Below are 111439 nucleotides of genomic sequence, written 5' to 3'. Positions count from 1 at the left end.
TCAGGCCAACAGTCCGTGACGATCACGTCGGCGTCCAGCAGTTCCTCCATGTCCGTGCTGGTGCTGAAGTTCGCGTTCGAAAGATCCCTGTCGTGGACGTGCCATTTCTCCGGATAGATCTGCGTGACCTTGATCGGCAAGGCGAGCGAAGCCTCGACCCATGATCGCAGGATATTGGCGTCAGGCGCGACGCCGACGACCTTGAGTCCGTCAACGCGGCCTCTTCTGCTCTTGACGTAAGCGAGGTCGCCCAGCGTTTCGCACGGGTGGTTCGATTTGGTCCGGGCATTGACGACGGGTGTTTCGGCGGTTGCCGCCAGCTCACGCAGGGCTGTCAGCAGCTTTGTGCGGACAATCAGAACATCGAACCAATTATCGAGATAGCCGGCGAGATCGGCGGTCTCCTCCCGCGCGTTGAAGCTGATCGGCGCCTGCACGCAGATGCCGCCCATCGCCTGCACGCCGAGGCTGAAAGCCGTGGTATTCCTCCATCCGCCGTTGTCGGCAATCAGTGCGACATGCCTGCCTTCCAGGCTCCGCGGCATGCGCCGATCGGCCCAGGCACCGGCCAGGACATTGGCGCGGTCGAGCAGCGAAAGAATGAGGTCTGGTGGCAGATCGTGGAATTCGAGAAAGCTTTTTCCGGTTCTGCCAGGCATCTTCGCTCCGATACATGAGACATGTCCATGATGTCATTAGCATCTGAAAACCGTCGGCTCGCAAGAGTTCTCAGCGGTCATTCGATAGTCTACGGGACAAATCCCGCATCGGCTTTTGGCAGCCACTGGGCAATTTGTTCTGGCGTAAGATTTCCTCCGCACAATATCGTTGCAACCCGAGCCCCCTGCATGGTCGTGGCCGTTGCCAAAACACCTGCCAATCCCGCTGCGCCTGCCGGTTCAACGAGCCGATTCCACCTGGAATGCGCGAACCGCATGGCATCGATGATACAGGCATCGTCGACAAGCACGATGTCATCGATCGTCGTCGCCAGCCAATCGACGGCAACCGGAACCGGATCGCGCACAGCGATCCCATCCGCGATCGTCGTCGCCTTATCTGTCGGAACGGGCCTGCCTGCCAGCCATGAAAGCTGCATGCAAGGAGCGCCTTTCGCGGCGACGGCAATGACTTTGGTTCCGGGCGATGCCGTCTTGAACCAGCAGCCGATCCCCGCTGCCAGGGCGCCATTTCCGAGAGGCACAAAAACCGCATCGATATTGCCGAATGCCTCAGTGAGTTCGGCCGCGATTGTTCCGGCACCTTCCGCGATGCTGGCGTTTGCACCATCCTCCACGAACGTTGCCCCGCTTTCTAAGGCGTGTTCCCGCGCTCTTGCTTTCGCTGCGTCGAAGTCATCCCCAAACAGAATGACTCCCGCCCCGAGCCTGCGCATAGCCTCGATCTTCAACGGGTTTGCGGAAAGGCTGGCGAATACGGTCAACTCGCGGTTCAATTTTGCCGCGCCGCAGGCGAGCCCTTGGCCAAAGTTGCCTGCCGACGCTGTGACCAGTGGTCCTTTCTCCGCGCTTGTGTGCGCCAGGTAATAACCGGTGCCCCTGCCTTTGAAGCAACGGATTGGATTATCTGTTTCATCCTTGACGGCGAGCGTCAGGCCGAGTGTAGCGTCGGTGAGCAATGCCGAGTTCAGGAAGATCGGATCGATCCGACGTCTGGCATCGACAATATTCGAAGAGGATAGCTGAGATTGTTTTGTCATGGGGGCAATGATAAATCTGATTGACGCGGAAAATCATCGATCTTCACGGTAGATGCGCTGTTCTTCCGCATCGAAGGCTATATGTTCGGGAGAAATGCGCGTGGATGAGAAAGACCGCGAGATTCTGCTGATCCTGCAGGGCAATGCTGACCTACCCGCAAAAGCTATCGCGCAAGCCGTCAATCTTTCGCCTTCCGCGGTTGAACGGCGTATCAGCAAGCTCAAACGCGAGGGCGTGATCGACCGGATCGTCGCTGTCGTCAGTCCCGCCGCCGTCCGTCGGAGCCTTAGAATTCTGGTCGAGATCGAAATACAAAACGAGTATCGCCACAATCTTGAAGCGTTCCAACGTTGGCTTGTCCAGGCACCGGAAGTCCAATCATGCTGGTACGTCACCGGCGACGCTGACTTCGTTTTGTCGGTAACGGTGCGGGATATTGATGAATACAACGCCTTTATCGAGCGGATGATGACAGATCAGGGAGAGCTAGTGCGCAAGTACAAAAGCCTGATAGCGCTCAAAACCATCAAGCATGGGATGGCACTTTCAGTGGATGAATAGGGCGTCGCCGGACGTTATCACCGGTGAACTGGCCCATGTGGGCACCGCCGAGATTTTGGGAATTTCCCAGACCTGCGGCCGCATGTAGCGTGGGTGCCCCCAACAGGCCGCCTTCGAAGCTATCTTGCAGGCCTGAGAGATCGTTGCCGATGACGTCTTAGGGGACGCGGCGGCTTACTTCACCAATATGAAGTTGCTCCCCAGACGAGATCCAGAAGAACGAAGGCTATGTAGGCAAGGTTCCTCATGGGATTACACCGATCTGGTCAGGCCGCCGTCGACTTTCAGATTCTGGCCGGTGATATAGCCCGCGCCCTCCGATGCCAGAAAGGCGACGGTCGCCGCGATTTCAGCACTCGTGCCGTAGCGCTTCATCGGCACGGCATCGCGGCGCTCGTCCGCCTTCGGAAGGCTGTCGATCCAGCCGGGCAGCACATTGTTCATGCGGATATTGTCGGCGGCATAGGTATCGGCGAAAATCTTGGTGTAGGCGGCGAGGCCGGCGCGGAAGACGGCCGATGTCGGGAACATTGAAGACGGCTCGAAAGCCCAGGCGGTGGAGATGTTGACGATTGCGCCGGACTTCTGCTTCTGCATGATCGGGGTGACAAGTCGTACCGACCGAATGACGTTCATCAGGTAAACGTCCAATCCCGTGTGCCATTGCTCGTCGGTGATGTCGAGGATGGGCGCTCGCGGGCCATGTCCGGCGCTGTTGACCAGGACATCGACGCGCCCCCATTTTTCCACCGTCGTGTCGATCAGGCGCTTGAGATCGTCGTTGGATTGATTGGAACCGGTGACGCCGATGCCGCCAAGCTCGGCGGCGAGTGCTTCACCCTTGCCGGAGGATGAGAGGATGGCGACCTTGAACCCGTCGGCGGCCAGACGCCGGGCGCTCTCCGCTCCCATGCCGCTTCCTCCGGCCGTGATAACAGCTACTTTTTCTACTGACATCTCTCGTCCTCGCTTTTCGCGGGCCAGTGGCATAAATTGCCCGCTTATGGAGATCAGAATAACATCTTTCGCTCGCGATCACGAAGCAGTTCCATTATCATTTATCAGTAGAAAAACTATCGTATGAGCAATGTTCCCGGTTATCTTCCGTCGCTCAACGCCCTCAAAGCTTTCGAGGTTGCCGCGCGGCATCTGAATTTCCGCGCGGCGGCCGAAGAGATCGGCGTCACGCAGGGGGCGGTCGCGCAGCAGGTCCGGGGGCTGGAAGCCGAACTCGGCGTGAAGTTGTTCGAGCGTTTGCCGCGGACGCTGGCGCTGACCGGGGAGGGACGACGTTACATCGCGGATATCAGGCGCGCCTTCGAAATCATCGCGAGAGCAACGGGTGAGCTGAAACCGCAACCGGTCCGCCTTACGATCAGCACGACGCCTACATTCGCCTCGAAATGGCTCATCCCGCGCCTGCCCGACTTCACGACCAGACATCCGGACCTCGACCTCCACATCCTCGCGACCGAGCGCATGTCGAGTTTCCAGTCGGACGGTGTGGACCTTGCCGTGCGCTATGGCCGGCCACCGTTCGGGCCGGGTCTGGCAAGCGAGCTGTTGTTCGAACAGGAGATCATCGCCGTCGGGAGCCCCATGCTACTGGCCGATCGGCGGTCACCAAAGACCTCGGAGGAACTTGCGGACTTCACGCTTCTGCACGATGCCCATAACTTCTGGCCGGAGTTCATCGAAAAACATGTCGGCCAGCTCGAGCAGAGCTCCTTCAAGGGGATCAGCTTCAGCCAGACATCGCATGCGATCGAGGCCGCGATCGCCGGACAGGGCATCGTTCTGGCAAACAGGGATTTCGTTCAGCGGGATCTGGAGGAAGGCCGCCTCATCCGGTTCCTGGAGGGATCGCTGCCTGGGCCGTCAAATTTCTATTTGGTATGGCCTCGTTATCGAAAATCCAGTTCCATCGATGTGGTGGTCGCGTGGATGATCGAAGACGCAAACAAGACCTGATCACGGCGGCATCAAGTGGTGTCGGATCGGCAGTCCAGTTTATCGCCGCTACTTCGCTGGCTGCTTCTCCAGCAAATCCGGCCTGCGCTCTTTCGTCAGCTTCTCGGCTTCCTGCCTTTGCCATTTGGCGATGGCGCCGTGGTTGCCGGAGGTCAGGACGGCGGGGATTTCGCGCTCTTCCCAGACCTGGGGGCGGGTATAGTGCGGATGCTCCAGCAGGTCGCCCTCGAAGCTCTCGTGCTGACCTGAGAGATCGTTACCCATGACGCCGGGCAGGATACGGACGATGGCGTCGAGCAGGATCAGCGCCGCCGGTTCGCCGCCGGAAAGGATGTAGTCGCCGATCGAGACCTCTTCGAGATCGCGGCCGTCGATCACCCGCTGGTCGACGCCCTCGAAGCGGCCGCAGACGATGATGACGCCGTCGCCGGCGGCAAGTTCGCGCACGCGCTTCTGCGTCAGCGGCTTGCCGCGCGGGCTCATCAGCAGGCGCGGGCGATTGTCGTTTTCGGACACATGGTCGATGGCGCGGGCAAGCACATCCGGCTTCAACACCATGCCGGCGCCGCCGCCGGCCGGCGTATCATCGACGGTGCGGTGCTTGTCGGTGGCGAAATCGCGAATCTGCACAGCGTCCAGCGCCCATTGCCCGCGCTCCATCGCCTTGCCGGCAAGGGACGCGCCGAGGTGGCCGGGAAACATCTCGGGATAGAGCGTCAGGATGGTCGCCCGGAAACTCATGGCGCAATCACTTCCAATTGGTGGTTACTTCTTCGTCTTGCCGGGCGGTTTCGGCGGCTTGCCGGTGAAATCGTCAGGGCTGTCGATCAGGCCGGCGGCCATGGGATCGATCAGGATCTTGCCGCCTTCGAGATCGATTTCCAGCACGGCGGCCTCGGAAAAGGGGATCAACACCGGGCGCTTGCCCGGCCCCTTCAGTTCCAGCAGATCACCTGCGCCGAAATCGTAGACGCCGCTAACCGTGCCATAGCCAGTGCCCTTGTCATCGACCGCTTCCAGGCCCTCGAGATCGGCATAGAAGAACTCGTCGTCCTCCAGCTCGTCATCCGGCAGGTTGTCGCGTTCGACATAAAGTTCCAGCCCGTTCAGTGCCTCGGCGGCGTCGCGATCGTTGACGCCGCGAAAGCGGACGATCACCACGTTCTTGGCCTCGCGGATTTCCAGCACCTCGAAGCTGCGGCCGTCCATGCTGTGCAGATGGCCGTAGTCGCCAAGCGCCGTGGGGTCGGAGGTAAAGGCGCGGACGCGCACTTCGCCCCGCAGGCCCTGCGCGGCGCCGATGGTTGCCATCAATACCGGGTTTTCAAGTTTCGTCATGGTCTCGTTGCCGACTGCCGGAGGATCGATTGCGTTCTCTCATAAGATGAACGCGCAGGAATAGGAAACAAAAAACGGGCGGCATGTCGCCATGCCACCCGCTTCAGATCGTCGTTAGGGCTGATTATTCAGCAGTAGCAGCGGCGGCGTCAGCAACCTTCTGTGCCTTTTCAGCGGCGCGTTCCTGGGCGCGCTTGCCCGGCTTTGCCTTTTCCGGGTTGCTCTTGACTTCGCGCGTGGCAACGCCGGCTTCGGCCAGGAAGCGCAGAACGCGGTCGGTCGGCTGAGCGCCGTGGTCGATCCAATGCTTGATGCGGTCGGCGTCGAGTTCAACGCGCTTGGCATCGTCCTTGGCAAGCATCGGGTTCCAGGAACCGACCTTTTCCAGGAAGCGGCCATCGCGCGGCGAACGGGCGTCGGCGATAACAACGTGGTAGTACGGGCGCTTCTTGGAACCACCGCGGGCGAGACGAATTTTCAGTGCCATGTTTCTTACTCCTTAGGCTTTTTGTAACCGCTTTTTGGGGCGGCGTGGTTATTTGACGTTGCTGAGATCAGCAGCGATCTGTTCGTGATGCCGGATGACTTCCTTGATGACGAAGTTCAGGAACTTCTCGGCGAAATCCGGGTCCAGATTGGCGTCCCTTGCCAGGAGGCGCAGGCGTTCGATCTGGAATTCCTCGCGCGCCGGGTCCGCCGGCGGCAAATTGTACTTGGCCTTCAGCACGCCGACCTCTTTGGTGCAGCGGAAGCGTTCGGCCAGCATATGCACCAGTGCGGCATCGATATTGTCGATCGACTGGCGGTAGTTGCCCAATTGGGCCTTGATGTCTGGATCAATCATGGGGGTCAACGATCCTTCTCACTTCTTCTTCGGCAAACCGGGCAATCCTGGGAAACCACCGCCGAGGCCCGGCAGCTTGGCGCCGCCCAGGCCTGGCAATCCACCACCACCGAGGCCGGGCATGCCGCCGGGACGGCCGAGACCGGCGGCTTCGGCCTGCTTCTGCAGGGCTTCCAGCTGCTTGGGGTCCATGTTCGACAGGTCGGGCATGCCGCCGCCCATACCCCCTAGGCCGCCGCCGAGGCCCATCTTGCCGGCAAGGCCGCCCATCATCTGCTTCATCATGCCGCCTTTGCCCTTGCCGCCCATCATCTTCATCATGTCCGCCATCTGGCGGTGCATCTTCAGAAGCTTGTTGATGTCGGAGGCGTCGGTGCCAGAGCCGCTAGCGATGCGCTTCTTGCGGGAGTGCTTGAGGAGATCGGGATTGGCGCGTTCCGCCTTGGTCATCGAGGAGATGATGGCGATCTGGCGCTTGAACAGGCGATCGTCGAGGCCGGCGGCGGCCATCTTGTCCTTCATGCCGGACATGCCGGGCATCATCCCCATGATCCCGCCCATGCCGCCCATCTTCTGCATCTGGCCGAGCTGGTCGGCCAGGTCGTTCAGGTCGAACTTGCCCTTGGCCATCTTGGCGGCCATGGCGGCCGCCTTCTCGGCGTCGATATTTTCTGCGGCCTTTTCGACCAGCGAGACGATGTCGCCCATGCCGAGGATGCGGTCGGCGATGCGGCGGGGATGGAATTCTTCCAGCTCGCCCATCTTTTCGCCAACACCGATCAGCTTGATCGGCTTGCCGGTGACGGCGCGCATCGAAAGCGCTGCACCGCCGCGGCCGTCGCCGTCCATGCGGGTCAGTACCAGGCCGGTGATCCCAACGCGGTCGTCGAAATTGCGGGCGAGGTTGACGGCATCCTGACCGGTCAGGCTATCGGCGACCAGCAGGATTTCGTGCGGATTGGATTTCTTCTTGATATCCGCCATCTCGACCATGAGCGGCTCGTCGATATGCGTGCGGCCGGCGGTGTCGAGGATGACGACGTCATGGCCGCCGAGCTTGGCAGCCTGCACGGCGCGGGCGGCGATATCGGTCGGCGACTGACCGGCAATGACCGGCAGCGTGTCGATGCCGGCCTGGACGCCGAGCTGGCGCAATTGCTCCTGCGCTGCCGGACGGCGCGTGTCGAGCGAGGCCATCAGGACCTTCTTGCGGTCGCGGCTGGTCAGGCGGTGGGCGATCTTCGCCGACGTGGTGGTCTTGCCCGAGCCCTGCAGACCGACCATCATGACGACGACCGGGGCCGGCGCGTTGAGGTCGATGCCGACGCCCTCGCCGCCGAGCATCTCGATCAGCTCGTCATGAACGATCTTGACGACCATCTGGCCGGGCTTGATCGATTTCAGGATCCCGGCGCCGACGGCCTTTTCGCGGACGCGGTCGGTAAAGGAGCGTACGACATCCAGTGCCACGTCGGCTTCGAGCAGCGCGCGGCGAACCTCGCGCAGTGCTGCGGAAACATCAGCTTCCGAGAGCGCGCCGCGGCCTGTCAGTCCATTCAGAATGGAACCAAGACGGTCCTGGAGGTTTTCAAACATCGTTTCTTCCTTATCGATCGCTCGGGGCTTTTGATTTGCGCCTATGCCTTATCTTTCTCGGCTTCGCCTCGAAAGGGACATGCGCGGGTCATCGCCCGAAAACGTCGTGCTTTTCCATGACGAAAACAAGACGCAAAGCCAAAAAGCACCCGAGGGCGCAACGCGCTGTCGGGTGTTGACCTCCGGGATCTCTTTATACCTTTAAGGGTCCCGGTCGGTGGCTCGGAGGCTTGTGCTCGTCGCAGATGAGCCGGGATAAACAGGAAACGGGCGGCAAAGTCAAGCCAAAGGGCAAAAATGCCACAGCCCGCCAATGTGACCAGCCAGGGCCGCGAATGGGATTTCGCTGATGGCACAGTTCGCTATTGTTGTATCCACCTGCCGCGATGATGTGATTCCCCGAGACAGACGCGAATGAACGATTCAGCCCTGACCAATCTCCTGACCGCCTGCCGCGTCTACAGCGGTGGTCGTGTCGATGCGCGCTTCAATGAGGCGGCGCAGGCCTTTTATGCGGGTGCCAAGGCGCAGCCGAAGATCGTGTCGCGGGCGGCGCGCGAGCTGCGCGGCCTGCCGCCTCCTGGCGCGGCGATCCTGGCGAATATGCTGGGCACCATCGCCGAGACGGGTGGCTCGCCGGAGCGTAGCGGTCCGGCCGTATGGGAGCTTTATCTTGCCTGGTTGCCGCAGGTTCATCGCGGGTTTGCAAGTCGCAAGCCCTTGAGCCCCCGGCAGCAGCAATTGCTGGAGGCTTTTCAGCTTGTTGGCCAATCGGTCGTCTCGCATCTTGCCATGATGCCTGATGAGCGCAGGCTGGCGCGGGAAAATGCTGGCCTCATGCGGCAGCTTCAGGATTTGCAGGATCATACGCCGGGCGCTGCCTGGGTGCGCCAGATGTTTCTCTGCAGCAGCGATGAGCTGATCATCCTGCACCAGCCGAGCCGAAGGGGCTTCCGGCTGCGCTATGAGAACATTGCCAATTGCTGCCACCTCTTCACGCTGATCCAGGCCGCTCTGGGCGAAACCCTGCCAGGCGGACGCGTGCCCAACAGGTTCATCGTCGACATGGCGCGGTGCGTGACGTTGGTGGAGGACGGGACGGACGAGGCCTGGTGGCACTATGGCGCCCCGACAAGTCACGCTGCTATTGCGGGCGAGGCCCCCGTCGACAGCATTCCGCGTATCGACGGCAAGCAGGTCATCCTTCTCTCGCCCGCTGTTGCCGGCGCCCCGCTCTGGGATACGAGTTTCTTTACGCCGCAGCTCTTTGCGATGCCGGCGAATGTCGTGATCGAAAGCGAATTGACCGCGGCGGAGAGCGGCGAATGGTTGGCAAAGGCCGGCGTGTCGACGATAAAGGAGGCTGGTACGCCATGACAGACGCATCCGGCTCCGGCAAAAAGCAGAACCCCTATTACCAAGGTCCCGTTTCCGACCATTATGACGGCTTGCGGTTTTTCAATCCCGAAGGCGTCGAGCCGGGGAACCTTCTCGACGTCATGAAATGGAAGCTCGGCGGCGGACGGGCGCGCTGGCCCAATCCGGTCGTCAGCGCCTTTCCTCCGGCAAAACCCGACAGGCATGTTTTCGGCGACGCGTTGCGCGTGACCATGGTCGGCCATGCCTCGATGCTGATCCAGGTGGCGGGGCTGAATATCCTGACCGACCCGGTGTGGTCGGAGCGGGCGAGCCCTTTCACCTTCGCGGGGCCGAAACGCGTGGTGCCGCCCGGCATCCATTTCGAGGATCTGCCGCCGATCGATCTCGTGCTGGTCTCGCACAATCACTACGACCATCTCGATATGGCGACGCTGAAGCGGCTGCACGAGGTCCATGCGCCTGATATCGTCACGCCGCTTGGCAACGACATGATCATCAAACGCGGCGTTCCCGGCGCGAAGATTGCCACCATGGACTGGGGCGACCATCTCGCCATCAGCGACAGGGTGACGATCGATGCCGAGCCCTGCCATCACTGGTCGGCGCGCGGGGCAAACGATCGACGCATGGCGCTCTGGGCCGCCTTCGTCATCACCACGCCGGCGGGCAAGATCTACCATGTCGGCGATACCGGCTTTCATGGCGGTATCAATTATGAGGCGGTTCGGCAAAAGCACGGCGGCTTCCGCCTCGCCATCCTGCCCTTCGGCGCCTATGAGCCGCGCTGGTTCATGCGCGGCCAGCACCAGAACCCGGCGGAGGCGGTTCGCGGCATGACGCTCTGCAACGCAGCACATGTCGCCGGTCACCATTTCGCTACCTTCCAGCTGACAGATGAGGCCATGGATGCCCCGGTGCGGGCGCTGGATGCGGCGCTGAAAGAGCAGGGCGTGGAGCCGGATCGGTTTCGGCCGTTGAGAGCTGGGGAAGTGTTCGACGTGCCGGTTGTCTGAGAGACAACACACGGACAAATCGGATCGCGACGATCGTCAACGCGATCCGATTGCAAGAGCCCTTGTTTGCCCGTCATGCATCATTCGTTGATGTCAGGCTCCACGAGCTTTGCCAGGTTTCGCAGCGACTCCTGCCAGCCGAGATAGCAGGCTTCCGGCGGGATGACGTCCGGCACACCCGCCTGAGTGATGTTCACCTCGGTTCCGACCAGGACCTTTTTCAAGATCACGGTCACCTCCATTTCGCCGGGCAGGTTGGGGTCGTCGAATTTGTCCGTGTAGCGCACCCGCTCGCCGGGAACGAGTTCGTGAAATTCACCGCCGAAGGCGTGGCTTTTGCCTGTGGTGAAGTTGCGGAATGACATTTTGAACGTACCGCCGACTGTCGGCTCCAGGCTATGCACGGTGCAGGCAAAGCCATTGGGCGGAAGCCACTTGGCGAGCGCGTCCGCCTCGATGAATGCGCGATAGATCTTCTCCGGGCTGGTCGCCAGGACGCGATGCAGGCGTATGGTATTTGGCATGGTTATCATCCTTTCGAATTGATGAATTGGACGACCCTAGGACGAACGATATTTCAACAATCCGACATTGGATCGAATTTTTATTGAAATAAATTGCGATGGTCATCATGCGGCGGGATTGTGATCAAGATCAGGTAAAGACCGGCTTCAACCGCCACCAAAGCGAAGTGAAGCCAAAGGATGCCTCCAAGGCCAGAGACCATCACCCCACTGGTAATTCCCCCACATTTCCGCCATATACAGCTCGAAAACACTGACGGACATACCAGCATGAGCAATACGGTCGAATTCGCGCGGATGAACGGGCTTGGCAACAAGATCCTGGTTGTCGACATGCGCGGCCGGAAAGATGTGGTGACGGCGGCGGCCGCGATCGCGCTCAATGCCGATCCGGCGACCCAGTTCGACCAGATCATGGCGATCCACGACCCGAAGGCGGAGGGTACCGACGCCTGGATCGATATTCTCAATTCCGATGGTACCAAGGCGCAGGCCTGCGGCAACGGCACGCGCTGTGTCGTTCAGGCGCTTGCCGCTGAAACCGGCAAGAAGGTGTTCACCTTCCAGACCGTTGCCGGCATTCTGAATGCCGTCGAGCATGAGGACGGCACGATTTCCGTTGACATGGGCAGGCCGGTGTTCGACTGGGACAAGATCCCGCTGGCCGAGGAGTTTGCCGATACGCGCCGCATCGAGCTGCAGATCGGGCCGATCGACAATCCTGTCCTGCATTCGCCTTCGGTGATGTCGATGGGCAATCCGCATGCGATCTTCTGGGTCGACAAGGACCCGATGTCCTACGATCTCGCCCGCTTCGGCCCGTTGCTCGAAAACCATCCGATGTTTCCCGAGCGCGCCAATATCACGCTGGCGCAGGTGCTCTCGCCGACTTCGCTGCGCACCCGCACCTGGGAGCGCAGTGCCGGATTGACGCTTGCCTGTGGTTCCGCCGCCTGTTCGTCTGCGGTCAGCGCCGCCCGCACCGGCCGCACCGGCCGCAAGGTGACAATCGACGTCGCATCCGCTCCGGCTTCTGGCCAGCTCACTATCGAATGGCGGGAGAGTGACGACCATGTCGTCATGACCGGGCCGGCAGAATGGGAATGGTCTGGCTCGGTCGATCCGGTGACCGGCAGCTTCACGCGCGCTCAAGAGCAGGGGGCTCTGGCGCGGTGAGCGGGGTCGAGGTCATTACCTTCGGCTGCCGTCTCAACACCTACGAATCCGAAGTGATGAGGGGCGAGGCGGAGAAAGCCGGGCTCAACAACGCCATTCTGGTCAATACCTGTGCCGTCACCGGCGAGGCCGTGCGCCAGGCGCGCCAGGCGATCCGTCGCGCGCGCCGCGACAATCCGCATGCCCGCATCATCGTCACCGGCTGCGCCGCGCAGACGGAGAAGCAGACTTTCGCCGACATGGCCGAAGTCGACGCCGTGCTCGGCAATGAAGAGAAGCTGACAAGCGCATCCTATCGCTCGCTGCCGGATTTCGGCGTTTCGGCGGAAGAGAAGCTGCGGGTCAACGATATCATGAGCGTGCGCCACACCGCGCCGCAGATGGTCAAGCATATCGACGGGCATGTGCGCGCCTTCATCCAGGTGCAGAACGGCTGCGACCATCGCTGCACCTTCTGCATCATCCCCTATGGCCGCGGCAATTCCCGCTCCGTGCCAATGGGCGCGGTGGTGAGCCAGGCGCGCAATCTGGTCGAAAGCGGTTATCGCGAGATCGTGCTGACCGGCGTCGATGCGACCAGCTATGGCGGCGATTTGCCGGGCGAGCCGACGCTCGGCCTTCTGGCGAAGACGCTTCTGAAGCAGATCCCCGAGATCCGCCGTCTGCGGCTGTCGTCGATCGACAGCATCGAGGCGGACGCGCATCTGATGGACCTGATCGCCGACGAGCCGCGCTTCATGCCGCATCTGCACCTGTCGCTGCAGCATGGTGACGACATGATCCTGAAGCGGATGAAGCGGCGGCATTCGCGCGCCGATGCCATTCGTTTCATCGAGGATGTCCGGCGTCTGCGGCCGGAGATGAGCTTTGGCGCCGATATGATTGCCGGTTTCCCGACCGAAACGGACGAGATGTTCGAAAATGCCGTCAGCCTGGCGGAAGAGGCTGGCATCGCGCATCTGCACGTCTTTCCCTATAGCCCACGCCCCGGCACACCGGCGGCACGCATGCCGCAGCTCGACCGGGCGCTGATCAGGGAACGGGCCGCTCGCCTCCGCATGGCTGGACAAAGGCTGCATCAGGCCCATCTCGACAGTATGGTCGGCACGCGGCAATGGCTGCTTGTCGAAAACAACGGCCTGGCGCATACGGAAAACTTCACGCTTGTCGCAGCACCCGGCCTTCAGCCGCGCGACCTTGTGCAGGTGGCAATCACCAGCCACAATGGCAAGCACCTCGACATGCAACTTGCGGCCGCCGACGCGGCCTGACCCCACGGAATTTTCATGGCGCTTAGTTTCATCAAAAAAGTCTTCACCTTCGGCCGTGAAAAGCCGGCGGAAGAAAAAGCGCCGGAGGTTGTTGCACCGGACGTTGTGGAGGTTGTTCCCGCGCCGGAAGAGCCTGTGATGGACGCTTCTGTTGCGTCCGAGGTCGCCGAACCTGTCGAGCCCCCCTCTGTCCCTTCGGGACCGTTGGGTCGAGCCACGGGTCTCGACCCGTCCTCCGGACCCCACCACGAGGGGGGAGATCGGTTGGAGGATGCCGGGCCTTCTGAGCAAGAACAAGAATCTCTGGAACAAAAACAAGAATTTGACGAGCCGGTAGACGTTTCGGCCGCGCAAGTGCCGGAGACTTCCGAGCCAGCCGCAGACGAAGAAGTTGCCGCCCTATCGGAACAACCTGCCGACTCCGTGGCGGACATTGTGGCAGAGGAGGTCATTTCCGAACCGATCTCCCCCCTTGTGGGGGAGATGTCCGACAGGACAGAGGGGGGTGACGAGGCTCCGCCAAGCTCGGACCTCTCGTCGAAAGATACCGAAACCACCCCTATCCTCCCAAAAGGCTTTGCCACCGCCTCCAGTATCCCGGAAGTAGCTCCCGAAGCGCCCAAGCAAAAACTCTCCTGGTTCCAGCGCCTGCGCGCCGGTCTTGCGCGGACCTCTTCGCAGCTTACCGGCCAGATCACGGCACTGTTTACCAAGCGCAAGCTCGATGATCAGACGCTGCAGGAACTGGAGGATCTGTTGATCCAGGCCGATCTCGGCGTCGAGACGGCGATGCGGGTGACCGACACGCTGGCCTCGGAGCGCTACGGCAAGGACGTGACCGGTGAGGATGTCAGCCGGATCATGGCGCAGGAAATCGCCAAGGTGCTGAAGCCAGTCGCCAAGCCGTTGCAGCTCGATCTCAGCCACAAGCCGCATGTCATCCTCGTCGTCGGCGTCAACGGCACCGGCAAGACGACGACCATCGGCAAGCTGGCGTCGAAGCTGTCGGGCGCCGGGCTCAAGGTTATGGTCGCCGCCGGCGATACGTTCCGCGCCGCCGCCATCGAGCAGCTGAAGATCTGGGCCGACCGCACCAAATCGGAATTCATCGGCACCAAGCTCGGGGCCGACGCCGCCGGCCTTGCCTTCGATGCCTTCCAGCAGGCCAAGGCCAACAAGAGCGATGTGCTGATCATCGACACCGCCGGCCGGCTGCAGAACAAGACGGAGCTGATGGCGGAGCTGGAAAAGATCGTCCGCGTGCTCGGCAAGCTCGATCCGGATGCGCCGCATACCGTGTTGCAGACGCTGGATGCGACCACCGGTCAGAACGCGCTGAATCAGGTGGAGATTTTCCGCAACGTCGCAGGTGTGAACGGCCTGATCATGACCAAGCTTGACGGCACGGCGCGCGGCGGCATTCTGGTGGCGATTTCGGCCAAGCATAAGCTGCCCGTCTATTTCATCGGTGTCGGCGAAGGTGTAGACGATCTCGAGCCCTTCGAGGCCGAGGAATTCGCCCAGGCTATTGCCGGGATCAATCCCGGAAACGGCCAATGAGCGACAAGACCAAACTCGACGATAATGAAAGTGCCGCAATGACGACCAGTGACCGTGACCTCGCCCCAAGTGCCGCCGACAAGCATCATCCGCTGTTGAAGCTGGTGCTGGAACTCGGGCCGTTGCTGGTGTTCTTCTTCGCCAATCTGCGCGGCGAATGGCTGGTGCAGCAGTTTCCGGCGTTATCCGCTCTTGGCGGTCCGCTCTTCGTTGCGACGGGGCTGTTCATGGTGGCGACGGCGCTGTCTCTCATCGTCTCGAAGATCATGCTCGGCCATCTGCCGCTGATGCCCTTCGTCTCCGGGATCGTCGTCCTCATCTTCGGGGCGCTCGGCATCTATTTGCAGAGCGAAATCTTCATCAAGATGAAGCCGACCATCGTCAACGCCCTGTTCGGCGTGGTGCTGCTCGGCGGCCTCGCCTTCGGCAAGTCGCTGCTCGGCTATGTCTTCAATGCTGCTTTCCAGCTCGACGCCGAAGGCTGGCGCAAGCTCACGCTTCGCTGGGGGCTCTTCTTCCTGGTTCTTGCCGTGCTCAACGAAGTCGTCTGGCGCTTGTCGAATTGGTACTACCTGCCCGACGTCAAGGCAGCGGACAATCTCTGGGTGAACTTCAAGGTCTGGGGCACGATGCCGATCACCATCCTCTTCACGCTGTCGCAGATGCCGCTGATCATGAAGCACACGATCGAACCGCCGGCGGAGACCGAATGATGGCCACGCTCTCCGAGACCGAGAATCGTTACCAGCGGCAGAGTTTCTGGTTCATCGCCTGCGGCCTGGTCCTGCTCGTGCAGATCGTCGCGGAATATATGATGGGCCGGGTGCCGATCTGCACCTGCGGCTATGTCAAGCTCTTCGAACCCGCGGTCAATTCCAGCGGCAATTCGCAGCACATGGCCGACTGGTACACGCCGTCGCATATCATCCACGGCTTCCTGTTCTTCGGGCTGACCCATCTGATCATGCGCCGCAAGCCGCTTTCCATGCGCCTGTTCGTCGCCATGCTGATCGAATCCGGCTGGGAGCTGCTCGAGAACTCGCCCATTATCATCGACCGCTACCGTGCCGCGACGATCTCACTCAATTATGTCGGCGACAGCATTTTGAACTCGGCGATGGACGCGGTGTTCATGGTCGTCGGCTTCCTGTTTGCCTGGCGGGCGCCGGTGGCGCTGACCATCGTGATCGCCATCTTCTTCGAGCTTTTGACCGGCTGGCTCATCCGCGACAATCTCACGCTGAATGTCATCATGCTGGTTTGGCCGATCGACGCGATCAAGACCTGGCAGGGCGGGCTTTAAGAGGATTTTGAAGCTGGCCTTGTGGCCACCTCGTGGTTCGAGGCCTTGTTCCCTACGCTATCGCTTCGGCAACAAGGCACCTCACCATGAGGTGGGGCGTGCCCCCGTTGTATATCAGCAGCGAAGATCAGCCCTCATGGTGAGGTGCGGAGGCCCGTAGGGCTGGAGCCTCGAACCACTAGGGCGGGTGGTTACGCCCCCGGCTTCCCCAGCGCCTTTTCCATGGCCGGATACAGCCCTTCCTTCAGGCTGGTGGCCGTGAAAGGTCCGACCTGCTTGTAGAGGATCGTGCCGTCGGGGGCGACGAGGTAGGATTCGGGGATGCCGTAGACGCCCCAGTCGATCGCGGCCGAGCCATTCGGATCGATGCCGATGGCAGTATAGGGATTGCCCAGCTCGCCGAGGAAACGCAGGGCGTTTTCGCTGGTGTCCTTGTAGTTGATGGCGACGATGTTCAGGCGGCCATCCTGGGCGAGCTGCTTCAGGACGGGATGTTCCTCGCGGCAGGGGATGCACCAGGAGGCGAAGACGTTGACGAGCGTCAGCTTGCCCTTGATGGCGCTGTCGGTCAGCGGCGGCAGATTGGAGCCGTCAAGCGGCGCCATCGCCAGTGCCGGTGCTTTCGTGCCGATCAGGGCGGAAGGGATGGCGGAAATATCGGTGCCGTGGACTTCCTGATCATACATCACCTTGCCCACGGCGAGCGCAATGCAGGCAAAGACGACAAGCGGAATGAGCGCCATCAGATAGCGCGCGGTGCCGCCCGATTTCGGCTCGCCGCTTTTCCCGGTTTCGATGCTCATTGCGCCTTGTCCTTCGGCGCGCTTTGTGACCGGCGGCGGATGCCGGAGGCTTCGAGCACTGCCATTTCCTTGCGGCGCAGACGGCCGTCGATCCATGTCCAGGCGATGACGGCAACGATCATGGCGGCGGCGAAGCCGTAGGAGCCGTAGACGTAGAAGGGATGGGTCATGCTAATCCTCGCGGGCGGCCATGCGCGCGGCGATACGGCGCTGCGCGGCGATGCGGCGTCGCCAGATCTCGTTACGGATCGCCATCAGGTGCAGCGTGAAGAACAGCAGCGTGAAGGCAAGCGCCATGGTGAAGAGCGGCCAGAGAAATTCCGCATCGATGGCGGGGCCGTCCATGCGCATGAGGCTTTCCGACTGATGCAGCGTGTTCCACCAGTCGACCGAGAACTTGATGATCGGAATGTTGATGAAGCCGACGAGGATCAGCACGGCGGTGACGCGTGCAGCCTTCGACGGATCGTCCATGGCGCGGTTCAGCGCGATCAGGCCGAGATACATCAGGAAGAGAATGAAAACAGAGGTCAGCCGGGCGTCCCAGACCCAATAGGTGCCCCACATCGGCTTGCCCCAGAGCGAGCCGGTAACGAGCGCAATGAGGGTAAAGGCTGCGCCGAGGAGGGCTGCGGCCCTGGCCGAGACATCGGCGAGTGGATGACGCCAGACCAGCGTGCCGATCGCCGACAGGCTCATGATCGTGTAGCACATCATCGACAACCAGGCGGCCGGTACATGGATATACATGATGCGGACGGTATCGCCCTGCTGGTAATCGCCTTCGGTCGAAAACGAAAGATAGAGGCCGATCACGAAGAGGATGGCGGTGATCGCCGCCAGCCACGGGATCAGACGCGCCGACAACGCCAGAAACCGGGTCGGATTGGCGAGGTCGGAAAATCGGCTGATCGCAGGGCTGATATCGCTCATGCGATTTGTTTAACCCGATATGCTTTTGACGGCAATCGACCGGATCGCCTGAGATCGATCAATCCGTCGTGTTGCGCAACGCGATTGCCGCCGCCGCCGGGCCGAGCACGGCGAAGAACAAGGTGAGCGCTATCAGGATCAGGAACGGCGGCAGGAAGGGCTGCGGACCTTCGACGGCGGCATAGGTGGCGCTGACGCCGAAGATCAGCACGGGAATGGCAAGCGGCAGCACCAGGATCGACACCAGCAAGCCGCCGCGCGGCAAGGCGACGGCAACGGCAGCGCCGACCGCGCCGATGAAGGTGATCGCCGGTGTGCCAACGAGGAGGGTCAGGGCCGTCGCGCCGATCGCCGTTTCGTTCATATTCATGAAGAGACCGAGCAGCGGCGAGGCGATCACCAGCGGCAGGCCGGTCGCCACCCAATGGGCGGCGCATTTGGTCAGTACCGTCAGCACCAGCGGCGTTTCCTGCATCACCAGCAGATCGAGGGAGCCATCGTCGCGCTCGGCCTGGAACAGGCGGTCGAGGCCAAGCAGGGCGGAGAGCAGCGCGCCGATCCAGACGATGGCCGGGCCGATGCGCGACAGCAGCTTGAGGTCGGGGCCGACGCCGAAGGGAATGACGGCGACGACTGTCAGGAAGAAGAGAATGCCGATGAGCGCGCCACCGCCGGCGCGGACCGAGAGTTTGAGGTCGCGGAGGAAGAGGGCGGTCATGCGGCGAACTCCTTGATTTTATTATCGACGGAGGTCGCGGCTTTGCCCCTCACCCTAGCCCTCTCCCCGCAGGCGGGAAGAGGGGACGATGGAGCCAACCAAGCCCCTTCGCCCCGTGAAACGGGGAGAAGGTGGACTTGAGCGGTTACGCTTCGCGAAACCGAGAAAGGACGGATGAGGGGCCAGGTGGGACGTATGGTCATCCCCAAACCCCTTCATTCACCCCGGCAAACGCCGTCATCCGCATCTCCCGCGCATTCGCAAGTCCCAGCGGCTGATGCGTCGCCGCAAGCACGATCCCGCCCGCCGTCTGATGCGAGGATATCAGCTCCGCAAGCAGCCGGTCCGCTGCCGTATCCAGCGCCGCCGTGGGTTCGTCGAGGATCCAGATCGGGCGATAGGCGACCAGCAGCTTGGCGAAGGCGATCCGCCGTTGCTGGCCGGCGGAGAGGTAGCCGAAGGGGAGGTGGGTGATATCGGCAAGACCGACGGCTTCGGCCGCATCTTCGATGGCAAGACCGGCGCCGCCCTCGATGTCGCCTAGAAACTCCTTCCAGAATGTCAGGTTCTCCGCAACCGTAAGTTCGGATTTCATCGCATTGCGATGGCCGAGATAATGGCTGGCTTCCCCTGGCTGACGATCCGATTCTCCTTGTGAAGCCGTGAGAATCACCCGGCCTTTTTCCGGTCGCAGGAGGCCGGCGACGACACGCAAAAGTGTTGATTTCCCCGAGCCGTTTCGGCCCGTCAGGATCAGGGCCTCGCCGCCGCCCAAGTCAAAGGAAACGTTCGCGAAAATCAGGTCCTCGCCCCGCCTTGCGGCCAGGTTTTCAGCGCTTAGATGCATCAGCTCAGGCTTTCCCCGTTTTCGTTGTCGCAGTGCGAAAAAAATCTCAAATTTTGCGCTCGGCCACTCTGGCAAGTCTTTACGAAATTATCTATAAGACCGGCAACCACGCCAGCGGTCGGCGTGAATTTCATCCTTGCGCCGAACATAAGGTGTTTTGCCTTACGTGCGGACAGCGGAAATGGCCGTACCCGCATCCTGATGTGCATTAAAGTGCATAGGCGTTCGCACGACTGTGTTGGCTATCAGAAACGGGGTATCTCGTGTCTAAATCTCTTGACAGTTTCAATTGTCGGTCCACGCTGACCGTGGGCGGAAAAGACTATGTCTATTTCAGCCTGCCCAAGGCCGAGGCCAATGGTCTGCCCGGCGTTGCCAAGCTTCCCTATTCGATGAAGGTGCTGCTGGAAAACCTGCTGCGCTTCGAAGACGGGCAGACGGTCACCAAGGAACACATCCTTGGCGTTGCCGAGTGGCTCGTCAACAAGGGCACCGTCGAGAACGAAATCGCCTATCGCCCGGCGCGCGTGCTGATGCAGGACTTCACCGGCGTTCCGGCCGTGGTCGATCTCGCCGCCATGCGTGACGCGATGGTGTCGCTCGGTGGCGATCCTGAAAAGATCAACCCGCTCGTTCCCGTCGACCTCGTCATCGACCACTCCGTCATCGTCGACGAATTCGGCACGCCGCAGGCCTTTGCCCGCAACGTCGAGCTGGAATACGAGCGCAACGGCGAGCGCTACCGCTTCCTGAAGTGGGGCCAGCAGGCGTTCAAGAACTTCCGCGTTGTCCCCCCCGGCACCGGCATCTGTCATCAGGTCAACCTCGAATATCTCGGCCAGACCGTCTGGACGAAGGAAGAGGACGGCGAGACGATCGCCTATCCCGACACCTGCGTCGGCACCGATTCGCACACGACCATGATCAATGGTCTCGGCGTTCTCGGCTGGGGCGTCGGCGGTATCGAAGCTGAAGCCGCCATGCTCGGCCAGCCGGTCTCCATGCTGCTGCCGGAAGTCATCGGCTTCAGGCTCACCGGCAAGCTCAAGGAAGGCGTCACCGCGACCGACCTCGTGCTGACCGTCGTGCAGATGCTGCGCAAGAAGGGCGTTGTTTCCAAGTTCGTCGAATTCTTCGGCCCCGGCCTCGACGCGCTGCCGCTCGCCGACCGTGCTACCATCGGCAACATGGGTCCGGAATACGGCGCGACCTGCGGCTTCTTCCCGGTCGACAAGGAAACCTTGAACTATCTCGACATGTCGGGCCGCGCGAAGGATCGTATCGCACTGGTCGAAGCCTATTCGAAGGCGCAGGGCATGTGGCGCGACAACGACGGCGCCGACCTCGTATTCACCGATACGCTGGAACTCGAGCTTAGCGACGTCGTGCCGGCCATGGCTGGCCCGAAGCGTCCGGAAGGCCGTATTCCCCTGGAAAACATCGCCTCCGGTTTCGCCGGCTCGCTGGACACCGAATACAAGAAGCCCGGCCAGCTTTCGAACCGTTATGCGGTCGAAGGCACGGATTTCGATCTCGGTCATGGTGACGTGGCGATCGCCGCCATCACGTCGTGCACCAACACCTCGAACCCGTCGGTGCTGATCGCTGCCGGTCTTCTCGCCCGCAACGCCGTCGCCAAGGGCCTGAAGAGCAAGCCGTGGGTCAAGACCTCGCTCGCGCCTGGATCTCAGGTCGTCGGCGAATATCTCGCCAAGTCCGGCCTGCAGGCCGATCTCGACAAGCTCGGCTTCAACCTGGTCGGCTTCGGCTGCACCACCTGCATCGGCAATTCCGGCCCGCTGCCGGCGCCGATCTCGAAGACGATCAACGACAAGGGCCTGATCGTTTCCGGCGTTCTCTCCGGCAACCGCAACTTCGAAGGCCGCATCTCGCCTGACGTCCAGGCCAACTACCTGGCCTCGCCGCCGCTCGTCGTCGCCTATGCGCTCGCCGGCACGGTGCAGCTCGACCTGACCAGCGAACCGATCGGCGAAGACCAGGACGGCAAGCCGGTGTTCCTCAAGGACATCTGGCCGACCTCGCATGAGATCCAGGAATTCATCCTGAAATACGTCACCCGCGAACTCTACGAATCCAAGTACGCCGACGTCTTCAAGGGCGATGCCAACTGGCAGGCCGTGCAGATTCCTCCGGGCCAGACCTATGCCTGGGACGATAACTCGACCTACGTGCAGAACCCACCTTACTTCGTGGGCATGGGCAAGACCGGCGCCGGCATCTCCGACATCAAGGGCGCCCGCGTTCTCGGCCTCTTCGGCGACAAGATCACCACCGACCACATTTCTCCGGCCGGTTCGATCAAGGCTGCCTCGCCGGCTGGTGCTTACCTCATCGGTCATGGCGTCGGCGTTGCCGACTTCAACCAGTACGGCACGCGTCGCGGCAATCATGAAGTGATGATGCGCGGCACCTTTGCCAACATCCGCATCCGCAACCATATGCTCGGCCCGAACGGCAAGGAAGGTGGCTACACCATCCACTATCCGTCCAAGGAAGAGATGTCGATTTACGATGCGGCCATGCAGTACAAGGCCGAGGGCGTTCCGCTCGTGATCTTCGCCGGTGTCGAATACGGCAACGGCTCGTCGCGCGACTGGGCTGCCAAGGGCACCAACCTGCTCGGCGTGCGCGCCGTCGTCGCCCAGTCCTTCGAGCGTATCCACCGCTCGAACCTGGTCGGCATGGGCGTCATCCCCTTCGTCTTCGAGGACGGCACAACCTGGGCCACCCTCGACCTCAAGGGCGATGAAGTCGTCACGATCGAGGGCCTGGAGCACATCAAGCCGCGCGAGCGCAAGATTGCCAAGGTTACCTATGGCGACGGCACGGTCCGCGACATCCCGATCATCTGCCGTATCGATACGCTGGATGAGGTCGTCTACGTCAACAATGGCGGCATCCTGCAGACGGTTCTGCGCGATCTCGCTGCCTGATCGGCGTTAAAGCCATCTTTAGACGCCGCCGGGGGGTAAGTTTCCCGGCGGCGTCTTGTTTTTCACGCTGATGTGTTCGCTGTGGTGGCCTTGGGCCCTGCCCTCACCCCTTCGTGACTTTTAGTCATCGCGCTTAGCTATTATCTCTTGTTTCAGATTTATCAGGCTTGATGAGAGCTTTACGGATACCCTGGAAAGCGGCAGGCGATTTCAGGGTGCTGTCTTGGCTTTGGCATTCAGCGTCTGAGAAAGAGGTATAACGGCATGCGCCTTCGATTTTCGGTTTCACTTCTGGCAGGCATCGCGCTCGCGAGTTCGCTGCATGCGCAGGAGCTTGCCAAGATCAAGGGGGTTGTCGAGCTTTTTACGTCCCAAGGCTGTTCCTCCTGCCCGCCGGCGGATGCCGCGTTTCGAAAGCTGATCCGGCAGGGTGACGTCGTGGCGCTTGCCTACCATGTCGACTACTGGAACTATCTCGGCTGGAACGACACGATGGCGTCCAAGGACAATACGGCGCGCCAATATGCCTATGCGCGGACGATGGGCCGCAGTGGAGTCTATACACCGCAGGCGATCATCAATGGACGAGACCATATGAGTGGTGCCGACTTCGATGGCATCAATGTCAAGCTCGACGGCTTCCAGCATCAGGGCAAGGGCCTGACGGTCGCGGTGAATGCCGCAATGAAGGGCGATGAGCTGGAGATCAAGATCGGCGCCGGCCAGGGCAAGGCGAATGTGGTCGTTGCCTATTTCGACAAGGAACAGCTTGTTTCGCCGAAGGGTGGTGAAAACAACGGTCAGCAGATCGCCTATCTGCATGCGGTTTCGGATGTCGAAACCGTCGGCATGTGGGATGGCAAGGAGATGAGCGTGGTGCTGCCCGCGAATGTCCTGGACAAGGCGGGCCGGCGCGGCATGGCGGTTCTGCTGCAATCCTCCACGCCCTCGGGCGATCCGGCGGCGATCATCGGCGCCACCGTGCTGACGATCGGCTCCGACGGCTGATCGCTTTCGGCCAGGGCCGAAGAATTCTTTTCTAGTTTAGTGTTTCTACACAATTCCGGACGGAAAACCGCTACGCACTTTTCCTGGAATTGCTTTAGCAGGTCGGAACAAGGTGCGGTGCCCGGCGAGGACGCATTCGGGGCTGGGGTTCGGTCGATGCGCCCCCGGCCGGGCCGTTTGGCGCGGCGGCGCCAAACGGTTACCATAGTTCCGGAAAATGGGGCGTCGTTTTGACTGAAATACGGCGGCGCGGAGATGCTTTTTCCGGGTGCAAAAAATTGTGAGTGGCCGCTGGTCTTGCAATTTGGTGCGGCTGAGGCAAACTGTCATCCTCTTGTCATGACCAGCCCCTGGGGGATTGATGACTGATCAGCCGGATTTGCGACACGGCGAACGCCGTTCCGTCGACACCAATTCTCCCGTCGTCGTCGATCTCAGGGAATACAAACAGAGCAGGGATCCGCTGCCGGTAACCTTCCATCGCAGGGAGCTTGACGCGATTCTGTGGATCTACGGCCGCATGGTCGGCGAGGGCGAGTGGCGCGACTATGCCATCGACCATCTCGGGGACAAGGCGGTCTTTTCCGTCTTCAAGCGCTCCGGAGAACTGCCGCTTTTCCGCATCGAGAAAAATCCGAAGCTCGCCGCCAAGCAGGGTGCCTTTAGCGTGGTGAACACCAACGGTATGATCCTGAAGCGCGGCCATGAGCTGAGCCAGGTGCTGAAGATTTTCGACAAGCAGCTGAAGCTGGTGGAGAAGTAATTTCCATCATCTCGGGCAGTTTGGGCTGCAATCGGCGGCTCGGGACACATGAAAAGCCCCACTGATGAGTGGGGCTTTGCCTGAAGCTTGATCGCGCCAAAATTAGAACTTCAAGCCGACGCCCAGGTTTATCGACTGTTCGGTAAGATCGCTCTTCACGCCCTGCAATTCCTTGCTGCCGAAATCGCTATAGCGGTATTCCGCGCGGGCGAAGATGTTGTTGGTGAAGGCATAGTCGACACCGGTGCCGGCCGTCCAGCCGTTGAAGATGACCTTGCCGTCGCCCGAACCGGGAACGTCGGCGAAGCCGCGAGCGGCGGTCCATCCGGCCGCGCCGTAGATCAGCAGGTTGTCAAAAGCATAGCCGACCCGTCCGCGAACCGCACCAGACCAATCGGTGCCGACGCTGGACGCATTGGCAACGGCCTTGTTGTTCCAGTTGTAGTCGATATTGCCGTCGATGCCGATGACGACCTTGTCGAACTGATAGTTATATCCGAAGAAGTTGCCGAAAAAGCCGCCCTTGAAGTCTTCGGACTGGCTTCCGCTGTTGAACTTGAAGCTGCCCTTGGTGATCGCGCCACCGCCGTGGACACCGAGATAGGGGCCGGACCAGGTGAAGACAGGAGCCGGAGCGGCAACGGCAACAGGCTCCTCGGTCAGATCAGCGGCAACCGCCGAGGTCGAGGCCAATGCGAGCAGGGCGGGAATGAGCAGATATTTCATATATATGTCCTTCTATAATTCATACGTGCCAATGCGATGCCCACGAGCCGCGACGTGCGACCCTGCCTCAATGCGAGGGAAAATGATTCTCTGAACAAGTCGGGAAATCGGCGGTTAGGGGAACGTTATCGCAGCCAAAATAGCGCATCGAATGTTGCGGTGGCTGTTTTAATGTTGGGAAATGTTGCGGGATCGCATCCGATCGCAGTTGGCTCTTCTCCGAGGGAGAAGGGGAGACAGCCTCACTCGCTGAACATCGTCCCCGGATAGGCCGAGGGATCGGGGTCCGTTTCCGCGCCGTCGCCGAGCGCCTTCTGCATTAGCATGGTGTCCAGCCAGCGACCGTGCTTGTAGCCCGTGCCTTTCAGCAGGCCCGTCTCCGTGAAACCGGCGGCGCGGTGAAGGGCGATGGAGGCGGGTGCGGCACCGCCGATGACGGCGATCATCTGGCGAAAGCCGAGAGCTTCGCAAGTCTCCACCAGATTTGCCAGCAGCAGTTTGCCGAGGCCGCGACCACGGGCTTCCGGGGCCAGATAGATCGAATCCTCCACCATCCAGCGATAGGCTGGCCGCGTGCGGAAGGCCGACGCATAGGCATAGCCGAGAAGCTCGCCGCTCTCGTCCTCCGCGGCGATATAGGGATAGGCCTTGTCCCGGATCGCCTGGAAGCGGCTCGCCATCTCCGCCTCGTCCGGCGGGACGATCTCATAGCTCGCCGTGCCGTTGAGAACAGCGTCGCGATAGATCGCGGTGATGCGGGGGAGGTCGTTCGGAGCGGCCTGGCGAAGGCGGAAGGACATTTGGGTCTATTGCCTGATCTGCGGTTTGGAGACGTAGATATAAAATCGCGTGCGCAGCGGCAAGGCAAACAGAAAAGGCGGCCGAAGCCGCCTTTTCAAAGGATCATTCCTGTCGCCGCAATTATCGGCGGTTGCCCATGAACTGCAGCAGGAACATGAAGAGGTTGATGAAGTCGAGGTAGAGCGACAGGGCGCCCATGATCGCCTTGCGGCCGGCAACGGCAACATCGTCGGCTTCATAATACATGCTCTTGATCCGCTGCGTATCGTAGGCGGTCAGGCCCGCGAAGATCAGCACGCCGATCACCGAGATGGCGAACTGCAGGGCGGACGAAGCCAGGAAGATGTTGACCAGCGAGGCGATGATCACGCCGAAGAGGCCCATCATCAGGAATGAACCCATCGCCGACAGATCACGCTTGGTCGTGTAGCCGTAGAGCGACAGCGCGCCGAAGGAGGCGGCGGTCACGAAGAAGGTCTGCACGACGCTCTGGCCGGTGTAGATGATGAAGATCGACGACAGCGACAGGCCCACCAGCGCGGCGTAGACCCAGAAGGTCGCCGTCGCGGCGGCCACGCTCATGCGGTTGATCCTGAAGCTCAGGAAGAACACCATCGCCAACGGCGCTAAGATCACGACCCATTTCAGCGGGCTTGCGTAGATCGCCTGGCCGAAGGCCGTGAGCTGTCCGCCGGAGAAGGAGAGCGAAAATGCGAAATAGGCGGCCAGACCCGTGATCGCCAGACCCAGCGCCATCAGGTTGTAGACCTTGAGCATGTAGGCTCGAAGGCCCTCATCTATCATCGCACCGGTCTGCGCGCCTGCTTGCGGCGTCCGGTTTTGGTAATTGCGAAAGTCAGCCATGTTTTCCTCTTTCAAGCTCCGATATGATTACGGTGTCGGGCGATTTCGTCCCAGGCGCCGCTGCGGAGCTCCAGCATGCCTGCGAAGAATATGAGGCTTTCAGGGCCTTTGCACAAGGCCCAAGCGGCTGGCGCAGGGTTAAATCGATGTAATATCGGGCCGTTTCGCGGCAAGCAGGCGCGGCCCGATCGGGGTTCATAACTCGCGCAGAACGGGCGCCGCCTTCTGGCCGAGCACGCGCCAGGTGCCAATAAGGCCGATACCGACTGTCAGTAGCAGGGCGATGACGAGGGTCGAAAAGGCGACATCCGGCAGGAAGGTAGACGGCAGTTTCATGATGCGGGAGACAACATACCAAGCGGCCGTCGAGCCGGCGAGGAGGGCGAAGACGGCGGTAGCGGCTCCGAGGATCAGATATTCGTAGCTGAAGGCGCGGATCAGCATCGCCCGCGTGGCGCCGAGTGTCTTCAGCACCACCGCGTCGTGCGTGCGTGCGCGGTTTCCCGCCGCCAGCGCGCCGGCAAGCACCAGCACCGAGGCGATCAGCGCGACGGAGGCCGCGGCGCGGATGGCTGTGGCGAGCTGGCCTACCAGCGTGTTGACGATATCGAGCGCATCCTTGACGCGGACGCTGGTGATTGTCGGATAGGTGTTGGTGACGTTTTTCAGGATCGCGGCTTCCTGCGCCGAGGTGGCGGAAGGATCGGTCAGGGTCGCGAGCCAGGCATGCGGCGCGCCCTTGAAGGTGTTGGGCGAGAAGATCATGACGAAGTTGATCGACAGCGATTGCCACTGGATCTTGCGAAAACTGGCGATCTTGGCCGTCACGTTGCGGCCGAGCACGTTGACGGTCAGCTTGTCGCCGAGCTTCAAGCCGAGCGCCTTGCCCTCTTCATCGGAGAAGGAGACCAGCGGTTCGCCGCTATAGTCCTTGCCCCACCATTGTCCCTCCGTGAGGGCGGCGTTCTCCGGCATGGTTTCGGCGTAGGTGATGCCGCGGTCCCCGCGCAGCACCCATTGACCGGCGGGCGGCACGGTCATCTTGGTGACGTCTTCACCGTTGAAGGCGACGATGCGGCCGCGCAGCATCGGCACTTCGACGAGCTTGCCCTCGGGTGCCTGGGCCTGCACGACCTTACGGAAGCCGTCGAGCTCCGAGCCCTGGATGTCGACGAAGAAGAAGTTCGGTGCCTGTTCGCTCATGCGTCCGGTCAGTTCCTGGCGCATGTTGCCGTCGATCAGCGTCAACGTCACCAGCAACGCCAGGCCAAGGCCGAGCGACAGGACGACGGAGGTGGTCAGCGCGCCCGGCCGATGGATGTTGCCGATCGCCAGCCGCAGGGCCGGCGAGTGCACGCGCGGGCTGCGGCGGGCGAGCCATGACAGCAGCGCGGCGACGGCGCGGAGCACGACGAAGGCGGCCGCGATCGAGACGATGAAGACGATGGCGATTCGGCGGTCGTAGGCGGTGTAGATCGCAAGGGCTGCCAGTGCCGCCATCAGCAGGCCGGCAGTCAGCAGATAGGGCCAGCCGGGTAGGCGGCGTGCCTCGAAACCTTGCTCTCGGAAAAGCGCGGTCGCCGGCACTTCGCGGGCGTGGCCGAGCGGCGGAATGGCGAAGGCGAGCGTTGTCAGCAGGCCGAAGAGAGCCGCCATCGCTAGCGGGCCGGGATAGAGTTGCGGCGCGGTGGAGATCGGCAGGAATTCGGCCATGAATTGTGAGGCCAGCATTGGCGCGATGGCGCCGAACACGAGACCGATGGCGACGCCGGCAAGCGCGATCAGGGCGATCTGGATCAGATAGATCATCACCACGACGAAGGCTGGTGCGCCGAGGCACTTGAAGGTGGCAATAGTGGTGCGCTTGGCGTCGAGGAAGGCGCGCACGGCATTGGCAACGCCGACACCGCCAACGATCAGGGCGGTGAGGCCGACCAGCGTCAGGAATTGCGAGAAACGGGTAATGTTGTCCGCAAGCGCCGGGGCGGCCCGGTTGCTGGTCTGGACCGACCAGCCGGCCTGCGGGAAAGCGGCATTGGCGCGGGTGGTGATATCGCGCAGGCCGCTTACGGGATCGTCCATGCGGATCTTGTAGACCTGTTCGACAAGGCTGCCGGTGGTGATCAGCCCGGAAGCTTGCAAGGCCTCGCGGCTGGTGAGGAGCCGCGGGGCGAAACCGAAACCTTCGGAGACCGCGTCCGGCTCCGTCTTCACCGTGCCGGTGATCCGAAGCTTCGTATTGCCGAGCAGAAGCTGGCTGCCGATCTTGAGGTTCAGCCGTTCCAGAAGCAGGGGGGCGAGGACGGCGCCATAGGTCCCGTCCTTGGCGGCAAGCAGCGTTGATAGCGGCTGGTCCGGATCGGCCTCGAAGGTACCATAGAGTGGATAGGCGCCATCGACCGCCTTGACCTGGACCAGTGCCTGGTCAGAGCCATCTGGCAGGCGGGCCATGGAGCGCAGGCCGGTGGATCGGGAGAGCTGGCCGAGGCTTTCGAGATAGGCCAGTTCGTCCGGCTTTGCCTCGCGGTTGTTGAGCTCGAAGCGGACGTCGCCGGCAAGCAGTGACTGGCCCTGGGTCGAGATCGCATCGGTGATCGACTGCGAGACGGAGTTGACGGCGGCAATGGCGCCGGTGCCGAGCGCGATGCAGGCGAGAAAGATATAGAAGCCGCCGAGACCGCCGCGCAATTCGCGCAGCGCCAGGCGGAAGGCAAGTGTGAAGCGTGCGCCTGCCGCCGTCATGCTATTGCCGCCTGGCCGGTTCGCGCACGGGCGCTGTCGCCCTCTATCTCGCCGGAGCGGACACGGATCTGGCGGGAGCAGCGGGCAGCAAGTGCCGGATCGTGAGTGACGAGCAACAGCGTCGTGCCGCGCTCGGCCTGCTGGGCGAATAGCAGGTCGGAGATTTGCCGTCCGGTATCGGTGTCGAGATTGCCGGTTGGCTCGTCGGCGATCAGCAAGGCCGGCGAGGGGGCGAGCGCGCGGGCAATCGCCACGCGCTGCTGTTCGCCGCCCGAAAGCTGGCCGGGATAATGGCTCAGCCGCTCGCCGAGGCCGACGGCCTGCAATTCGCGCCGGGCGATGTCGAAGGCGTCGCGGACATTGGCGAGCTCCAGCGGCACGGCGACGTTTTCCAGCGCTGTCATGTTGGCGATGAGATGGAACGACTGAAAGACGATGCCGATATTGCGGCCGCGGAAATCGGCGACGCGATCTTCGCTCAGGCTATGCAAGGGCGTGTCGCGGATCAATAATTCGCCGCTATCGAGCTTTTCAAGGCCGGCCAGCACCATCAGCAGCGTCGACTTGCCGGAGCCGGAAGGGCCGACGATACCGACGGACTCGCCTTCCGCAACGGTAAGATCGATGCCTTTCAGCACATGGACGGAGGCGGCGGCATTGCCGAGCGTCAAATCCGCCTTCTTCAGCTCGATGATGGTTTTTGCCAATGCGGGACGCCCTATATACATCTGAGACCATGGCGGGCGCGATTTGGCCCGCGCAGCGAATTTAGGGAATGGATCATGAGTTTTAAAGCCACCGCGTTTCACTTCGCTGTCATTGTTGCCGGCCTCTTGTTTGGCGTGGCGAGCGCGGCCGAGGCGCGGACCATCCAATTGGTCGGTTTCGGCGACAGCCTGATGGCCGGCTACCAGCTGCCGCCGGGCGACGGATTTCCGGTCAAGCTGGAGGCGGCGCTGAAGGCAAAGGGGCTGGACGTGACGGTCGCCGATGCCGGCGTGTCCGGCGACACGACGTCGGGTGGGCTATCGCGCATCGACTGGTCGGTGCCGGATGGAACCGACGGCGTGATCCTTGAACTCGGGGCCAATGACGCGCTACGTGGCATTCCGCCGGAGCAGACGGAAAAAAACCTGGACGCCATCATCGCCAGGCTGAAGGAGCGCAACATTCCCGTCTTGCTCGCCGGCATGCTGGCGCCGCCGAATATGGGGCCGGACTATGCGGCGAAATTCAATCCGATCTACCAGCGACTCGCTGATAAATATCAGCTGACGCTCTATCCGTTTTTTCTCGATGGCGTCGCGACGCATGCGGATTTGCAATTGGCCGATGGCATGCATCCGACCTCAAAAGGGGTCGATGTGATGGTGCAGGGCTTCGAGCCCGTCGCTGCCAATTTCATAGGGACGATTGCCGCAGCTGCGAAATAGATGCTTGCACCGGCTGCAATTGCGTGATTCCCTGCTTGTACCTGCAAGAGATTCGGGGAGTGCTCGAAATGCCGAGACTTTTTACCGCCCTCGAAATTCCGCGCAACGCGGCCATGAGCCTTTCGTTGTTGCGCGGCGGTCTTCCCGGCGCCAGGTGGATCGACGTTGAAAATTATCACATCACCCTTCGTTTCATCGGCGATGTCGATGGGCGCACGGCGGATGAGATCGTCGACCGCCTGGACCGGATCGACCGGCCGGAATTCCAGCTTCGGCTGGAAGGTATCGGCTCCTTCGGTTCCAAGAAACCACATTCGGTCTGGGCCGGCGTCACGCAGACGCCTGACATGTACGCCCTGCAAGGCGAGATCGAGCGCATTTGCCAGCGCATCGGCCTGCCGCCGGATCCTCGCAAGTTCACGCCGCATGTGACGCTCGCCCGGCTGAAATCCTCGCGCGTTGACGATGTCGTGCACTATCTTTCCGGCCGTGGCGACTTCCACACCTCGCCGTTCACGGTGGGCCGCTTCGTGCTGCTATCGTCGCGCGAATCGGTCGGTGGGGGTCCCTATCTCACCGAAGAGGTCTTCCCGCTTCATGAGGCCCGCAGCGCTTTCCCCAGTGTGGGAAGCAGTGCGTTGCAGCCAGCCAAGAGCATGGTGTAGACCGCCTCGAAATCCTCGTGGCCGCCATAGTAGGGGTCGGGGATATCCTTGTTGCCGCCCAGCGCCAGGGTATTGAAGAGATGTAGCCTGCCGAGCGCATCGGCAGGCGCGATTTTCTGCAAATTCTTCAAATTGTCTTGATCCATTGCCAGGATCAGGTCGAACCGATCGAAGTCGGCGGCCTTGATGCGGCGTGCGCGCTGGCCGGAAATGTCGATCCCGTGGCCGGCGGCCGCGGCGATCGAGCGGCGGTCCGGCCTTTCGCCCTGATGCCAGCCGCCGGTGCCGGCTGAATCGACCTCGAAAGCGGAGCCGCGACTGGCCTCAGTCGCAAGATGCCGAAAAATGCCCTCGGCAAGCGGTGAGCGACAGATATTGCCGGCGCAAACGAACAGAATTCTGAAGCGGTCCATGATATCCTTCAATCGATCGAGAGGAGTGACCTTGTCATGAAATACGAAAAGCTGGAACCCGGCGCAATCGATGAAACCGTCGCTGGCCTTGACGGCTGGACCTTGGCGGCGGACCGTCTGTCGATTTCGAAGAGCTACAAATTCCGCAATTTCGTTGAGGCTTTCGGTTTCATGACCGAGGCGGCACTGGCGGCGGAGAAATTCAATCATCATCCGGAATGGTTCAATGTCTATTCGCGCGTCGACGTGAAACTGACGACCCATGACGCCAATGGCCTGACCGATCACGATGTCAAGCTGGCCAAGGCGATGGAAAAGGCGGCGGCACGACGGATCGATTGAATCGCGAGGAGCGATCACCATATGTTTATGCGCCCGGAAACAAGGGCTTCGATGGAGTGCGTGGAATGGATGACATCAAGTATGGGGAGATCCTGATGCCTGGTGACGAAGAGACCCAAGATCGACAGGAGAAGTCGGTGCGCGGCAAGTTTTGGCCGACCTTGCGCAAGGCTGCGCGGTATATTCCGTTTTCCCGCGATGTCGTCGCGGCTTTCTACTGCGCGCTCGATACGCAGACGCCGACGCGTGTTCGCGGTGTCCTGCTGGCCGCTCTCGGCTATTTCGTCATGCCGGTCGATATCATCCCGGATTTTTTCGCGGTCATCGGTTTTTCGGATGATGTCGCGGTCCTGACGCTCGCTTTCAGCATGATCAAGGGACATATCCGGCAGGAACATTATGACGCCGCCGACCGGGCCTTGGCCAGCGAGGCCGAGACGGCGAAGACGGCTTGAGTCCCGCCCAGCCGGAAGCGGCGTAAATCCCGCCGGGTTTCCAGACCTTTATCAGGCTCTCCTGATTTTAGAGAGGTCAAATTCTTGCCTGAATCTTTCTGTCATAACTCCATCCCGTAGGATGGTGCTCCGCCATCCGGGTTTTCCAATTCTTCCTGATGCGTTTCAGGCCTGGCGCGGCGCTTGAATTGAAATGGCACAGACTGGGGCACTTAAGGCTCCGTTGACGGTTTGGTAACCTGAATAAAGTCAAAATAGGGCAGCTCATGAGCATAGGCAGGCGTGCGTACTCAAATCGCCTCGAGCTCTGGACCGCAAGAAATCGGCAGGAAACCATGTTTGTAAAAAGCTTCGCAATCGCCCTCTCGCTCGTTCTGGCCGGCACCGGCATTGCCTCCGCGCAGACCAAGAAGCAGGCGCCCGCACAGGCGCCGGCAGCAGCACCGATGGCGCCGACGCGCATCCAGCAATTCGATGCCTGGGGCGCCTATTCCTACCAGTCCGGCGCCGGCAAGGTCTGCTATGTTCTCTCCGTGCCGACGGCCAAGGCCCCGACCAGCGGCATCGATCATGGCGACAATTTCTTCATCGTTTCCCAGCGTCCGGGCCAGAACATCTCCTACGAACCGCAGGCGATGATGGGCTACCCGCTCAAGGACAGCTCCAAGGTCGACGTCGTTATCGACAACAAGACCTTCGTGATGTTCACCAAGGACAAGGCTGCCTGGGTCGAGAACGCCGCGCAGGAACCGGCACTGGTTGCCGCGCTGAAGTCTGGCCATTCGCTGAAGGTCACGGCGACCTCGAAGAAGGGCACCAACACCTCCTACACCTATTCGCTGAAGGGCGTTACCGCGGCGCTCAAGCAGATCGAAAACTGCAAATAAGATCGATGGCCAGTGGATCACGTCAATGTGATCGCTATGCTGCCACGACCGAGACGACAAGGCCGGCCCGTAATGGCCGGCCTTTGCTTTTGAGGGAGAGGGATGACGCGGGCAGAAATTAATGCTAAAGGCCGCGCTAACAGCAGGTGTGCGGCAGTTTCCTGTTCCGCCACCACATGAACCCTCTGATTTCCGTGCCTTGCCCGCATCCGCAGCTTTTGCGGCATCGCCGATGTCAACTGTTGGAATGATCCTATGTCCGCCATCGATGTCATGACCCCATCCAAGCTCAAGCCGATGCCCGTGTCGCAGCCGGTCGAGCTTTCGCCGAAACCGTCGCTGATCGGCCTGACGCGCGAGGAGATGGGGGCGGCTCTCAAGGAGAAGGGCGTCGCCGACAAGCAGGTGAAGATGCGCGTCAGCCAGCTCTGGAACTGGATCTATGTGCGCGGCGTTTCCGATTTTGACGCCATGGCGAATGTCTCCAAGGACATGCGCGAAATGCTGAAGACGCATTTCACCATCGCCCGTCCGGAGATCGTCGAGGAGCAGGTCTCCAACGACGGCACCCGCAAGTGGCTGCTGCGCTTCCCCCCGCGCGGCGCCGGCCGTCCCGTTGAGGTCGAAACCGTCTATATTCCGGAAGAGGGCCGCGGCACGCTCTGTGTTTCCAGCCAGGTCGGCTGTACGCTTACCTGCTCCTTCTGTCACACCGGCACGCAGCGCCTGGTGCGCAACCTGACGGCGGAAGAGATCCTGTCGCAGTTGCTGCTCGCGCGCGACCGGCTCGCCGATTTTCCGGATCGCGAAGCGCCGCAGGGCACGATCATGCCGGCGGAAGGCCGCAAGGTCAGCAACATGGTCATGATGGGCATGGGCGAACCACTCTACAATTTCGAAAGCGTCAAGACCGCGCTGCTGATCGCCTCCGATGGTGACGGCCTGTCGCTGTCGAAGCGGCGCATCACGCTGTCCACCTCCGGCGTCGTGCCGGAAATCTACCGTACTGGCGACGAGATCGGCGTCATGCTGGCAATCTCGCTGCATGCCGTGCGCGATGACCTGCGCGACATGCTGGTGCCGATCAACAAGAAATATCCGCTGAAGGAATTGATGGACGCCTGCCGTGCTTATCCCGGCCTTTCGAACGCACGGCGCATCACTTTCGAATATGTGATGCTGAAGGGCGTCAACGACAGTCTCGAGGATGCCAAGGGGCTGATCCAGCTGCTGAAGGGCATTCCGTCGAAGATCAACCTGATCCCCTTCAATCCCTGGCCGGGCACGAACTACCAGTGTTCGGACTGGGAGCAGATCGAGAAATTCGCCGACTTCATCAACGCGGCTGGTTATGCCTCGCCGATCCGCACGCCGCGCGGCCGCGACATTCTCGCCGCCTGCGGCCAGTTGAAGTCGGATTCGGAGCGCATGCGCAAGACCGAGCGGCTGGCTTTTGAGGCCATGATGATCGCCAATCACGGCGAGGATTGAGATCGATGCTGCTTGGTCTACGCAGGCCGCTGCGGCTCCTGTGGGGCTATCTCGGCGCCTGCGTGATGATGGGTTTCGTGCTGGCCTGCGTCAGCGCATGGACGATGCCGGGGGCGGCCGCTCCCGAGCTGTTCGCGCTCACCGTCGCCTTGACCAAGCTTGCGATGATCGTCAGCATCCTGCCGTCGCTCGTCGTCATTCCGGTTTTCGAATGGCGCGGCATGCGTCGCTGGTACGGCTATGCGATTTATGGCGCCTTGTTGTCGGCGATGGCGTCTGTCTTGATTTCGGGCAGCGTGGAGCGACCGCAGACCCTCAATCTGATCACTATCGTCGTCTGCTTTGCGTTTCTCGGAGCCGCCAGCGCCACCGTCTATTGGTGGATCGCCGGCCGCTTTGCCGGGCGGGCGCTCAACGGGCCTGAGTGAGGAAGATCTTCGCCGCGAAGATCGAAAAGACGCCGGCGAAGGTATAGTCGAGGCCGCGCAGGACGCCGCGATTGTTCTGCAGCCATGACGACAGCTTGTCGGCGGCAAGAACGACGATGATGTTCACCGGCACGCCGACGATAATGAAGAAGAATCCCAGGAATAGCAGCTTGTGCGTGACGGCCGGGTCGCCCGCCGTGACGAACTGCGGCAGGAAGGTCATGAAGAAGATGATGACCTTCGGGTTGAGCAGATTGACCCAGAAGCCGTTGGCGATGTTGGAGAGCGGCGTTCTCCTGGCGGCATCGACCTGCATGACCGACAGGCTGGAGCCGAAGCGGATCGCCTGGATCGCCAGCCACAAAAGATAGGCGGCGCCACCGGTTTTCAGCATGGTGAAGGCAACCGGCGATGCCGTGATCAGCGCCGAGATGCCGAAGGCCACCAGGCATGTGTGGACGACGACGCCGAGGGTGGTGCCGAGGACGACGAAGAGGGCCGCCCTTTTTCCCTGCGCCAAGGCGCGGCTGATCGAGAGCGTCATGTCCGGGCCGGGGGTCATCGCGAGAAGCAGGGTCGCGGCGGTAAAGGCGAGAAGGGTCGACGGGTTGGGCAGGAAATCCATTGGGCAGCTCCGAAAGCCGGATAGGGGATCAGCGTTTTCTATCCGGCTTTCGGCGATTTGCAAATCAATCCTTCTTTTCCAGGAATGCCTTGAACTTGTCGGCATAATCCGGATGCCAACGTGACAGCGGCGGGCGGTTTTCGACGATATCGCCGGCGGCCCAGAGCATGCGGCGCTCGTCGGTCGGCCGGGCCACGTCATTGTCCGGGCAGAGGATGTAGAAATCACCACGCTTCAGGCTCTCCACCATGAAATCGACCGTCTGCTCCGCCGTCCATGCGGCAGCCGGCTTTTCCCTGCGGTCGCCTTGGGTGAGGCCGGTGAAGACGAAGCCGGGGATCAGCAGATGCGCGGAGATCTTCGCACCTTCGGTGTTACGCAGCTCATGCTGCAAGGCTTCGGTAAAGACCTTCACGCCGGCCTTGGAAACATTATAGGCGGGGTTGCCGGGCGGCGTGGTGATGCCTTGCTTCGAGCCGGTGTTGATGATCAGGCCGGGCTCGCCGTGGGCCAACATCCCCGGACCGAAGACGCGCGTGCCGTTGATGACGGCAAGCAGATTGACGCCGAGAATAGCGTCCCAGCCGGCCTGCGGGCTGAAGATCGAGGTTTCCGGCCCGATGCCGGCATTGTTCATCAGCACATGCACTCGGCCGAAGCGTTGCAGGACGGCGCGCTCGAGGGCTTCGAGCGCCTCTTTCTGGGCCACGTCCGTCTCGACCGCCATCACATGCTCTTCGCCGGCGATGGCTTCGAGCTCGGCGCGCGCATCGGCAAGCCGGTCGCCGCCAAGATCGGCAATGGCGACGCTCATGCCGAGGTTTGCGAAATATTTCGCCACGGCAAGGCCGATGCCGGAGGCGCCGCCGGTGATGACGGCAACATTGGATTTTTTGAAAATGTCTTGAATATCAGTCACGGGCAGGGTCCTCCCCAGGCATTGTTCGTTCGCCGCCGAATATGGTACTTTCGGGAACCAAGTCAAACGACCGGAGGTCGCACCCGTGACAAAGCATGTGTCCGTGGAGATCGACGAGCAGATGGACGCGTTCATCGGCGAGCAGATCAGCCTCGGCCACTTTACCTCATTGGATGAGTTCGTTAATGCGGCGCTCACGCATTTGCGTCATCGGATTGAGATTGAAGCAATCGAGGCGGCCATTAAAGAGGGTGAAGCGTCCGGGGAGCCCGAGGAATTCGACTTCGATGCGTTCCTTGCTGAGAGACATGAGAAGTATCTCAAGCAATAGGTTTCTTTGCCTTCCCGCTATCGCACTTCCCCTTGCACCTTGCGATAATCTCGCTAAAAGTGCCGCGACACAGGGTTTGCGGGCCTCTCCGCAGGCTCGCATTGAAACGGATCTCATTACCATGGCATCACATAAAGACGTGAAGAAAGTCGTTCTCGCCTATTCGGGCGGTCTCGACACCTCGATTATCCTGAAGTGGCTGCAGACGGAGCTTGGCGCCGAAGTCGTCACCTTCACCGCCGATCTCGGCCAGGGCGAAGAGCTGGAGCCGGCGCGCAAGAAGGCCGAATTGCTTGGCATCAAGGAAATCTATATCGAGGATGTGCGCGAAGAATTCGTGCGCGATTTCGTCTTTCCGATGTTCCGTGCCAACGCCGTCTATGAAGGTGTCTACCTTCTCGGCACGTCGATCGCCCGTCCGCTGATCTCCAAGCACCTAATCGAGATCGCCCGGAAGACCGGCGCCGATGCGATTGCCCATGGCGCCACCGGCAAGGGCAACGACCAGGTTCGTTTCGAACTGTCGGCCTATGCGCTGAACCCGGACATCAAGATCATCGCGCCGTGGCGCGACTGGACGTTCAAGAGCCGCACAGACCTGCTCGAATTCGCCGAGAAGCATCAGATCCCGGTCGCCAAGGACAAGAAGGGCGAAGCGCCCTTCTCTGTCGACGCGAACCTTCTGCACTCCTCGTCTGAGGGCAAGGTTCTGGAAGATCCGTCGCAGGAAGCGCCGGAATACGTGCATATGCGCACGATCTCGCCGGAAGCCGCTCCCGACAAGGCGACCGTCATCAAGGTCGGTTTCGAGAAGGGTGATGCCGTCTCGATCAATGGTGAGCGCCTGAGCCCGGCGACGCTGCTGGCAAAACTCAATGATTACGGCCGCGACAACGGCATCGGCCGCCTCGATCTCGTCGAGAACCGTTTCGTCGGTATGAAGTCGCGTGGCGTCTACGAGACCCCCGGCGGCACGATCCTGCTCGCCGCTCACCGTGCCATCGAATCGATCACGCTCGATCGTGGCGCCGCTCACCTGAAGGATGAGCTGATGCCGCGATATGCGGAGCTGATCTATTACGGCTTCTGGTATTCGCCGGAGCGCGAAATGCTGCAGGCCCTGATCGACAAGAGCCAGGAGCATGTCGAAGGTGAAGTGACGCTGAAGCTCTACAAGGGCAATGTCATGACCATCGGCCGCGAAAGCCCGAAGTCGCTCTATTCCGACAAGCTGGTCACCTTCGAGGACGATCAGGGCGCCTATGACCAGAAGGACGCGGCGGGCTTCATCAAGCTCAACGCACTGCGCCTGCGTACGCTCGCCAAGCGCAATCTGTCCAAGTAAGCAGATTTTCAACAGTTATAGCCCGCTTCCGATCGTCGGAGGCGGGCTTTTCTTTTCCGGCTTTGCGACGGCCCGGATTTACTCCGCCGGCCTCAATTCGCGTTCCATCTCGACCGGCACGTCCGCATTCTGCAGATTGCTGCGGAAGGCGCGAAGCGCAAGATGCAGCTCGTCCTGCACACCGTGATTGAAGCCTTGCACCGCATCGCGCTCCACCGCGCCGATCTCCCGGCCGAGCTGTTTCAGCTTGGCGTCGGCGGCTTCCGACAACACGATGCGCTTGGCGCGGCGGTCGAGAGGATCAGGCTGTCGCTCAATCAGGCCGCGTGCCTGCAACTTGTCGAGAAAGGCGCTGACGGTCATCGGCTCCAGTCCCATGCGACAGGCGATGTCAAGCTGACGGCTGCCGTTAACCGCGGCCACCTGAATCAGCGTGCGTGCCTCGCCCGCCGTCAGGCCAAGTCCCGCGACCAAAATGCGTCGTTCGAAAGCCGCTCGCATCAACCGGGCGCAATCCGCTACCAGAAAGGCAAGCGAATCCGTATCTATCCTGCTGCTCATAAGCGCTTCCCTACCTACGCTTGTTTTTAGACCCCGGTAAATTCTTAGTGATAATGCCCCTCAAATTCAATGGATTCTTTAGTCTCAGCGCGAGTTGATTGGCTTGACCCGGATAGGCGTGTCGTTACTCTGTCACGATTGCCATCGGGAACTTTCAATATGACGCAATCACTTATCGTCGGCGCCTTTCTGGCGGCGTTGTTTTATGTGCTGATTCCCGGTCCGGCCTTTCTGGCTTTGCTCGGCATCGGTGCTGGGCAGGGGCGCAAGGCCGTGGCCTTCTTCATGAGCGGCCATCTCGTCGGAGATCTTATCTGGTCTTCGCTCGCATTGGTTGCAATCGTTGGCGCAAAGACTCTCGGCACCTTCGTCTTCGATCTGCTTGGATTGCTTTGCGGTTTTTATCTCGCCTGGATCGGCTGGAATGCGGTGACCGCCAAGCCGAGAGCGGATGGCAAGACGCTGCTCAATGTCGACCGGCCATTCCGTCGCGGCCTGATTTTCGGTGTGACCAATCCGAAGGGATACCCGGTGGCGCTCGCGACCTTTACCGCGCTGGTGGCGGGGTCTGCCGGGGCGTTGACGTTCAGCGCGCTTCCCTTGCTCGTTACAGTCTCTCTCGCCGGCTTCATCACCGCCGACCTCATCCTGATCGGCATCATCGGCGCGGGCGTCGTCCGACGTTTCTATCGCGCTCACGAGCGGCTGATCGTACGTTGCTCCGGCGTGCTCTTCATGGGGTTCGCTGCGCAAGCGCTGTGGCATGCGACGCCCGGCCTGCTCGGATGGCGCAAGGCCTGACCATTTCTCAATCTTTGTTCCGTCTCCGCCATACCAATCCGGCGGAGCGGGCCTTATATCCTGCTTCGATCTGAAGTCTGCCGAAAGGATGCCTCGCATGTCTTCCCAAGCCGTCAATCCCGCGCTCGTCGAATGGACCGGGCATCAAGGCCTGCCACGTTTCGACGCGGTAAAAGACGCCGATTTCGCGCCTGCCTTTGACGCGGCTCTTGCTTCCCATGAGACGGAGATCGAAGCGATCGCCAATAATGGCGAGGCGCCGACCTTCGCCAATACCGTCACCGCACTCGAGATTGCCGGCGACGCGTTGTCGCGGGTTTCCGCGCTGTTCTGGAACAAGGCCGGTGCCCATACGAATGAGGTGATCCAGACCCTGGAGCGCCAGATCGCGCCGAAGATATCGCGGCATTATTCGAAGATCGGTATGAATGCGGCACTTTTCGCCCGTATCGATGCGCTATGGGAAGGGCGTGACGATCTCGGCCTGACGCTGGAAGAGACCCGCGTGCTGGAACGGCACTGGAAGGGTTTCGTCAAGTCGGGCGCCAAGCTGCCGAAGGTCGAGCAGGAGCGGCTTGCGACGATCAACGAGACGCTGGCGGGCCTTGGCGCGCAGTTCGGGCAGAATGTCCTTGGCGATGAAAAGAGCTGGGCGCTGATCCTTTCCGAAGACGCCGATCTTGCCGGCCTTCCCGATTATCTCAAGGACGCGATGGCGGCGGCGGCCCGGGAACGCGGCGAAGAGGGCAAATATGCCGTCACCCTGTCGCGCTCGATCATCGAGCCGTTCCTGACGGCCTCCGAATGCCGTGATCTGCGCGAACAGGCCTTCAAGGCATGGGTGGCGCGCGGCGAAAATGGCGGCGAGACTGATAATCGCAAGATCATCCGCGAGACGCTGGCGCTCCGGGCCGAGAAGGCCAAGCTGCTCGGCTACGCCAATTTTGCCGAGCTCAAGCTCGACAACACCATGGCGAAGACGCCGGAGGCGGTGAACGATCTCTTGAAGGCGGTCTGGGCAAAGGCTGCGGCGCGCGCCGGCGAGGAAGAGGCCGATATCGCCGCACTGATTTCGCAGGAGGGCCGCAATCACGAGGTCATGCCCTGGGACTGGCGGCATTATTCCGAGAAGATCCGGACGCGGAAATTCGATTTTTCCGAGGCGGAGCTGAAGCCCTATCTGCAGCTCGAAAAAATCATCGCCGCCTGCTTCGATGTTGCCGGTCGCCTGTTCGGCATCCACGCCGTCGAGCAGAAGGGCGTTCCCGCCTATCATCCCGATGTCCGTGTTTTCGAAATCCGCGATCGTTCCGACAGGCTGGTCGCCCTGTTCCTCGGCGATTATTTCGCCCGTAGCTCGAAGCGCTCCGGCGCCTGGATGAGCTCGTTCCAGTCGCAGCATAAATTGCCGCTGCCGAACGGCGATGTCGGCGAGCTGCCGATCATTTACAACGTCTGCAATTTCGCCAAGCCCGCCGAAGGCAAGCCGGCGCTCTTGTCGCTGGACGACGCTCGTACGCTGTTCCACGAATTCGGCCATGCGTTGCACGGCATGCTCTCCAACGTCACCTATCCCTCGGTTGCCGGCACCGGCGTGTCCCGCGATTTCGTCGAACTGCCGTCGCAGCTTTACGAACATTGGCTGACCGTGCCAGCAATCCTCAAGCAATATGCCGTGCATTACGAGACCGGCGCACCGATCCCGCAGGCGCTGCTAGACAAGGTTCTCGCCGCCCGCACCTTCAATGCCGGCTTCAACACGGTGGAATTCACCTCGTCGGCACTGGTCGACATGGCCTTCCACACGCGGGATGCCGTCGAAGACCCGATGGCGGTGCAGGCCGAGGTGCTCTCGGAGATCGGCATGCCGAAATCGATCGTCATGCGCCACGCCACGCCGCACTTCCAGCATGTGTTTTCCGGCGACGGCTATTCGGCTGGCTATTATTCCTACATGTGGTCGGAAGTGCTGGATGCCGACGCCTTCTCCGCCTTCGAGGAAACCGGCGACGCTTTCAATGCGCAGATGGCCGAAAAACTCAAGGCCAACATCTATTCCGTCGGCGGCTCGATCGACCCGGAAGACGGCTACAAGGCTTTCCGGGGCAAGCTGCCGAGCCCGGATGCGATGCTGAAGAAGAAGGGGCTGGCGGCTTGATCCTTGTTGCCGGACTTTAAGGTCCGGGCGACAGTATCCAGATGTTGAGAAGATGGGACGGCGGGCTTGCTACGAGCTTTCTCGCCTCCCCCCTTTCGCAAACGCGAAAAAAAGGGTAAGAGCGCGCCAAACGTAATTGGCGTGTTTACTTTATAGTGCGCCCCAGCCCCAGAGATATAACATTATGAAACTCCGCAACATCGCGATCATCGCGCACGTTGACCATGGGAAAACCACCCTCGTTGACGAGCTTCTGAAGCAGTCCGGCTCCTTCCGCGAGAACCAGCGCACCGTTGAGCGCATGATGGATTCCAACGATCTGGAAAAAGAGCGTGGTATCACCATTCTCGCCAAGGCGACCTCCGTCGTCTGGAAGGGTGTTCGCGTCAACATCGTCGACACGCCAGGCCACGCCGACTTCGGCGGTGAAGTCGAGCGCATCCTGTCGATGGTCGATGGCGCCATCGTGCTGGTCGACTCCTCGGAAGGCCCGATGCCGCAGACCAAGTTCGTGGTCGGCAAGGCGCTGAAGGTTGGCCTTCGCCCGATCGTTGCGATCAACAAGATCGACCGTCCGGACGCTCGCCACGAAGAAGTCATCAACGAAGTCTTCGATCTCTTCGCAGCACTGGACGCCACCGACGAGCAGCTCGATTTCCCGATCCTTTACGGCTCGGGCCGCGCCGGCTGGATGAACTATTCGCCGGAAGGCCCCACTGAGGATGGCCTTGGCCCGCTTCTCGATCTCGTGCTGAAGCATGTGCCGGAGCCGAGTGTCGGCGAAGAAGATGGCGCGTTCCGCATGATCGGTACGCTTCTCGAAGCCAACCCCTTCCTCGGTCGCCTCATCACTGGCCGCATTCATTCCGGCTCGATCAAGCCGAACCAGGCCGTCAAGGTTCTGGGCCAGGACGGCAAGCCGATCGAAACCGGCCGCATTTCCAAGATCCTCGCCTTCCGCGGCATTGAGCGCACGCCTATCGATGAAGCCCATGCAGGCGATATCGTCGCCATCGCCGGCCTGTCCAAGGGTACGGTCGCCGACACGTTCTGCGATCCGTCCGTCACCGAGGCGCTGCACGCCCAGCCGATTGATCCGCCGACCGTCACCATGTCCTTTATCGTCAATGACAGCCCGCTGGCTGGCACCGAAGGCGACAAGGTTACTTCGCGCGTCATTCGTGATCGCCTGTTCAAGGAAGCCGAAGGCAACGTCGCGCTGAAGATTGAAGAAGCCGAAGGCAAGGATTCGTTCTACGTTTCCGGCCGTGGCGAATTGCAGCTCGCCGTGCTGATCGAAACCATGCGTCGTGAAGGCTTCGAGCTTGCCGTGTCGCGTCCGCGCGTCGTCATGCACAAGGACGAAGCCACCGGCCAGATGCTGGAGCCGATCGAAGAAGTCGTCATCGACGTCGATGAAGAGCATTCCGGTGTCGTCGTGCAGAAGATGTCGGAGCGCAAGGCCGAAATGGTCGAGCTTCGTCCGTCCGGCGGCAATCGCCTGCGCCTGAAGTTCTTCGCGCCGACCCGCGGTCTCATCGGCTATCAGTCGGAACTGCTGACGGATACGCGCGGCACCGCCATCATGAACCGTCTGTTCCATGATTATCAGCCCTTCAAGGGCGCGATCGGCGGCCGCTCGAACGGCGTCCTGCTCTCCAACGCTTCCGGCGAAGCCGTCGCCTACGCGATGTTCAACCTGGAAGACCGTGGCCCGATGATCATCGATCCGGGTGAAAAGGTTTATGCCGGCATGATTATCGGCATCCACACACGCGACAACGACCTTGAAGTCAACGTCCTCAAGGGCAAGCAATTGACCAACATCCGCTCGGTCAACAAGGACGAGGCCGTCAAGCTGACGCCGCCGATCCGCATGACGCTCGATCGCGCCCTCTCCTGGATCCAGGACGACGAGCTGATGGAAGTCACGCCGAAGTCGATTCGCCTGCGCAAGATGTATCTCGACCCGAACGAGCGCAAGCGCATGGAAAAGGCGCGTTCCGCATAAGAGAGCGCCTGTATCGCTTCGAACCACTCAACCCCGGCCATTGTGCCGGGGTTTTATTTTGTGTGTTCGATTTTTGGACCCTTGTGGCAAAGGTTAAAAAGGCGTTAATTTTCAGCAGTCGTCCACGGATAAAGGCTGTGGGCAAGTCGGCCGTCTTCGTAAATGAGGATGGTTAATTTGGGCTGGCGAGACCAGAGTAAACGTTATGAAGACGTTGTCGATTGATGTTCGGCGGGCCGAACCGCATGATGCCCGGGCCATATCGGAGGTGCACCGCCAGTCGTGGCAGTATACCTATTCCGGTATCATTCCGCATCGCGCGCTGAGCCAGATGATCGAGCGCCGTGGCGAGAGCTGGTGGCGCAAGGCGACCAGTGGCCCGGCCACGCTTCTTGTTCTCGATGTTGCCGGCGAGATTGCCGGCTATGCCACGCTGGGCCTCAATCGCGCCCGCGCGCTGCCGCAGGAAGGTGAGATCTACGAGCTCTATCTTCGTCCGGAATATCAGGGCATCGGTCTTGGCCGGCTGCTGTTCGGCGAGGCGCGGCGGCTGTTGAAGTCGCTCGGCTGCAAGGGCCTGGTCGTCTGGTGCCTCGAGGAAAACGAGAATGCCGACCGCTTCTATCGCGGCCAGGGTGGCGCCGATTTCTGCGAGGGCATCGAGACCTTCGACCGTAAGCAGATCAAGAAGATCGGCTTCGTCTGGCCCTGAGCGAGCCGCGTTGCACCAGCTGCGATCCCCGATTAAAATCCCGCACTCTACCAATGCATTGTTGCGTTGCGGAATGATTCCGATTATCTGGCTTGCGGTAACCATCCTTATTATTTAGGGGACACGCATGCGCATCGACGCGATTTCCATTGGCAAGAACCCGCCCGAAGACGTCAACGTGATCGTTGAAGTTCCGGTCGGCGGTCACCCGATCAAGTATGAAATGGACAAGGAGGCCGGTACGCTGGTCGTCGACCGTTTCCTCTACACGCCGATGACCTATCCGGGTAATTACGGCTTTGTTCCCCATACGCTTTCCGAAGACGGCGACCCGATCGACGTGCTGATTGCCAGCACCCGTCCGCTGGTGCCGGGCTGCGTCATCAATGTTCGCCCGATCGGCGTGCTGAAGATGGAAGACAATTCCGGCAAGGACGAAAAGATCATTGCCGTTCCCTCGCCGAAGCTGACGCTACGCTACGAAAAGGTCAAGGAACATACCGACCTGCCGGAGATCACGCTGAAGCAGATCGAGCATTTCTTCGCGCACTACAAGGATCTGGAGCCCGGCAAATGGGTGAAGATCTATGGCTGGGGCGGCTCCAAGGAAGCTGGTGAGCTCATTCTCGAAGCCATCGAGCGCGCCAAGAAGGCGAAGTGATCAGTCCTTCGCCATAGCGTTCAGCCTGCCTATCAAATCCTCCGGGTCGCCATCGATCCGGAGGATTTTTTTACGTGCGGTGTCGCCGCTGACCAGGCTGAGGGAGGATTTGGGGACACGGAGCCTCTTGGCCAGCAGCGCGATCAGCGCCTTGTTGGCCTTGCCCTTTTCCGGCACCGCGGAAACGCGTGCTTTCAGATAGGCCTCGCCGTCAGCGCCGGTCTCGATGCCGTCGACCGCGTCACGCCCGCCATTGGGCGTGAGCCGGACCGATAGCCTGACATGATCGGCAAAAGCCTGCCAGGCGCCGTTCACCGAACGAAGAGCGGGTACAGCGAATTCCACATCAGCGAGCGGACGAAGAAGATGAGCAGAAGCAGGATGATCGGCGAAATGTCGATGCCGCCGAGATTGGGCAGGATGCGCCGGATCGGGCGCAGCGCCGGCTCGGTGACCGCATAGAGAAAGCTTCCGACCGAATTGACGAACTGATTGCTCGAATTGATGACGTTGAAAGCATAGAGCCAAGAGAAGATGGCGCTGGCGATCAGCACCCAGGTATAAAGATTCAAAGCCAGATCAATGGTTTGAAATAAGGCGAGCATATCCGTCTCCATTTCGCGGTTGACAGACATGTAGACATTGGCGACTAAACGGGCAAGCCCCATGCTTTGACACAGGCTGAATCATGCCTAACAGGCCGAGCGGGCGCGTTCTGCGCCATTGCTCCGGTCGGAAAGTCTCACACATGTCGTTGGTTGCCAGCGGAGACAGATTTGCCGCGTTCCGGCATATCGCCTACACCTATTTCTTCTTTGCCCGTTTTCTGACCGCGTTCGCCACGCAAGTGGTCAGCGTTTCCGTCGGCTGGCAGATGTATGACCATACAGGCAATGCAATCTATCTCGGCCTGATCGGCCTGGTGCAGTTCCTGCCGGCGCTGCTGCTGATCCTGGTGACCGGCACCGTCGCCGACCGTTATAACAGGCGCATGATCGCCGCCATCTGCATTCTCGTCGCCACGATCTGCACGGCCGCGCTGCTGTTCCTGACCGTCACCGGCACTTTCGCGCCGCTGCTGGTCTTCCTGATTCTTGCCGTTTTCGGCATCGAGCGCGCCTTCATGTCGCCGGCATTGCAGTCGCTCGCCCCCAATCTCATTCCGCCGGAAGACCTGTCGAATGCCGTGACCTGGAATTCCATGTCCTGGGACGCTGCCGCCATTCTCGGCCCGGTTGCCGGCGGCCTGCTCTATGGCCTTGGTCCCAGCGTCTCCTATACGGTTGCCGTCTTCTTCTTTGCCGCCGGCTCGATGCTCACCTTCCTGATCCCGAAGCCGCATCAACGCGTCGCGCATGAAGCGAAGAGCCTCATTGAAATCCTCGCCGGCTTCCGCTTCATCTGGTCGGAAAAGGTGGTGCTCGGCGCGGTCTCGCTCGATCTTTTCGCCGTGCTGCTCGGTGGCGCGGTGGCGCTGATGCCGATTTATGCCCGCGATATTCTGACGCTCGGCCCCTGGGGGCTCGGCCTCTTGCGCGCAGCACCCAGCTTCGGCGCCATCGCCATGGGCCTGTTTCTGGCGACCTATCCTATCCGGCACCGGGCCGGGATCTGCATGTTCATCGGTGTCGCCATGTTTGGTGTGGGAACGCTGATCTTCGGCATCTCGCATACGCCCTGGCTATCGATCGTAGCCCTTGCGATCATGGGCGCGTCCGACCTGATCTCGGTCTATGTCCGCGAAACGCTGATCACGCTCTGGACGCCGGATCATGTGCGCGGCCGTGTCAACGCCGTCAACATGGTCTTTGTCGGCGCCTCGAACGAGCTTGGCGAATTCCGCGCCGGCACCATGGCGCATTATTTCGGCGCCATCCCCGCCGTCGTCATCGGCGGCATCGGCACGCTGGCGGTTGCGATCATCTGGGCGACGGGTTTTCCGCAGTTGCGCCGGATCGACAGCCTCAACGCACCGGACCGCGAGGGCGCGCCGCAAGTGGCGTGAGCACACAGCTAAGGCGGTATGCCGTGTCAGTGCGTCAGGCAATCAGCCGATACATACCAATATTGGAAGCAGAGCTGAATTATCTGGCAGCTCAAGCTGCCATCGCCTGCTTGCCCTCGAACACCATGTCGAGGAATTCGGAGAGCCAGGCTTTCAGGGCTGCGTCGAAAATCATGCGGCCTTCCAGATGCTCGCGCCCCTGCTGGGCGTTCGGCATGCAGAAGCGGTGTTCGCCGTGAACGACCCAGCGCTGCATCATGGCGCGGGTAAGCTCTGCGTGAAATTGCAGGCCCCAGGCGTTGGCGCCATAGCGGTACGCCTGGTTGGGATAGGTCTCGCCAGTTGCCAGCAGCTCGGCACCGTGCGGCAGGTCGAAGCCTTCGCGGTGGAAATGATAGACCATCTGCGGCCAGCGCCGTATCAGAAGCCGGCCTCTTTCCGTCGGCTGCAACGGATACCAGCCGATTTCCGTCTTGCCGTCGTCGCGCGCCTTCACCTTGGCGCCGAGATGGCGGGCGAGCATCTGCGCGCCGAGACAGATGCCGAGATAGGGGCGGTTTTCCCTGAGCGGGACGTCGAGCCAATCGATCTCAGCCTTGACGAAATCCTCGGGATCATTAGCGCTCATTGGCCCACCGAAGACCACAGCGCCCGCATGGCCCTCCAGCGTCGTCGGCAGCCCTTCACCGAGCACCGGGCGGCGGACGTCGAGATCGTAGCCTTTTTCGAGAAGCATCTGACCGACGCGGCCGGGGCTGGAGCGCTCCTGGTGCAACACGATCAGTACGGGGCGGCGATGTTGGCCGCGCCGAGGCGCCTCAATCATCATCGCCTGTCTCCATCGCGTGGCCCGGCGCGCGGGCCGCCGCCTCCTGCCGCTTCACGATACGCTCGCGATCGGAAATGCCCATGAGATCGGCGATCCGCCAGATCGCGTGGTCCTCCATCTCGCTGCGCTCACCATCGGCGTAGACGATGTCCCAGAGGATGCCAAGGAGTTCGAGGCGCTGTTCGCTATTGAGATGACGCTTCAGGTCGGAGGTGAAGCGGTAATAGTCAACTGCCTCGCTCTCGGCCTCCTGGCCGGCGGCGATCAGCGCGTCGAGCTGGCGACCACCGAGACCGTATTGCTCCTTCAACAGCTTGCGCAGCCGCTTTTTTTCGCTGTCCTCGATCTTGCCGTCTGCTTCCATCACCTGGATGCAAAGAGCCGCAACCGCGATGCGCGGGTCGTCGGGGGCAAAACCGGATTTAGGGTGGTCCTTGGTCAGATTCTGGAAAAATTCCTGAAAGCGTTCAAACATTCGGTTCCATTCTTAAAGCAACTGAGCACGACCTTGTCCGGAAGCGCAGCGCGCTCCTCCAGATCATGCCCTAGAACAACTTGAGCCGTGTCTTGGGTTCCGGTTCAAGTTTTAGATCTTTCACACCCGGATCATCCGGCGCACCGCCGAAGAAGGGCCTTGGGTCCGCCTCGTTCGCCGGCTCGATTTCGGTGGCTGCCGTTGCCGGTTTCGCCACGATCGGTTCCAGTTCTATAACAGAGGTGCTGTTGGTGGGCGATGCAACTATTGGTGAGGTCGGCTTCGCGGTAGCGGTTGCGGGCGCAGTTTCCCGCATCGGCGGTAGCGACTTTAGCGCGGCGTCAACCGAAACGGTGGTGCCTTCTTCCAGCGGTCCCTCGATCTGGCCGAAGGGCGCCTTCCATTCGAAGGCGTCGAGCCGGCCGGTGATGGGCGACAGCGGCAGCCATTTGTCGGAGACGAAACCGTCGGCCACCCAGGCTGGATCGCGCGGCGCGCGGAGCGCCTGCGCCATCCAGTGGCGGACGCGGCCCTGATCGCCGGTCTCCGCTTCCTCGATATCGGCCAGCAACAGGAAGGCGCCCTCACGGGCGTCGATGCGGGCCGCCGCCTCGGCCTTGGCGCGGGCCTTGGCGAAATCACGGGAGTCGAGCGCGGCCTTCGCGGTGAGGAGCAGCGCCTCGACATTGTTCGGGCGGATCGCTTCCAGCCGCTCGGCGCGCTTCAGGCGGTCGGTGACGCTGTCGCCGCTGCGGGCGCGGACATAGGCCTTGCCGATCTCCGGATGCGGTTTTGCCTTCCAGACCTGTTCGAGCACGGAGGCGGCCTTGCGCACTTTGTCTTCGCGGAACAATGCCTTGGCCGCCGTCAGCGCGGCGGGGACGAAATCGGCGGACAGTTTCAGCGCCGCGAGTGCATCGTCGCGGGCACCGACCGGGTCGCTTTCGAGCTTGTCGTTGGCGCGCGCGGTCAGGAGCACGGCGCGCTGGCGGTTGGCGGTCTCCTTGTCGACGACATGGGCGACCTTCTGCTGGTCGAGAAGCTTGATGGCATCGTCCCAGTTGCCGGCCTGGCTGCGATATTCCAGCGTCGCCTGCGCCGCCCAGGGCAGGTAGGGGGCCTGATCGGCGGCCTTTTCGGCATATTGCCGCGCCGCCTCATTGGCGCCAAGACGCTTGGCTTCGAGATAGAGGCCGCGCAGGCCGAGTTCCCGGGTTTCCGGGTCGTTGGCCATCAACTCGAATTTCTGGCGCGCTTCGTCATGCTTGCCTTCGATCAGCGCGGCTTGTGCCTCGAGCAGGTTGATCAGCGGTTCCTGGTCGGCGCGGATCAGGCCGCGCGTGCGCGCCGCCATCTTGCGGGCGAGCAGCGCATTGCCGGCGCCGGCGGCTATCAGCCCCGTCGACAGCGCCTGATAGCCGCGGTCACGCTTGCGGGCGCGGAAATAGCGGGTGACGGAATGCGGAGAGTTCCAGATCAGCCGGATAAACCACCATACAAGCATGACGGCGGCCACCAGCGCGATCAGGATGCCGGCGGCAACGATCAGCTTGGTCTGGTAAAGCTGACCTCCCCAGACGAGCGAAAGATCGCCGGGGCGATCCGCCAGCCAGGAAAAACCATAGGCGAGAGCCAGGACGAAAACGGCGAAGATAAGCAGTCTGATCATTCTCGCGCTCCGTCCTCAGTTCTGTTTTCCGGTGTTGGCGATTGCCTTGGACAATGCGTCGCTGACCAGATCTTCCACGCGGATGCGGGCATCCAGTGACTGTTTGAAGGCGGCGGAAGCCGATTTTGCGGCATCCGGCAGGCTGTTCCATTCGGTGATGGCGCCGGGCAGGTCGCCATTCTTCACCTTGTCCTCAAAGCGCGCGGCGACGGCATCGACGCTGTCGCCGGAGACGTTGCCGACCGGGCGCACCTGCACCAGGGATTTGGCGCCCGTCATCAGCCGGTCGCTCCAGCTCTGGTTCGGGTCGTCCTGTTGCGTCGTGGCGACGATCGCCGTCGTGACGCCGGAAACCTGACGAATGAGATCGGCGCGGGACGGAATGCCCGTCTGGGCGAAATTCTTGAGATCGGCGACGGCGGGATCGTCCGGAGCGACATTGGCGAAGGTGTCGAGTTCCGGCTGGAAGGGGCCGCCACGATCGATCGCCGCCTTCAGTGCCGCAGCCGCAATCGCACGGGCGACGGCGCTTTCCTGGCTCGGCTCGCTCAGCTTCTTCTCGGCGTCATCGAGACGCTTGCTGACATCGGCATCGGCCGAGGCCCGATTTTGCGTCGCCTGGTCGAGGCTCGTCTTCAACTGGCCCACCTCGGCGCTCAGTGCTGCGATCTTCTGACCGGCATCGCCGCTGCTTGCTCCGGATGATCCGCCGGTTGCCGTGTTGTTGACGCTGGCCGTTTCCAGGGCTGCGATGCGGGCGGTCAGCGTCGTATCAGGCGCTGCCGCGGGCGCGGCGGCGAGATTGGAAACAGTCTGCTTCAACCCGTCGATTTCGGCGGTGAGCGCGGCGATATCGGCGGACGTATCCTTCGCCGCCCTGCCGCCGGGGAGGAGGCCGGCATACTGGATGGCGCCGGCGCAGATGAGGGAAATCAAGCCGCCGACAATGCCGGCGGCGATCAGGCCCGAAGTCGATCCTTGCTGTCGCTGGGGTGCGGCGGGCTGTTCGCTACGGAAAGAATAGGATTCGGCTTCCTGATCAAGCGCCGCTTTGAGCTTCTCTTCCGATTCTTCCGTGACAGGCTCGCCGGCCTCGGAGTGCTGCGACTCCTGCTCGGTCTCGGGCGTCACTTCCACCTCATTGGCGGACGAAGTGCCGGGTTCGTTGTGGCCGGGTTCGCTGTGATTGTGTTCCGTCATGTCCGTGGAAGCCGGGGCTTGCACGGACTTCTCTGCTTCCAGGTCGATCGTGACCGGCTCGTCGTTGGGCTTCGAATGGTTTGGCGTTTTTCGCGATACCATGAGGTCCTCTTTTCATGCGCTGCAGCGAGGTTAGACAGACAAGTCGAATATGGAAAGAGCTTAGATCAAAATTGAGGCCCTACTCCGTCGTCAGAAGCGCCAGAAGACTGTCTTCATCCGGCATGGCGGTAATCTCCACATGGGCGCGCAACAAAGCCGGGACAGCATCCGCAATCGCTTCGCTGAGGCAGAGAAACCTTGTCGAGGCAAGGGCGTCCGGATGTTGCCGCAGGAAGGACAGGCTGAAAAAACGGTGTGCTGTCTGGCGAGAATAGAGCAGCACGGCGTCGGCGCGGGTCTCGATAAAAAGCTTGCGAAGTGTGGTGCCGTCGGGGGTGATATCTAGCATGTGGTAGCATTCCACCGTCCGCAGGGGGATATTCAACTCCATCGATCTGGTTTCAAAGCCGGCGGCGCGCGGCGAGCCGGCGAGATAGAGCAGGGGCTGTTGCATGCTGGTCCGGTTGTGGGCAATCAGCTCCGCGAGTTCAATGCCACCGCCTTCGGAGGCAAGAACGTGGGTGAAGCCGAGGTTCCCTGCCTCTTTCGCCGTCGCCTTGCCGACCGCAAAGAGAGGCCGGCCGAGGTGAGGCGCCAGATTTTGGTCGAGCGCGGCGAGGGCGCGGATCGCCTCGGCGCTGGTGACGGCAATAGCGTCTTGCGTTTCCGACAGCGCCTGCCGGGCCGCATCGACATCGTGTACTGGCTCCGACAGCGGCAGCGACAGTGTCTCGTGTCCCATCTCCGTCAGCCGTTGGACGGTGCGTTCACCCGAATGCTGGGGGCGGGTGACGATGACGCGCATGGGCGATCAGGTCCAGTCTTCGAAGAAGGTGCTGCCGGCTTCAGTGCGGATAGCTTGGCCGGCATTGGTGCCGAGCGCCTCGGCGTCCCGGCGGTGGCCTTCGATGGTGGTGGTATGCACTTGTTGGCCGTCGGGCGTCAGGATCATGCCAAAGAAGCGGATATGGTCCCCTTCGCAGACGGCATAGCCGGCGATCGGCGTGCGGCAGGAGCCGTCGAGCGCTGCCAGGAAGCCGCGTTCGCAGGAGACGGTGTCGAAGGTGGGGCCGTCATTGATGGCGGTGAGCAGGTCGTTCATCCTGTTGTCGCCGATGCGGCTTTCAATGCCGATCGCGCCTTGTGCCGGTGCCGGCGGGAATGCGTCGGGATCAAGGATGTCGGTGATCACATCTACCCTGCCGAGCCGTTTCAGGCCGGCAACGGCCAGAAGCGTTGCGTCCGCCTGGCCTTCTTCCAGCTTGCGCAGCCGGGTCTGGACCGAGCCACGAAAGGTGATGACGTTGATATCGGGGCGCAGGCGGCGGATCAGCGCCTGGCGGCGCAGCGACGCGGAGCCGACGGTGGCGCCATGCGGCAGCTCGATCAACTTCGGCGCCGTGCGGCCGATGACGGAATCGCGAATATCCTCGCGCGGCAGGTAGGCGGTGAGCGCCAGTCCGTCCGGCAGCTTCGTTGCCATGTCTTTGGCCGAATGCACGGCGAAGTCGAGTTCGCCCGAGGTCAGTTTCTCTTCCAGCTCTTCCGTGAACAGGCCCTTGCCGCCGATTTCCGCCAGCGCACGATCGGCGATGCGGTCGCCCTTGGTGGTCAGGGCGACGATCTCGAACATTTCTTCCGGCAGGCCGTGCGCCGCCATCAGGCGGTCGCGGGCCTCGCGCGCCTGCGCCAATGCTAGCGGGCTGCCGCGCGTGCCGATCCGGAAAGGTTTTGTTTGCATCCGCTTTGATCCGTTGTTACCGACAGTTCCCGTAACCATATTTCCGCTTTATCGCAATCGACCAACAGGCATCGAACGACTTCCATGGCGTCCTTTCTTCGTATTCTCGGCATCGAAACAAGCTGCGACGAAACCGCCGCGGCCATTGTCGAGCGCCAGGATGACGGCACCGCCATCGTACGCTCAGACGTTGTTTTGAGCCAGCTGGACGAGCATAGCGCCTATGGCGGCGTCGTGCCCGAGATTGCTGCGCGCGCCCATGTCGAGGCGCTGGATACACTGATCGACGAGGCCCTGAAGCGCGCCAATGTGTCGCTGGCCGATGTCGATGCTATCGCTGCCACCTCCGGCCCCGGCCTGATCGGCGGCCTGCTCGTCGGGCTGATGACTGGCAAGGCGATATCCAGGGCAACCGGCAAGCCGCTCTATGCCATCAACCATCTCGAAGGTCACGCCTTGACGGCAAGGCTGACGGATAGCCTCGCCTTCCCCTATCTGATGCTGCTGGTCTCTGGCGGTCACACACAATTGATCCTGGTGCGTGGCGTCGGTCAGTATGAGCGCTGGGGCACGACCATCGACGACGCGCTGGGCGAAGCCTTCGACAAGACCGCAAAGCTGCTCGGCCTGCCCTATCCCGGCGGTCCGGCCGTCGAGGCGGCGGCGAAGAACGGCAATCCGGACCGGTTCGACCTTCCGCGGCCTCTGGTGGGTGAGGCACGGCTGGACTTTTCCTTCTCCGGCCTCAAGACGGCCGTGCGGCTGGCGGCGACGACGATCGCGCCGGTGAGCGAGCAGGACATTGCCGATATCTGCGCCTCCTTCCAGAAGGCGGTCTCACGCACGTTGAAAGACCGGATCGGGCGCGGCCTGCAGCGTTTCAAGAATGAATTTCCGAAAACGGCGGAAAAGCCGGCGCTGGTGGTTGCCGGTGGCGTCGCCGCCAATCTCGAGCTACGCCGCACGCTGCAGGAGCTTTGCGATCTCAACGGCTTCCGCTTCATCGCGCCGCCGCTGAGTCTCTGCACCGACAATGCGGTGATGATCGCCTGGGCCGGGCTGGAGCGCATGGCGACGGGTGCCGCACCTGACGGTCTCGATGTGCAGCCGCGCTCGCGCTGGCCGCTCGATCAGAAGGCGGAAACGCTTCTGGGTCATGGCAAACGAGGAGCGAAGGCATGAGCGGCAAGGAACGGATCGCTGTCATCGGCGCCGGTGCTTTCGGCACGGCGCTCGCCGCCGTCATCGCCTTGACGGCCAAGAGCCAGGTGACGCTGGTCGGGCGCAAGGCCGCGCTGATGGCCGATCTTAATACCGACCGGATGAATGACACGGCATTGCCCGGCATCGAACTGCCGGATTCGCTGCAATTCTCCGCCGAGCCGGACTCGATTTCGGATGCGGGCATCGTGCTGTTCGCCATGCCATCGCAGGCGCAGGCCGATGCGGCGCGTCATTATGGCCCCTATCTCGCGCCTGACGCCGTCGTCGTCACCTGCGCCAAGGGCATAGACAAAGTCTCCGGCGATCTTTTGACCGACATGCTGGAACGCGAATTGCCGCACCATGCCATCGCCGTTCTCTCCGGACCGGGCTTCGCCGCCGATATCGCCAAGGGTCTGCCGACGGCAATGGCGATCGCGGCGGCCGATATGGCAGTGGCGGAACGGCTGGCGCAGGCGATTTCCGGCCCCACCTTCCGTCTCTATGCCTCTTCCGACCGGGTCGGCGTGCAGCTCGGTGGCGCGCTGAAGAATGTGCTCGCGATCGCCTGCGGCATTGTCGAAGGACGCGGGATCGGTGATTCGGCGCGCGCCGCATTGATCAGTCGCGGCCTTGCCGAGATGTCGCGCTTCGTCTTTGCCAAGGGCGGCAAGGCGGAGACCGTGCGCGGGCTTTCCGGCCTCGGCGACCTCGTGCTGACCGCGACCAGCCATCAGTCCCGCAATCTGCGCTTCGGTATCGCGCTCGGCCAGGGCCAGACGGTCGATCCCGCGCATGGAGAGCTGGTCGAAGGCGCCTATGCTGCCTCGATCGCCGCGAAGCTGGCGCAGGGGCTTGGAGTCGACATGCCGATCACCGAAGCCGTTTCGGCGATCATTGACGGAAAACTGGATATCCCGACCGCCATAGAGCAATTGATGACACGGCCGATCACGACGGAATAGCTTGAATATAGGCGGAGCACTGGATATATTACTGGATATAACCGGAGACCGCGATGGGCAGCTCACAAAAACGCGCGATTCAGAATTATCGTTCCCGCCTCGAAGAGCGTGGCTTGGCCCGTTTCGAGGTGCTGGGGCTTGATGGTGACCGTGCTCTCATCCGCTCGCTGGCGCGACGTTTGGCGGAAGGGGGAGCGGAAGCAGCCCACATCCGTGATGTCATGACCAAAACCGTCTCGGGAGAACCGCCAAGGAAGGGCGGTGTCTATGCCTGGCTGCGTAGCTCGCCTCTCGTCGGAGCGGATATTGATCTCGAACGGGTTGGTAGCGAAGCGCGCGAGATCGATCTTTGACCCGTTATTTGCTTGATACAAATATTATCAGCAATACGATCAAACCAGAGCCGTCACCCGATCTCGTCAGGTGGCTTCAAGCTCAAATAGATGACGATCTTTTCATCGGGGCATCGACGATCGCTGAAATTCAGCGCGGTATTCTGATCATGCCGTTGGGGCGTAAACGCGCTGATCTCGAAACCTGGTTTCTTGGCGTACAAGGACCACTGGCGTATTTTGCCGGACGTGTACTTCCTTTCGGGGAGGATGCCGCCTTGATATGGGCGCAACTCATGGCGGAAGGACGGGCGGCGGGCCGGCAACGTGCCCCGATGGACATGTTGATTGCCTCCGTCGCGATCGCGAATGATTGCGTAATTGTCACGCATAATGAGGCTGACTTTTGGGGGCTCGACATCATCAATCCGCTTCGCGCAGAAACAAGATGACCCGCAGCGGGCGAGGCTTTATCCATCATCCTCGATAGTCTGCTGATTTCCATAGGAGAATAAAACAATGCTGTTTGCCTTTGTCTGCAAGGACAAGCCTGGTCACCTGAATGTCCGGATGGACACGCGTCCCGCTCATGTCGAGCATCTGAACAAGCTCAATGCCGAGGGTACGCTGAAGATGGCGGGTCCGTTCCTTGATGCGGATGGCAAGCCGAATGGCAGCCTGGTCATCGTCAATGCTGACACGATCGAGGCGGCGAAGGCGATTGCCGATTCCGATCCCTATGCCAAGGCCGGCCTGTTCGAGAGTGTCGAGGTCAAGCCGTTTAACTGGGTCTTCAACAATCCGGAGGCATGAGGCATGGCGCATTGGCTGTATAAATCCGAGCCGTCCTCCTGGTCCTGGCAGGCGCAGAAGGATGCCGGGAGCGAGGGCACGGCCTGGACTGGCGTTCGCAACTATCTTGCCCGCAACAACATGCGGACGATGCAGATCGGCGACAAGGGTTTCTTCTATCACTCCAATGACGGGCTGGAGATTGTCGGTATCGTCGAGGTCTGCGCGCTGTCGCATCCCGATGCGACAGCCAAGGACGATCCGCGCTGGGATTGCGTCGATATCCGCGCCGTGCGCGATATGCCGAAGCCGGTAACGCTGAAGGATATCAAAGCCAATCCGAAGCTGTCGCAGATGTCGCTCGTCACCTCGATGCGGCTTTCCGTGCAGCCGGTGACGGACGAAGAATATCTCGAAGTCTGCCGCATGGGCGAGCTCGACAATCCGCCCGTTTGACACTCCCGACCCGAGGGCAGCTTGAAGACCGATCCGGAGACATTCATCCGTGCAAACACCAGTGTCATGGCGCCGCCGCATGTGCCGGAAATCCGGCTGCATCTGGCCAGCGAAGCCCATGATCTCTGGCTGAAGACGGAGGAGGAGCTCGAGGAGATCGGCCTGCCGCCACCCTTCTGGGCTTTTGCCTGGGCCGGCGGGCAGGGGCTTGCGCGTTATATTCTCGACCATCCCGACACGGTCGCCGGCAAGCGGGTTGTCGATTTCGCCAGCGGTTCGGGGCTGGTGGCGATTGCGGCGAAGCTTGCGGGCGCAAGCCGCGTGCTCGCAGCCGATATCGACCCCTGGGCGGAAACGGCGGTGCGATTGAACGCCATGGAAAACGGCGTCCTGCTCGATTTCACCGGCGACAATCTCGTGGGCCAGGCGATCGATGCCGATGTTGTTCTTGCCGGTGATGTCTTTTACGATCGCGATTTCGCCGATCGTCTGATCCCCTGGTTTAGGCGGTTGGCGGAGGAGGGCCTTCTGGTTCTTGTCGGTGATCCCGGCAGGGCTTATCTGCCCAGGGATCGCCTGGAGGTCCAGGCCAGCTATCAGGTGCCGGTGACGCGGGCGCTGGAGGACAGCGAAGTCAAGAAGACGACGGTCTGGCGATTTCTCGCCGGCTAACGACCGTCAGGGACGAATCACGCAGACGCCGGCTTCATGGGAGCAGGCATTGCCGGCAAGCTTGACGTCGATCACCTTGGCGCGCGGCTTTAGCTGTGTCGCGGGTTTGCCCGGATATGGATCATAGCCGCCGTAGCCGAGGACATAGGTCCCGTCATTGGCCTGGTAGATATCCGCGGTTCCGGCATAAGTGCCGATATCCGCTGCATATCGCCGGTCCATGAGGACGATTCTGTCCGGCTGCGGCTGTTGCGTGCGCTGCGACCAGGAGATTTCATGCAACCGGAGGGGGCCAGAACGGTGGAACGGCCGATGTTTCCAGTGATAGTCACCCGCTGAAGCCGATACCGACGAAAGAACGGCAGTTGCCGCCAAAACGAGCGTCGTTGCCTTGAAAATATGCTGCCGCATGCGTTTTCCTCGCCCGCCAAATCCTTAATAAAATATGAAGAACAGAATGCCGCAAGAGCAGGGTTAAGTCCACTCGACGGGTGGAAAAATCATATCGAAGCGCCAATCGGGGGACATTGTTTCGGCGCACGCGCCAAAGATGTCGAACGATCCGAATCGATTAAATTCGAGGCAGACAGCAATTGTGCTTGTCGCCGTGCCTTTCCGTGATTAATGGTCGCAATTGATGCAACGCACACAGGATTTTCCCGCGCGTGTGCGTTGCCCCGGAAACATCCGGAGATAGAAGCGTATCGTAACGCCGCGAGGTTCTGATGGCGAACGTCACACAAAACCGGCCCTTGTCGCCGCATCTGCAAATCTACAAGCCTATTCCCACCATGATCATGTCGATCGTTCACCGCATCACCGGCTGCGCGCTCTATTTCGGCACGCTGTTGGTTGCCTGGTGGCTGATCGCCGCGGCGACGGGCCAGGGCTCTTTCGAACTGGTCAACTGGATCATGGGCACGATCATCGGTCGGTTCGTGCTGTTCGGCTATACCTGGGCGTTGCTCCACCACATGCTCGGCGGTCTTCGCCATTTCATGTGGGATCTCGGCTATGGCTTCGGTAAGGAATTCTCGACCAAGCTGGCCAAGGCGACGCTCATCGGTTCGCTCTGTCTGACCGCGCTGGTCTGGATTATCGGCATCGCCATCCGGCTGGTTTGACTGGCATGATCCTGTCCGAAGCCGCCTTGCGGTCCTTCGGTTCGGGATCACGCTTTAAAGGATATTTCTTATGGATATGCGCACCCCTTTGGGCAAAGTTCGCGGTCTCGGCTCCGCCAAGGAAGGCACCGATCATTTCTGGCGTCAGCGCCTGACTGCCGTCGCCAACGTCCCGCTCTTCATTTTCTTCGTCATTTTCCTGCTGGTCTATGCCGGCGCTCCCTATGCGGAGGTCGTGCACGCGCTGTCGAACCCCTTCGTCGCCGTCATCATGGGCCTTATGCTGATCTCCGGCCTCATCCACATGAGGCTCGGCATGCAGGTCGTCATCGAGGACTATGTCCACACCGAGATCACCAAGATCATCCTTCTCATGCTCAACACATTCTTCACGATCATCATGGCGGGGCTCTGTCTCTTCGCCATTCTGAAGATCGCGTTCGTAGGATAATTGCATCATGGCACCGAACTCATCTGCTCAGAATGGGCCTGCTCAGAATGGCAAAGCCTACAAGTATGTCGATCACTCCTATGACGTGATCGTCGTCGGCGCCGGCGGCGCTGGCCTGCGCGCCACGCTCGGCATGGCCGAGCAGGGCTTCCGCACCGCCTGCATCACCAAGGTCTTCCCGACCCGTTCACATACCGTCGCAGCCCAGGGCGGCATTGCCGCCTCGCTGCAGAACATGACGCCAGACAGCTGGCAGTGGCATCTCTACGACACCGTCAAGGGTTCCGACTGGCTCGGCGACGTCGACGCGATGCAATACATGGTCATGGAGGCGCCGAAGGCGGTCTACGAGCTTGAGCATTACGGCGTGCCCTTCTCGCGCAACGAGGAAGGCAAGATTTATCAGCGCCCGTTCGGCGGCCACATGCAGAATTTCGGCGAGGGACCACCGGTGCAGCGCACCTGCGCCGCCGCCGACCGTACCGGCCACGCCATCCTGCACACGCTCTACGGCCAGTCGCTGCGCAATAATGCCGAATTCTTCATCGAGTATTTCGCGCTCGACCTCATCATGTCCGACGATGGCAGCCGCTGCACCGGCGTCGTTGCCTGGTGTCTCGATGATGGCACGATCCATCGCTTCGCCGCCAAGATGGTGGTGCTGGCGACCGGTGGTTACGGCCGCGCCTATTTCTCCGCGACTTCGGCCCATACCTGCACCGGCGACGGCGGCGGCATGGTGGCCCGCGCTGGACTGCCGCTGGAGGACATGGAATTCGTGCAGTTCCATCCCACAGGCATTTACGGTTCGGGATGTCTGATCACCGAAGGCGCGCGCGGCGAAGGCGGCTATCTCGTCAACTCCGAAGGCGAGCGCTTCATGGAGCGTTATGCTCCTTCGGCGAAGGACCTTGCCTCGCGTGACGTGGTTTCTCGCTGCATGACGCTCGAAATCCGCGAGGGTCGCGGGGTCGGCAAGAATAAGGACCACATTTTCCTGCATCTCGACCATCTCGATCCGGCCGTGCTGCATGAGCGCCTGCCGGGCATTTCCGAGAGCGCGCGCATTTTCGCCGGCGTCGACGTGACCCGCGAGCCGATCCCGGTTCTGCCGACCGTCCATTACAACATGGGCGGCATTCCGACGAACTATTGGGGCGAAGTGCTGAATGCCGACAGCAACAATCCCGAGCGCGTGTTGCCGGGTCTGATGGCTGTCGGCGAAGCCGGCTGCGCCTCGGTGCACGGCGCCAACCGTCTCGGCTCCAATTCGTTGATCGACCTTGTGGTCTTTGGCCGTGCCGCTGCCATTCGTGCCGGCGAAGTCATCGACCGCGTCAGCCCGGTGCCGCCGGTCAATGTTGCTGCCTGCGACAAGATCATGGATCGGTTCGACCGCCTGCGTCATGCCAGCGGCAGCACGCCGACGGCGGTATTGCGCGAGAAAATGCAGCGCGCCATGCAGGAAGACGCCGCCGTTTTCCGCACGCAGGAATCGCTGGAATCCGGCTGCCGCCGCATTTCGGAGATCTGGAAGGAACTGTCCGATGTTAAGGTCACCGACCGTTCGCTGATCTGGAATTCCGATCTCGTCGAGACGCTGGAACTGCACAATCTGATGACCAACGCCATCGCGACGATCTACGGCGCCGAAGCCCGCAAGGAAAGCCGCGGCTCGCATGCCCGCGAGGACTATACCGAGGGCAAGTTCGCCGGCCGCGACGACGAGAACTGGCGCAAGCATACGCTTGCCTGGGTCAACGACGCCGGCGACGTCAAGCTCGACTATCGTCCCGTCCATACCGAACTGATCGCCGAAGGCATTGATCCGCACAAGATCGAGCCCAAGGCACGCGTCTATTGATCTGAGAGGAACTGACCATGGTTGAACTCACTCTCCCCAAGAACTCTCAGATGCGTGAAGGCAAGGTCTGGCCGAAGCCGGCGGGCGCCAAGAACACCCGCGAATTCCGCGTCTATCGCTGGAGCCCGGATGACGGTCTGAACCCGTCGATCGACACCTATTACATCGATGTCGACGATTGCGGCCCGATGGTGCTCGACGGACTGCTCTACATCAAGAACAACATCGACCCGACGCTGACGCTGCGCCGTTCCTGTCGCGAGGGTATCTGCGGTTCCTGCGCGATGAACATCGACGGCACCAACACGCTTGCCTGCACCAAGGGTCTGGACGAGATCAAGGGCACGGTGAAGATCTATCCGCTGCCGCATCTGCCCGTGGTCAAGGACCTGGTGCCGGATCTGACGAATTTCTATGCCCAGCATCGCTCGATCGAGCCCTGGCTCAAGACCGTGTCACCGCCGCCGGCCAAGGAATGGAAGCAGAGCCATGAGGATCGCCTGAAGCTCGACGGCCTCTATGAATGCATCCTCTGCGCCTGCTGCTCGACCTCCTGTCCGAGCTACTGGTGGAACGGCGACCGCTATCTCGGTCCGGCTGTTCTCCTGCAGGCCTACCGCTGGCTGATCGACAGCCGCGACGAGGCAACGGGCGAGCGCCTCGACAATCTCGAGGACCCTTTCCGCCTCTATCGCTGCCACACGATCATGAACTGCGCCCAGACCTGCCCGAAGGGCCTGAACCCGGCCAAGGCGATTGCTGAGATCAAGAAGATGATGGTCGAGCGGCGGGTCTGACCGCCGGCGATCGTTCGTTCATCGCATTGGACGATGAGGATTAGAGCGCATGATGACGGGAGCCGCTGCCGAAAACGGTTGCGGCTCGCGGTTTTTTAACGGTCTCGCTTGTGCCTCGTTGCGGCATTTCAAGGCGGCTCCGCCATCATGGAAGCGCGATAAAAGGATGCAGGAATTCGCCGATGACTTCTATCGGGATGAGGTTTGGCGCGCTAAGCCTTGAAATCACCGGATTCTTGCACAGCTATGGCGTCCGGCGATTTATGCCTGTATCGACTTGATTAACCAAAGTGAAATACGCTAGTTCCAATTTGATAAGCGCCAGTTTCCCAATGTCGGCGGTGGACGATTAGGAGTATGATGATGCAATTGAGATATGCAGTGACGGCTGCGGCGATAGGTCTGTCGCTTGCCGGTTGCCAGCGCACAGCATACAACAACGACGATACGTCCTATTCGCGGCCGCCACCCTTGCAGGCCCAGCCTGTTCCTTCCGTCCAGTCCAGCCAGCTACCGCCGACGAATGGCAGCGATGGTTCGCAGTTTCCTGCGGCGCCGTCGAATGCGCCGAACGCGGCCAATCAGCAGCAACAGCAGGCAATGGCCGCATCCGCGCAGGATGTGACCAAGGAATCAATGGTCGGCAGCTGGAAAGTCAGCAACGGCGGTGCGAGCTGCGACATGTTCCTGACGCTCACCAATCTCGGCGGCGGGTCGCGCGGCGGCACGCGCGGTTGTGCGGGCGAGCTGACGTCGATGGGCTCCTGGGAAGTGTCCGGCAAGCAGGTCATCCTCAAGAACCGCGATGGCACCCAGATCGGGTCGGTCTACAAGACGGCCGATTCGCGCTACGATGGTTCGACAGCGTCCGGTCAGCCGCTCAGCCTTAGCCGATAAAGCTCTTTTGAAGGGGTCGGCCGTTCGGGCCGGTTCCCCTTTGCACAGGTGGATATTTCCCCATGCAGCCCATGCCCGATTATTCCATCAGCGTCGGCGAGCAGCTGAAGGCGCTGACGGCCTCTGGATCGCTTCAGGTGGATTCGGCGCAGATGGATGTGGCGAAATCCCTGGACCGCGTGCTTGCCAACCTCAAGCAGAAGCGTCCGGCAATCAAATCGAGCGCTCTTGGCTGGATGTTCGCGCGCAAGAAGCCGGTCGAGATCGTTCGCGGTCTCTACATCCATGGCAGTGTCGGGCGCGGCAAGACCATGCTGATGGACATGTTCTTCGCCATGGCGCCTGCCAAGAAGAAGCGCCGGGCGCATTTCCATGAGTTCATGGCCGATGTGCACAATCGCATCGCCGCTCACCGGCTGAAATTCAAGAATGGTGAGACCAAGCAGGCCGATCCGGTGCTGCCGGTCGCGGCCGACCTCTATCGCGAGGCCGAGCTGCTGTGCTTCGACGAATTCACCGTGACCGACATTGCCGATGCGATGATCCTGTCGCGGCTGTTTTCCGAGCTGTTCTCGCTCGGCTGCGTGCTGGTCGCCACCTCGAATGTCGAGCCCGACAATCTTTATCGCGACGGCCTCAATCGCGGCCTGTTCCTGCCCTTCATCGATCTGCTGAAACGCCATGTCGAGGTCGTCACGCTGGATTCGCCGACCGACTACCGGATGGAGAAGCTGAACAGCCAGCCGGTCTATCTGATCCCGATCGACGAGCGGACCGACATGGCGATGGAGGCATCCTGGGTGCAGGCGCTGCATGGCCGCAAGGCGCAGCCCGTGGACATCCCGATGAAGGGGCGGTCCATCCATGTGCCGCTTGCCGCCGATCGCATGGCGCGTTTTTCCTTCGCCGATCTCTGCGACGCGCCGCTGGGTGCTGCCGACTTCCTGGCGATCGCCAAGCGGTTCGACACGATCTTTCTTGATCGCGTGCCGCAGCTTGGACCGGAAAAACGCAACCAGACCAAGCGCTTCATCATCCTCATCGACACGCTTTACGATCACGCCATTCGGCTTTACATTTCGGCGGCGGCGATGCCGGAGGATCTGCTGGTCGAAAGGCGCGGCACGGAAGGGTTCGAATTCGACCGCACCGCATCGCGTCTTTTCGAGATGCGCAGCGCCGAATATCTCGCTCAGACTCCCGCAAAACGGGCTGCCGAGTAACAGATTGGTGACAGAATGTCTTACGTTTACGTAAGACATTATCGATCTAACCGATTGAAATCCCTGCTCTCAAAATAATCAATTGCCAATTTCGGCTGTTGGGTCTATGCGATTGGCGGCAATGGTGGATGCCTTGTGGGCGTCCCGCCACGGATTTTGATCGCAAAGGATACCCCGAAATGGCGCGCAACAAGATCGCACTTATTGGTTCTGGCATGATTGGTGGCACGCTGGCGCATCTCGCCGGCCTGAAGGAACTGGGCGACATCGTCCTGTTCGACATCGCGGACGGCATTCCCCAGGGCAAGGGTCTCGATATTGCCCAGTCTTCGCCGGTTGAAGGCTTCGACGCCAACCTGACTGGCGCCAGTGATTATTCCGCGATCGAAGGTGCTGACGTCTGCATCGTTACCGCCGGCGTCGCCCGCAAGCCGGGCATGAGCCGCGACGATCTTCTCGGCATCAACCTCAAGGTCATGGAGCAGGTCGGCGCCGGCATCAAGAAGTATGCCCCGAACGCTTTCGTGATCTGCATCACCAACCCGCTCGACGCCATGGTCTGGGCGCTGCAGAAGTTCTCGGGTCTCCCGGCCAACAAGGTCGTCGGCATGGCCGGCGTGCTCGATAGCTCGCGCTTCCGCCTCTTCCTTGCCAAGGAATTCAACGTTTCCGTCGAAGACGTCACCGCTTTCGTTCTCGGTGGCCATGGCGACTCGATGGTACCGCTCGCCCGCTACTCCACGGTTGCCGGCATTCCGCTGACGGACCTGGTCACCATGGGCTGGCTCACCGCCGAGCGCCTGGAAGAGATCATTCAGCGCACCCGTGACGGCGGCGCCGAAATCGTCGGCCTGCTGAAGACCGGCTCGGCCTACTACGCTCCGGCTGCTTCCGCCATCGCAATGGCTGAATCCTACCTCAAGGACAAGAAGCGCGTCCTGCCCTGCGCTGCCCATCTCGATGGCCAGTATGGCGTCAAGGACATGTATGTCGGCGTTCCCACGGTCATCGGCGCCGGCGGCATCGAGCGCATCATCGAGATCGACCTGAACAAGGCCGAGAAGGAAGCCTTCGACAAGTCGGTCGCATCCGTCGCCGGCCTTTGCGAAGCCTGCATCGCCATCGCGCCGTCGCTGAAGTAATTTCCGCGTTATAACAGGGATAAACCCATGAACATTCATGAATATCAGGCCAAGGCTCTGCTGAAGACCTTTGGCGCACCCGTCGCGGACGGCGTTGCCATCTTCTCCGCCGAGGAAGCCGAAGCCGCCGCAAAGCAGCTTCCAGGCCCGCTTTACGTCGTCAAGAGCCAGATCCATGCCGGCGGTCGCGGCAAGGGCAAGTTCAAGGAACTCGGCCCCGACGCCAAGGGCGGCGTTCGCCTCGCCAAGTCGATCGAGGACGTCGTTGCCAATTCCAAGGACATGCTCGGCAATACGCTGGTGACCAAGCAGACCGGCCCGGCCGGCAAGCAGGTCAACCGCCTCTACATCGAAGACGGCGCCGACATCGATCGCGAACTTTACCTCTCGATCCTGGTCGATCGTTCGGTCGGTCGGGTTGCCTTCGTCGTATCGACCGAAGGCGGCATGGACATCGAGACTGTCGCGCACGACACGCCGGAAAAGATCATCACCGTTGCCATCGATCCGGCTGCTGGTGTGACCGCTGCTGACTCGACCGCCATTTCCGACGCGCTGAAGCTCGAAGGGGCTGCCCGCGAAGACGGCGCCAAGCTGTTCCCGATCCTCTACAAGGCCTTCGTCGAGAAGGACATGGCCCTGCTCGAAGTCAACCCGCTGATCGTCATGACCAACGGCCGCCTGCGCGTTCTCGACGCCAAGGTCTCCTTCGACGGCAACGCGCTGTTCCGTCATGAAGACATCCGCGCGCTGCGCGACAAGTCGGAAGAAGACGAGAAGGAAATCCAGGCTCACGAATACGACCTGGCTTACGTTGCCCTCGATGGCAACATCGGCTGCATGGTCAACGGTGCCGGCCTTGCCATGGCAACCATGGACATCATCAAGCTCTACGGCGCTGAGCCGGCGAACTTCCTCGATGTCGGCGGTGGCGCCACGAAGGAAAAGGTCACCGCGGCCTTCAAGATCATCACCGCCGATCCGGCCGTCCAGGGTATTCTGGTCAACATCTTCGGCGGCATCATGAAGTGTGATGTCATTGCCGAAGGCGTGCTCGCAGCCGTCAAGGAAGTCGGCCTGAAGGTTCCGCTCGTTGTTCGCCTCGAAGGCACCAACGTCGAGCTCGGCAAGAAGATCATCAATGAATCCGATCTCGATGTCATCTCTGCCGATGACCTGGACGATGCCGCCCAGAAGATCGTCAAGGCAGTCAAGGGAGCCTGAGGCAAGATGTCCATTCTCATCAACAGAGACACCAAGGTTCTCGTTCAGGGCCTGACCGGCAAGACCGGCACCTTCCACACCGAGCAGGCGCTAGCCTATCACGGCACGAAGATGGTCGGCGGTATCCATCCTTCCAAGGGTGGCGAAACCTGGACCGGCAAGGAAGGCGAAAAGCTGCCGATCTTCAAGTCGGTCGCTGAAGGCAAGGACGCCACCGGCGCCAATGCTTCGGTCATCTACGTTCCGCCGGCAGGGGCTGCCGCTGCGATCCTCGAAGCGATCGACGCGGAAATCCCGCTGATCGTCTGCATCACGGAAGGCATTCCGGTTGCCGACATGGTCAAGGTCAAGGATCGCCTCGACAAGTCGAAGTCCCGCCTGATCGGACCGAACTGCCCCGGCGTCATGACGCCGAACGAATGCAAGATCGGCATCATGCCGGGCTCCATCTTCAAGAAGGGCTCGGTCGGCGTTCTCTCGCGTTCGGGCACGCTCACTTATGAAGCCGTGTTCCAGACCACCAATGAAGGCCTCGGCCAGACGACGGCTGTCGGCATCGGCGGCGACCCGGTCAAGGGCACGGAATTCATCGATATCCTCGAGATGTTCCTCGCCGACGACGAAACCAAGTCGATCATCATGATCGGCGAAATCGGCGGTTCGGCTGAAGAAGAAGCCGCGCAGTTCCTCAAGGACGAAGCCAAGAAGGGCCGCAAGAAGCCGATGGTCGGCTTTATCGCTGGCCGCACGGCACCTCCCGGCCGCACCATGGGCCATGCAGGTGCTGTGATCTCCGGCGGCAAGGGCGGCGCGGAAGACAAGATTGCGGCGATGGAAGCGGCAGGCATTCGCGTGTCGCCGTCGCCGGCGCGTCTCGGCAAGACGCTGGTGGAAGTCCTGAAGGGCTGAACCTACCTATAGCAAGACCCGGACGGGGAGCGGCAATCGCCCATCCCGTCCGGCCCTCCAATTCGTAAGTGCAGATGTGCGGTCCAAGCGGCCGTGGACGAAATACGGTCGCCGGATGTCCATAAGCCGGCAATGCAAACAAGTCGGGAGGCGGACGAAGGCGTCCGCATATCACCATGGCAAGGCAAGAAGCCAACGAGCAATTTCAGATCACTTCGTTCCTGGATGGCGCGAACGCTGCTTATATCGAGCAGCTTTACGCGCGCTACGAGGAAGACGCATCGTCGGTGTCCGACGAATGGCGGTCCTTCTTCAAGGCGCTGGATGACAGTCCCGACGATGTGAAGCGGGCGGCCAAGGGCGCCTCGTGGCAGCGCAAGAACTGGCCGATCCCGGCCAATGGCGAGCTTGTCTCAGCGCTCGACGGCAATTGGGGCATTGTCGAAAAGGTCATTGAGACCAAGGTGAAGGCCAAGGCCGAAGCCCAGGGCAAGCCGGCCGACACCGCAGATATCCTGCAGGCGACGCGCGATTCCGTCCGCGCCATCATGATGATCCGCGCCTATCGCATGCGCGGCCATCTGCACGCCAAGCTCGACCCGCTCGGCATCGCCGCCGCGGTCGAAGACTACAAGGAACTGTCGCCGGAAGCTTACGGCTTCACCGAGGCCGACCTCGACCGGAAGATCTTCATCGATAACGTGCTCGGCCTCGAATATGCGAGCGTGCGCGAAATGATCGAGATCCTCGAGCGCACCTACTGTTCGACGCTCGGCGTCGAATTCATGCATATCTCCAATCCGGAAGAAAAGGCGTGGATCCAGGAACGTATCGAAGGCGTCGACAAGGGCATTGCTTTCAATCCGGAACGCAAGAAGGCGATCCTGCAGAAGGTCATCGAAGCCGAGGGCTACGAGCAGTTCCTTGACGTCAAGTTCAAGGGCACCAAGCGTTTCGGCCTCGACGGCGGTGAATCGCTGATCCCGGCTCTGGAACAGATCCTGAAGAGCGGCAGCCAGCTCGGCCTCAGGGAAGCTCTGTTCGGCATGGCTCATCGCGGCCGCCTGAACGTGCTGTCCCAGGTCATGGGCAAACCGCACCGGGCGATCTTCCACGAGTTCAAGGGCGGCTCCTACGCGCCTGACGAAGTCGAAGGCTCTGGCGACGTCAAGTACCATCTCGGCGCCTCCTCGGACCGCGATTTTGACGGCAACAAGGTGCATGTTTCGCTGACGGCCAATCCGTCGCATCTGGAAATCGTCAATCCCGTCGTCATGGGCAAGGCCCGCGCCAAGCAGGATATGGGCGCCACCCTCTGGGATGGCGACATCATTCCGCTGTCCGAGCGCGCCAAGGTCGTGCCGTTGCTGATCCACGGCGACGCCGCTTTTGCCGGCCAGGGCGTGGTTGCCGAAATCCTCGGCCTGTCGGGCCTGCGCGGCCACCGCGTCGCCGGCACGATGCATGTCATCATCAACAACCAGATCGGCTTCACCACCAATCCGGCCTTCTCGCGCTCGTCGCCCTATCCGTCCGACGTTGCGAAGATGATCGAAGCGCCGATCTTCCATGTGAATGGCGACGATCCGGAAGCCGTTGTTTATGCGGCCAAGATCGCCACCGAATTCCGCATGAAGTTCCACAAGCCTGTCGTTCTCGACCTGTTCTGCTACCGCCGCTATGGCCACAATGAAGGCGACGAGCCCTCCTTCACGCAGCCAAACATGTATAAAGTCATCCGCGCCCACAAGACGGTCCTGCAGCTCTATTCCGAGCGGCTGGTTGCCGAGGGAGTGCTGACCGACGGCGAAGTCGAAAAGATGAAGGCCGACTGGCGCGCCCATCTCGAGCAGGAGTTCGAGGCCGGCCAGCATTACAAGCCGAACAAGGCCGACTGGCTGGACGGCGAGTGGTCGGGTCTGCATGCGGCCGACAATGCCGACGAACAGCGCCGCGGCAAGACCGCCGTACCGATGAAGACGCTGAAGGAGATTGGTCGCAAGCTGTCGGAAATTCCGGACGGCTTCCATGCGCACCGCACCATCCAGCGTTTCATGGAAAACCGCGCCAACATGGTGAAGACCGGCGAAGGCATCGACTGGGCCATGGCGGAGGCGCTTGCTTTCGGCGCGCTTGTTGTCGAAGGCCACAAGATCCGTCTTTCTGGCCAGGATTGCGAGCGCGGTACGTTCTCGCAGCGTCATTCGGTTCTCTACGATCAGGAAACCGAAGAGCGCTATATTCCGCTCGCCAACCTGTCGCCGACCCAGGCCCGCTACGAAGTCATCAACTCGATGCTGTCGGAAGAAGCGGTTCTCGGTTTCGAATACGGCTATTCGCTGGCCCGTCCGAATGCGCTGACGCTCTGGGAAGCCCAGTTCGGCGACTTCGCCAACGGTGCGCAGGTCATCTTCGACCAGTTCATCTCGTCTGGCGAACGCAAGTGGCTGCGCATGTCCGGCCTCGTCTGCCTGCTGCCGCACGGCTATGAAGGCCAGGGTCCGGAACACTCCTCGGCCCGCCTCGAACGCTTCCTGCAGCTTTGCGCCGAAGACAACATGCAGGTCGCCAATGTTACGACGCCGGCTAACTACTTCCACATCCTGCGCCGTCAGCTGAAGCGCGACTTCCGCAAGCCGCTGATCCTGATGACGCCGAAGTCGCTGCTGCGTCACAAGCGCGCCGTGTCGAGCCTGGCGGAGATGGCGGGAGAATCCTCCTTCCATCGCCTGCTTTGGGACGATGCGGAAGTGATAAAGGACGGCCCGATCAAGCTGCAGAAGGACAACAAAATCCGTCGCGTCGTCATCTGCTCGGGCAAGGTCTATTACGACCTGCTGGAAGAGCGCGAAAAGCGCGGCATCGACGATATCTACCTGCTGCGCATCGAACAGCTCTATCCGTTCCCAGCCAAGGCGCTGATCAACGAGCTCAGCCGCTTCCGCAATGCGGAGATGGTCTGGTGCCAGGAAGAGCCGAAGAACATGGGCGCGTGGTCCTTCATCGATCCTTATCTGGAATGGGTGCTCGCCCATATCGATGCCAAGTACCAGCGGGTCCGCTACACTGGCCGTCCGGCCGCCGCCTCTCCGGCGACGGGCCTGATGTCCAAGCACCTGTCGCAGCTGGCGGCATTCCTCGAGGATGCGCTCGGCGGTTAAGCAAGGGGTTGCGCGATGGCCTATTTTCATTTGAAACTTGTGCCATCGCGCTCCGGCTTTCCGCATGACGCCACAGGGGAGGAGATGGCCGCCATGCAGCAACACGCCGCCTTTGAGCCGACAGCGTCTTCGGCATGCGCGTCATCGACATCGGAAATGCCGATACTCTCGATCATTCCCCGGCCATCTGTCGCCGGAAATTCTATCTAACTCATAAGACGAAAAATCAGGATCTGAACAATGGCCACTGAAATCCGCGTTCCTACCCTCGGCGAGTCCGTCAGCGAAGCGACCGTCGGCACCTGGTTCAAGAAGGTTGGCGACGCCATCAAGGTCGATGAGCCGATTGTCGAGCTGGAAACCGACAAGGTGACGATCGAAGTTCCCTCGCCGATTGCCGGCACGCTGTCCGAAATCGTCGCCCAGGCCGGTGAGACTGTCGGTCTCGGCGCGCTGCTCGGCCAGATCTCGGCTGGCAATGGTGCTGCCGCTGCTCCGGCCGCTGCTGCTGCACCCGCTCCGGCTGCTGCTACTGCCCCGGTTGCCGCACCTACCGTTTCCGCTCCGGCGTCCGCCATGCCGCCGGCACCTGCCGCCGCCAAGCTGCTTGCCGAAAGCAATGTTTCCGCCGATCAGGTCGATGGCAGTGGCAAGCGTGGCCAGGTCCTGAAGGGCGATGTGATCGCTGCCGTTGCCAAGGCCGCTTCGGCGCCTGCCGCAGTCCCGGCCGCTCCGGTTGCCGCGCGCGCGCCGACGACGGTCGAGGACGCCGGTCGCGAAGAGCGCGTCAAGATGACCCGCCTGCGCCAGACGATCGCGCGCCGCCTCAAGGATGCGCAGAACACGGCCGCCATGCTCACCACTTATAACGAGGTGGACATGAAGGCCGTCATGGACCTGCGCAACAAGTACAAGGACATCTTCGAGAAGAAGCACGGCGTGAAGCTCGGCTTCATGGGCTTCTTCACCAAGGCCGTCACGCATGCGCTGAAGGAACTCCCGGCCGTCAATGCCGAGATCGACGGCACCGACATCGTCTACAAGAACTACTGCCACATCGGCATGGCTGTCGGCACCGACAAGGGCCTGGTCGTTCCCGTCATCCGCGATGCCGACCAGATGTCGATTGCCGAGGTCGAGAAGGAGCTTGGCCGTCTGGCGAAAGCTGCCCGCGACGGCACGCTGTCGATGGCTGACATGCAGGGCGGCACCTTCACCATCACCAATGGTGGTGTCTACGGTTCGCTGATGTCCTCGCCGATCCTGAATGCGCCGCAGTCGGGCATTCTCGGCATGCACAAGATCCAGGAACGTCCGGTCGCCATCGGCGGTCAGGTCGTCATCCGCCCGATGATGTATCTGGCGCTCTCCTATGACCACCGCATGGTCGACGGCAAGGAAGCCGTGACCTTCCTCGTGCGCGTCAAGGAAAGCCTGGAAGATCCGGAACGTCTCGTTCTCGATCTCTAAGGGAGCGCTGGCTCATGTGGACATGGCCCATGCGGACGATGCGCGGACTTTTGTGTGCCGTCGCCGCATGGTTGCCATCGCCCGCCGTCGCCGATGACCTCGACGCGGCAAAGCTCAGCAGCAATCTCGATCTGGCGTCGCTCAGCAACGCCGATCTTGCCTCAAGGTCGATCACCCCCTTCCAAATGGGCGATGTCGAACTGACCTCGGGCCGCATCGTTGCCAGCGATCCGCTGGTCGGACCGGACCGTCCGGCCTTCGTCAGGACCGTTCCGCCCGGCAACTATCCCGTGACACTCTATCAAGCCTTTAGCCGCATTGCCGCCGCCAGCCTGCGGTTTGGTCCGGGCAAGCCGGTGCGCTGGGAGCTGGCGGTGATTGCCGGCCAGGATATCAAATCGCTGAAGGGCGACGAGTTCTTCGGCTATCCGGTCGATGCCGGTCTCGGCTGCTACATGGATGCCGACACCTATGCCCTGATCCAGGAGCGGGAGCAGCAGGTCCGCGCCGAGAAATCCTCTGCCGACATCAATTATTACGACGATATCCTGGCGCCTGAGATCAAGGTGAACGACGACAAATATGTCATGCATCGGCCGCTGGCCGGCAAACGCGGCAATGTCGCGGTCTTCTGGAGCGGTTGGGGCGACGGTTTCTATCCCGTCTTCTGGGGGCTCGATGCCAATGGCCGTCCCCTCGTGCTGTTCACGGATTTCGGGGTGACCGAAAATGCCGACGGCCAGCGCGAACCGGGGGGCGAGTAATGGCAAGATTAGTCCCCCTGCACTGGGCGATGATGGTGTTCATGGCGATCCCAACGCTGGCGCACGCCGGCGAATGCGTGCAGGAAAAGGCTGTCTATGGCGACATGGACGATGCCTATGAGCTGCGTTTCGAGCCGGCAGGCCCGGCGGCGGCCGTCAGCAATAAATTCAAGTTCGCCGTCCGTAACACGTCGATCGTGGCGGAGGGCGTGATCATGCGCTCGGACGATGGGCCGCACGCCAATGGCACGATCATGTTTAATTGCCCGGAAGGCGATGTGACGGGCGCCGATCTGCGCGCCTGCACCGTCTGGCAGGGCATGGTCTATGCCTCGGATATGAAGGGCGACATCAGTGTACTGCCGATGGAGGGCGCAGGTGCCGCGGCGCGGCTGTTTCTGCCGGCGCTCGGACCCTCGATCCGGCAATCGATCATCTGGGGCAAAGGCAAGGCGACCGTCGCTCCCTGGGATGTCCTGACGCTGAAAGGATGCGACGAATGACCGACAAGTCTCCCGTTCTTCTCGTCACCGGCGGCAGCCGCGGCATCGGTGCCGCGGTTTCGATAGCCGCTGCCCGGCAAGGCTGGGCCGTTGCCGTCAACTATGCCTCCAACAAGGTGGCTGCGGAGACGGTGGTCGCGGCGATCCGCGATGCCGGCGGCGAGGCGATCGCGGTTGCCGGCGATGTCGGCGTGGCGACTGACATCCAGTCGATCTTTTCTGCCGTTGATCAGCATTTCGGCCGGCTGGACGGCCTCGTCAACAATGCCGGTATCGTCGATGTGCCGCAGCGCGTGGACGAAATGACGCCCGAGCGGCTTGAGCGCATGTTCCGCATCAACATCACCGGCTCGATCCTCTGTGCCGGGCAGGCCGTGCGTCGCATGTCGATCCGTCACGGCGGCAAGGGCGGAGCGATCGTCAATATATCGTCGATGGCGGCGATCCTCGGCTCGGCCGGCCAGTATGTCGATTACGCCGCCTCCAAGGGCGCGATAGACACCTTTACGATCGGGCTGGCGCGCGAAGTCGTGACCGAAGGCATCCGCGTCAATGCGGTGCGCCCCGGCATCATCGACACGGATATCCATGCCTCCGGCGGGTTGCCGGACCGCGTGCGTGACTTGAGCCCGACCATTCCGATGCAGCGGGCCGGCACAGCGGATGAAGTTGCCGACGCGGTCCTCTACCTGTTGGGCTCCCAGGCATCCTATATAACGGGCTCAATCCTCAATGTGAGCGGCGGCCGGTAAGCGGAGAAGGCGGATACTATGCAGTATGTTTGGGAATTCCTCGGCCTGATGGCCGTATTTTCGATCTTCATCGTCGTTCCGGGCGCCGACTTTGCGGTGATCCTGCGCCAGAGCATCGTGCATGGCCGCCGCGCGGCGATGATGACCGGTCTCGGCATGGGCTTCTCGCTGCTCTTCCACATCAGCTACACCATCCTTGGCCTCGGCCTGATCGTCTCGCAATCGCTGATGCTGTTCAGCGCGATCAAGTGGGCCGGTGTGCTCTATCTCGTCTATCTCGGCATCAAGTCCTTCCGCGAGCCGGGTTTCAACGTCAAGGAAATCGAGATCACCGACGAGGACCGCAAGCCGGTGTCCGTCTGGCGTTGCCTGGCGACGGGCTTCATCACCAATGCGCTCAATCCGAAGCCGGTGCTGTTTTTCCTGTCGCTGTTTTCGACGCTCGTGCATCACGATACGCCGGCGCTGATCCAGTTCAGCTATGGCATCGGCATGGCGACGGCGCTGGTCGCCTGGTTTGCCGGCGTCTCCGTCTTCTTCACCGTCAAGCCGATCCGCGAACGTTTCATCGCCAGCGGCAAATGGTTCAACCGCATCACCGGCGCCGCACTTGTCGGCTTCGGCATCCGCCTCGCCATGGCGCGGGCGGCAGATTAACTCGAGCATGATCCCGAAAACTGCGCAGCGGTTTTCGGATAAGATCATGCTTAATCAAATAATTAGAGTGTCATGACGCTCTAGAGATACAAAACAAGGAAATTAAGCCATGTCCTACGATGTGATCATTATCGGAACCGGCCCCGGTGGCTATGTCTGCGCCGTCAAGGCTGCACAACTTGGCCTCACGGTCGCGGTCATTGAAAAGCGTGCCACCTATGGCGGCACCTGCCTCAATGTCGGCTGCATTCCGTCCAAGGCGCTGCTGCACGCGTCCGAAGTGTTCCATCATGCCGGCCATGGCATGGATGCGCTCGGTGTCGAAGTCGCGGCGCCGACGCTCAACCTTCCGAAGATGATGGCGCACAAGGATGCGACCGTGAAGTCGAACGTCGACGGCGTCGCCTTCCTCTTCAAGAAGAACAAGATCGATACCTTCCAGGGCACCGGCAAGATCGTGTCCGCCGGCAAGGTTTCCGTCACGGCCGAAGACGGCACGGTGACCGAGATCGAGGGCAAGAACATCGTCATTGCCACCGGCTCCGACGTTGCCGGCATTCCGGGCGTGCCGCTCGAAATCGATGAGAAGGTCATCATCTCGTCCACCGGCGGTATCGCGCTCGACAAGGTGCCGGAAAACCTGATCGTGGTCGGCGGCGGTGTCATCGGCCTCGAACTCGGCTCGGTCTGGTCGCGTCTCGGCTCCAAGGTCACGGTGGTCGAATATCTCGACAACATCCTCGGCGGCATGGATGGCGAAGTCTCCAAGCAGTTCCAGCGCATGCTCGCCAAGCAGGGCATCACCTTCCATCTCGGCGCCAAGGTTGTCGGCGTCGAAAAGTCCGGCAAGGGCGCAAAGGTCACTTTCGAGCCCGTCAAGGGCGGCGACAAGGTCGTGCTCGACGCCGATGTCGTGCTGGTTTCCACCGGCCGTAAGCCTTACACGGCGGGCCTCGGCCTCGAAGAAGCCGGCGTTGCGCTCGACAATCGCGGCCGCGTCGAAATCGATGGCCACTTCAAGACCAATGTTGCCGGCATCTATGCCATCGGCGACGTGGTGAAGGGTCCGATGCTGGCGCACAAGGCGGAAGACGAGGGCGTAGCGCTCGCCGAAATCCTCGCCGGCCAGGCGGGCCATGTGAATTACGATGTTATTCCGAGCGTCGTCTACACGCAGCCGGAAGTCGCCTCCGTCGGCAAGACCGAGGAAGAGCTGAAGGCGGCGGGCATCGCCTACAAGGTCGGCAAGTTCCCCTTCACCGCCAACGGCCGTGCTCGCGCCATGCTGGCGACGGACGGCTTCGTCAAGATCTTGGCAGACAAGGAAACCGACCGCGTTCTCGGCGGCCATATCGTCGGCTTCGGTGCCGGCGAGATGATCCACGAGATCACCGTGTTGATGGAATTCGGCGGCTCCTCGGAAGATCTCGGCCGCACCTGCCACGCGCACCCGACCATGTCGGAAGCCGTGAAGGAAGCCGCACTCGCGACCTTCTTCAAGCCGATCCATATGTAAATTGTAAGAAGACGTCTGTTTTGATGTGAGCGGCGGCTGTGATGACGGCCGCCGCTTTCCTTTGCCGGTTGGCCTGGCGAATTGCCGCAGCTGCTGTTTGTGTGCCTTGCTGTGTGTCGATCGTGCTAGGTTGTGGCAACTGAGGCAGCGGATGAGACGATGTCGACAAAGCCAATAATGATTGAACCACGTATGCCACACCCCGCATTGCCGGGTGCGGATTGGGCGGATTGTTTTGAGCTGCAAGTTCCGACATCGGATTTCACGGCGATCGCTGCTGCGGGCATGATACTCGACCATTTTCCGCTCTGGGTGCGGTCATTGCTCAGGCTGCGCGACGCAGTGACTGGCGTTTTCGGCCTGAAATCCTCCGAGTATCGTGCACCGGGCGGGGCGGAGATGGTCGGTTTCTTCCCGGTTGTCAGCAAATCGGACAACCAGATCGTTCTCGGATTCGATGACAAGCATCTCAATTTTCGCGTCGTGATTGATGTGCGGGATGATGGTGAGGGACGCCGGCTCGTCGATGCGACGACGCTGGTGAAGCGGAACATCCTGCTCGGTAAGATCTATCTCGCCGTGATTGCACCATTCCACCGGCTGATTGTCCGGACGATGCTGATCGATTTTGGCAAACGAATGGGCGCGCTCAGTCGACCGCAGTCACCGTAAAGCCCTGCTTGCGCAGCAGCGCCACCAATCCCTTGTCGCCGGCCAGGTGGAGCGCGCCGACAGCCATGAAAACGTTGCCATTGGTGAGGATCGGGGCCGCGCGTTCGGCCATCACCTTGTTGCGGTCGAGCACGATGCGCTGCTCGAAGGTGCCGGCGTCGTCGTCGGACAGATTCTGGTCCGGGTCGATGGTCTTCAGCATCGGCATGATCGCGCCGACATTGCCGGCGAGGTAGAGGTCGGTCATCGTTTCGTTGATGTCGTTGATCCTGTCGCCGAGCTCCAGCGTCTGCATCAGCGATTTCAGGTGCAGCTCGATCGGCAGGTCGCTCATCGCCTTGGCCTGTTCGGCGAGCGTCTCCAGACCCTTGACCTGTTTGCCGGCCGCAGTGGCATCGGCGGCAAGTTTCTGATCGAGGAATTTCACGCCGGACGCCTTGCGGCGGATTTCGCAGCCGGTCATCTGGAAAGAACTTGAAATCAGCCAGGGCTGCATGTGGGAGACCGCGACAAGCGGCACGCCGCGCTGTTTCAGAGCCGCTTCCAGCCGCGTATTGTCCTCGGGCGAGAGATGCTGGCCGATGGTTCCGCCGTTCGGCAGCATGGTCAGCGACGGATTGATGAAGAGGGCGGCCGCTGCTTTCTTATCGTCGAGGATTTCATCGGATTCGACGATGATCGTATCGGCCGCGGCGCTGGCCTCGGCAGCACCCTTCGGCATGGTCGTTACGCGCGTGTCGCTGACATGCATGGTGCCGAGCAGCCAGGAGGGCTTCAGGCCGGGTTTTTCGATTTTCCAGAAGATGCCTTTGCCGTTCGCCACCTTGTCGCCATCGGCAAGGATAGAGGCATATTTCGCGGGATCGCTCTTCTGCAGGTCGGTCATGAGGTTCTTGCCGCCGCAGCTGTCCGACGCGGTTTCGTCGGCATGCGCCGGCATTGACGACAACGCCGCAACGATCAGCGCGATCACCAGCATCACCGGAAACGCCGTCGCCAGCCAGAGGAGAATATCACCAGGCCTCGGTGCCGTCAGCCGCGCCGTCTTGATCCCGAGAGCAGATATCATCCCAACCTTCCAAAAAAAGCAGAACATATGATCCCGAAAGCCACGAAGCAGCGTCCGGACAGGATCATGCCGAAACTGGTCTCTGCTCTATCCGCCCGAAGCGCATATTCCCTTAACGCGAGGGGTTAACGCTTTGTTACGCGCGTGGATGAGCCCGATCGTAGACTTCCAGCAGACGGGAGGAATCGACACCGGTATAGACCTGCGTCGTCGATAGGCTGGCATGGCCGAGCAGCTCCTGGATCGTGCGCAGATCGCCGCCACCTGCAAGCAGGTGCGTGGCGAAAGAATGGCGCAGCGCATGCGGCGTCGCCGTGTCCGGCAGGCCGAAGGCGCTGCGCAGCTTCTGCATGCCGCGCTGGATGATGCCGGCCTGCAGTTTTCCGCCGCGCGCGCCACGGAAGAGGGGGGAGCCGGCGCCGAGATGATAGGGGCAGATCGCGCGGTATCTCTCGACCGCCTCGACGACGATGGGCAACAGCGGCACCAGCCGTGTCTTGTTGCCCTTGCCGGTGATACGCAGCGCCGTCGCGCCGGGGCGGATATCGTCCGGCGTCATGTCCAGCGCCTCGGAGATGCGCAGGCCGCAGCCATAGAGCAGGGTCAGCACCGCCGCGTCGCGCGCGGCGATCCAGGGTTCATCATGCATCTGCGCCTCGTCGCTGACGACGGTGATGGCCTGGGTGTCCGACAGCGGTTTCGGCAGCGATTTCGGCTGCTTCGGCGAGCGGACCGCGGCCGCACCCGCGGCATTCACCAGGCCTTTCTTTTCGAGATAGCGCAGCAGCGAACGAAGGCCGGCGAGATTGCGCCCGAGTGAACGCGCGCCGGCGCCATCCTTGCGGCGCGCGGCGAGAAAACCGCGGAAATCGGCGGGCCGCAGCGCTTGGATATCCTTGATGCTTGCCGGACCACCAAGATGCCCGGTGAGAAAGGTCAGGAATTGCCGGGTGTCGCGCTCATAGGCATCCAGCGTGTGGGCGGAAAGCCGCCGTTCCTGACCAAGCACCTCCAACCAGCGGCTGCGCTCGTCCATCAACTTGGGGTCGGCTATGATCAACAACTCGTTCAGTGGAAAACCCCTTGAATTCCAAAATCATTCTGCCACTTTGAAGTGGGGAAGGTTATGGAATCGCTAACAATCCTACTGCGCCGCGCTTCCTTTGCGTGCGGAAAGAACACAGTAGTCCTTTTCAACTGCGTATAAGCTGCTCCTTAAATCAAATCGGATTTAAGTGGTTATGCGCGAGGCGCTTGTCATGCTTCGATCATATTCGATTGCGATAGAGTACAACCCAACCATCCAGGGCATTTCATGGCACGTCGCGGTTCGATAACTGCATTGGGACAACTTGCAGAAGCGATCGCTTTGGTGTCCCAGGGCCAGCCCGGACATATCGTCGATACGCTGATTGCCGAGCGCGGCCAGAAGATCGTTCGCAACCCGCTCTGGCCGGTGATGCGGCCGTTTCTTTATACGCTGCTGCGCTACAACAAGGCGATCGAATTCGCCGATGACGTCGCCAAGCTGCCGGGCTTCCAGTGCTTTGAATATATGAGCGATCTGCTGAAGCTCGATATCGGCGTGACCCATGCCGAGCGCATACCCGCTTCGGGTGGGTTCATCCTCGTCAGCAACCATCCGACCGGCATTGCCGATGGTGTCGCCGTCTTCGATCTCCTGAAGTCGCGCCGGCCCGACATGATGGTGTTTGCCAATCGCGATGCGGTGCGGGTCAATCCGCGCTTTTCCGAGATGATCATCCCGGTCGAATGGCGCGACGAATACAAGAGCAAACTGAAGACGCGCGAGACCTTGCAGCTGACCAATCGCGCCGTTGCCGAGGGCAAAGTCACCGTGCTCTTCCCGTCCGGCCGCATCGCCTATTGGGCAAACGGCAGACTGAACGAGCGACCCTGGAAGACCTCGGCCGTGGGCCTTGCGCGCAAATACAATCTGCCGATCCTGCCGGTGCATCTGACGGCGCGCAATTCCGGACTGTTCTACTGGTTCGCCAAATGGTCGACGGAGCTGCGCGACATGACGGTGTTCCACGAACTTCTCAACAAGCGCGGCGACCGCTTCGACTTCCTGATCGGCAATCTGATCCCGGCCGAGCACCTCGACGGCGACGTCAATGAGGTCACCAAGGCGCTGGAGAAGCACACGGTCTTCGATCTGGCTCGTGATGGTGATGCGAGGTTTGCGCCGCTCAGCGCGCCGGTTGCGTCTGCGGATATGGTGGCCGAGGTCAGGGAACATTCCGCATGAGCGCTGTTGTCAGCGATGAGACGTCCTCATTGAGGGCAACCTTGTTGAATGACCTCGCCGCCATGATCGCAAACGCCGAATCGGCGAGGCCCGTTCGCGTTGCGATCGACGGGAGGACGGCATCCGGTAAGACAACGCTGGCGAACGAATTGGCCAGTTGTCTCTCGGTCAAAGGCAGGGACGTTATTCGCACATCGATCGACGGCTTCCACAGGCCAAGGGTGGAACGCTATGCACGCGGGCGGCAATCGGCCGAGGGCTATTATTATGATGCGCGCGACCTTCCCGCCATCGATGCGCTGCTTCTCAGTCCCCTGGGGCCTGACGGTGATGGCTGGTACCGCACGGCGTCCTTCGACCTCGATAGCGACCAGCCCGTCGAACAAGCCCCGCAATTCGCTTCGGCGGACGCCATCCTCATCGTGGATGGCACCTTTCTGCAGCGGTCCGAGCTGCGCGACGGATGGGACTTGGCGATCTTCGTCGAAACCTCGGAACGTGTCTCTGAGCAACGGGGCATAGATCGCGATGCCGCGCACTTGGGCGGAGCGGAGGCCACACGTCAGCTTTATGCGGATCGGTACCGGCCGGCTTTTGATCTCTATGAGCGCTTGTGCGCGCCTGCGTCTGTTGCCGATGCAATTTTCAACAATGACAATTTCTATCATCCTGCTCTCCGGATTAGGGGAGATGGCAGGCTTTCTGCAGCATCGCGAAATCTCTGATATTCACGGAATTAGGTAGCAGGATGTCACTAACCGGGACGGGGCATTTATGGCAACTTTGCGCCAGAAGCGATCACCAGCTTGTTAGGTAAAACAACCTGTCCGGAAACATGGGGCAAGCCCACTCATGCCGTGTGATGGGAATGTTATGATCTCATCTGCGTCAACATGGCTGATATTGTATGCAGCAGTTTTGAGGTAGTGCTCCCTCACGATAGATAATGTCAATTAATAGCCTGGAAATATCTGAAATGTGGGATTGGTTCCCTATAGTCTTCTTTCCGCTCAAGCTTCTCGTGTTAGGCACGGGGATGTTCTTCGCCATCAAGTGGCATCACGATCAAGAGAAGAAGAAATAACGAAACCAGCGGACCGTAAGCGCCCGTTGATTAGAGAAGCGCCGCCCATTTGGTCCGCTTAGGGCCAATAGCGGTCATTGGTGGCATTGCTACATAGGGCCCTGATATTCAGGGTAGCTTGCGGACCGCCCGCATTTTGCGAGCAGTCAGGAACCACTCCCGGGTTTTCTTTTGCCGCCGCTCGGGGCATGGTCTGGCGCAATGAGTAAAGATTCTTCCGATCTGTTCGGTGCGCTGTTCGAGGCTGCGCCCGCTAAAGCAGTGATGACCCGTACGGTCCCGGTTCTGGTGCCGATGCCGGCGCCGAAACCTTATTCCTATGCGGTGCCGGAAGGCATGGCGGTCGAGCCCGGCTCGGTCGTGCAGGTGCCGCTTGGGCCGAGGCAGGTAATCGGCGTCGTCTGGGATGGTGGCGACGAAGGTGGTGTCGATCCGAAGAAGCTCCGGCCGATCAGCCGTGTCTTCGATTGCCCACCGCTTGCCAAGGAGATGCGCGATTTCATCGACTGGGTCGCGGCCTATACGCTATCGCCGCCCGGCCTTGTTGCTCGCATGGCGCTGAGGGTCCCGGCTGCCTTCGATCCCGAGCCGATGGTCGAGGGCCTGCGCTTTGCCGGTGGCGTGCCGGAGCGGCTGACGCCGGCGCGCGCGCGGGTGATGGAGATGGCGAATGACGGTCTCTCCTGGACGCGCACGGGCCTCGCGCATGCCGCGGGCGTTTCGACAAGCGTCATCGACGGGCTGATCACGCAGGGCGTCTTCGAAACCGTGTTCCTGCCGCCACCGCCCCTCGTTGCCAAGCCGGATCCGGATTACGCCGCCTCGCGGCTCGAAGGCCCGCAGCGCGAAGCGGCCGATGAGATCCTGGCCGAGGTGCGTAAACAGGAATTCTCCGTCTCGCTCATCGATGGCGTTACCGGCTCGGGCAAGACCGAGGTCTATTTCGAGGCGATCGCCGAGACGCTGAAGCGTGGCAAGCAGGTGCTGATCCTGTTGCCGGAAATCGCGCTGACGGCGAGTTTCCTGGAGCGGTTCCAGGATCGTTTCGGCGCCAAGCCGGCCGAATGGCATTCTGATCTGGCGCCGCGCACGCGCGAAAAGGTCTGGCGGCAGGCGGTGACCGGCGAGGTTCGCGTTGTTGCCGGCGCGCGCTCGGCGCTGTTCCTGCCCTTCGAGGATCTCGGCCTGATCATCGTCGATGAGGAACATGATCCCGCCTACAAGCAGGAAGATCGCGTCTATTATAACGCTCGCGACATGGCGGTGGTGCGCGGCCGCATCGCCGATTTCCCGGTCGTCCTGGTCTCGGCGACGCCCTCGGTCGAGAGCCAGGTCAACGGCCAGAGCGGGCGCTACAGCACCATCCATCTGCCGACGCGCTTTGGCGACGCGGCAATGCCGGACCTGCATCTGGTTGATATGCGCCGGCACGCGCCGGAGCGCGGCGGCTTTCTGTCGCCATTGTTGATCCGGGCGATCGGCAAGACGGTGGAGAAGGGGCAGCAATCGCTGCTGTTCCTCAACAGGCGCGGCTATGCGCCGTTGACGCTCTGCCGGGTCTGCGGCCATCGTTTCCAGTGCCCACAATGTTCAAGCTGGCTGGTGGAGCACCGGTTTCGTGGTCAGCTCCAGTGCCATCAATGCGGCTATGCCGAGCGGACGCCGGAAGCATGCCCGGAATGCGGCACGCTCGACCATCTCGTCGCCTGCGGGCCAGGCGTCGAACGCATTGCCGAAGAGGTGGAACGGCATTTTCCCGATGCGCGGACGATCGTGCTGTCCTCCGATATCATGGGCGGCGTCAAACGGCTGCGGCTGGAGCTAGACGCCATCGCCAAGGGCGAGGCGGATATCGTCATCGGCACGCAGCTCGTCGCCAAGGGACATAATTTCCCGCTGATGACGCTGGTCGGCATCGTCGATGCCGATCTCGGCCTTGCCAATGGCGATCCGCGCGCCGCCGAGCGGACATTCCAGCTCCTGTCGCAGGTGACCGGCCGCGCCGGGCGAACCGGCCTCAAGAGCCACGGCCTGCTGCAGACCTACCAGCCGCAGCACCCGGTCATGCAGGCGATCGTTTCCGGCGACGCCAGCGCCTTCTACGAGCGCGAGATTTCCGAGCGGGAGAGGGCGGTGCTGCCACCTTTCGGGCGGCTTGCCTCGATCATCGTCTCGGCCGAAACGCGCCAGGACGCCGAGACCCACGCGCGCGGCATGCGCAGCGCCGCACCGCAGGTGCAGGGCATCTCCGTCCTCGGGCCGGCGGAAGCGCCGCTCGCTCTGGTGCGTGGCCGCCATCGCTTCCGCCTGCTTGTGCACGGCAAGCGCAATTCCGACATGCAGGGATTTCTCAGGGCCATGCTGGCGCAGGCGCCAAAGGAGCGCGGGTCGGTGCATGTGCAACTGGATATCGATCCGCAGAGCTTCTTGTGATTCCTGTCCACAGCGTCGCCGCCACGTCTTCCCCTGTTCCGCCGGATCATGCCATATGTCGATCTGTTCATATGGTTGATTTGATTTGGGCTGATTTGGGGACGATCGATGGAGTTCTATTTTCCGACTGATCTGGGCGAGCGGCTTGCCTATTGCTCGGCGGCTTTCACGGCCTTCATTGGTCTCGTTGTGATGTTCGCGCCGGGCTACACCTATCGCTTTCTTCGGCTGCAGGTGCGCGAGGGGCGAACGGAGGCCTATGCCGAGGCCCGCTCGGCCGGCGGTTTCTACCTCGGCTTCGGGGTGGTTGCGATATTGCTCGCCCAGCCGATGATCTATCTGGCGTTGGGCGCGTCCTTTGCGATCGCCGCCTTCGGCCGGATTCTCTCGATCATGTCCGACCGGGGAAGTGCATGGCTCAATCTGCTGCTTGTGGTTGTTCAGGCGGCAATGGCCGCTCTACCGCTTCTATACGGCTTTGGTTATATTTGAGCCAAAATCGGGCATGCGCTAGCCGTTATTAGCTGCGCTATCCCCATGCTTCTGAACTTTTGCCATCATAAATTCACTCGAATGGCGTATTCGGCCAATACGCGTGTTGCGAGTCTCAATATCCTATGTTAGACGAACCCCGAATTTCGGATGCGGCAGGAGGAAGCTCCTGTTGATTTCTGGGGGAAATCAAAACGAATTCAAGAGCATGTGGCTTCCGTGCCCCGGAAGCCTAATTCTTGGGTTGAAATCAGGGAATTTTGTGCCCGTGGCAGACACATCCCAGCATATTTCTGGTGTTGCAGAGCGATATGCCTCGTCATTGTTCGAGCTAGCCCTTGAGGAGGGCGCTGTTCCGGCAGTGACCGCCGATCTCGATCGGTTTCAAGCCATGCTGGATGACAGCGGTGATCTGAAGCGTTTCATCTCCAGCCCGGTCTTTTCGGCCGAAGAGCAGGTTGGCGCGGTTCAGGCTCTGGCGGCCAAGGCAGGCTTCGGCGCCTATTTTACCAATTTCCTCAAAGTCGTGGCAAAGAACCGGCGCCTTTTTGCGCTGCCGGGCATGATCAAGGCTTTCCGTATTATTGCCGCGCAGCATCGCGGTGAAGTTTCCGCCGAGATCACCTCGGCTCATGCGCTGACAAAGGCGCAGGAAAATGAATTGAAGGAGGCGCTGAAGGGCGTTACCGGTAAGGACGTGACGATTGCCGTCACGGTCGATCCGTCGATCCTGGGTGGTCTGATCGTTAAGGTCGGTTCGCGTCAGATCGATACGTCCCTTCGCACCAAGCTCTCTACCCTTAAGCTTGCATTGAAAGAGGTCGGCTGATGGATATCCGCGCCGCGGAAATTTCCGCAATTCTGAAAGATCAGATTAAAAATTTCGGCCAAGAAGCCGAAGTCTCCGAAGTCGGCCAGGTTCTTTCCGTCGGTGACGGTATCGCCCGTGTCTACGGTCTAGACAATGTCCAGGCCGGCGAAATGGTCGAGTTCCCCGGCGGCATCCGTGGGATGGCCCTGAACCTCGAATCCGACAATGTCGGCGTGGTCATCTTCGGCTCCGACCGCGACATCAAGGAAGGCGACACCGTCAAGCGTACCGGCTCGATCGTCGACGTTCCGGTTGGTCCGGAACTGCTCGGCCGCGTCGTTGACGCGCTCGGCAACCCGATCGACGGCAAAGGCCCGATCAACGCGACCCGCCGTTCGCGCGTCGACGTCAAGGCTCCGGGCATCATCCCGCGCAAGTCGGTTCATGAGCCGATGTCGACCGGCCTCAAGGCCATCGATGCGCTGATCCCGGTCGGCCGCGGCCAGCGCGAGCTGGTCATCGGTGACCGCCAGACCGGCAAGACCGCCATCATTCTCGACACGATCCTGAACCAGAAGGCCATCCACGATGTCGGCCCAGACAGCGAAAAGCTGTACTGCGTCTACGTCGCCATCGGCCAGAAGCGTTCGACCGTTGCTCAGTTCGTCAAGGTGCTCGAAGAGCGCGGCGCACTGAAGTATTCGATCATCGTTGCCGCAACGGCGTCCGATCCGGCTCCGATGCAGTTCCTGGCACCGTTCGCCGGTTGCGCCATGGGCGAATATTTCCGCGACAACGGCATGCACGCGCTGATCGGCTATGACGATCTGTCGAAGCAGGCCGTTTCCTACCGCCAGATGTCGCTGCTGCTGCGCCGCCCGCCGGGCCGCGAAGCTTATCCGGGCGACGTTTTCTACCTGCATTCGCGTCTCCTCGAGCGCGCTGCCAAGATGAACGACGAATTGGGCGCCGGTTCGCTGACCGCTCTGCCGGTCATCGAAACGCAGGGCAACGACGTTTCGGCCTTCATTCCGACCAACGTGATCTCGATCACCGACGGCCAGATCTTCCTCGAAACCGACCTGTTCTATCAGGGCATCCGTCCGGCCGTTAACGTCGGTCTGTCGGTTTCGCGCGTCGGTTCGTCCGCGCAGATCAAGGCGATGAAGCAGGTTGCCGGCTCGATCAAGGGCGAACTTGCCCAGTATCGCGAAATGGCCGCCTTTGCTCAGTTCGGCTCGGATCTCGATGCCGCAACGCAGCGCCTGCTGAACCGTGGTGCACGCCTGACCGAACTCCTGAAGCAGCCGCAGTTCTCGCCGCTGAAGGTGGAAGAGCAGGTTGCGGTGATCTTCGCCGGCGTCAACGGCTACCTCGACAAGATCGCCGTTCCGCAGATCGGCAAGTTCGAGCAGGGTCTGCTTTCCTACCTCCGCTCGGAAGGCAAGGAGCTCCTCGATACGATCCGCACCGAAAAGGCCATCAGCGACGCGACCAAGGGCAAGCTTACGGCTGCTCTCGACAGCTACGCCAAGTCTTTCGCCTGATCGGACCTCACTTCTAGGACGGATACCGGATGCCTTCACTAAAGGATCTGAAAAACCGGATCGCCTCCGTCAAGGCGACGCAGAAGATCACCAAGGCGATGAAAATGGTCGCCGCGGCGAAGCTTCGGCGTGCCCAGGAGGCGGCTGAGGCCGCACGGCCCTATTCGCAGCGCATGGGCGCCGTTCTTGCCAACATCACGGCTGCCGTCAGCGATGCTGACGGTGCGCCGCTCCTGATGACCGGCACCGGCAAGAGCGATGTGCATCTGCTGGTGGTCTGCACGGCTGAACGCGGCCTTTGCGGCGGCTTCAATTCGCAGATCGCACGCTTTGCCCGCGATCACGTTCGCAAGCTGCTCGCCGAAGGCAAGACCGTGAAGATCTTCACCGTCGGCAAGAAGGGCTACGATATCCTGCGTCGCGAGTTCGCTTCGTTGATCGTCGAGCGCAAGGAATTGCGCGACGTCAAGCGCGTGGGCTTCGAAAATGCCGATGCTCTCGGCAAGCGCATCATCGAGATGTTCGAGGCTGGCGAGTTCGACGTCTGCACGCTGTTCTATTCCGAGTTCAAGTCGGTAATCAGCCAGGTTCCGACGGGACTACAGCTTATCCCGGCTTCGGCTCCGGCCGTTGTCGAAGAAGATGCCGCCCACAAGGGCGCTGTTTATGAATACGAGCCGGATGCGGCTTCGATCCTCGCGGACCTGATCCCGCGTAACATCTCGGTCCAGATTTTCCGCGCGCTCCTTGAGAACGTCGCCGGCGAAATGGGCTCCAAGATGAGCGCCATGGACAATGCGACGCGCAATGCTGGTGATATGATCAATAAGCTGACGCTGAGTTACAACCGTCAGCGTCAGGCGCAGATCACCAAGGAATTGATTGAAATCATTTCGGGCGCGGAAGCGCTCTGAGGCTAGGAAAGAGGTAAGATTATGGCTGACGCAGCTAAGGCCGCAGTTTCGGTCGGCAAGGTTACGCAGGTTATCGGCGCCGTCGTTGACGTTCATTTCGATGGCGATCTGCCGAAGATCCTGAATGCTCTCGAAACCAGCAACAACGGCAATCGCCTTGTTCTGGAAGTCGCGCAGCACCTCGGCGAAAACTCGGTCCGCACGATTGCCATGGACTCCACCGAAGGTCTGGTTCGCGGCCAGACCGTTTCCGACACTGGCGCGCCGATCTCGGTTCCGGTTGGTTACGAAACGCTGGGCCGCATCATGAACGTCATCGGTGAACCGGTTGACGAAGCCGGTCCGCTGATCACCGCTACCAAGCGCTCGATCCACCAGGAAGCTCCGTCTTACGTCGAGCAGTCCACCGAAGGCCAGATCCTGGTCACTGGCATCAAGGTCGTCGACCTGCTCGCACCTTACGCAAAGGGCGGCAAGATCGGCCTGTTCGGCGGCGCTGGCGTCGGCAAGACCGTTCTCATCATGGAACTGATCAACAACGTCGCCAAGGCGCACGGTGGTTACTCGGTGTTCGCAGGCGTGGGTGAACGTACCCGCGAAGGCAACGACCTTTACCACGAAATGATCGAATCCGGCGTCAACAAGCATGGCGGCGGCGAAGGCTCCAAGGCTGCGCTGGTTTACGGCCAGATGAACGAACCGCCGGGCGCCCGCGCTCGCGTCGCCCTGACCGGTCTGACGGTTGCCGAAAACTTCCGCGATGAAGGCCAGGACGTTCTGTTCTTCGTCGACAATATCTTCCGCTTCACCCAGGCAGGTTCGGAAGTGTCGGCTCTGCTCGGCCGTATTCCTTCGGCCGTGGGCTATCAGCCGACGCTCGCAACCGACATGGGCCAGATGCAGGAACGCATCACCACGACGACCAAGGGTTCGATCACCTCGGTTCAGGCCATTTACGTTCCGGCCGACGACTTGACCGACCCGGCGCCTGCTACCTCGTTCGCCCACTTGGACGCAACGACGGTTCTGTCGCGCTCGATCGCTGAAAAGGGCATCTACCCGGCCGTCGACCCGCTCGACTCCACCTCGCGCATGCTCGACCCGCTGGTCGTCGGCGAAGAGCACTATGAAATCGCTCGTAAGGTTCAGTCGACCCTGCAGCGTTACAAGTCTCTCCAGGACATCATCGCGATCTTGGGCATGGACGAACTGTCGGAAGAAGACAAGCTGTCCGTTGCCCGCGCCCGCAAGATCGAACGCTTCCTGTCGCAGCCGTTCTTCGTGGCCGAAATCTTCACCGGTGCGCCGGGCAAGCTCGTCGCTCTCGAAGACACGATCAAGGGCTTCAAGGGCCTGGTCAACGGCGATTACGATCACCTGCCGGAAGCTGCTTTCTACATGGTCGGCTCGATCGAGGAAGCGATCGAAAAGGCCAAGAAGCTGGCTGCCTGATAAGGCCAATCCAACGGCGCGCGGTTTTGCGTGCGCCGTTGCCTTGAAATGAAGACAATCGAGAAGTGACCGGTCATGGCTGACAATTTCAATTTCGAACTGGTGTCTCCGGAGCGTCTGCTTCTGTCGGAGCAGGTTATCGATGTCGTCATCCCTGCCAGCGAAGGCGAGATGACCGTCATGGCTCACCATGCGCCGACCATGACCACGATCAAGCCAGGCGTCGTCAAGGTGCATTCGGCTTCGGGCAAGAAGCAGGATTACGTCGTGTTCGGCGGTTTCGCCGACATTCTGCCGACCGGCTGTACGCTGCTTGCCGAATCCGCGATCCCGGTCGAGGACCTCAGCAACGACGAACTGACGCGCCGCATCAATATCGCCAAGGCCGAACTCGAGGATGCCGAGCATCACGAGCACAAATCCCGCCTTGAGCATTTCATCATGGAATTGTCGCATCTGCGCGGATCGATCCAGAACGATTGATCCAGCAGTTCAGCCTGCGGTTTCGAACGAAAGCGGCCTTTCTCGGCCGCTTTTTTGTTGCTCCGTCGAGGCTACAGCGCCGCGCGTCACATGTGACGCGCAAAGGTCGCTGTAACACTTTAAATCTGCTGCATAATTTTATCCTCAAATCGATTCCGATTTAAGGAATTATGCAGTAGGTTTGCCAGCAGGTGCCTGTGCAGCTGTCCGGCCTCGGGTGAGAGAGTGCGGAAGCGCGGTGCGCCGAGATAGTAGCCGAAACCGCTTTCGACCTGGTCGTTGCCGATCGTGACCAGTGCGCCGGAGTGCAGATATTCTTCGATAAGCCCGAGGCTGCCGAGTGCGATGCCCTCGCCGCGCAAGGCGGCCTCGACCGCCATGATATAGGTGGAGAAGGATAGCCTTGGGCGGGGCAGCTTGCTCTTCAACGGATCGCCGATGCGGCCGAACCATTGGCGAAAGCTGATCCAGTGGGCGTTGGCGCGCTCATAGTCGATCAGATCGAGCCCGGCGATATCGGACGATGTCAGCGCCCGCGGATCGAGGCCACGGCTTGCGAGGTAGTCCGGCGAGGCGACCGGCACCAGCACTTCCTTCATCAGCGGCGTCAGGCTCCAGCGGGGGTGTTCGCCGGTGGAGTAGATGATGATGAGATCATTGGTTTCCGACGCCAGTTCCGAATGCACGTCCGTCGTCAGCAGGCGCACGGAAATGCCGGGGCTTTCCTTGCCGAAATCCCTGAGCCTCTTCCCGAGCCAGAGATGCGAGATCGAGCCACTGGCGGCGATGGAAATGATTTCGCCGCTGCCGGCCCGAAATGGCTCCAGGCTCTCTTCAAGATATTCGAGCGTTGCCCGCACACGCTGAAACAGCCGCTCGCCCTCCGGCGTCAGCGCCAGGTTCCGGCCGCGCCGCGTGAAGAGGGCCGCCCCAAGGTGATCCTCCAGCCCCTTGATGCGCCGGCTGACGGCGGCCTGGGTGATGTTCAGCTCGCGGCCGGCGCGGGAAAAGTTCATCGCGCGGGCTGCGGCATCGAACACGCGGAAGGCTTCCAGCGGTATCTTCTCGAGCATCGTCTCTCCATAACTTCAGATCATCAATATCCCCGATAAATGCCCGGATTTGAAGAGCTGAAATTGTGATGCAGGATGAGGACATCGTCATCGACCGCATTTTTCTGGGTGATCCGCCGTGTCCTTCTCCATTTCCGCCATTCCTGACATCCGTTTCGGTGACGGCGCGCTCGCTGGCCTTGCGACCGCCGTCAAATCCTTCGATGGCGTCGCTGCCACGCTTCTGGTGATCGATGCATTTTTGGCGCAATCGGGCCTCGCGGATAGGATCAAGGCCGATCTGGCCGGGGCGGGGATCTCGACAGAGGTTTTCTCTAACTTCTCCGGCGAGCCGAAGCTCGCGCATCTCCGCGCGGCGATGGAGGTGGCCAAGGGGGCGGATATGGTGATCGGTGTCGGCGGCGGCTCGGCCCTGGATATCGCCAAGATCGTCGCCTGCTGTGCCGCTTCGGGCGTCGACCCGATGTTCTATGCGCTCGCGGTCAATCCGCTACCGAAGACGCCGTTGAAGAAGATCATGGTGCCGACCACCGCCGGCACCGGCTCGGAGACTTCGGCCACCAACATCTTCGCCGGCCCGGAGGGCAAGAAGCTGTGGATCTGGGGGCCAGAAACCAAGGCCGATCTCGTCATCCTCGATCCAGCTCTCACCACGACGCTGCCGGCCAGCCTTACCGCCTGGTGCGGCCTCGACGCCTTCATTCATGCCTTCGAGGCAGCGACCAACCGCAACACCCATCGCGGCGCGCAGTTCTACGCACATCAGGCGCTGCGGCTGATCACCAGCTCGCTGGAGACGGCGGTGAAGGAGCCCGGTAATCTCGATGCGCGCGGCGATGTGTTGCTCGGCTCCTGCTTTGCCGGCATCGCCATCGACAATTGCGGCACGGCGATCGCCCATAATATCAGCCATGCGCTGGCGGGTCTCGCGCCGGTTCACCATGGGCTGGCGACCGCGCTCGGCTTCGAGGCGACGCTGCCATGGCTGGTCGAGGCGGATACGGATGAGTTCAATGCTTCGGCGAAAGCCTGCGGTCTTGAAAGTGCCGCCGCGCTGCCCGCCTTCGTCTCCGACTGGATGGATCGCTGCGGCATCGTCCGCGCCCTGCCGGCCGGCTTCAAGCCCTTCGATGCGGCCGATCTGGCGCAGGAAATGCGCGCTCCGGAAAACCAGCCGATGCGGCGCTCGACCGTCCGCGATGTGACGGAAACGGATATCGACCGCTTCGCCGCCGCCGTCATGGCGCTGCCGAAAGGAATTTGAGATGACCAGGGATTATACGCGCGACTATTGGGAGAATGTTCTCTCTGGCCTGAAGCTCGAGGGACGGCACTTCATCGGCGGCGCCTATCGTGCCTCCTCCTCTGGCGAGACTTTCACCCGCATCCGCCCGATGGATGGCAAGCCCGGCGCAGAGCTGGCGCGCGGCAATGCCGACGATATCGATGCGGCGGTCGCTGCCGCCCGGGCGGCCTTCGAAAGTGGTGTCTGGCGCAAGAAGGAGCCGCTGGAAAAGAAGAGGATCATGCTGAAATGGGCCGAACTCATCCGCGCCCATGGCGAGGAGCTCGCCATGCTGGAGACGCTGGATGTCGGCAAACCTGTCATGGCGTCGCTCACCGTCGATGTTCGCCTCTGTGCGGACGGCATCCAGTTTTACGGCGAGATGATCGACAAGATCTATGACGAGATCGCGCCGACCGGGCCGAACGCCCGCGCCCTGGTGCGCAAGGTGCCGCTCGGTGTCGTCGGCGCAATCACGCCGTGGAACTATCCGATGATCATCGATGCCTGGAAGCTGGGGCCGTCTATCGCTGCCGGCAATTCCGTGGTGTTGAAGCCGGCGGAGCAATCCTCGCTCTCGGCGATCCGCCTTGCCGAGCTTGGCTTCGAAGCGGGCTTGCCTGCCGGTGTTCTCAACGTCGTCACCGGCTATGGCGAGGAGACGGGCAAGCCGCTGGCGCTGCACATGGATGTCGACATGATCGCCTTCACAGGCTCGACCGAGGTCGGCAAGTTGATCATGGGCTATGCGGCGCAATCGAACGTGAAACGCGTGGCGCTGGAGCTCGGTGGCAAGTCGCCGCTGGTCGTCTTCGAGGATGCCGATCTCGATGCGGCCGCAAGTGCCGTCGCCTGGGGCTGTTTCTATAATTCCGGCGAGACCTGCCATGCCTCGACGCGGTTGATCGTGCAGCGTTCCGTGCAAGACAAGCTGATCACAAAGATTGAGGCGGTGACGCGCTCCGACATCGCGCTGAAGCATCCGCTCGACCCTACCGCCCAGATCGGCGCGCTGATCGAGGAAGAGCATATGAACAAGGTGCTTGCGATGATCGCCGCCGGCGAAAAAGAGGGTGCACGCCGCGCCTTCGGGGCCGAGCGCGTACTCAGCGAAACGGGCGGCTATTATGTCTCGCCCGGCGTTTTCGTCGACGTGACCAATGATATGAGCCTGGCACGGCAGGAGATTTTTGGGCCGGTGCTCGCCGCCATTCCCTTCGATACCGAGGAACAGGCGCTGAAGATCGCCAACGACACGATCTATGGTCTCGCCGGCGCCGTCTTCACCAGGGATATGGACCGTGCCCATCGCTTTTCCGAGGCGATCCATGCGGGTACGGTGTGGATCAACACCTATGACATGTCGAACTTCGCCACGCCTTTCGGCGGCTTCAAGCAATCCGGTTTCGGTCGCGATCGCTCGGTGCATGCGATCGACAAATATTGCGACTACAAGACCATCTGGCAGCAGTTCGGCTGAGATTTACGGGGAGGCACTATCATGAGCAAGATCGTTTCCATCGAGATCAGCCATCACCGGTTGCCGCTCGATCCGCCGTTCAAGGCGAGCTGGGACGGCCGGCCGCGCCGGAATTTCGATGCGACGATCGTCCGCGTCCGCGACGATGAAGGCCGCGAAGGCGTTGGCTCCGGCGACCTGATGAAGGGTTTCGAGGGTCATGAGGATCTGTTCATCGGCGAGGACCCACGGCATCTGGAACGCCATTACGAAGTCCTGTCGCATATCAATTTCCACTATGGCCGCTGCTGGCCGATGGATCTGGCGCTGTGGGATCTCTCCGGCAAGATCACCGGCGAGCCGGTCTGGCGCATGCTTGGCGGCCGCGCCAGTCGCGTGCGGCTCTATGCGTCCTCCGGCGTGCTTCGCGAGCCGGCCGCAATGGCGGACCAGGCCGAGCGCTATATCGCTGAGGGATTTCCGGCGATGAAGGTGCGCTTCTCTTCATCGTCCGGCGGTCGTTGCGGCTGGCGTGACGATGTGAAGGCGCTGGAGGCGGTCCGCGCACGGGTCGGCGACCGGCTGGAGCTGATGGTCGACTGCAATCAGGGTTGGCGCATGCCGTGGGACACGACGCTGTCCTGGACCTTCAAGGACGCGCTGACGGTGGCAAGGGAGCTGGAACGGCTCGGCGTCTACTGGATGGAAGAGCCGCTGCACCGCTCCGACCGCAAGGGCATGAAGGAGCTGAAGCAGGCGACATCGCTGCGCATTGCCGGCGGTGAGATGACGCGCGAGCTTTATGAATTCCGCGATATCATCGAGGAACGCGCTTTCGATGTCGTCCAGCCCGACGTGGCGCTGGTCGGCGGCATCACCGGCTGCCGGCGGCTGGCCTATCAGGCGCGCGAGGCCGGCGTGCAATTCACCCCGCACTCCTGGACGAACGGTATCGGCGTGCTGGCGAACGCGCATCTAAGCGCCGGCGTCGGCGATGTGGCCTGGCTCGAATATCCCTACGACAATCCGGAATGGAGCGAGGCCCGCCGCGACTATCCGATGGCGTCGCCGCTCAAGCATCAGGATGGCTGGCTGGATCTTGGTGAGGCACCGGGTCTCGGCGTCGTTCTCGATGAGGAGCGTCTGAATGCCACGCGTATCTGACAGGATGCTCGGCAACCCTAGTCGAGCTTTTTGCCGTCCAGCGGTGTCCGTTGGGCGGCCTTTTTGTCAGGCTTGGACGGTCTTGCTTGCCGATTGCTCGCGGGTGCGAGCCCAGCGCATGACGGGGCGCTCCAGGAAGACATAGCTGAGGGTGCCGATTGCGAAGATGATGACGGTCGCGACCAGGCTCGAGGTGAACCATCCGCCGAACACGTCATCGGAGCCCGTGCCGAAGCTCCAGGGGGCTAGTTTCTTCATCAACAGCAAGACGATATCTTGCCAGATATAGACGCCGAAGGAGACGGTGGCGATATAGCGGCTGAGGCGATTGTCGAGAACGTGGCGGAGGGCAACCGATTGCGGCAGGAGACACAGGGCGGCGCCGATAGCGAGCGGAAAGACTGGAAAGCGGTAGGGAATGCCCAGCCAGCCGTAACCTTCCCAGCTGTCGCCGACCGACATCCAGACTTCAGCCGCACCGACCATTATGGCAAGCATGGCGACGGTGTCGTAGACCAGCGAGCGCCTCCTGGGGATCATGGTCTGGATGCCCGCCGCCAGCGTGCCGATGGCAAAGACCGCGAAAAAGCCGATCGGGTTATAGCGCGGCATCCATTCCTTTGCGCCACCCTGGAAGCCGTATTGCCAGCCGCGCCCGACGGTCTCGATCGGGATATGGGTGACGATCAGCCATTGGCAGAGAAGCGCCAGGGCGATGACGCCGAGCCAGAAGATGCGGGCTGATAGTGCCGCGCGCAGTCTCAGGGCCGGGCTGAACAACAACAGGAAAGCGATCGGCAGCAGCACATAGCAGGTCGTCTCGAAGGGGATAGACCAAAGCGGTCCGTCGCCCTCGACCGGAAAGAAGGTGCGCCAGTGCCATTGGCTCATCAGAAAGAAGCCGGCGACATAGCGTCCGGCCAGCTCGCCATCGAGCGGAAAATTATAGATCGTGAAACTCAAGATGAAGCTGACGGTCAGGGCGAGCCAGAAGCCCGGCAGGATGCGGGCGGCGCGGCGCATGCCGTAGATTGTCAACGAAGGCGGCGGCAGGCCGCCATCCAGCGCAAGCCAGAAGGGCCGCGACAGCAGAAAACCGCTGAGAACGAAGAAGACCGAGACGCCGTAATTGCCGAAGCGCGCCAGAATGAGTGGCAGGGCCAAGGCATCGGGAAGGTAACTGAAATCCATCCGCAGCACGAGATGATGAGCAAGCACCATCAGGCACGCCATGGCGCGCATGAAATCCGCTCCTCCGAGCCGTGTCTTTTGTTCCATCCTCTTCCCTCTGGAACCACCTGGATATTGGGTTAGGCCATCAAGGCGGCGTCGGCAAGGGTGTGGGTCAATCGGCGGAAGAGGAGAAGGACGCCCGGGCGCATGCGGAGCAGGCCCGAGCGCCGAACCGGTCTTCCGTACCTGCCAGAAACGGAAGAGCGGTGTTCGCTATCGATGAAGGCTTAGGCGGCGACCGAGCGATAGGGGCGGGTCTCCCGCGCAGGGTTCAATGCCGCGCTCCACCAATGCAGCCTCGCCATCATCCGTACCAGCGATTGGCGGGCCTCGATCGGGTTTTCCAGTGAGCCGTCTTCGGCGAACCGACCCCAGGGATTGGCGAAGCTGACGGTGTCGCGCACGGTGACCGCATGCAGTTCGGCAAAGACCAGCCGCAACTGCTCGACCGCGCGCAGCCCGCCGGAAATACCGCCATAGGAAACAAAGGCGACCGGCTTGCCCTGCCATGGCTCGTAGACGAGATCGAGCACGAATTTCAGCGAGGCCGTGAAGCTGTGATTGTATTCCGGCGTGACGACGATGAAGGCATCGGCATCCGAGAGACGTGCGGCAAGGGCCGCCACCGCCGGGTGCTCGCCGTCGTGGTGAACCGGCAGGCCGAAATCGAGTGGATCGATGATATCGACATCGACGAGCGGATAGTTCGCCAGCTCGCGGACGAGCCAATTGACCACACGGTCGCATAGCCGGCCCTTGCGGGTGCTGCCGTAGAGGATTGCCAGGCGGGTGGGTTCAGTCATGCAGTTGCTCCTGCTTTACGCGCTTCGGAGCAAGAGCTATAAAACCTCAAGTAAAGTTGAGGTCAATAGCCTGTCATGGAAAAAATAAACTCCGATGCATTTTCCAGATTGCTGACGGTGGGCGAGGTGGCGGCGCGCAGCGGCGTCGCGGTCTCGGCGCTGCATTTCTACGAGGCGAAAGGGCTGATCGAGAGCCATCGCAGCCGAGGTAACCAGCGGCGCTATGCCCGCGAGGTGCTACGCCGGGTGGCGGTCATTAAGGTGGCTCAACGCGTGGGAATCCCGCTTGCAGAGATCCAGGCAGCCCTCGATACACTGCCGCAAAGCCGGACGCCGACCGGCGCCGACTGGAGAAATCTATCGGCGCAATGGAAAAGCGATCTGGATGCGCGGATCAGGCGGCTGCAGGGTCTGCGCGACCAGCTCGACGGCTGCATCGGCTGCGGCTGTCTTTCGCTGCAGAGCTGTCCGCTGCGCAATCCCTTTGACGTGTTGGCCGAGGAGGGGCCGGGGCCGAGGCTGCTCGATCCCGAAGATTAAGGCGGAACGCAAGGGCCTTATGCGTGGACGCGCGTGCCGGCCATATAATCGTCCAGCGCGGCCGCCTGGTCCTTCGAGAGGTAAAGGCCCTTCTTCGAACGGCGCCAGAGAACATCCGCGGCGGTATAGGCCCATTCATGCGCCATCAGGTAGCGCACTTCCGCCTCGTAGAGATCGCTGCCGAAATTGCGGCCGAGATCGGTCAGGGCCTTGGCGTTGCCGAGGATCATGATGGCGCGGGTGCCGTAGCGGCGCACCAGCCGCCGCGCATGCGGATCGGCGAGGAAAGGATAACGCGCTTTCAGCTTGACGACCTCGGCTTCATAACCCTTGGCCGGGAAATCGCCGCCGGGGAGTGAGCTCTTGGCCGTCCATGGCGTGCCCTTGAGACCGATGGCTTCGCCGATCTTTTCCAGCGCATGTTCGCTCAGGCGGCGATAGGTGGTGAGTTTGCCGCCGAAGACGTTGAGCAGCGGCGCCTGACCTTCGGCGCCCTCGACTTTCAGCACATAGTCGCGGGTTGCCTCCTGCGCCTTGGTGGCGCCGTCGTCATAGAGCGGGCGTACGGCGGAATAGGTCCAGACGATATCCTCGGGGCGAACCGGCTCCTTGAAATATTCGCTGGCGGCATTGCAGAGATAGGCGGTTTCCTCTTCGGAAATCCTCACATCCTTCGGATCGTCCTTATAGTCGCGATCCGTGGTGCCGATCAGGGTGAAGTCCTGCTCATAGGGGATGGCGAAGATGATGCGGTTATCCGGATTCTGGAAGAAGTAGGCGCGCGGATCGTCGAACTTCTTGCGAACGACGATGTGGCTGCCCTGCACCAGGCGGACATTGTGCGCCTGGTTGTTGCCGAAGGCGTCGGAGAGAACATGGTCGACCCAGGGGCCGGCGGCGTTGATCAGCATGCGCGACTTGAAGACATGCTTCTCGCCGGTGACGGTATCCTGCGTTTCGATCGTCCAGATGGTGCCATCGCGGCGGGCAGAGGTGACCTTGGTGCGCGGCATGATCATGGCGCCACGGTCGGCGGCATCACGGGCGTTGAGCACCACCATGCGGGCGTCATCCACCCAGCCGTCGGAATATTCGAAGGCCTTGGTGAACAGCGACTTCAGCGGCTTGCCCGCCTGGTCGGTCTTCATGTCGAGCGTCGCTGTCGCCGGCAAGAGCTTGCGGCCGCCGAGATGGTCGTAAAGGAAAAGGCCGAGGCGGATGAGCCAGGCAGGACGGATGCCGCCCTTGTGATAGGGCAGGACGAAACGCATCGGCCAGATGATGTGCGGCGCCATCGCCCAAAGCACTTCGCGCTCCATCAGCGATTCGCGCACCAGGCGGAATTCGTAATGTTCGAGATAGCGCAGGCCGCCATGGATCAGCTTAGTGGCGCCGGACGATGTGCCGGAGGCGAAATCGTTCATCTCGGCAAGCGCAACCTTGTAGCCGCGCCCGACGGCGTCACGGGCGATGCCGCAGCCGTTGATGCCGCCGCCAATGACGAAAATGTCGTGGATTTGCTCGCTCACGCGCCCCTCCGCAAAGCGTCCGCCATCTTGAAAGATGGATAATTCGAAAATCAATCCATCTAAAGCGAAATCAATACGAATGTCAAACGAACGTTTCTTGACGGGCTTTGCGCGAGATCAACTCTGTCGGCGCTCGGTTTCGACCAAGCGAACGCCGTGTTCGGCGGCGGCTATACGCACGGATTCGACGCGGCATTCGTCGGTGACGAAGGTGTGGACCTGAGACAGGTGGCCGATGCGCACCGGTGCGGTGCGCTCGAACTTGGTGCTGTCGGCGACCAGGATGACATGGCGGGCATTGGCGATGATTGCCTGCGCCACTTTCACTTCGCGGAAATCGAAATCCAGAAGCGCGCCGTCGGAATCGATGGCGGAGGTGCCGATGACGGCATAGTCCACCTTGAATTGCCGAATGAAATCGACCGCCGCTTCGCCGACGATGCCGCCATCCGAGCCGCGCACGACGCCGCCGGCAATGACGACCTCGATCGATGGGAAAATCCGTAACTTGTTGGCGACATTGATATTGTTGGTGATTACCATCAATTCGTGATGGCCGAGAAGCGCCTCGCCGACCGCTTCCGTGGTGGTGCCGATATTGATGAAAAGTGAGCTATTGTTGGGAATGAGCCCGGCGGCGGCGCGGCCGATCGCCTGCTTTTCCGGAGCGGCGATGGAGCGGCGCGCCTCGTATTTGACGTTTTCCGTGCCGCCTGGAAAGATCGCGCCACCGTGGACGCGCGATAGAACGCGGCCGTCGCAGAGATCATTCAAGTCCTTGCGGATGGTCTGCGGCGTCACGGAAAAATGCTGTGCCAGTTCCTCCACCAGCACGCGTCCCTCAGCCTTGGCGATTTCCAGAATCTCCGTCTGCCGTCCGGACAAGAACATGATCGGCGCTCCCTTTCTTTCGTTTTTTCATCATCATATGATAAAGTGAAAATTCCGCAATTGCCGAGGCGCGGAATCTGCGTTTTGAGGGGGCATCATGTTTCATCCGAAGCTATTCGAAAATCGCAACGTCGTGATCACCGGCGCCGGCCGTGGCATCGGGCTGGAAGTGGCGCGGCAGTTTCTCGATTGCAGCGCGCGGGTGCTCGTTCATGTCGGGCGCGACGGCAATCGGGAGCTGCCGGATTTTCTGCTGGAGGCTGAACTCGACCGCCGCGCTTTTCTGGTGCCGGGCGACTTTAGCGGCGAAAACGGCACGAAGGATTTTGCTGCCGCGACCGCCGGTGTGTTCGACCGTGTCGACGTGCTGGTCAACAATGCCGGCACCATGCTCGGCCGCTTTCCCGCCGGCGAATTGACTGACGAGCAATATGGCCGGATCGTCCAGCTCAATCAGACCTCCGTCGTGGAGGTGACAAGGGCGCTGCTGCCGCTGCTGCGGGCGGCGGGCCAGGCGGCGATCGTCAATACGGTATCGATCTCGGCGCTCACCGGCGGCAGCCCTGGATCGGCGATCTATTCCGCCTCCAAAGCCTTCGTCGCTACCTATTCGAAGGCTCTGGCGCGGGAACTGGCGCCGGACGGCATTCGGGTGAATTGCGTGTCGCCGGGAACCATCGCCACCGATTTCCACGAGCGCTACTCCTCGAAGGAGAAGCTTGAGCAGACCCGCAGATCGATCCCGCTGCAGCGTCTGGGCACTGCGGAGGATTGCGCGCCGGCCTATCTCTTCCTGGCGGCGCCGACCTTATCCGGCTACATCACCGGACAGGTGGTCGAGATCAATGGTGGACAGCTTATCTGCTGATAAAACGGACCTTTTTTGGTATTCCACCATCTTTTGAACCAGCTCCCATTCATAATATTATACGCATATCTGCATGTAAAATTGTCGCCAGAGGCTATCCTATGTCGTTGTCTCCACCGCCTGGCGGTATTGCGGAGCATAATGTTGAAGAATGGAACGCGAAGGCCCGAAGGGCGAGTGTTCTGTTGAAGGCTCTGTCGCATGAGACGCGGCTGATCATTCTCTTCATACTGGCCAAGCAGGAAAAGACCGTGATGGAGATCGAGGCGATTCTCGGTTTGCAGCAGGCGGTGGTGTCGCAGCATCTGGCGCGGCTGCGGCTGGAGAAACTGGTCGAAACGCGCCGCGAGGGTCGGCTCGTTTATTACGCTGTTGCCGGTTCGGAGATTTGCGACGTGGTTGAATCGTTGCGGGAGTTCTTTTGCAAGGGTGATTGCTGAGGATGCATCGAGGCTATGCTTGCCGATCGCTAATGCCGTCTATAGAGCGGTTGTTGTCATGGGCGATGGTTTCCGAATCGTGCGGATTGGCTTGAGCTTCCATCGTTCGTGCGTGGTTCGAAAAAGACGGAGCCGACGATGACCCGCGACAGACTCTTTTTATTGCGTCCCGATTTTGAAGACCCAGCCTATCCTGGCCGGCGCTTCTATTGCTGGCATTGTGCCTTGATGGAAGGTGTCCTGGCAGCCTTTCCCGCGCTGGCGCAACGGCTTGATGTCGAGCGGATTGCCTGGCCGCGGCCAAGGCTTCCCGTCATCGCATTGGTGGGAGAGGAACATCAGTCCTTGCCGCTGCTGGTGCTGGCGGACGGTGAAACGTCGCAATATCAAACCGGTGTGTTTGAGGGCAGAGCTTTCGTATCCGACAAGGATAAGATCCTTGCCGCACTTTCGGAGCGTCATGGGTTTCCCGAGCCTCATCCGTGAATGAAAATCCGGCGATGTGATCCTGAAAGCGGACGTCTGTTGCGGCTGCGGGATGTCTCTTCCTTTTCCAATGTTGCGCTCACATCTCTGCCCGTTTAACTCTTCCATTCGGGAGAGTTGAATGATCGACAAGCTGGAATTTTTTATCGCGCTTGCCAACCAGAAGCATTTCGGCCGTGCCGCGGAGGAATGCGGCGTGACGCAGCCGACTTTGTCGGCGGCAATCCGGCAGCTGGAGGATCAGCTCGGGGTCATGCTCGTCAGTCGCGGCTCGCGCTTCCAGGGGTTGACCCCGGAAGGGCAGCGGGTGCTGGAATGGGCGCGACGGATCGTCGGCGATACCAGGACGATGCGCGAGGAAATGCGGGCGGCGCACAAGGGCCTGGCCGGCCATATCCGCATCGCGGCCATTCCGACGGCGCTGGCCATGGTGTCGAAGATCACCACCCCGTTTCAGGAGCGGCATCCCGATGTCACCTTCTCCATCATCTCGCGCAATTCGCTGCAGGTACTAAGCCTGCTGGAAAATCTCGAGATCGATGCAGGCATCACCTATCTCGAAAACGAGCCGCTTGGGCGTGTCACCAGCGTGCCGCTTTATGCCGAGCGCTACCATCTGATCACGGCGGCTGGCAGTCCGCACTCCGAGCGCGCAAGCGTGACCTGGAAGGAAGTCGGCAATCTTCGGCTTTGTCTATTGACCGCCGACATGCAGAACCGCCGGATTATCAACCGGCATCTCGCCGAAGCCGGCGCGACGGCACGGCCGACGTTGGAATCTAATTCGATGATCGTCCTGTTCTCCCATGTCCAGACCGGGCGCTGGGCGAGCATTATGCCGAAGAATATCGCCGATTCCTTCGGTTTTCCCGCCGATATTCACAAGATCCCGATTACCGAGCCGGATGCCGAACATCTCGTCGGCCTGGTCGCCACCCATCGCGAGCCGTTTACTCCACTCGTCTCGGCTTTATTGCATGAGGCGCGATTGCTCGCGGATAGTGATAAAAGTCGATAGGAATTTTCTATCGTCTGACGAGACTGCCTTATTGATCCCTCGCTTCTTCCCTGCGACTCTCCGGACGTAGGCCTGCGTTGACGTGGGTCTACGGAGGAGAAGCCTGGGAGGGCTGCTTATGAGTTTGCATCTTGGCTCGGACGCAATCGCGGTCCGTGCCGGCGTCATTATCGACACCATGAAATCGATGGAAGGTCCGCTCCTGCCGATCCTGCATGGGATCCAGGAAGAGTTCGGCTATGTGCCGCAGGATACGCTGCCGCTGATCGCCAAGGCTTTGAACCTCTCGCGCGCCGAAGTGCATGGCGTCATGACCTTCTATCATGACTATCGGGATCATCCCGCCGGCCGCCATGTCCTGAAACTCTGTCGCGCCGAAGCCTGTCAGTCGATGGGCGGCGATCAGTTGGCGGAGCGCGTCAAGCAGCTGCTCGGCATCGATTTTCATCAGACGACGCTCGATGGCAGCGTGACGCTGGAGCCGGTCTACTGTCTCGGGCTCTGCGCCTGCGCGCCGGCGGCGATGCTAGATGGCGAGCTGCATGGCCGGCTGGACGACGAGGGCGCGGAAGAGCTCGTAAGGGAGGCGCGGCAATGACGGTGAAGATTTGCGTTCCACGCGATGCTGCTGCTCTTTCGCTCGGCGCCGAGAAGGTAGCCAAGGCTATCGCCAGCGAGATTGCTAGCCGTGGTCTGGATGCGCGGATCGTGCGCAACGGCTCGCGCGGCATGTTCTGGCTCGAGCCATTGGTCGAGGTCGAGATCGACGGCAAGCGCATCGGCTACGGGCCGGTGAAGGCCAAGGACGTGCCTGGTATCTTCGATGCCGGGCTGATTGAAGGCAAAGCTCATCCGCTCTGTCTTGGGGAGGTCGAAAGCCTCCCATTCCTCAAAGAGCAGACCCGCCTGACTTTCGCCCGCTGCGGCATCACCGATCCCCTTTCATTGGAAGACTACGAAGCCCATGGCGGTCTCAAGGGTCTGCGCCGTGCCGTCGGCATGGCAGCGGCCGACATCGTCAAGGATGTTACCGATTCCGGCCTGCGCGGTCGCGGCGGCGCGGGTTTCCCGACCGGCATCAAATGGAAGACCGTTCTGGATGCGCCGGGTGCGCGCAAATACATCGTCTGCAATGCCGACGAGGGCGACAGCGGTACCTTCGCCGACCGAATGATTATGGAGGGCGATCCCTTCGTCTTGATCGAGGGCATGGCGATATCAGGGCTTGCGACCGGAGCGACCAAGGGTTTCGTCTATGCGCGCTCGGAATATCCGCATGCGATCGCCGCGATGACTGAGGCCGTCGAAGTAGCGCGCAAGGCCGGCATTCTCGGTGCTTCCGTTCTCGGCTCCGGTAAGGCCTTCGATATTGAGATCCGCACCGGCGCCGGCGCCTATGTCTGCGGCGAGGAAACGGCGCTGCTCAACAGCCTGGAAGGCAAGCGCGGCATCGTGCGCGCCAAGCCGCCGCTGCCGGCCCATAAGGGCCTGTTCGACTGTCCGACCGTCATCAACAACGTCATCTCGCTCGCCTCCGTGCCTGTGATCATGGACAAGGGCGCTGCCTTCTATCGGGACTTCGGCATGGGCCGCTCGCGCGGCACCATCCCGCTGCAGATTGCGGGAAATGTGAAATATGGCGGCCTCTACGAGACGGCCTTCGGCTTGTCGCTTGGGGATATCATCGACAGGATCGGCGGCGGGACAGTGACGGGACGGCCGGTGAAGGCCGTGCAGGTCGGTGGTCCGCTTGGGGCCTATTTCCCGCGCGCCTTGTTCGATACGCCTTTCGACTATGAATCCTTCGCGGCCAAGGACGGGCTGATTGGCCATGCCGGCATCGTCGTCTTCGACGACAGCGCCGACATGCTAAAGCAGGCGCGTTTTGCCATGGAGTTCTGTGCGGTCGAGAGCTGCGGCAAGTGCACGCCCTGCCGCATCGGTTCGACGCGCGGCGTGGAGACGGCCGACAAGATCGCCCGGGGCATCGAGCCCGAGAAAAACCGGGCCCTGCTTGCCGATCTCTGCAACACGATGAAGTTCGGTTCGCTCTGTGCGCTTGGGGGCTTCACGCCCTATCCGGTCATGAGCGCGATGACGCATTTTCCGGAGGATTTCGCTCCGGTCCCTTTGATTGAAGCGGCGGAGTAAGATCCATGTCCCTCGTTCCAGAAATCGACTACGGCACGCCCGCCTCCCGCTCCGAAACAATGGTGACGCTGACCGTCGACGGCCGTCCGATCACCGTGCCCGAGGGCACGTCGATCATGCGCGCCTCGATGGAAGCGGGCATTCAGGTGCCGAAGCTCTGCGCCACCGACATGGTCGATGCTTTCGGCTCCTGTCGTCTCTGTCTTGTCGAGATCGAAGGCCGCAACGGCACGCCTTCGTCCTGCACGACGCCGGTTTCGCCGGGCATGGTCGTGCACACGCAGACCAACCGGCTGAAGGATATCCGTCGCGGCGTGATGGAGCTTTATATCTCCGACCATCCGCTCGACTGTCTGACCTGCGCCGCCAATGGTGACTGCGAGCTGCAGGACATGGCCGGCGCGGTTGGCCTGCGCGATGTGCGCTATGGCTATGAGGGCGACAATCACGTCAAGGCGCGCAATAGCGGCGACATCAATCTGAAATGGATGCCGAAGGACGAGTCCAATCCCTATTTCACCTATGACCCTTCGAAATGCATCGTCTGCTCGCGCTGCGTGCGCGCCTGCGAAGAGGTGCAGGGCACCTTTGCGCTGACCATCGAGGGCCGGGGTTTCGGCTCGCGCGTGTCGCCTGGCATGCACGAGCATTTCATCGATTCGGAATGCGTTTCCTGCGGCGCTTGCGTCCAGGCCTGTCCGACTGCGACGCTGACGGAGAAATCGGTGATCGCGATCGGCCAACCCGAGCATTCCGTCGTTACCACCTGCGCCTATTGCGGCGTCGGCTGTTCCTTCAAGGCGGAGATGCGCGGCGAGGAACTGGTGCGCATGGTGCCGTGGAAGGACGGTCAGGCCAATCGCGGCCATTCCTGCGTCAAGGGCCGCTTCGCCTACGGCTATTCGACCCACAAGGACCGCATTCTCAACCCGATGGTTCGTGAAAAGATCACCGACCCCTGGCGCGAAGTCACCTGGGATGAGGCGTTCGCGCATGTCGCCACGGAAATCCGTCGTATCCAGTATCAGTATGGCCGCGAATCCGTTGGCGGCATCACCTCGTCGCGCTGCACCAACGAAGAGACCTTCCTGGTGCAGAAGCTGATACGTGCCGGCTTCGGCAATAACAATGTCGATACCTGCGCCCGCGTTTGCCACTCGCCGACCGGCTACGGCCTCGGCCAGGCTTTCGGCACCTCGGCCGGCACGCAGAACTTCGACAGTGTCGAGCATTCCGACGTCGTCATCGTCATCGGCGCCAATCCGACCGATGGCCATCCGGTCTTCGGCTCGCGCCTGAAGAAGCGGCTGCGCCAGGGTGCCAAGCTGATCGTTATCGATCCGCGCCGCATCGATCTGGTGCGTACGCCGCATGTCGAGGCGAGCTATCACCTGCCGCTCAAGCCGGGCACCAATGTCGCCCTGCTGACGGCGCTTGCCCATGTCATCGTCACCGAAGGCCTGTTCGACGAAAAGTTCATCCGCGAGCGTTGCGACTGGTCGGAATTCGAGGATTGGGCCGCTTTCGTTGCCGAGCCGCAGCATAGCCCGGAAGAAACGGAAAAATACACCAACGTTCCTGCCGATCTCGTGCGGGGCGCTGCCCGTCTCTTCGCCAAGGGCGGCAATGGCGCGATCTACTACGGCCTCGGCGTCACCGAGCACAGCCAGGGCTCGACCACGGTCATGGCGATCGCCAATCTTGCGATGGCGACCGGCAATATCGGCCGTCCCGGTGTCGGCGTGAACCCGCTGCGCGGCCAGAACAACGTCCAGGGCTCCTGCGACATGGGTTCCTTCCCGCACGAACTGCCGGGCTATCGCCACATCTCCGACGATGCGACCCGCGACATCTTCGAAAAACTCTGGGGCGTGAAACTCAACAACGAACCGGGCCTGCGCATTCCCAACATGCTCGACGCCGCTGTCGATGGCACGTTCAAGGGCCTCTACATCCAGGGCGAGGATATCCTGCAGTCCGATCCGGACACCAAGCATGTCGCCGCCGGCCTTGCGGCGATGGAATGCGTCATCGTCCACGATCTCTTCCTCAACGAGACGGCCAACTACGCCCATGTCTTCCTGCCCGGCTCGACCTTCCTCGAAAAGGACGGCACCTTCACCAATGCCGAGCGCCGTATCAACCGCGTGCGCAAGGTGATGAGCCCGCGCAACGGCTATGCCGACTGGGAAGTGACGCAGAAGATGGCGCAGGCCATGGGGCTCGGCTGGACCTACACGCATCCGTCCGAAATTATGGACGAGATCGCCGCGACGACGCCGAGCTTCGCTCTGGTCTCCTACGACTATCTGGAGAAGATGGGCTCGGTGCAGTGGCCCTGCAACGAGAAGACGCCGTTGGGTTCGCCGATCATGCATGTCGATGGTTTCGTGCGCGGCAAGGGCAAGTTCATCCGCACCGAATATGTCGCCACCGACGAACGCACCGGCCCGCGCTTCCCGCTGCTGCTGACGACCGGCCGCATCCTCAGCCAATACAATGTCGGCGCGCAGACGCGGCGTACCGAGAACGTCATGTGGCATTCCGAGGACCGGCTGGAGATGCATCCGCACGATGCCGAGCAGCGCGGCATTCGCGAGGGCGACTGGATCAAGCTTGCCAGCCGCTCCGGCGATACGACGCTCAGAGCGCTGATCACCGACCGCGTCGCGCCGGGCGTCGTCTATACGACCTTCCATCATCCCGATACGCAGGCAAACGTCATCACGACCGACTATTCCGACTGGGCAACCAATTGCCCGGAATATAAGGTGACGGCCGTCCAGGTCTCGCCATCGAACGGCCCGTCGCAATGGCAGATCGACTATGACGAACAGGCACGGCAGTCTCGCCGGATTGTCGGGAAAATGGAGGCTGCGGAGTGAATCTGAGCGTGATGAGTATGCGGAGAGATACCCCCCTCTGTCACTATCGTGACATCTCCCCCACAAGGGGGGAGATTGTTGGCGGCGGTCACTTCGCCATACTCATCGCTCGAGTTCTCTGCGAATTAAGAGGTCAATGGTTTCGTGACGTTGGTGCAACGGGTTACCAATCTCCCCCCTTGTGGGGGAGATGTCACGGAGTGACAGAGGGGGGTATTTCACGCCCCGCCAGTCAATGACCTCCTTCAAACCCACCACCACCGTCCCTGAAACCGCGCGCCGCAACGGCGTCGTCCGCTCCGGCTCGCGCATCGTGCCGGAAGAGGTGCCGATCGCCTTTTCCTATGGCGGCTCTTCGCATGCGGTGATGATGGGAACGCCTGACGATCTCGAGGATTTCGCTATCGGGTTCAGCCTGACCGAGGGCATCATCACCGATATCGGTCAGATCGCCGCTGTCGAGCCTGTCGAGGATGAGCAGGGGATCGATGTGCAGGTCATGCTGGTCGATGACGTCGCGGATGCGCTGCGTGTCCGGCGGCGGCATATGGCCGGGCCGGTTGGGTGCGGCCTCTGCGGTATCGAATCGATCGAGCAGGCGGTGCGCAAGGTGCCGGATGTCTCGAACGTCGCACTGACGCTGTCGCATGAGGATATCGTTCGTGCCATCGCGCTTCTGAACGACGCCCAGCCATTGCATCGCGAGACCCGCGCCGTGCACGGTGCCGGCTTTTATATTCCGGGGAAAGGGCTGATCGCCGTGCGCGAGGATGTCGGGCGGCACAATGCGCTGGACAAGCTTTGCGGCGCCGTCATTCGCTCCGGCCACAGGGGCGCGGATGGCGTCGTTGCGGTTACCAGCCGGCTGTCGGTCGAGATGGTGCAGAAGGCGGCGATCCTGGGTAGTTCAGTTCTGGTCGCGATTTCCGCGCCGACCGCACTTGCCATTCGCACGGCCGAGGAGGCTGGCATGACGCTGGTGGCGCTGGTGCGCGGCGACGATTTCGAGATTTTCACCCATCCGCAGCGCATTACCCCAGGGAGCATCGCCGATGTCGCCTGACGAAACACATCAAGGCAAGACCGCCACGAAGCTGGTTTATATGGCCAACCAGATCGCCACCTTCTTCAAGACGCAACCGGCGCATGAATCGGCGCAGGGTGTTGCCACGCATATCAACAAATTCTGGGAACCGCGCATGCGGCGGCAGCTTTTCGAGATCATCGATCATGGAGACAGCGGCTTAAGCCCTCTCGTCATCGAGGCCTCCACGCTGATCCACAGACCGGAGCCGGCCAAGCAAGACTGATCCGGCCTTTGTCTTTGATTTTAAAAAACTATTGGATGGAGAGGGAAATCCGTCCGTAGCTGCTGTACAAGGCAGACATAATGGGGAATGCGGGTCTTTGAAACAAGGAGGGTTGTTCATGGCGACTGCGGAAACGGATATTTCAAGGGGTGCGGTGGCACCGGGACTGCTCGATCGCGAGCGCATCATCGCCAGACCTGGCTTCAACCGGTGGCTGGTGCCGCCGGCCGCCCTGGCGATCCATCTTTGCATCGGCATGGCCTATGGCTTCAGCGTCTTCTGGTTGCCGCTGTCGAAGGCGCTCGGCACAACGACGCCGCCTTCGGCTGAGTGCGCCAGCCTCAATCTCCTTTCCGCTTTGGTCACGACAAGCTGCGACTGGCGCGTCAGCGATCTCGGCTGGATCTATACGCTGTTTTTCGTGCTGCTCGGTTCGTCTGCCGCCATCTGGGGCGGCTGGCTGGAACGGGCTGGCCCACGCAAGGCCGGTGTCGTCTCGGCGTGCTGCTGGTGCGGCGGCATCCTGCTTGCCGCTGTCGGCGTCATCTTCCACCAGCTCTGGCTGATGTGGATCGGTGCCGGTGTGATCGGCGGTATCGGGCTTGGCCTTGGCTATATCTCGCCGGTCTCGACGCTGATCAAATGGTTTCCCGACCGGCGCGGCATGGCGACGGGCATGGCGATCATGGGCTTCGGCGGTGGGGCAATGATCGGCGCGCCGCTCGCGAACCTGCTGATGACCCACTTCCGCGTCGACGGTTCGGTTGGTGTCTGGCAGACATTCATCGTCATGGCGGCGATCTATTTCGTCTTCATGATGGGCGGTGCCTTCGGCTACCGGCTGCCGCCGGCCGGCTGGCGTCCGGAAGGATGGACGCCGCCCGCTGCCAAGAGCACGATGATCACGACCAAGCATGTGCATCTGCGCGACGCCCACAAGACCAAGCAGTTCTGGCTGATCTGGGCGGTGCTGTGCCTCAACGTTTCGGCTGGCATCGGCGTCATCGGCATGGCTTCGCCGATGCTGCAGGAAATCTTCGGTGGCGCGCTGATCGGCCTGCCGGATATAAAGTTCGGCGATCTCAGCAAGGAACAGGTCGTGGCCATCGCAGCGATTGCCGCGGGCTTTGCCGGTCTGCTGTCGCTCTTCAATATCGGCGGGCGCTTCTTCTGGGCATCGCTCTCTGACAAGATCGGACGCAAGAACACCTATTACTGCTTCTTCCTCATCGGCATTGCGCTTTACCTGCTTGCCCCCTGGGCGGCGGGTATTCATAGCAAGGTCCTGTTCGTCGGCGCCCTCTGCATCATTCTCTCGATGTATGGCGGCGGCTTTGCCACCATCCCGGCCTATCTCGCCGATATCTTCGGCACGCAGTTTGTCGGTGCCATCCATGGCCGGCTGTTGACGGCCTGGGCGACAGCCGGGATCGTTGGTCCGGTGGTGGTCAACTACATCCGTGAGGCACAGAAGGCTGCCGGCGTCGAAGGCGCGCAGCTTTATACCTTCACCATGTATATCCTCGCCGGCATGCTGGCGCTGGGGCTGATCGCCAACTCGCTGGTAAGGCCGCTTGCGGACAAGTGGTTCATGTCGGATGAGGAAGTGGGCGCGCTGCAGGCAAAGACCGCAGCCGCCAATGCTGGTCCGACGGGCTCCTTCGGCATCGGCAAGGGCGGGTTCGACGGCAAGGCGCTGATCGCCTGGGCGATCGTCGGCATCCCGCTGCTTTGGGGCGTCTGGGTGACGATCAGAAGCACGTTTGCGCTGTTTGGCTGAAACCGGCACGCTACTTGCATGAAAAAAGCCGTCCCGGATGACCGGGGCGGCTTTTTCGTGGGGACTGAAATGAAAAGCAGGCGCTCAGGCGGCGAGTTCTTCGGCTTCGCTTTCCTTGAACATCTTGGCAAGGTTCAGGAAGCAGATCATGCCGTTTTCAGTGGCGATGATGCCTTCGCAATAGGCGCGGTCGAAGGAAGCGGTGACTTCGGGGACGGGCTGGACCTGATCGGCGGCAATCGTCAGAATGTCGGAGACGCGATCGACCAGCATGCCGATGACCATGTTATGGACTTCCGCCACGACGATGGCGCTGCGTTCATTGGCGACCGTGCTCTCCATGCCCAGCTTGTAGGCGAGATCGATAATTGGGATGACTGAGCCGCGCAGGTTCATGACGCCGATCACATCTGCCGGTGCATGCGGGATCGGCGTCGACGGCGCCCAGCCGCGGATCTCGCGGATCGTGGTGGTCTTGACGCAGAATTCCTGATCGTGAAGCCGGAAGGCAATGATCTCCAGCGTATCGCCGCTGAAGCTGGTGGAATTGATCGTGGCCATGAACATTCTTCCCGTTGACGCATGGCGCCAAATCCGGCGCTCTATTCGAGACGATAGCGCAAGAATGTTGCTCAAACCTAAACCTATGGAAGAGATTTCAGCTCTGGCGTAGTTTAGTTTCTTCTAAAGGTTGAGCTCAGCGTGCCAGGACCTTTTCGATCTGCTCCAGCGCCCAGTCGACTTG

The 111439-nt window shown here is 61.2% G+C and carries 115 protein-coding genes (2 of these 115 only partly in view); 74 read left to right on the top strand and 41 right to left on the bottom strand.

All coding sequences use genetic code 11. The annotated features are described in order from the left end of the window. Both EX00_RS30340 and EX00_RS30335 read right to left on the bottom strand, forming a co-directional pair. Positions 1-659 carry the 5' portion of an ornithine carbamoyltransferase gene (locus tag EX00_RS30340; RefSeq protein ID WP_047466239.1) on the bottom strand. 214 nt of this gene lie to the left of the window's left edge, so only the first 659 of its 873 coding nucleotides appear in the window; the start codon lies at positions 657-659; the stop codon falls past the left edge of the window. A gap of 89 nt (positions 660-748) precedes the next feature. After that, positions 749-1720, bottom strand: coding sequence for a threonine ammonia-lyase (locus EX00_RS30335; RefSeq protein ID WP_047466237.1), 972 nt, complete (start codon positions 1718-1720; stop codon positions 749-751). A 94-nt stretch (positions 1721-1814) separates the two neighbouring features. Here EX00_RS30335 and EX00_RS30330 point away from each other — a divergent pair, with 94 nt between their 5' ends. Then, positions 1815-2282 carry an Lrp/AsnC family transcriptional regulator gene (locus tag EX00_RS30330; protein ID WP_080761363.1) on the top strand — a complete coding sequence of 156 codons (468 nt, stop codon included), beginning with the start codon at positions 1815-1817 and terminating at the stop codon, positions 2280-2282. 252 nt (positions 2283-2534) lie between these two features. On the opposite strand, the gene EX00_RS30325 is transcribed toward EX00_RS30330, so the two are convergent. Then, a complete protein-coding gene (locus EX00_RS30325; protein WP_047466235.1) occupies positions 2535-3239 on the bottom strand; it encodes an SDR family oxidoreductase in 705 nt (234 codons plus the stop codon). Positions 3240-3362: 123 nt separating this feature from the next. On the opposite strand from EX00_RS30325, the gene gcvA reads away from it, so the two are divergent. Continuing rightward, positions 3363-4253 (top strand): transcriptional regulator GcvA, encoded by an 891-nt coding sequence (gene gcvA, locus EX00_RS30320; RefSeq protein ID WP_047466233.1) that lies wholly within the window; start codon positions 3363-3365, stop codon positions 4251-4253. A gap of 48 nt (positions 4254-4301) precedes the next feature. Here the strand turns inward: gcvA and trmD are convergent, their stop codons facing one another. The 5 genes from trmD to ffh form a co-directional block, all read right to left on the bottom strand. After that, complete coding sequence (gene trmD / locus EX00_RS30315) at positions 4302-4994, bottom strand: tRNA (guanosine(37)-N1)-methyltransferase TrmD (RefSeq protein ID WP_047466232.1); 693 nt, start codon at positions 4992-4994, stop codon at positions 4302-4304. A 24-nt stretch (positions 4995-5018) separates the two neighbouring features. After that, a complete protein-coding gene (gene rimM, locus EX00_RS30310) occupies positions 5019-5591 on the bottom strand; it encodes a ribosome maturation factor RimM (protein ID WP_047466230.1) in 573 nt (190 codons plus the stop codon). Positions 5592-5715: 124 nt separating this feature from the next. Next, the gene (gene rpsP, locus EX00_RS30305; protein ID WP_047466227.1) at positions 5716-6078 is read right to left on the bottom strand and encodes a 30S ribosomal protein S16; all 363 of its coding nucleotides are present in this window, start codon (positions 6076-6078) and stop codon (positions 5716-5718) included. A gap of 48 nt (positions 6079-6126) precedes the next feature. After that, positions 6127-6435, bottom strand: a complete 309-nt coding sequence (locus EX00_RS30300; protein WP_047466226.1) for a chorismate mutase — start codon at positions 6433-6435, stop codon at positions 6127-6129. Positions 6436-6453: 18 nt separating this feature from the next. After that, positions 6454-8031 (bottom strand): signal recognition particle protein, encoded by a 1578-nt coding sequence (gene ffh / locus EX00_RS30295; protein ID WP_047466224.1) that lies wholly within the window; start codon positions 8029-8031, stop codon positions 6454-6456. 414 nt (positions 8032-8445) lie between these two features. Between ffh and EX00_RS30290 the strand changes: the two genes are divergently transcribed. Further along, entirely contained in the window at positions 8446-9408 is a 963-nt protein-coding gene (locus EX00_RS30290) for a hypothetical protein (RefSeq protein WP_047466222.1), read from the top strand. Then, positions 9405-10424 carry an MBL fold metallo-hydrolase gene (locus EX00_RS30285; protein ID WP_047466220.1) on the top strand — a complete coding sequence of 340 codons (1020 nt, stop codon included), beginning with the start codon at positions 9405-9407 and terminating at the stop codon, positions 10422-10424. Before EX00_RS30290 ends, EX00_RS30285 begins: the two co-directional genes overlap by 4 nt. 80 nt (positions 10425-10504) lie before the next feature. On the opposite strand, the gene EX00_RS30280 is transcribed toward EX00_RS30285, so the two are convergent. Next, a complete protein-coding gene (locus EX00_RS30280; protein WP_047466218.1) occupies positions 10505-10948 on the bottom strand; it encodes an SRPBCC family protein in 444 nt (147 codons plus the stop codon). A gap of 270 nt (positions 10949-11218) precedes the next feature. On the opposite strand from EX00_RS30280, the gene dapF reads away from it, so the two are divergent. The 5 genes from dapF to EX00_RS30255 are packed head-to-tail and all read left to right on the top strand — an operon-like array spanning position 11219 to position 16258. Next, positions 11219-12124 (top strand): diaminopimelate epimerase, encoded by a 906-nt coding sequence (gene dapF / locus EX00_RS30275; protein WP_047466216.1) that lies wholly within the window; start codon positions 11219-11221, stop codon positions 12122-12124. Continuing rightward, entirely contained in the window at positions 12121-13395 is a 1275-nt protein-coding gene (gene mtaB / locus EX00_RS30270) for a tRNA (N(6)-L-threonylcarbamoyladenosine(37)-C(2))-methylthiotransferase MtaB (RefSeq protein ID WP_047466214.1), read from the top strand. Before dapF ends, mtaB begins: the two co-directional genes overlap by 4 nt. Before the next feature lie 15 nt (positions 13396-13410). Then, positions 13411-14955, top strand: coding sequence for a signal recognition particle-docking protein FtsY (gene ftsY / locus EX00_RS30265; protein ID WP_047466213.1), 1545 nt, complete (start codon positions 13411-13413; stop codon positions 14953-14955). Beyond that, positions 14952-15668 (top strand): septation protein A, encoded by a 717-nt coding sequence (locus EX00_RS30260; protein ID WP_047466210.1) that lies wholly within the window; start codon positions 14952-14954, stop codon positions 15666-15668. The genes ftsY and EX00_RS30260 overlap by 4 nt, the downstream gene beginning before the upstream one ends. Further along, on the top strand, positions 15665-16258 hold the full coding sequence (locus EX00_RS30255) for a DUF2585 domain-containing protein (protein WP_047466208.1): 594 nt from the start codon (positions 15665-15667) through the stop codon (positions 16256-16258). The genes EX00_RS30260 and EX00_RS30255 overlap by 4 nt, the downstream gene beginning before the upstream one ends. Positions 16259-16449: 191 nt before the next feature. Here the strand turns inward: EX00_RS30255 and EX00_RS30250 are convergent, their stop codons facing one another. The 5 genes from EX00_RS30250 to ccmA form a co-directional block, all read right to left on the bottom strand. Next, positions 16450-17061, bottom strand: coding sequence for a DsbE family thiol:disulfide interchange protein (locus tag EX00_RS30250; RefSeq protein ID WP_047466205.1), 612 nt, complete (start codon positions 17059-17061; stop codon positions 16450-16452). After that, the gene (gene ccmD, locus EX00_RS30245) at positions 17058-17231 is read right to left on the bottom strand and encodes a heme exporter protein CcmD (RefSeq protein WP_047466203.1); all 174 of its coding nucleotides are present in this window, start codon (positions 17229-17231) and stop codon (positions 17058-17060) included. The genes EX00_RS30250 and ccmD overlap by 4 nt, the downstream gene beginning before the upstream one ends. A gap of 1 nt (position 17232) precedes the next feature. Beyond that, positions 17233-17994 (bottom strand): heme ABC transporter permease, encoded by a 762-nt coding sequence (locus tag EX00_RS30240; protein ID WP_047466202.1) that lies wholly within the window; start codon positions 17992-17994, stop codon positions 17233-17235. A gap of 58 nt (positions 17995-18052) precedes the next feature. Next, positions 18053-18712, bottom strand: coding sequence for a heme exporter protein CcmB (ccmB, locus tag EX00_RS30235; RefSeq protein ID WP_047466199.1), 660 nt, complete (start codon positions 18710-18712; stop codon positions 18053-18055). A 199-nt stretch (positions 18713-18911) separates the two neighbouring features. Continuing rightward, positions 18912-19559: a heme ABC exporter ATP-binding protein CcmA gene (gene ccmA / locus EX00_RS30230; protein WP_047466197.1), complete on the bottom strand. Its 648-nt coding sequence runs from the start codon at positions 19557-19559 to the stop codon at positions 18912-18914. Between the two features lie 263 nt (positions 19560-19822). Between ccmA and acnA the strand changes: the two genes are divergently transcribed. The 3 genes from acnA to EX00_RS30215 all read left to right on the top strand — a co-directional run bounded on the left by acnA (position 19823) and on the right by EX00_RS30215 (position 24284). Further along, positions 19823-22513: an aconitate hydratase AcnA gene (gene acnA, locus EX00_RS30225; RefSeq protein ID WP_047466194.1), complete on the top strand. Its 2691-nt coding sequence runs from the start codon at positions 19823-19825 to the stop codon at positions 22511-22513. 264 nt (positions 22514-22777) lie between these two features. Beyond that, positions 22778-23521 carry a DUF1223 domain-containing protein gene (locus tag EX00_RS30220; RefSeq protein WP_047466193.1) on the top strand — a complete coding sequence of 248 codons (744 nt, stop codon included), beginning with the start codon at positions 22778-22780 and terminating at the stop codon, positions 23519-23521. A gap of 361 nt (positions 23522-23882) precedes the next feature. Next, positions 23883-24284: a DUF2794 domain-containing protein gene (locus EX00_RS30215; protein WP_047466191.1), complete on the top strand. Its 402-nt coding sequence runs from the start codon at positions 23883-23885 to the stop codon at positions 24282-24284. A gap of 102 nt (positions 24285-24386) precedes the next feature. Here EX00_RS30215 and EX00_RS30210 read toward each other — a convergent pair whose 3' ends face one another. From EX00_RS30210 to EX00_RS30190, 5 genes are all read right to left on the bottom strand, one after another. Then, positions 24387-25010 carry an outer membrane protein gene (locus EX00_RS30210; RefSeq protein ID WP_047466187.1) on the bottom strand — a complete coding sequence of 208 codons (624 nt, stop codon included), beginning with the start codon at positions 25008-25010 and terminating at the stop codon, positions 24387-24389. A 242-nt stretch (positions 25011-25252) separates the two neighbouring features. Further along, positions 25253-25810, bottom strand: a complete 558-nt coding sequence (locus EX00_RS30205; protein ID WP_047466184.1) for a GNAT family N-acetyltransferase — start codon at positions 25808-25810, stop codon at positions 25253-25255. Between the two features lie 121 nt (positions 25811-25931). Continuing rightward, entirely contained in the window at positions 25932-26675 is a 744-nt protein-coding gene (locus EX00_RS30200; RefSeq protein WP_047466182.1) for a Bax inhibitor-1/YccA family protein, read from the bottom strand. Positions 26676-26870: 195 nt separating this feature from the next. Next, positions 26871-29417 (bottom strand): ABC transporter permease, encoded by a 2547-nt coding sequence (locus tag EX00_RS30195; protein ID WP_047466179.1) that lies wholly within the window; start codon positions 29415-29417, stop codon positions 26871-26873. Beyond that, a complete protein-coding gene (locus EX00_RS30190; protein ID WP_047466176.1) occupies positions 29414-30124 on the bottom strand; it encodes an ABC transporter ATP-binding protein in 711 nt (236 codons plus the stop codon). Before EX00_RS30190 ends, EX00_RS30195 begins: the two co-directional genes overlap by 4 nt. Before the next feature lie 75 nt (positions 30125-30199). Here EX00_RS30190 and EX00_RS30185 point away from each other — a divergent pair, with 75 nt between their 5' ends. Next, on the top strand, positions 30200-30850 hold the full coding sequence (locus EX00_RS30185) for an arylesterase (protein ID WP_047466174.1): 651 nt from the start codon (positions 30200-30202) through the stop codon (positions 30848-30850). Between the two features lie 68 nt (positions 30851-30918). Then, positions 30919-31515: an RNA 2',3'-cyclic phosphodiesterase gene (thpR, locus tag EX00_RS30180; RefSeq protein WP_007693727.1), complete on the top strand. Its 597-nt coding sequence runs from the start codon at positions 30919-30921 to the stop codon at positions 31513-31515. Here the strand turns inward: thpR and EX00_RS30175 are convergent. Beyond that, positions 31446-31928, bottom strand: coding sequence for a low molecular weight protein-tyrosine-phosphatase (locus tag EX00_RS30175; RefSeq protein WP_047466173.1), 483 nt, complete (start codon positions 31926-31928; stop codon positions 31446-31448). The genes thpR and EX00_RS30175 overlap by 70 nt on opposite strands. Before the next feature lie 36 nt (positions 31929-31964). Here EX00_RS30175 and EX00_RS30170 point away from each other — a divergent pair, with 36 nt between their 5' ends. From EX00_RS30170 to EX00_RS30150, 5 genes are all read left to right on the top strand, one after another. Further along, the gene (locus EX00_RS30170; protein ID WP_047466171.1) at positions 31965-32270 is read left to right on the top strand and encodes a 4a-hydroxytetrahydrobiopterin dehydratase; all 306 of its coding nucleotides are present in this window, start codon (positions 31965-31967) and stop codon (positions 32268-32270) included. 65 nt (positions 32271-32335) lie between these two features. Then, a complete protein-coding gene (locus tag EX00_RS30165) occupies positions 32336-32725 on the top strand; it encodes a YkvA family protein (RefSeq protein ID WP_047466169.1) in 390 nt (129 codons plus the stop codon). Between the two features lie 335 nt (positions 32726-33060). Beyond that, on the top strand, positions 33061-33612 hold the full coding sequence (locus EX00_RS30160; protein WP_047466167.1) for an invasion associated locus B family protein: 552 nt from the start codon (positions 33061-33063) through the stop codon (positions 33610-33612). A gap of 255 nt (positions 33613-33867) precedes the next feature. After that, the gene (rlmN, locus tag EX00_RS30155) at positions 33868-35103 is read left to right on the top strand and encodes a dual-specificity RNA methyltransferase RlmN (protein WP_047466164.1); all 1236 of its coding nucleotides are present in this window, start codon (positions 33868-33870) and stop codon (positions 35101-35103) included. A gap of 5 nt (positions 35104-35108) precedes the next feature. Further along, positions 35109-35531: a hypothetical protein gene (locus tag EX00_RS30150; RefSeq protein WP_047466162.1), complete on the top strand. Its 423-nt coding sequence runs from the start codon at positions 35109-35111 to the stop codon at positions 35529-35531. On the opposite strand, the gene EX00_RS30145 is transcribed toward EX00_RS30150, so the two are convergent. Together EX00_RS30145 and EX00_RS30140 are read right to left on the bottom strand one after the other, a co-directional pair. Continuing rightward, positions 35515-36156, bottom strand: a complete 642-nt coding sequence (locus tag EX00_RS30145; protein ID WP_047466159.1) for a LysE family translocator — start codon at positions 36154-36156, stop codon at positions 35515-35517. The genes EX00_RS30150 and EX00_RS30145 overlap by 17 nt on opposite strands. Positions 36157-36220: 64 nt before the next feature. After that, positions 36221-37075 carry an SDR family NAD(P)-dependent oxidoreductase gene (locus tag EX00_RS30140; protein ID WP_047466156.1) on the bottom strand — a complete coding sequence of 285 codons (855 nt, stop codon included), beginning with the start codon at positions 37073-37075 and terminating at the stop codon, positions 36221-36223. Between the two features lie 85 nt (positions 37076-37160). On the opposite strand from EX00_RS30140, the gene EX00_RS30135 reads away from it, so the two are divergent. Together EX00_RS30135 and EX00_RS30130 are read left to right on the top strand one after the other, a co-directional pair. Further along, positions 37161-37406: a type II toxin-antitoxin system ParD family antitoxin gene (locus EX00_RS30135; RefSeq protein ID WP_047466153.1), complete on the top strand. Its 246-nt coding sequence runs from the start codon at positions 37161-37163 to the stop codon at positions 37404-37406. Positions 37407-37527: 121 nt separating this feature from the next. Then, entirely contained in the window at positions 37528-38751 is a 1224-nt protein-coding gene (locus EX00_RS30130) for an argininosuccinate synthase (protein WP_047466152.1), read from the top strand. Positions 38752-38829: 78 nt separating this feature from the next. On the opposite strand, the gene EX00_RS30125 is transcribed toward EX00_RS30130, so the two are convergent. After that, complete coding sequence (locus tag EX00_RS30125) at positions 38830-39312, bottom strand: MarR family winged helix-turn-helix transcriptional regulator (protein WP_047466150.1); 483 nt, start codon at positions 39310-39312, stop codon at positions 38830-38832. A gap of 159 nt (positions 39313-39471) precedes the next feature. Here EX00_RS30125 and EX00_RS30120 point away from each other — a divergent pair, with 159 nt between their 5' ends. The 5 genes from EX00_RS30120 to ppa all read left to right on the top strand — a co-directional run bounded on the left by EX00_RS30120 (position 39472) and on the right by ppa (position 45655). Then, positions 39472-40113 (top strand): LysE family translocator, encoded by a 642-nt coding sequence (locus EX00_RS30120; protein ID WP_047466147.1) that lies wholly within the window; start codon positions 39472-39474, stop codon positions 40111-40113. 97 nt (positions 40114-40210) lie between these two features. Continuing rightward, positions 40211-42271 (top strand): M3 family metallopeptidase, encoded by a 2061-nt coding sequence (locus tag EX00_RS30115; protein ID WP_404944050.1) that lies wholly within the window; start codon positions 40211-40213, stop codon positions 42269-42271. A gap of 184 nt (positions 42272-42455) precedes the next feature. Continuing rightward, on the top strand, positions 42456-44282 hold the full coding sequence (typA, locus tag EX00_RS30110; RefSeq protein WP_047466142.1) for a translational GTPase TypA: 1827 nt from the start codon (positions 42456-42458) through the stop codon (positions 44280-44282). A gap of 205 nt (positions 44283-44487) precedes the next feature. Then, positions 44488-44994 carry a GNAT family N-acetyltransferase gene (locus tag EX00_RS30105; protein WP_047466139.1) on the top strand — a complete coding sequence of 169 codons (507 nt, stop codon included), beginning with the start codon at positions 44488-44490 and terminating at the stop codon, positions 44992-44994. Between the two features lie 127 nt (positions 44995-45121). Beyond that, entirely contained in the window at positions 45122-45655 is a 534-nt protein-coding gene (gene ppa, locus EX00_RS30100) for an inorganic diphosphatase (RefSeq protein ID WP_047466137.1), read from the top strand. Here the strand turns inward: ppa and EX00_RS30095 are convergent, their stop codons facing one another. Together EX00_RS30095 and EX00_RS30090 are read right to left on the bottom strand one after the other, a co-directional pair. Then, positions 45656-45970, bottom strand: a complete 315-nt coding sequence (locus EX00_RS30095) for a DUF167 domain-containing protein (RefSeq protein WP_047466134.1) — start codon at positions 45968-45970, stop codon at positions 45656-45658. Then, entirely contained in the window at positions 45967-46290 is a 324-nt protein-coding gene (locus EX00_RS30090; RefSeq protein WP_052211033.1) for a YggT family protein, read from the bottom strand. Before EX00_RS30090 ends, EX00_RS30095 begins: the two co-directional genes overlap by 4 nt. Positions 46291-46403: 113 nt before the next feature. On the opposite strand from EX00_RS30090, the gene EX00_RS30085 reads away from it, so the two are divergent. Beyond that, positions 46404-47660, top strand: coding sequence for an MFS transporter (locus tag EX00_RS30085; protein ID WP_047466128.1), 1257 nt, complete (start codon positions 46404-46406; stop codon positions 47658-47660). Between the two features lie 91 nt (positions 47661-47751). Here EX00_RS30085 and EX00_RS30080 read toward each other — a convergent pair whose 3' ends face one another. The 6 genes from EX00_RS30080 to hemC all read right to left on the bottom strand — a co-directional run bounded on the left by EX00_RS30080 (position 47752) and on the right by hemC (position 53676). Continuing rightward, entirely contained in the window at positions 47752-48486 is a 735-nt protein-coding gene (locus EX00_RS30080) for a glutamine amidotransferase (protein WP_047466398.1), read from the bottom strand. Next, entirely contained in the window at positions 48479-48964 is a 486-nt protein-coding gene (locus EX00_RS30075; protein ID WP_047466125.1) for a tellurite resistance TerB family protein, read from the bottom strand. Before EX00_RS30075 ends, EX00_RS30080 begins: the two co-directional genes overlap by 8 nt. Before the next feature lie 70 nt (positions 48965-49034). Beyond that, complete coding sequence (locus EX00_RS30070; protein WP_047466122.1) at positions 49035-50633, bottom strand: heme biosynthesis protein HemY; 1599 nt, start codon at positions 50631-50633, stop codon at positions 49035-49037. 15 nt (positions 50634-50648) lie between these two features. Further along, positions 50649-51935 (bottom strand): COG4223 family protein, encoded by a 1287-nt coding sequence (locus EX00_RS30065; RefSeq protein WP_047466119.1) that lies wholly within the window; start codon positions 51933-51935, stop codon positions 50649-50651. A gap of 79 nt (positions 51936-52014) precedes the next feature. Then, positions 52015-52740 carry a uroporphyrinogen-III synthase gene (locus tag EX00_RS30060; protein WP_047466116.1) on the bottom strand — a complete coding sequence of 242 codons (726 nt, stop codon included), beginning with the start codon at positions 52738-52740 and terminating at the stop codon, positions 52015-52017. Between the two features lie 6 nt (positions 52741-52746). Next, the gene (hemC, locus tag EX00_RS30055; RefSeq protein ID WP_047466115.1) at positions 52747-53676 is read right to left on the bottom strand and encodes a hydroxymethylbilane synthase; all 930 of its coding nucleotides are present in this window, start codon (positions 53674-53676) and stop codon (positions 52747-52749) included. Between the two features lie 84 nt (positions 53677-53760). On the opposite strand from hemC, the gene tsaD reads away from it, so the two are divergent. The 7 genes from tsaD (at position 53761) to EX00_RS30020 (ending at position 58096) form a co-directional block, all read left to right on the top strand. Further along, the gene (gene tsaD / locus EX00_RS30050) at positions 53761-54858 is read left to right on the top strand and encodes a tRNA (adenosine(37)-N6)-threonylcarbamoyltransferase complex transferase subunit TsaD (RefSeq protein WP_047466112.1); all 1098 of its coding nucleotides are present in this window, start codon (positions 53761-53763) and stop codon (positions 54856-54858) included. Continuing rightward, entirely contained in the window at positions 54855-55844 is a 990-nt protein-coding gene (locus tag EX00_RS30045; protein ID WP_047466109.1) for an NAD(P)H-dependent glycerol-3-phosphate dehydrogenase, read from the top strand. Before tsaD ends, EX00_RS30045 begins: the two co-directional genes overlap by 4 nt. Before the next feature lie 53 nt (positions 55845-55897). Then, complete coding sequence (locus EX00_RS30040; RefSeq protein WP_047466106.1) at positions 55898-56197, top strand: hypothetical protein; 300 nt, start codon at positions 55898-55900, stop codon at positions 56195-56197. Continuing rightward, positions 56194-56628, top strand: a complete 435-nt coding sequence (locus EX00_RS30035) for a PIN domain-containing protein (protein WP_047466103.1) — start codon at positions 56194-56196, stop codon at positions 56626-56628. The genes EX00_RS30040 and EX00_RS30035 overlap by 4 nt, the downstream gene beginning before the upstream one ends. A gap of 67 nt (positions 56629-56695) precedes the next feature. After that, positions 56696-56989 (top strand): YciI-like protein, encoded by a 294-nt coding sequence (locus tag EX00_RS30030; RefSeq protein ID WP_047466101.1) that lies wholly within the window; start codon positions 56696-56698, stop codon positions 56987-56989. Between the two features lie 3 nt (positions 56990-56992). Beyond that, positions 56993-57424, top strand: coding sequence for an EVE domain-containing protein (locus EX00_RS30025; protein WP_047466098.1), 432 nt, complete (start codon positions 56993-56995; stop codon positions 57422-57424). Between the two features lie 21 nt (positions 57425-57445). Then, the gene (locus EX00_RS30020; RefSeq protein WP_047466096.1) at positions 57446-58096 is read left to right on the top strand and encodes a class I SAM-dependent methyltransferase; all 651 of its coding nucleotides are present in this window, start codon (positions 57446-57448) and stop codon (positions 58094-58096) included. Between the two features lie 6 nt (positions 58097-58102). Here the strand turns inward: EX00_RS30020 and EX00_RS30015 are convergent, their stop codons facing one another. Further along, the gene (locus EX00_RS30015; protein WP_047466093.1) at positions 58103-58507 is read right to left on the bottom strand and encodes a hypothetical protein; all 405 of its coding nucleotides are present in this window, start codon (positions 58505-58507) and stop codon (positions 58103-58105) included. Positions 58508-58821: 314 nt separating this feature from the next. Here EX00_RS30015 and sdhC point away from each other — a divergent pair, with 314 nt between their 5' ends. The 17 genes from sdhC (at position 58822) to EX00_RS29925 (ending at position 77222) form a co-directional block, all read left to right on the top strand. Beyond that, the gene (gene sdhC / locus EX00_RS30010; RefSeq protein ID WP_047466091.1) at positions 58822-59220 is read left to right on the top strand and encodes a succinate dehydrogenase, cytochrome b556 subunit; all 399 of its coding nucleotides are present in this window, start codon (positions 58822-58824) and stop codon (positions 59218-59220) included. A gap of 70 nt (positions 59221-59290) precedes the next feature. Continuing rightward, a complete protein-coding gene (gene sdhD, locus EX00_RS30005; RefSeq protein ID WP_047466090.1) occupies positions 59291-59671 on the top strand; it encodes a succinate dehydrogenase, hydrophobic membrane anchor protein in 381 nt (126 codons plus the stop codon). 7 nt (positions 59672-59678) lie between these two features. Continuing rightward, on the top strand, positions 59679-61535 hold the full coding sequence (sdhA, locus tag EX00_RS30000; protein ID WP_047466088.1) for a succinate dehydrogenase flavoprotein subunit: 1857 nt from the start codon (positions 59679-59681) through the stop codon (positions 61533-61535). Between the two features lie 17 nt (positions 61536-61552). Next, positions 61553-62332, top strand: a complete 780-nt coding sequence (locus EX00_RS29995; RefSeq protein ID WP_047466082.1) for a succinate dehydrogenase iron-sulfur subunit — start codon at positions 61553-61555, stop codon at positions 62330-62332. Positions 62333-62695: 363 nt separating this feature from the next. Next, positions 62696-63229 (top strand): protease inhibitor Inh/omp19 family protein, encoded by a 534-nt coding sequence (locus EX00_RS29990; protein WP_047466395.1) that lies wholly within the window; start codon positions 62696-62698, stop codon positions 63227-63229. 62 nt (positions 63230-63291) lie between these two features. Next, positions 63292-64452, top strand: a complete 1161-nt coding sequence (gene zapE / locus EX00_RS29985) for a cell division protein ZapE (protein WP_047466080.1) — start codon at positions 63292-63294, stop codon at positions 64450-64452. Between the two features lie 179 nt (positions 64453-64631). Then, complete coding sequence (gene mdh, locus EX00_RS29980; RefSeq protein ID WP_047466077.1) at positions 64632-65594, top strand: malate dehydrogenase; 963 nt, start codon at positions 64632-64634, stop codon at positions 65592-65594. Between the two features lie 27 nt (positions 65595-65621). Further along, the gene (gene sucC, locus EX00_RS29975; protein WP_047466075.1) at positions 65622-66818 is read left to right on the top strand and encodes an ADP-forming succinate--CoA ligase subunit beta; all 1197 of its coding nucleotides are present in this window, start codon (positions 65622-65624) and stop codon (positions 66816-66818) included. A 6-nt stretch (positions 66819-66824) separates the two neighbouring features. Further along, entirely contained in the window at positions 66825-67727 is a 903-nt protein-coding gene (sucD, locus tag EX00_RS29970; RefSeq protein ID WP_047466074.1) for a succinate--CoA ligase subunit alpha, read from the top strand. Positions 67728-67903: 176 nt separating this feature from the next. After that, on the top strand, positions 67904-70888 hold the full coding sequence (locus tag EX00_RS29965) for a 2-oxoglutarate dehydrogenase E1 component (RefSeq protein ID WP_047466072.1): 2985 nt from the start codon (positions 67904-67906) through the stop codon (positions 70886-70888). 240 nt (positions 70889-71128) lie between these two features. Further along, on the top strand, positions 71129-72358 hold the full coding sequence (odhB, locus tag EX00_RS29955; RefSeq protein WP_047466065.1) for a 2-oxoglutarate dehydrogenase complex dihydrolipoyllysine-residue succinyltransferase: 1230 nt from the start codon (positions 71129-71131) through the stop codon (positions 72356-72358). Positions 72359-72372: 14 nt separating this feature from the next. Further along, entirely contained in the window at positions 72373-73122 is a 750-nt protein-coding gene (locus EX00_RS29950; protein WP_047466063.1) for a DUF4241 domain-containing protein, read from the top strand. Further along, the gene (locus EX00_RS29945) at positions 73122-73625 is read left to right on the top strand and encodes a hypothetical protein (RefSeq protein WP_047466062.1); all 504 of its coding nucleotides are present in this window, start codon (positions 73122-73124) and stop codon (positions 73623-73625) included. Before EX00_RS29950 ends, EX00_RS29945 begins: the two co-directional genes overlap by 1 nt. Next, entirely contained in the window at positions 73622-74377 is a 756-nt protein-coding gene (locus EX00_RS29940; protein ID WP_047466061.1) for an SDR family oxidoreductase, read from the top strand. The genes EX00_RS29945 and EX00_RS29940 overlap by 4 nt, the downstream gene beginning before the upstream one ends. An 18-nt stretch (positions 74378-74395) precedes the next feature. Continuing rightward, positions 74396-75034 carry a LysE family translocator gene (locus EX00_RS29935; protein WP_047466059.1) on the top strand — a complete coding sequence of 213 codons (639 nt, stop codon included), beginning with the start codon at positions 74396-74398 and terminating at the stop codon, positions 75032-75034. Positions 75035-75143: 109 nt separating this feature from the next. Further along, positions 75144-76550, top strand: coding sequence for a dihydrolipoyl dehydrogenase (gene lpdA, locus EX00_RS29930; RefSeq protein WP_047466056.1), 1407 nt, complete (start codon positions 75144-75146; stop codon positions 76548-76550). 159 nt (positions 76551-76709) lie between these two features. Continuing rightward, the gene (locus EX00_RS29925) at positions 76710-77222 is read left to right on the top strand and encodes a DUF2867 domain-containing protein (protein WP_047466048.1); all 513 of its coding nucleotides are present in this window, start codon (positions 76710-76712) and stop codon (positions 77220-77222) included. On the opposite strand, the gene EX00_RS29920 is transcribed toward EX00_RS29925, so the two are convergent. Then, complete coding sequence (locus EX00_RS29920; RefSeq protein ID WP_047466046.1) at positions 77200-78291, bottom strand: TraB/GumN family protein; 1092 nt, start codon at positions 78289-78291, stop codon at positions 77200-77202. The two genes, EX00_RS29925 and EX00_RS29920, sit on opposite strands and share 23 nt — an antisense overlap. A 136-nt stretch (positions 78292-78427) precedes the next feature. Beyond that, the gene (locus EX00_RS29915; protein WP_047466044.1) at positions 78428-79363 is read right to left on the bottom strand and encodes a tyrosine recombinase XerC; all 936 of its coding nucleotides are present in this window, start codon (positions 79361-79363) and stop codon (positions 78428-78430) included. A gap of 243 nt (positions 79364-79606) precedes the next feature. Between EX00_RS29915 and EX00_RS29910 the strand changes: the two genes are divergently transcribed. From EX00_RS29910 to EX00_RS29870, 9 genes are all read left to right on the top strand, one after another. Beyond that, entirely contained in the window at positions 79607-80563 is a 957-nt protein-coding gene (locus EX00_RS29910; protein WP_047466042.1) for a GNAT family N-acetyltransferase, read from the top strand. Beyond that, entirely contained in the window at positions 80560-81288 is a 729-nt protein-coding gene (locus tag EX00_RS29905; protein ID WP_047466040.1) for a nucleoside/nucleotide kinase family protein, read from the top strand. The genes EX00_RS29910 and EX00_RS29905 overlap by 4 nt, the downstream gene beginning before the upstream one ends. A gap of 560 nt (positions 81289-81848) precedes the next feature. Then, complete coding sequence (locus EX00_RS29900) at positions 81849-84080, top strand: primosomal protein N' (protein ID WP_047466038.1); 2232 nt, start codon at positions 81849-81851, stop codon at positions 84078-84080. 108 nt (positions 84081-84188) lie between these two features. Next, entirely contained in the window at positions 84189-84572 is a 384-nt protein-coding gene (locus tag EX00_RS29895) for an AGROH133_08824 family phage infection protein (protein ID WP_047466036.1), read from the top strand. Positions 84573-84834: 262 nt separating this feature from the next. After that, positions 84835-85401 (top strand): F0F1 ATP synthase subunit delta, encoded by a 567-nt coding sequence (locus EX00_RS29890; RefSeq protein WP_047466034.1) that lies wholly within the window; start codon positions 84835-84837, stop codon positions 85399-85401. Continuing rightward, positions 85401-86930, top strand: a complete 1530-nt coding sequence (gene atpA, locus EX00_RS29885; RefSeq protein ID WP_047466032.1) for a F0F1 ATP synthase subunit alpha — start codon at positions 85401-85403, stop codon at positions 86928-86930. Before EX00_RS29890 ends, atpA begins: the two co-directional genes overlap by 1 nt. Before the next feature lie 29 nt (positions 86931-86959). After that, positions 86960-87844, top strand: a complete 885-nt coding sequence (locus EX00_RS29880) for a F0F1 ATP synthase subunit gamma (protein WP_047466029.1) — start codon at positions 86960-86962, stop codon at positions 87842-87844. A 21-nt stretch (positions 87845-87865) separates the two neighbouring features. Further along, complete coding sequence (atpD, locus tag EX00_RS29875) at positions 87866-89296, top strand: F0F1 ATP synthase subunit beta (protein WP_047466027.1); 1431 nt, start codon at positions 87866-87868, stop codon at positions 89294-89296. 75 nt (positions 89297-89371) lie between these two features. Further along, positions 89372-89779 carry a F0F1 ATP synthase subunit epsilon gene (locus tag EX00_RS29870; RefSeq protein WP_047466026.1) on the top strand — a complete coding sequence of 136 codons (408 nt, stop codon included), beginning with the start codon at positions 89372-89374 and terminating at the stop codon, positions 89777-89779. Positions 89780-89898: 119 nt separating this feature from the next. Here EX00_RS29870 and EX00_RS29865 read toward each other — a convergent pair whose 3' ends face one another. Then, entirely contained in the window at positions 89899-90852 is a 954-nt protein-coding gene (locus tag EX00_RS29865; protein ID WP_052211030.1) for a LysR substrate-binding domain-containing protein, read from the bottom strand. Between the two features lie 118 nt (positions 90853-90970). Here EX00_RS29865 and EX00_RS29860 point away from each other — a divergent pair, with 118 nt between their 5' ends. Genes EX00_RS29860 through EX00_RS29850 form a run of 3 tightly spaced genes read left to right on the top strand, consistent with a single transcriptional unit; the run spans position 90971 to position 94760 of the window. Then, entirely contained in the window at positions 90971-92116 is a 1146-nt protein-coding gene (locus EX00_RS29860) for an iron-containing alcohol dehydrogenase (RefSeq protein ID WP_047466024.1), read from the top strand. A 1-nt stretch (position 92117) separates the two neighbouring features. Then, positions 92118-93617, top strand: a complete 1500-nt coding sequence (locus EX00_RS29855) for an aldehyde dehydrogenase (protein ID WP_047466022.1) — start codon at positions 92118-92120, stop codon at positions 93615-93617. 21 nt (positions 93618-93638) lie between these two features. Then, positions 93639-94760 carry a mandelate racemase/muconate lactonizing enzyme family protein gene (locus tag EX00_RS29850; protein ID WP_047466019.1) on the top strand — a complete coding sequence of 374 codons (1122 nt, stop codon included), beginning with the start codon at positions 93639-93641 and terminating at the stop codon, positions 94758-94760. Between the two features lie 66 nt (positions 94761-94826). Here the strand turns inward: EX00_RS29850 and EX00_RS29845 are convergent, their stop codons facing one another. Beyond that, on the bottom strand, positions 94827-96038 hold the full coding sequence (locus EX00_RS29845) for an acyltransferase family protein (RefSeq protein ID WP_047466017.1): 1212 nt from the start codon (positions 96036-96038) through the stop codon (positions 94827-94829). Positions 96039-96220: 182 nt separating this feature from the next. Further along, entirely contained in the window at positions 96221-96796 is a 576-nt protein-coding gene (locus tag EX00_RS29840) for an NADPH-dependent FMN reductase (protein ID WP_047466014.1), read from the bottom strand. 75 nt (positions 96797-96871) lie between these two features. Here EX00_RS29840 and soxR point away from each other — a divergent pair, with 75 nt between their 5' ends. Next, the gene (gene soxR, locus EX00_RS29835; protein ID WP_047466012.1) at positions 96872-97336 is read left to right on the top strand and encodes a redox-sensitive transcriptional activator SoxR; all 465 of its coding nucleotides are present in this window, start codon (positions 96872-96874) and stop codon (positions 97334-97336) included. Positions 97337-97353: 17 nt separating this feature from the next. Here soxR and glpD read toward each other — a convergent pair whose 3' ends face one another. After that, complete coding sequence (gene glpD, locus EX00_RS29830; protein WP_047466390.1) at positions 97354-98865, bottom strand: glycerol-3-phosphate dehydrogenase; 1512 nt, start codon at positions 98863-98865, stop codon at positions 97354-97356. 117 nt (positions 98866-98982) lie between these two features. Continuing rightward, entirely contained in the window at positions 98983-99756 is a 774-nt protein-coding gene (locus EX00_RS29825) for a DeoR/GlpR family DNA-binding transcription regulator (protein ID WP_047466009.1), read from the bottom strand. A gap of 97 nt (positions 99757-99853) precedes the next feature. Here EX00_RS29825 and EX00_RS29820 point away from each other — a divergent pair, with 97 nt between their 5' ends. From EX00_RS29820 to EX00_RS29775, 10 genes are all read left to right on the top strand, one after another. Next, the gene (locus tag EX00_RS29820; protein WP_047466004.1) at positions 99854-100624 is read left to right on the top strand and encodes an SDR family NAD(P)-dependent oxidoreductase; all 771 of its coding nucleotides are present in this window, start codon (positions 99854-99856) and stop codon (positions 100622-100624) included. Between the two features lie 101 nt (positions 100625-100725). Beyond that, a complete protein-coding gene (locus EX00_RS29815) occupies positions 100726-101064 on the top strand; it encodes an ArsR/SmtB family transcription factor (RefSeq protein ID WP_047466001.1) in 339 nt (112 codons plus the stop codon). A gap of 138 nt (positions 101065-101202) precedes the next feature. After that, the gene (locus tag EX00_RS29810; RefSeq protein ID WP_047465999.1) at positions 101203-101550 is read left to right on the top strand and encodes a DUF3088 domain-containing protein; all 348 of its coding nucleotides are present in this window, start codon (positions 101203-101205) and stop codon (positions 101548-101550) included. A gap of 121 nt (positions 101551-101671) precedes the next feature. Continuing rightward, the gene (locus tag EX00_RS29805) at positions 101672-102568 is read left to right on the top strand and encodes a LysR family transcriptional regulator (protein WP_047465998.1); all 897 of its coding nucleotides are present in this window, start codon (positions 101672-101674) and stop codon (positions 102566-102568) included. A 178-nt stretch (positions 102569-102746) separates the two neighbouring features. Then, positions 102747-103166 (top strand): formate dehydrogenase subunit gamma, encoded by a 420-nt coding sequence (locus tag EX00_RS29800; protein ID WP_404944053.1) that lies wholly within the window; start codon positions 102747-102749, stop codon positions 103164-103166. Then, positions 103163-104719 carry a formate dehydrogenase beta subunit gene (locus EX00_RS29795; protein WP_047465992.1) on the top strand — a complete coding sequence of 519 codons (1557 nt, stop codon included), beginning with the start codon at positions 103163-103165 and terminating at the stop codon, positions 104717-104719. The genes EX00_RS29800 and EX00_RS29795 overlap by 4 nt, the downstream gene beginning before the upstream one ends. A gap of 5 nt (positions 104720-104724) precedes the next feature. Further along, positions 104725-107604: a formate dehydrogenase subunit alpha gene (gene fdhF, locus EX00_RS29790; RefSeq protein WP_047465990.1), complete on the top strand. Its 2880-nt coding sequence runs from the start codon at positions 104725-104727 to the stop codon at positions 107602-107604. Positions 107605-107839: 235 nt separating this feature from the next. Next, positions 107840-108667, top strand: a complete 828-nt coding sequence (gene fdhD / locus EX00_RS29785) for a formate dehydrogenase accessory sulfurtransferase FdhD (RefSeq protein WP_047465988.1) — start codon at positions 107840-107842, stop codon at positions 108665-108667. Next, the gene (locus tag EX00_RS29780; RefSeq protein ID WP_047465986.1) at positions 108657-108914 is read left to right on the top strand and encodes a formate dehydrogenase subunit delta; all 258 of its coding nucleotides are present in this window, start codon (positions 108657-108659) and stop codon (positions 108912-108914) included. The genes fdhD and EX00_RS29780 overlap by 11 nt, the downstream gene beginning before the upstream one ends. Before the next feature lie 118 nt (positions 108915-109032). Then, positions 109033-110694 (top strand): OFA family MFS transporter, encoded by a 1662-nt coding sequence (locus EX00_RS29775; protein WP_047465984.1) that lies wholly within the window; start codon positions 109033-109035, stop codon positions 110692-110694. A gap of 84 nt (positions 110695-110778) precedes the next feature. Here EX00_RS29775 and EX00_RS29770 read toward each other — a convergent pair whose 3' ends face one another. Both EX00_RS29770 and rocD read right to left on the bottom strand, forming a co-directional pair. Further along, positions 110779-111255, bottom strand: a complete 477-nt coding sequence (locus EX00_RS29770; RefSeq protein WP_047466387.1) for a chemotaxis protein CheW — start codon at positions 111253-111255, stop codon at positions 110779-110781. A 136-nt stretch (positions 111256-111391) separates the two neighbouring features. After that, positions 111392-111439 carry the final stretch of an ornithine--oxo-acid transaminase gene (gene rocD / locus EX00_RS29765; RefSeq protein WP_047465982.1) on the bottom strand. 1155 nt of this gene lie beyond the right edge of the window, so the window shows 48 of its 1203 coding nt (coding positions 1156-1203); the start codon falls outside the window, past its right edge; its stop codon occupies positions 111392-111394.

The sequence above is a fragment of the Martinezella rhizogenes genome, from assembly GCF_000799715.1.
GTDB lineage: Bacteria > Pseudomonadota > Alphaproteobacteria > Rhizobiales > Rhizobiaceae > Rhizobium > Rhizobium rhizogenes_C.
This window is presented reverse-complemented; position numbering and strand designations above follow the sequence as displayed.

Excerpts from the sequence above, each read along its gene's own strand:
- EX00_RS30335 (WP_047466237.1), bottom strand. The coding sequence starts at position 1,720 with ATGACAAAACAATCTCAGCTATCCTCTTCGAATATTGTCGATGCCAGA.
- EX00_RS30330 (WP_080761363.1), top strand. The coding sequence starts at position 1,815 with ATGCGCGTGGATGAGAAAGACCGCGAGATTCTGCTGATCCTGCAGGGC.
- EX00_RS30325 (WP_047466235.1), bottom strand. The coding sequence starts at position 3,239 with ATGTCAGTAGAAAAAGTAGCTGTTATCACGGCCGGAGGAAGCGGCATG.
- gcvA (WP_047466233.1), top strand. The coding sequence starts at position 3,363 with ATGAGCAATGTTCCCGGTTATCTTCCGTCGCTCAACGCCCTCAAAGCT.
- trmD (WP_047466232.1), bottom strand. The coding sequence starts at position 4,994 with ATGAGTTTCCGGGCGACCATCCTGACGCTCTATCCCGAGATGTTTCCC.
- rimM (WP_047466230.1), bottom strand. The coding sequence starts at position 5,591 with ATGACGAAACTTGAAAACCCGGTATTGATGGCAACCATCGGCGCCGCG.
- rpsP (WP_047466227.1), bottom strand. The coding sequence starts at position 6,078 with ATGGCACTGAAAATTCGTCTCGCCCGCGGTGGTTCCAAGAAGCGCCCG.
- EX00_RS30300 (WP_047466226.1), bottom strand. The coding sequence starts at position 6,435 with ATGATTGATCCAGACATCAAGGCCCAATTGGGCAACTACCGCCAGTCG.
- ffh (WP_047466224.1), bottom strand. The coding sequence starts at position 8,031 with ATGTTTGAAAACCTCCAGGACCGTCTTGGTTCCATTCTGAATGGACTG.
- EX00_RS30290 (WP_047466222.1), top strand. The coding sequence starts at position 8,446 with ATGAACGATTCAGCCCTGACCAATCTCCTGACCGCCTGCCGCGTCTAC.
- EX00_RS30285 (WP_047466220.1), top strand. The coding sequence starts at position 9,405 with ATGACAGACGCATCCGGCTCCGGCAAAAAGCAGAACCCCTATTACCAA.
- EX00_RS30280 (WP_047466218.1), bottom strand. The coding sequence starts at position 10,948 with ATGCCAAATACCATACGCCTGCATCGCGTCCTGGCGACCAGCCCGGAG.
- dapF (WP_047466216.1), top strand. The coding sequence starts at position 11,219 with ATGAGCAATACGGTCGAATTCGCGCGGATGAACGGGCTTGGCAACAAG.
- ftsY (WP_047466213.1), top strand. The coding sequence starts at position 13,411 with ATGGCGCTTAGTTTCATCAAAAAAGTCTTCACCTTCGGCCGTGAAAAG.
- EX00_RS30260 (WP_047466210.1), top strand. The coding sequence starts at position 14,952 with ATGAGCGACAAGACCAAACTCGACGATAATGAAAGTGCCGCAATGACG.
- EX00_RS30255 (WP_047466208.1), top strand. The coding sequence starts at position 15,665 with ATGATGGCCACGCTCTCCGAGACCGAGAATCGTTACCAGCGGCAGAGT.
- EX00_RS30250 (WP_047466205.1), bottom strand. The coding sequence starts at position 17,061 with ATGAGCATCGAAACCGGGAAAAGCGGCGAGCCGAAATCGGGCGGCACC.
- ccmD (WP_047466203.1), bottom strand. The coding sequence starts at position 17,231 with ATGACCCATCCCTTCTACGTCTACGGCTCCTACGGCTTCGCCGCCGCC.
- EX00_RS30240 (WP_047466202.1), bottom strand. The coding sequence starts at position 17,994 with ATGAGCGATATCAGCCCTGCGATCAGCCGATTTTCCGACCTCGCCAAT.
- ccmB (WP_047466199.1), bottom strand. The coding sequence starts at position 18,712 with ATGACCGCCCTCTTCCTCCGCGACCTCAAACTCTCGGTCCGCGCCGGC.
- ccmA (WP_047466197.1), bottom strand. The coding sequence starts at position 19,559 with ATGCATCTAAGCGCTGAAAACCTGGCCGCAAGGCGGGGCGAGGACCTG.
- EX00_RS30220 (WP_047466193.1), top strand. The coding sequence starts at position 22,778 with ATGCGCCTTCGATTTTCGGTTTCACTTCTGGCAGGCATCGCGCTCGCG.
- EX00_RS30215 (WP_047466191.1), top strand. The coding sequence starts at position 23,883 with ATGACTGATCAGCCGGATTTGCGACACGGCGAACGCCGTTCCGTCGAC.
- EX00_RS30210 (WP_047466187.1), bottom strand. The coding sequence starts at position 25,010 with ATGAAATATCTGCTCATTCCCGCCCTGCTCGCATTGGCCTCGACCTCG.
- EX00_RS30205 (WP_047466184.1), bottom strand. The coding sequence starts at position 25,810 with ATGTCCTTCCGCCTTCGCCAGGCCGCTCCGAACGACCTCCCCCGCATC.
- EX00_RS30200 (WP_047466182.1), bottom strand. The coding sequence starts at position 26,675 with ATGGCTGACTTTCGCAATTACCAAAACCGGACGCCGCAAGCAGGCGCG.
- EX00_RS30195 (WP_047466179.1), bottom strand. The coding sequence starts at position 29,417 with ATGACGGCGGCAGGCGCACGCTTCACACTTGCCTTCCGCCTGGCGCTG.
- EX00_RS30185 (WP_047466174.1), top strand. The coding sequence starts at position 30,200 with ATGAGTTTTAAAGCCACCGCGTTTCACTTCGCTGTCATTGTTGCCGGC.
- thpR (WP_007693727.1), top strand. The coding sequence starts at position 30,919 with ATGCCGAGACTTTTTACCGCCCTCGAAATTCCGCGCAACGCGGCCATG.
- EX00_RS30175 (WP_047466173.1), bottom strand. The coding sequence starts at position 31,928 with ATGGACCGCTTCAGAATTCTGTTCGTTTGCGCCGGCAATATCTGTCGC.
- EX00_RS30170 (WP_047466171.1), top strand. The coding sequence starts at position 31,965 with ATGAAATACGAAAAGCTGGAACCCGGCGCAATCGATGAAACCGTCGCT.
- EX00_RS30165 (WP_047466169.1), top strand. The coding sequence starts at position 32,336 with ATGGATGACATCAAGTATGGGGAGATCCTGATGCCTGGTGACGAAGAG.
- EX00_RS30160 (WP_047466167.1), top strand. The coding sequence starts at position 33,061 with ATGTTTGTAAAAAGCTTCGCAATCGCCCTCTCGCTCGTTCTGGCCGGC.
- rlmN (WP_047466164.1), top strand. The coding sequence starts at position 33,868 with ATGTCCGCCATCGATGTCATGACCCCATCCAAGCTCAAGCCGATGCCC.
- EX00_RS30150 (WP_047466162.1), top strand. The coding sequence starts at position 35,109 with ATGCTGCTTGGTCTACGCAGGCCGCTGCGGCTCCTGTGGGGCTATCTC.
- EX00_RS30145 (WP_047466159.1), bottom strand. The coding sequence starts at position 36,156 with ATGGATTTCCTGCCCAACCCGTCGACCCTTCTCGCCTTTACCGCCGCG.
- EX00_RS30130 (WP_047466152.1), top strand. The coding sequence starts at position 37,528 with ATGGCATCACATAAAGACGTGAAGAAAGTCGTTCTCGCCTATTCGGGC.
- EX00_RS30125 (WP_047466150.1), bottom strand. The coding sequence starts at position 39,312 with ATGAGCAGCAGGATAGATACGGATTCGCTTGCCTTTCTGGTAGCGGAT.
- EX00_RS30120 (WP_047466147.1), top strand. The coding sequence starts at position 39,472 with ATGACGCAATCACTTATCGTCGGCGCCTTTCTGGCGGCGTTGTTTTAT.
- EX00_RS30115 (WP_404944050.1), top strand. The coding sequence starts at position 40,211 with ATGTCTTCCCAAGCCGTCAATCCCGCGCTCGTCGAATGGACCGGGCAT.
- typA (WP_047466142.1), top strand. The coding sequence starts at position 42,456 with ATGAAACTCCGCAACATCGCGATCATCGCGCACGTTGACCATGGGAAA.
- EX00_RS30105 (WP_047466139.1), top strand. The coding sequence starts at position 44,488 with ATGAAGACGTTGTCGATTGATGTTCGGCGGGCCGAACCGCATGATGCC.
- ppa (WP_047466137.1), top strand. The coding sequence starts at position 45,122 with ATGCGCATCGACGCGATTTCCATTGGCAAGAACCCGCCCGAAGACGTC.
- EX00_RS30090 (WP_052211033.1), bottom strand. The coding sequence starts at position 46,290 with ATGTCTGTCAACCGCGAAATGGAGACGGATATGCTCGCCTTATTTCAA.
- EX00_RS30085 (WP_047466128.1), top strand. The coding sequence starts at position 46,404 with ATGTCGTTGGTTGCCAGCGGAGACAGATTTGCCGCGTTCCGGCATATC.
- EX00_RS30080 (WP_047466398.1), bottom strand. The coding sequence starts at position 48,486 with ATGATTGAGGCGCCTCGGCGCGGCCAACATCGCCGCCCCGTACTGATC.
- EX00_RS30075 (WP_047466125.1), bottom strand. The coding sequence starts at position 48,964 with ATGTTTGAACGCTTTCAGGAATTTTTCCAGAATCTGACCAAGGACCAC.
- EX00_RS30070 (WP_047466122.1), bottom strand. The coding sequence starts at position 50,633 with ATGATCAGACTGCTTATCTTCGCCGTTTTCGTCCTGGCTCTCGCCTAT.
- EX00_RS30065 (WP_047466119.1), bottom strand. The coding sequence starts at position 51,935 with ATGGTATCGCGAAAAACGCCAAACCATTCGAAGCCCAACGACGAGCCG.
- EX00_RS30060 (WP_047466116.1), bottom strand. The coding sequence starts at position 52,740 with ATGCGCGTCATCGTCACCCGCCCCCAGCATTCGGGTGAACGCACCGTC.
- hemC (WP_047466115.1), bottom strand. The coding sequence starts at position 53,676 with ATGCAAACAAAACCTTTCCGGATCGGCACGCGCGGCAGCCCGCTAGCA.
- tsaD (WP_047466112.1), top strand. The coding sequence starts at position 53,761 with ATGGCGTCCTTTCTTCGTATTCTCGGCATCGAAACAAGCTGCGACGAA.
- EX00_RS30045 (WP_047466109.1), top strand. The coding sequence starts at position 54,855 with ATGAGCGGCAAGGAACGGATCGCTGTCATCGGCGCCGGTGCTTTCGGC.
- EX00_RS30040 (WP_047466106.1), top strand. The coding sequence starts at position 55,898 with ATGGGCAGCTCACAAAAACGCGCGATTCAGAATTATCGTTCCCGCCTC.
- EX00_RS30030 (WP_047466101.1), top strand. The coding sequence starts at position 56,696 with ATGCTGTTTGCCTTTGTCTGCAAGGACAAGCCTGGTCACCTGAATGTC.
- EX00_RS30025 (WP_047466098.1), top strand. The coding sequence starts at position 56,993 with ATGGCGCATTGGCTGTATAAATCCGAGCCGTCCTCCTGGTCCTGGCAG.
- EX00_RS30015 (WP_047466093.1), bottom strand. The coding sequence starts at position 58,507 with ATGCGGCAGCATATTTTCAAGGCAACGACGCTCGTTTTGGCGGCAACT.
- sdhC (WP_047466091.1), top strand. The coding sequence starts at position 58,822 with ATGGCGAACGTCACACAAAACCGGCCCTTGTCGCCGCATCTGCAAATC.
- sdhD (WP_047466090.1), top strand. The coding sequence starts at position 59,291 with ATGGATATGCGCACCCCTTTGGGCAAAGTTCGCGGTCTCGGCTCCGCC.
- sdhA (WP_047466088.1), top strand. The coding sequence starts at position 59,679 with ATGGCACCGAACTCATCTGCTCAGAATGGGCCTGCTCAGAATGGCAAA.
- EX00_RS29995 (WP_047466082.1), top strand. The coding sequence starts at position 61,553 with ATGGTTGAACTCACTCTCCCCAAGAACTCTCAGATGCGTGAAGGCAAG.
- EX00_RS29990 (WP_047466395.1), top strand. The coding sequence starts at position 62,696 with ATGCAATTGAGATATGCAGTGACGGCTGCGGCGATAGGTCTGTCGCTT.
- zapE (WP_047466080.1), top strand. The coding sequence starts at position 63,292 with ATGCAGCCCATGCCCGATTATTCCATCAGCGTCGGCGAGCAGCTGAAG.
- mdh (WP_047466077.1), top strand. The coding sequence starts at position 64,632 with ATGGCGCGCAACAAGATCGCACTTATTGGTTCTGGCATGATTGGTGGC.
- sucC (WP_047466075.1), top strand. The coding sequence starts at position 65,622 with ATGAACATTCATGAATATCAGGCCAAGGCTCTGCTGAAGACCTTTGGC.
- sucD (WP_047466074.1), top strand. The coding sequence starts at position 66,825 with ATGTCCATTCTCATCAACAGAGACACCAAGGTTCTCGTTCAGGGCCTG.
- EX00_RS29965 (WP_047466072.1), top strand. The coding sequence starts at position 67,904 with ATGGCAAGGCAAGAAGCCAACGAGCAATTTCAGATCACTTCGTTCCTG.
- odhB (WP_047466065.1), top strand. The coding sequence starts at position 71,129 with ATGGCCACTGAAATCCGCGTTCCTACCCTCGGCGAGTCCGTCAGCGAA.
- EX00_RS29950 (WP_047466063.1), top strand. The coding sequence starts at position 72,373 with ATGTGGACATGGCCCATGCGGACGATGCGCGGACTTTTGTGTGCCGTC.
- EX00_RS29945 (WP_047466062.1), top strand. The coding sequence starts at position 73,122 with ATGGCAAGATTAGTCCCCCTGCACTGGGCGATGATGGTGTTCATGGCG.
- EX00_RS29940 (WP_047466061.1), top strand. The coding sequence starts at position 73,622 with ATGACCGACAAGTCTCCCGTTCTTCTCGTCACCGGCGGCAGCCGCGGC.
- EX00_RS29935 (WP_047466059.1), top strand. The coding sequence starts at position 74,396 with ATGCAGTATGTTTGGGAATTCCTCGGCCTGATGGCCGTATTTTCGATC.
- lpdA (WP_047466056.1), top strand. The coding sequence starts at position 75,144 with ATGTCCTACGATGTGATCATTATCGGAACCGGCCCCGGTGGCTATGTC.
- EX00_RS29925 (WP_047466048.1), top strand. The coding sequence starts at position 76,710 with ATGTCGACAAAGCCAATAATGATTGAACCACGTATGCCACACCCCGCA.
- EX00_RS29920 (WP_047466046.1), bottom strand. The coding sequence starts at position 78,291 with ATGATATCTGCTCTCGGGATCAAGACGGCGCGGCTGACGGCACCGAGG.
- EX00_RS29910 (WP_047466042.1), top strand. The coding sequence starts at position 79,607 with ATGGCACGTCGCGGTTCGATAACTGCATTGGGACAACTTGCAGAAGCG.
- EX00_RS29905 (WP_047466040.1), top strand. The coding sequence starts at position 80,560 with ATGAGCGCTGTTGTCAGCGATGAGACGTCCTCATTGAGGGCAACCTTG.
- EX00_RS29900 (WP_047466038.1), top strand. The coding sequence starts at position 81,849 with ATGAGTAAAGATTCTTCCGATCTGTTCGGTGCGCTGTTCGAGGCTGCG.
- EX00_RS29895 (WP_047466036.1), top strand. The coding sequence starts at position 84,189 with ATGGAGTTCTATTTTCCGACTGATCTGGGCGAGCGGCTTGCCTATTGC.
- atpA (WP_047466032.1), top strand. The coding sequence starts at position 85,401 with ATGGATATCCGCGCCGCGGAAATTTCCGCAATTCTGAAAGATCAGATT.
- EX00_RS29880 (WP_047466029.1), top strand. The coding sequence starts at position 86,960 with ATGCCTTCACTAAAGGATCTGAAAAACCGGATCGCCTCCGTCAAGGCG.
- atpD (WP_047466027.1), top strand. The coding sequence starts at position 87,866 with ATGGCTGACGCAGCTAAGGCCGCAGTTTCGGTCGGCAAGGTTACGCAG.
- EX00_RS29870 (WP_047466026.1), top strand. The coding sequence starts at position 89,372 with ATGGCTGACAATTTCAATTTCGAACTGGTGTCTCCGGAGCGTCTGCTT.
- EX00_RS29865 (WP_052211030.1), bottom strand. The coding sequence starts at position 90,852 with ATGCTCGAGAAGATACCGCTGGAAGCCTTCCGCGTGTTCGATGCCGCA.
- EX00_RS29855 (WP_047466022.1), top strand. The coding sequence starts at position 92,118 with ATGACCAGGGATTATACGCGCGACTATTGGGAGAATGTTCTCTCTGGC.
- EX00_RS29850 (WP_047466019.1), top strand. The coding sequence starts at position 93,639 with ATGAGCAAGATCGTTTCCATCGAGATCAGCCATCACCGGTTGCCGCTC.
- EX00_RS29845 (WP_047466017.1), bottom strand. The coding sequence starts at position 96,038 with ATGGAACAAAAGACACGGCTCGGAGGAGCGGATTTCATGCGCGCCATG.
- EX00_RS29840 (WP_047466014.1), bottom strand. The coding sequence starts at position 96,796 with ATGACTGAACCCACCCGCCTGGCAATCCTCTACGGCAGCACCCGCAAG.
- soxR (WP_047466012.1), top strand. The coding sequence starts at position 96,872 with ATGGAAAAAATAAACTCCGATGCATTTTCCAGATTGCTGACGGTGGGC.
- EX00_RS29825 (WP_047466009.1), bottom strand. The coding sequence starts at position 99,756 with ATGTTCTTGTCCGGACGGCAGACGGAGATTCTGGAAATCGCCAAGGCT.
- EX00_RS29820 (WP_047466004.1), top strand. The coding sequence starts at position 99,854 with ATGTTTCATCCGAAGCTATTCGAAAATCGCAACGTCGTGATCACCGGC.
- EX00_RS29815 (WP_047466001.1), top strand. The coding sequence starts at position 100,726 with ATGTCGTTGTCTCCACCGCCTGGCGGTATTGCGGAGCATAATGTTGAA.
- EX00_RS29810 (WP_047465999.1), top strand. The coding sequence starts at position 101,203 with ATGACCCGCGACAGACTCTTTTTATTGCGTCCCGATTTTGAAGACCCA.
- EX00_RS29805 (WP_047465998.1), top strand. The coding sequence starts at position 101,672 with ATGATCGACAAGCTGGAATTTTTTATCGCGCTTGCCAACCAGAAGCAT.
- EX00_RS29800 (WP_404944053.1), top strand. The coding sequence starts at position 102,747 with ATGAAATCGATGGAAGGTCCGCTCCTGCCGATCCTGCATGGGATCCAG.
- EX00_RS29795 (WP_047465992.1), top strand. The coding sequence starts at position 103,163 with ATGACGGTGAAGATTTGCGTTCCACGCGATGCTGCTGCTCTTTCGCTC.
- fdhF (WP_047465990.1), top strand. The coding sequence starts at position 104,725 with ATGTCCCTCGTTCCAGAAATCGACTACGGCACGCCCGCCTCCCGCTCC.
- fdhD (WP_047465988.1), top strand. The coding sequence starts at position 107,840 with ATGACCTCCTTCAAACCCACCACCACCGTCCCTGAAACCGCGCGCCGC.
- EX00_RS29780 (WP_047465986.1), top strand. The coding sequence starts at position 108,657 with ATGTCGCCTGACGAAACACATCAAGGCAAGACCGCCACGAAGCTGGTT.
- EX00_RS29775 (WP_047465984.1), top strand. The coding sequence starts at position 109,033 with ATGGCGACTGCGGAAACGGATATTTCAAGGGGTGCGGTGGCACCGGGA.
- EX00_RS29770 (WP_047466387.1), bottom strand. The coding sequence starts at position 111,255 with ATGGCCACGATCAATTCCACCAGCTTCAGCGGCGATACGCTGGAGATC.